This window comes from Pseudomonas sp. NPDC087697 (assembly GCF_044743155.1).
GTDB lineage: Bacteria > Pseudomonadota > Gammaproteobacteria > Pseudomonadales > Pseudomonadaceae > Aquipseudomonas.
Window position 1 is genome coordinate 394368 of the sequence record NZ_JBIUVW010000001.1, and the last position, 98222, is coordinate 492589.

General features: G+C 56.9%; 119 protein-coding genes, 3 pseudogenes and 1 riboswitch (1 of these 123 only partly in view). Of the genes and pseudogenes, 56 read left to right on the forward strand and 66 right to left on the reverse strand.

Annotation, left to right across the window (positions count from 1 at the left end):
- From ACIPIN_RS01685 to ACIPIN_RS01730, 10 genes and pseudogenes are all read left to right on the forward strand, one after another.
- Positions 1-596 carry the end of a GGDEF domain-containing protein gene (locus ACIPIN_RS01685; RefSeq protein WP_401114374.1) on the forward strand. 835 nt of this gene lie to the left of the window's left edge, so the window shows 596 of its 1431 coding nt (coding positions 836-1431); the start codon falls outside the window, past its left edge; the stop codon is at positions 594-596.
- A 119-nt stretch (positions 597-715) separates the two neighbouring features.
- Positions 716-828: pseudogene (locus ACIPIN_RS01690) on the forward strand (DUF159 family protein); the annotation flags it as partial.
- A gap of 774 nt (positions 829-1602) precedes the next feature.
- Positions 1603-1959: a hypothetical protein gene (locus ACIPIN_RS01695; RefSeq protein WP_401114377.1), complete on the forward strand. Its 357-nt coding sequence runs from the start codon at positions 1603-1605 to the stop codon at positions 1957-1959.
- An 80-nt stretch (positions 1960-2039) separates the two neighbouring features.
- A pseudogene (locus ACIPIN_RS01700) lies at positions 2040-2521 on the forward strand (tyrosine-type recombinase/integrase); the annotation flags it as partial.
- A 292-nt stretch (positions 2522-2813) separates the two neighbouring features.
- Positions 2814-3023 carry a hypothetical protein gene (locus ACIPIN_RS01705; RefSeq protein WP_401114380.1) on the forward strand — a complete coding sequence of 70 codons (210 nt, stop codon included), beginning with the start codon at positions 2814-2816 and terminating at the stop codon, positions 3021-3023.
- 395 nt (positions 3024-3418) lie between these two features.
- Positions 3419-3751 carry a DUF2946 domain-containing protein gene (locus ACIPIN_RS01710; protein WP_401114709.1) on the forward strand — a complete coding sequence of 111 codons (333 nt, stop codon included), beginning with the start codon at positions 3419-3421 and terminating at the stop codon, positions 3749-3751.
- Between the two features lie 85 nt (positions 3752-3836).
- Positions 3837-4862 (forward strand): TonB-dependent receptor, encoded by a 1026-nt coding sequence (locus ACIPIN_RS01715; RefSeq protein ID WP_401114382.1) that lies wholly within the window; start codon positions 3837-3839, stop codon positions 4860-4862.
- A gap of 147 nt (positions 4863-5009) precedes the next feature.
- Positions 5010-5384 carry a copper homeostasis periplasmic binding protein CopC gene (gene copC / locus ACIPIN_RS01720; protein ID WP_401114385.1) on the forward strand — a complete coding sequence of 125 codons (375 nt, stop codon included), beginning with the start codon at positions 5010-5012 and terminating at the stop codon, positions 5382-5384.
- A gap of 106 nt (positions 5385-5490) precedes the next feature.
- Entirely contained in the window at positions 5491-5994 is a 504-nt protein-coding gene (locus ACIPIN_RS01725; RefSeq protein WP_401114387.1) for a TlpA disulfide reductase family protein, read from the forward strand.
- Between the two features lie 83 nt (positions 5995-6077).
- A riboswitch (cobalamin riboswitch) is annotated at positions 6078-6220 on the forward strand.
- A 36-nt stretch (positions 6221-6256) separates the two neighbouring features.
- Positions 6257-7312 carry a HoxN/HupN/NixA family nickel/cobalt transporter gene (locus tag ACIPIN_RS01730; protein WP_401114390.1) on the forward strand — a complete coding sequence of 352 codons (1056 nt, stop codon included), beginning with the start codon at positions 6257-6259 and terminating at the stop codon, positions 7310-7312.
- 169 nt (positions 7313-7481) lie between these two features.
- On the opposite strand, the pseudogene ACIPIN_RS01735 reads toward ACIPIN_RS01730, so the two are convergent.
- A pseudogene (locus ACIPIN_RS01735) lies at positions 7482-7583 on the reverse strand (lysis protein); the annotation flags it as partial.
- 117 nt (positions 7584-7700) lie between these two features.
- Here ACIPIN_RS01735 and ACIPIN_RS01740 point away from each other — a divergent pair.
- Positions 7701-8378 carry an SOS response-associated peptidase family protein gene (locus tag ACIPIN_RS01740; RefSeq protein WP_401114392.1) on the forward strand — a complete coding sequence of 226 codons (678 nt, stop codon included), beginning with the start codon at positions 7701-7703 and terminating at the stop codon, positions 8376-8378.
- Between the two features lie 4 nt (positions 8379-8382).
- Here ACIPIN_RS01740 and ACIPIN_RS01745 read toward each other — a convergent pair whose 3' ends face one another.
- The 11 genes from ACIPIN_RS01745 to ACIPIN_RS01795 all read right to left on the reverse strand — a co-directional run bounded on the left by ACIPIN_RS01745 (position 8383) and on the right by ACIPIN_RS01795 (position 17326).
- Positions 8383-8643: a hypothetical protein gene (locus ACIPIN_RS01745; RefSeq protein WP_401114395.1), complete on the reverse strand. Its 261-nt coding sequence runs from the start codon at positions 8641-8643 to the stop codon at positions 8383-8385.
- A gap of 70 nt (positions 8644-8713) precedes the next feature.
- Complete coding sequence (locus tag ACIPIN_RS01750) at positions 8714-9235, reverse strand: lysis protein (RefSeq protein WP_401114397.1); 522 nt, start codon at positions 9233-9235, stop codon at positions 8714-8716.
- Positions 9232-9657 (reverse strand): cell wall hydrolase, encoded by a 426-nt coding sequence (locus tag ACIPIN_RS01755; protein ID WP_401114399.1) that lies wholly within the window; start codon positions 9655-9657, stop codon positions 9232-9234. The genes ACIPIN_RS01750 and ACIPIN_RS01755 overlap by 4 nt, the downstream gene beginning before the upstream one ends.
- 56 nt (positions 9658-9713) lie before the next feature.
- Positions 9714-10064: a tail fiber assembly protein gene (locus ACIPIN_RS01760; protein WP_401114402.1), complete on the reverse strand. Its 351-nt coding sequence runs from the start codon at positions 10062-10064 to the stop codon at positions 9714-9716.
- Positions 10064-11068 (reverse strand): phage tail protein, encoded by a 1005-nt coding sequence (locus ACIPIN_RS01765; RefSeq protein WP_401114405.1) that lies wholly within the window; start codon positions 11066-11068, stop codon positions 10064-10066. The genes ACIPIN_RS01760 and ACIPIN_RS01765 overlap by 1 nt, the downstream gene beginning before the upstream one ends.
- Positions 11069-11095: 27 nt before the next feature.
- Positions 11096-11776 (reverse strand): hypothetical protein, encoded by a 681-nt coding sequence (locus tag ACIPIN_RS01770; RefSeq protein WP_401114408.1) that lies wholly within the window; start codon positions 11774-11776, stop codon positions 11096-11098.
- Entirely contained in the window at positions 11776-12084 is a 309-nt protein-coding gene (locus tag ACIPIN_RS01775) for a hypothetical protein (RefSeq protein ID WP_401114712.1), read from the reverse strand. Before ACIPIN_RS01775 ends, ACIPIN_RS01770 begins: the two co-directional genes overlap by 1 nt.
- Positions 12085-12092: 8 nt before the next feature.
- Positions 12093-15656, reverse strand: a complete 3564-nt coding sequence (locus ACIPIN_RS01780; protein WP_401114411.1) for a host specificity protein J — start codon at positions 15654-15656, stop codon at positions 12093-12095.
- A 59-nt stretch (positions 15657-15715) separates the two neighbouring features.
- Positions 15716-16303, reverse strand: coding sequence for a tail assembly protein (locus ACIPIN_RS01785; RefSeq protein ID WP_401114413.1), 588 nt, complete (start codon positions 16301-16303; stop codon positions 15716-15718).
- 57 nt (positions 16304-16360) lie between these two features.
- Entirely contained in the window at positions 16361-16705 is a 345-nt protein-coding gene (locus ACIPIN_RS01790) for a hypothetical protein (protein WP_401114416.1), read from the reverse strand.
- Positions 16706-16969: 264 nt separating this feature from the next.
- The gene (locus tag ACIPIN_RS01795; protein ID WP_401114419.1) at positions 16970-17326 is read right to left on the reverse strand and encodes a YciI family protein; all 357 of its coding nucleotides are present in this window, start codon (positions 17324-17326) and stop codon (positions 16970-16972) included.
- A 420-nt stretch (positions 17327-17746) separates the two neighbouring features.
- Here ACIPIN_RS01795 and ACIPIN_RS01800 point away from each other — a divergent pair, with 420 nt between their 5' ends.
- A complete protein-coding gene (locus ACIPIN_RS01800; RefSeq protein WP_401114422.1) occupies positions 17747-18073 on the forward strand; it encodes a DUF2388 domain-containing protein in 327 nt (108 codons plus the stop codon).
- Positions 18074-18326: 253 nt separating this feature from the next.
- On the opposite strand, the gene ACIPIN_RS01805 is transcribed toward ACIPIN_RS01800, so the two are convergent.
- The 28 genes from ACIPIN_RS01805 to ACIPIN_RS01940 form a co-directional block, all read right to left on the reverse strand.
- Positions 18327-18782: a carboxypeptidase regulatory-like domain-containing protein gene (locus tag ACIPIN_RS01805; protein WP_401114424.1), complete on the reverse strand. Its 456-nt coding sequence runs from the start codon at positions 18780-18782 to the stop codon at positions 18327-18329.
- A 635-nt stretch (positions 18783-19417) separates the two neighbouring features.
- Positions 19418-20227, reverse strand: a complete 810-nt coding sequence (locus ACIPIN_RS01810) for a hypothetical protein (protein WP_401114426.1) — start codon at positions 20225-20227, stop codon at positions 19418-19420.
- Positions 20228-20319: 92 nt separating this feature from the next.
- Positions 20320-21048: a TorF family putative porin gene (locus ACIPIN_RS01815; protein WP_401114429.1), complete on the reverse strand. Its 729-nt coding sequence runs from the start codon at positions 21046-21048 to the stop codon at positions 20320-20322.
- Between the two features lie 87 nt (positions 21049-21135).
- Positions 21136-22809 (reverse strand): carboxylesterase/lipase family protein, encoded by a 1674-nt coding sequence (locus ACIPIN_RS01820; protein ID WP_401114432.1) that lies wholly within the window; start codon positions 22807-22809, stop codon positions 21136-21138.
- A gap of 344 nt (positions 22810-23153) precedes the next feature.
- On the reverse strand, positions 23154-23495 hold the full coding sequence (locus ACIPIN_RS01825; RefSeq protein ID WP_401114434.1) for a hypothetical protein: 342 nt from the start codon (positions 23493-23495) through the stop codon (positions 23154-23156).
- A 90-nt stretch (positions 23496-23585) separates the two neighbouring features.
- A complete protein-coding gene (locus ACIPIN_RS01830) occupies positions 23586-23936 on the reverse strand; it encodes a hypothetical protein (protein WP_401114436.1) in 351 nt (116 codons plus the stop codon).
- A gap of 13 nt (positions 23937-23949) precedes the next feature.
- Complete coding sequence (locus tag ACIPIN_RS01835) at positions 23950-24756, reverse strand: hypothetical protein (RefSeq protein ID WP_401114438.1); 807 nt, start codon at positions 24754-24756, stop codon at positions 23950-23952.
- A gap of 73 nt (positions 24757-24829) precedes the next feature.
- The gene (locus ACIPIN_RS01840; protein WP_401114441.1) at positions 24830-25588 is read right to left on the reverse strand and encodes a C40 family peptidase; all 759 of its coding nucleotides are present in this window, start codon (positions 25586-25588) and stop codon (positions 24830-24832) included.
- 2 nt (positions 25589-25590) lie between these two features.
- On the reverse strand, positions 25591-26343 hold the full coding sequence (locus ACIPIN_RS01845) for a phage minor tail protein L (RefSeq protein WP_401114443.1): 753 nt from the start codon (positions 26341-26343) through the stop codon (positions 25591-25593).
- A gap of 11 nt (positions 26344-26354) precedes the next feature.
- The gene (locus ACIPIN_RS01850; RefSeq protein WP_401114446.1) at positions 26355-26693 is read right to left on the reverse strand and encodes a phage tail protein; all 339 of its coding nucleotides are present in this window, start codon (positions 26691-26693) and stop codon (positions 26355-26357) included.
- Between the two features lie 23 nt (positions 26694-26716).
- The gene (locus ACIPIN_RS01855; protein WP_401114448.1) at positions 26717-27004 is read right to left on the reverse strand and encodes a hypothetical protein; all 288 of its coding nucleotides are present in this window, start codon (positions 27002-27004) and stop codon (positions 26717-26719) included.
- Complete coding sequence (locus ACIPIN_RS01860; RefSeq protein ID WP_401114450.1) at positions 27005-30241, reverse strand: phage tail tape measure protein; 3237 nt, start codon at positions 30239-30241, stop codon at positions 27005-27007.
- On the reverse strand, positions 30238-30492 hold the full coding sequence (locus tag ACIPIN_RS01865; protein WP_401114453.1) for a DUF1799 domain-containing protein: 255 nt from the start codon (positions 30490-30492) through the stop codon (positions 30238-30240). The genes ACIPIN_RS01860 and ACIPIN_RS01865 overlap by 4 nt, the downstream gene beginning before the upstream one ends.
- Positions 30493-30554: 62 nt before the next feature.
- Entirely contained in the window at positions 30555-30935 is a 381-nt protein-coding gene (locus ACIPIN_RS01870) for a phage tail assembly chaperone (protein ID WP_401114456.1), read from the reverse strand.
- Positions 30936-30938: 3 nt separating this feature from the next.
- On the reverse strand, positions 30939-31595 hold the full coding sequence (locus ACIPIN_RS01875) for a phage tail protein (RefSeq protein WP_401114458.1): 657 nt from the start codon (positions 31593-31595) through the stop codon (positions 30939-30941).
- 70 nt (positions 31596-31665) lie between these two features.
- Positions 31666-32082 carry a phage tail terminator-like protein gene (locus ACIPIN_RS01880; protein ID WP_401114461.1) on the reverse strand — a complete coding sequence of 139 codons (417 nt, stop codon included), beginning with the start codon at positions 32080-32082 and terminating at the stop codon, positions 31666-31668.
- Positions 32079-32714: a hypothetical protein gene (locus ACIPIN_RS01885; protein WP_401114714.1), complete on the reverse strand. Its 636-nt coding sequence runs from the start codon at positions 32712-32714 to the stop codon at positions 32079-32081. Before ACIPIN_RS01885 ends, ACIPIN_RS01880 begins: the two co-directional genes overlap by 4 nt.
- A 17-nt stretch (positions 32715-32731) precedes the next feature.
- On the reverse strand, positions 32732-33100 hold the full coding sequence (locus ACIPIN_RS01890) for a hypothetical protein (RefSeq protein ID WP_401114463.1): 369 nt from the start codon (positions 33098-33100) through the stop codon (positions 32732-32734).
- A 44-nt stretch (positions 33101-33144) separates the two neighbouring features.
- The gene (locus ACIPIN_RS01895) at positions 33145-33333 is read right to left on the reverse strand and encodes a hypothetical protein (RefSeq protein WP_401114466.1); all 189 of its coding nucleotides are present in this window, start codon (positions 33331-33333) and stop codon (positions 33145-33147) included.
- Positions 33334-33373: 40 nt separating this feature from the next.
- Positions 33374-33877, reverse strand: coding sequence for a DnaT-like ssDNA-binding protein (locus ACIPIN_RS01900; protein ID WP_401114469.1), 504 nt, complete (start codon positions 33875-33877; stop codon positions 33374-33376).
- A 3-nt stretch (positions 33878-33880) separates the two neighbouring features.
- On the reverse strand, positions 33881-34198 hold the full coding sequence (locus tag ACIPIN_RS01905) for a hypothetical protein (protein ID WP_401114472.1): 318 nt from the start codon (positions 34196-34198) through the stop codon (positions 33881-33883).
- A 46-nt stretch (positions 34199-34244) separates the two neighbouring features.
- A complete protein-coding gene (locus ACIPIN_RS01910; RefSeq protein ID WP_401114475.1) occupies positions 34245-35210 on the reverse strand; it encodes a major capsid protein in 966 nt (321 codons plus the stop codon).
- Positions 35211-35222: 12 nt separating this feature from the next.
- On the reverse strand, positions 35223-35951 hold the full coding sequence (locus ACIPIN_RS01915; RefSeq protein ID WP_401114478.1) for a hypothetical protein: 729 nt from the start codon (positions 35949-35951) through the stop codon (positions 35223-35225).
- Positions 35952-36041: 90 nt separating this feature from the next.
- Positions 36042-36356, reverse strand: a complete 315-nt coding sequence (locus ACIPIN_RS01920) for a hypothetical protein (protein ID WP_401114481.1) — start codon at positions 36354-36356, stop codon at positions 36042-36044.
- Between the two features lie 28 nt (positions 36357-36384).
- On the reverse strand, positions 36385-37476 hold the full coding sequence (locus ACIPIN_RS01925) for a phage minor head protein (RefSeq protein ID WP_401114484.1): 1092 nt from the start codon (positions 37474-37476) through the stop codon (positions 36385-36387).
- Complete coding sequence (locus ACIPIN_RS01930; RefSeq protein ID WP_401114487.1) at positions 37451-38866, reverse strand: DUF4055 domain-containing protein; 1416 nt, start codon at positions 38864-38866, stop codon at positions 37451-37453. The genes ACIPIN_RS01925 and ACIPIN_RS01930 overlap by 26 nt, the downstream gene beginning before the upstream one ends.
- Positions 38863-40350 (reverse strand): terminase, encoded by a 1488-nt coding sequence (locus tag ACIPIN_RS01935; protein WP_401114490.1) that lies wholly within the window; start codon positions 40348-40350, stop codon positions 38863-38865. The genes ACIPIN_RS01930 and ACIPIN_RS01935 overlap by 4 nt, the downstream gene beginning before the upstream one ends.
- Before the next feature lies 1 nt (position 40351).
- Complete coding sequence (locus ACIPIN_RS01940; protein WP_401114493.1) at positions 40352-40876, reverse strand: hypothetical protein; 525 nt, start codon at positions 40874-40876, stop codon at positions 40352-40354.
- A gap of 282 nt (positions 40877-41158) precedes the next feature.
- On the opposite strand from ACIPIN_RS01940, the gene ACIPIN_RS01945 reads away from it, so the two are divergent.
- Positions 41159-41488 carry a hypothetical protein gene (locus ACIPIN_RS01945; protein ID WP_401114495.1) on the forward strand — a complete coding sequence of 110 codons (330 nt, stop codon included), beginning with the start codon at positions 41159-41161 and terminating at the stop codon, positions 41486-41488.
- Between the two features lie 120 nt (positions 41489-41608).
- Here ACIPIN_RS01945 and ACIPIN_RS01950 read toward each other — a convergent pair whose 3' ends face one another.
- Positions 41609-41869, reverse strand: coding sequence for a hypothetical protein (locus ACIPIN_RS01950; RefSeq protein WP_401114498.1), 261 nt, complete (start codon positions 41867-41869; stop codon positions 41609-41611).
- Positions 41870-41871: 2 nt separating this feature from the next.
- Positions 41872-42183 carry a peptidase M48, Ste24p gene (locus ACIPIN_RS01955; protein ID WP_401114717.1) on the reverse strand — a complete coding sequence of 104 codons (312 nt, stop codon included), beginning with the start codon at positions 42181-42183 and terminating at the stop codon, positions 41872-41874.
- 197 nt (positions 42184-42380) lie between these two features.
- Between ACIPIN_RS01955 and ACIPIN_RS01960 the strand changes: the two genes are divergently transcribed.
- Entirely contained in the window at positions 42381-42563 is a 183-nt protein-coding gene (locus ACIPIN_RS01960) for a carbon storage regulator (RefSeq protein WP_401114501.1), read from the forward strand.
- Between the two features lie 92 nt (positions 42564-42655).
- The gene (locus ACIPIN_RS01965) at positions 42656-42955 is read left to right on the forward strand and encodes a hypothetical protein (RefSeq protein ID WP_401114504.1); all 300 of its coding nucleotides are present in this window, start codon (positions 42656-42658) and stop codon (positions 42953-42955) included.
- Here the strand turns inward: ACIPIN_RS01965 and ACIPIN_RS01970 are convergent.
- The 8 genes from ACIPIN_RS01970 to ACIPIN_RS02005 form a co-directional block, all read right to left on the reverse strand.
- Positions 42932-43144, reverse strand: coding sequence for a hypothetical protein (locus tag ACIPIN_RS01970; protein ID WP_401114507.1), 213 nt, complete (start codon positions 43142-43144; stop codon positions 42932-42934). The genes ACIPIN_RS01965 and ACIPIN_RS01970 overlap by 24 nt on opposite strands.
- Before the next feature lie 741 nt (positions 43145-43885).
- Positions 43886-44581: a hypothetical protein gene (locus ACIPIN_RS01975; protein ID WP_401114510.1), complete on the reverse strand. Its 696-nt coding sequence runs from the start codon at positions 44579-44581 to the stop codon at positions 43886-43888.
- Positions 44578-45162 (reverse strand): recombination protein NinG, encoded by a 585-nt coding sequence (locus tag ACIPIN_RS01980; RefSeq protein ID WP_401114513.1) that lies wholly within the window; start codon positions 45160-45162, stop codon positions 44578-44580. The genes ACIPIN_RS01975 and ACIPIN_RS01980 overlap by 4 nt, the downstream gene beginning before the upstream one ends.
- Complete coding sequence (locus tag ACIPIN_RS01985; RefSeq protein ID WP_401114516.1) at positions 45159-45746, reverse strand: DUF1367 family protein; 588 nt, start codon at positions 45744-45746, stop codon at positions 45159-45161. The genes ACIPIN_RS01980 and ACIPIN_RS01985 overlap by 4 nt, the downstream gene beginning before the upstream one ends.
- Positions 45739-46527: a hypothetical protein gene (locus ACIPIN_RS01990; protein ID WP_401114519.1), complete on the reverse strand. Its 789-nt coding sequence runs from the start codon at positions 46525-46527 to the stop codon at positions 45739-45741. The genes ACIPIN_RS01985 and ACIPIN_RS01990 overlap by 8 nt, the downstream gene beginning before the upstream one ends.
- Positions 46514-47503 carry a phage replication protein gene (locus ACIPIN_RS01995; protein WP_401114521.1) on the reverse strand — a complete coding sequence of 330 codons (990 nt, stop codon included), beginning with the start codon at positions 47501-47503 and terminating at the stop codon, positions 46514-46516. The genes ACIPIN_RS01990 and ACIPIN_RS01995 overlap by 14 nt, the downstream gene beginning before the upstream one ends.
- A 1-nt stretch (position 47504) precedes the next feature.
- On the reverse strand, positions 47505-48317 hold the full coding sequence (locus ACIPIN_RS02000; RefSeq protein WP_401114524.1) for a Rha family transcriptional regulator: 813 nt from the start codon (positions 48315-48317) through the stop codon (positions 47505-47507).
- Positions 48318-48477: 160 nt separating this feature from the next.
- On the reverse strand, positions 48478-48684 hold the full coding sequence (locus tag ACIPIN_RS02005) for a Cro/CI family transcriptional regulator (RefSeq protein ID WP_401114527.1): 207 nt from the start codon (positions 48682-48684) through the stop codon (positions 48478-48480).
- Between the two features lie 108 nt (positions 48685-48792).
- Here ACIPIN_RS02005 and ACIPIN_RS02010 point away from each other — a divergent pair, with 108 nt between their 5' ends.
- The 6 genes from ACIPIN_RS02010 (at position 48793) to ACIPIN_RS02035 (ending at position 52164) form a co-directional block, all read left to right on the forward strand.
- Positions 48793-49563, forward strand: a complete 771-nt coding sequence (locus ACIPIN_RS02010) for a S24 family peptidase (RefSeq protein ID WP_401114529.1) — start codon at positions 48793-48795, stop codon at positions 49561-49563.
- 28 nt (positions 49564-49591) lie between these two features.
- Positions 49592-49849, forward strand: coding sequence for a hypothetical protein (locus ACIPIN_RS02015; protein ID WP_401114532.1), 258 nt, complete (start codon positions 49592-49594; stop codon positions 49847-49849).
- 141 nt (positions 49850-49990) lie between these two features.
- Entirely contained in the window at positions 49991-50179 is a 189-nt protein-coding gene (locus tag ACIPIN_RS02020) for a hypothetical protein (RefSeq protein WP_401114535.1), read from the forward strand.
- A gap of 39 nt (positions 50180-50218) precedes the next feature.
- Complete coding sequence (locus ACIPIN_RS02025; protein WP_401114538.1) at positions 50219-50458, forward strand: hypothetical protein; 240 nt, start codon at positions 50219-50221, stop codon at positions 50456-50458.
- A gap of 129 nt (positions 50459-50587) precedes the next feature.
- Positions 50588-51331: a HipA family kinase gene (locus ACIPIN_RS02030; RefSeq protein WP_401114540.1), complete on the forward strand. Its 744-nt coding sequence runs from the start codon at positions 50588-50590 to the stop codon at positions 51329-51331.
- On the forward strand, positions 51328-52164 hold the full coding sequence (locus tag ACIPIN_RS02035) for a DUF3037 domain-containing protein (RefSeq protein ID WP_401114542.1): 837 nt from the start codon (positions 51328-51330) through the stop codon (positions 52162-52164). The genes ACIPIN_RS02030 and ACIPIN_RS02035 overlap by 4 nt, the downstream gene beginning before the upstream one ends.
- A 280-nt stretch (positions 52165-52444) precedes the next feature.
- Here ACIPIN_RS02035 and ACIPIN_RS02040 read toward each other — a convergent pair whose 3' ends face one another.
- A complete protein-coding gene (locus tag ACIPIN_RS02040) occupies positions 52445-52810 on the reverse strand; it encodes a hypothetical protein (RefSeq protein ID WP_401114544.1) in 366 nt (121 codons plus the stop codon).
- A 317-nt stretch (positions 52811-53127) separates the two neighbouring features.
- Here ACIPIN_RS02040 and ACIPIN_RS02045 point away from each other — a divergent pair, with 317 nt between their 5' ends.
- The 5 genes from ACIPIN_RS02045 (at position 53128) to ACIPIN_RS02065 (ending at position 55487) form a co-directional block, all read left to right on the forward strand.
- Entirely contained in the window at positions 53128-53559 is a 432-nt protein-coding gene (locus ACIPIN_RS02045) for a hypothetical protein (RefSeq protein WP_401114547.1), read from the forward strand.
- 283 nt (positions 53560-53842) lie between these two features.
- Positions 53843-54205, forward strand: a complete 363-nt coding sequence (locus ACIPIN_RS02050) for an NUDIX hydrolase (protein ID WP_401114549.1) — start codon at positions 53843-53845, stop codon at positions 54203-54205.
- Positions 54206-54237: 32 nt separating this feature from the next.
- The gene (locus ACIPIN_RS02055; protein WP_401114552.1) at positions 54238-54372 is read left to right on the forward strand and encodes a hypothetical protein; all 135 of its coding nucleotides are present in this window, start codon (positions 54238-54240) and stop codon (positions 54370-54372) included.
- A gap of 260 nt (positions 54373-54632) precedes the next feature.
- Positions 54633-54839: a hypothetical protein gene (locus tag ACIPIN_RS02060; RefSeq protein ID WP_401114554.1), complete on the forward strand. Its 207-nt coding sequence runs from the start codon at positions 54633-54635 to the stop codon at positions 54837-54839.
- 276 nt (positions 54840-55115) lie between these two features.
- Complete coding sequence (locus ACIPIN_RS02065; RefSeq protein WP_401114557.1) at positions 55116-55487, forward strand: hypothetical protein; 372 nt, start codon at positions 55116-55118, stop codon at positions 55485-55487.
- A gap of 44 nt (positions 55488-55531) precedes the next feature.
- Here ACIPIN_RS02065 and ACIPIN_RS02070 read toward each other — a convergent pair whose 3' ends face one another.
- Positions 55532-55798: a hypothetical protein gene (locus tag ACIPIN_RS02070; protein WP_401114560.1), complete on the reverse strand. Its 267-nt coding sequence runs from the start codon at positions 55796-55798 to the stop codon at positions 55532-55534.
- Between the two features lie 301 nt (positions 55799-56099).
- Here ACIPIN_RS02070 and ACIPIN_RS02075 point away from each other — a divergent pair, with 301 nt between their 5' ends.
- From ACIPIN_RS02075 to ACIPIN_RS02090, 4 genes are all read left to right on the forward strand, one after another.
- Entirely contained in the window at positions 56100-56315 is a 216-nt protein-coding gene (locus ACIPIN_RS02075) for a hypothetical protein (protein ID WP_401114563.1), read from the forward strand.
- 558 nt (positions 56316-56873) lie between these two features.
- Positions 56874-57122, forward strand: coding sequence for a DUF1654 domain-containing protein (locus ACIPIN_RS02080; RefSeq protein WP_401114565.1), 249 nt, complete (start codon positions 56874-56876; stop codon positions 57120-57122).
- A 697-nt stretch (positions 57123-57819) separates the two neighbouring features.
- Positions 57820-58203, forward strand: coding sequence for a response regulator transcription factor (locus ACIPIN_RS02085; RefSeq protein WP_401114568.1), 384 nt, complete (start codon positions 57820-57822; stop codon positions 58201-58203).
- Between the two features lie 69 nt (positions 58204-58272).
- Positions 58273-58692: a hypothetical protein gene (locus tag ACIPIN_RS02090; RefSeq protein WP_401114570.1), complete on the forward strand. Its 420-nt coding sequence runs from the start codon at positions 58273-58275 to the stop codon at positions 58690-58692.
- Between the two features lie 53 nt (positions 58693-58745).
- On the opposite strand, the gene ACIPIN_RS02095 is transcribed toward ACIPIN_RS02090, so the two are convergent.
- A complete protein-coding gene (locus ACIPIN_RS02095) occupies positions 58746-58961 on the reverse strand; it encodes a hypothetical protein (RefSeq protein ID WP_401114573.1) in 216 nt (71 codons plus the stop codon).
- 373 nt (positions 58962-59334) lie between these two features.
- On the opposite strand from ACIPIN_RS02095, the gene ACIPIN_RS02100 reads away from it, so the two are divergent.
- From ACIPIN_RS02100 to ACIPIN_RS02135, 8 genes are all read left to right on the forward strand, one after another.
- Positions 59335-59565, forward strand: a complete 231-nt coding sequence (locus ACIPIN_RS02100) for a hypothetical protein (RefSeq protein ID WP_401114576.1) — start codon at positions 59335-59337, stop codon at positions 59563-59565.
- Positions 59566-59590: 25 nt separating this feature from the next.
- Positions 59591-59995 (forward strand): hypothetical protein, encoded by a 405-nt coding sequence (locus ACIPIN_RS02105; protein WP_401114579.1) that lies wholly within the window; start codon positions 59591-59593, stop codon positions 59993-59995.
- On the forward strand, positions 59992-60180 hold the full coding sequence (locus ACIPIN_RS02110; RefSeq protein ID WP_401114581.1) for a hypothetical protein: 189 nt from the start codon (positions 59992-59994) through the stop codon (positions 60178-60180). The genes ACIPIN_RS02105 and ACIPIN_RS02110 overlap by 4 nt, the downstream gene beginning before the upstream one ends.
- A complete protein-coding gene (locus ACIPIN_RS02115; RefSeq protein ID WP_401114584.1) occupies positions 60180-60380 on the forward strand; it encodes a hypothetical protein in 201 nt (66 codons plus the stop codon). The genes ACIPIN_RS02110 and ACIPIN_RS02115 overlap by 1 nt, the downstream gene beginning before the upstream one ends.
- The gene (locus ACIPIN_RS02120; RefSeq protein ID WP_401114586.1) at positions 60377-60553 is read left to right on the forward strand and encodes a hypothetical protein; all 177 of its coding nucleotides are present in this window, start codon (positions 60377-60379) and stop codon (positions 60551-60553) included. Before ACIPIN_RS02115 ends, ACIPIN_RS02120 begins: the two co-directional genes overlap by 4 nt.
- A gap of 155 nt (positions 60554-60708) precedes the next feature.
- A complete protein-coding gene (locus tag ACIPIN_RS02125; protein ID WP_401114589.1) occupies positions 60709-61566 on the forward strand; it encodes an ERF family protein in 858 nt (285 codons plus the stop codon).
- Positions 61563-63194, forward strand: a complete 1632-nt coding sequence (locus ACIPIN_RS02130; protein ID WP_401114591.1) for a YqaJ viral recombinase family protein — start codon at positions 61563-61565, stop codon at positions 63192-63194. The genes ACIPIN_RS02125 and ACIPIN_RS02130 overlap by 4 nt, the downstream gene beginning before the upstream one ends.
- An 81-nt stretch (positions 63195-63275) precedes the next feature.
- Positions 63276-63767, forward strand: coding sequence for a hypothetical protein (locus ACIPIN_RS02135; protein WP_401114594.1), 492 nt, complete (start codon positions 63276-63278; stop codon positions 63765-63767).
- Positions 63768-63782: 15 nt separating this feature from the next.
- Here ACIPIN_RS02135 and ACIPIN_RS02140 read toward each other — a convergent pair whose 3' ends face one another.
- Complete coding sequence (locus ACIPIN_RS02140; RefSeq protein WP_019690129.1) at positions 63783-63986, reverse strand: hypothetical protein; 204 nt, start codon at positions 63984-63986, stop codon at positions 63783-63785.
- Positions 63987-64107: 121 nt separating this feature from the next.
- Here ACIPIN_RS02140 and ACIPIN_RS02145 point away from each other — a divergent pair, with 121 nt between their 5' ends.
- A complete protein-coding gene (locus ACIPIN_RS02145; RefSeq protein ID WP_401114598.1) occupies positions 64108-65406 on the forward strand; it encodes a DNA-methyltransferase in 1299 nt (432 codons plus the stop codon).
- 117 nt (positions 65407-65523) lie between these two features.
- Complete coding sequence (locus ACIPIN_RS02150) at positions 65524-65790, forward strand: hypothetical protein (protein WP_401114600.1); 267 nt, start codon at positions 65524-65526, stop codon at positions 65788-65790.
- A 44-nt stretch (positions 65791-65834) separates the two neighbouring features.
- Here ACIPIN_RS02150 and ACIPIN_RS02155 read toward each other — a convergent pair whose 3' ends face one another.
- Positions 65835-66074: a hypothetical protein gene (locus tag ACIPIN_RS02155; protein ID WP_401114602.1), complete on the reverse strand. Its 240-nt coding sequence runs from the start codon at positions 66072-66074 to the stop codon at positions 65835-65837.
- 81 nt (positions 66075-66155) lie between these two features.
- Here ACIPIN_RS02155 and ACIPIN_RS02160 point away from each other — a divergent pair, with 81 nt between their 5' ends.
- Positions 66156-67079, forward strand: coding sequence for a DNA cytosine methyltransferase (locus ACIPIN_RS02160; protein ID WP_401114605.1), 924 nt, complete (start codon positions 66156-66158; stop codon positions 67077-67079).
- Positions 67080-67355: 276 nt separating this feature from the next.
- On the opposite strand, the gene ACIPIN_RS02165 is transcribed toward ACIPIN_RS02160, so the two are convergent.
- Positions 67356-67589, reverse strand: coding sequence for a hypothetical protein (locus tag ACIPIN_RS02165; RefSeq protein ID WP_401114608.1), 234 nt, complete (start codon positions 67587-67589; stop codon positions 67356-67358).
- Between the two features lie 443 nt (positions 67590-68032).
- The gene (locus ACIPIN_RS02170) at positions 68033-68608 is read right to left on the reverse strand and encodes a hypothetical protein (protein WP_401114611.1); all 576 of its coding nucleotides are present in this window, start codon (positions 68606-68608) and stop codon (positions 68033-68035) included.
- A gap of 395 nt (positions 68609-69003) precedes the next feature.
- Between ACIPIN_RS02170 and ACIPIN_RS02175 the strand changes: the two genes are divergently transcribed.
- From ACIPIN_RS02175 to ACIPIN_RS02190, 4 genes are all read left to right on the forward strand, one after another.
- The gene (locus ACIPIN_RS02175; RefSeq protein WP_401114612.1) at positions 69004-69315 is read left to right on the forward strand and encodes a hypothetical protein; all 312 of its coding nucleotides are present in this window, start codon (positions 69004-69006) and stop codon (positions 69313-69315) included.
- A 558-nt stretch (positions 69316-69873) separates the two neighbouring features.
- Positions 69874-70146, forward strand: a complete 273-nt coding sequence (locus tag ACIPIN_RS02180) for a hypothetical protein (RefSeq protein ID WP_401114615.1) — start codon at positions 69874-69876, stop codon at positions 70144-70146.
- A 222-nt stretch (positions 70147-70368) separates the two neighbouring features.
- The gene (locus tag ACIPIN_RS02185; protein WP_401114617.1) at positions 70369-71562 is read left to right on the forward strand and encodes a tyrosine-type recombinase/integrase; all 1194 of its coding nucleotides are present in this window, start codon (positions 70369-70371) and stop codon (positions 71560-71562) included.
- A gap of 20 nt (positions 71563-71582) precedes the next feature.
- Positions 71583-73172: an ABC-F family ATPase gene (locus ACIPIN_RS02190; protein ID WP_401114619.1), complete on the forward strand. Its 1590-nt coding sequence runs from the start codon at positions 71583-71585 to the stop codon at positions 73170-73172.
- 74 nt (positions 73173-73246) lie between these two features.
- Here the strand turns inward: ACIPIN_RS02190 and pssA are convergent, their stop codons facing one another.
- On the reverse strand, positions 73247-74590 hold the full coding sequence (gene pssA, locus ACIPIN_RS02195; protein WP_401114622.1) for a CDP-diacylglycerol--serine O-phosphatidyltransferase: 1344 nt from the start codon (positions 74588-74590) through the stop codon (positions 73247-73249).
- A 217-nt stretch (positions 74591-74807) separates the two neighbouring features.
- On the opposite strand from pssA, the gene ACIPIN_RS02200 reads away from it, so the two are divergent.
- From ACIPIN_RS02200 to ACIPIN_RS02210, 3 genes are all read left to right on the forward strand, one after another.
- Positions 74808-75371, forward strand: a complete 564-nt coding sequence (locus ACIPIN_RS02200) for a TetR/AcrR family transcriptional regulator (protein WP_401114625.1) — start codon at positions 74808-74810, stop codon at positions 75369-75371.
- Between the two features lie 56 nt (positions 75372-75427).
- Positions 75428-75907 carry a DUF1348 family protein gene (locus ACIPIN_RS02205; protein WP_401114626.1) on the forward strand — a complete coding sequence of 160 codons (480 nt, stop codon included), beginning with the start codon at positions 75428-75430 and terminating at the stop codon, positions 75905-75907.
- Between the two features lie 211 nt (positions 75908-76118).
- The gene (locus ACIPIN_RS02210; protein ID WP_401114628.1) at positions 76119-76898 is read left to right on the forward strand and encodes a TSUP family transporter; all 780 of its coding nucleotides are present in this window, start codon (positions 76119-76121) and stop codon (positions 76896-76898) included.
- Here ACIPIN_RS02210 and nudC read toward each other — a convergent pair.
- From nudC to ACIPIN_RS02230, 4 genes are all read right to left on the reverse strand, one after another.
- A complete protein-coding gene (gene nudC / locus ACIPIN_RS02215) occupies positions 76866-77696 on the reverse strand; it encodes an NAD(+) diphosphatase (protein WP_123424479.1) in 831 nt (276 codons plus the stop codon). The two genes, ACIPIN_RS02210 and nudC, sit on opposite strands and share 33 nt — an antisense overlap.
- Before the next feature lie 6 nt (positions 77697-77702).
- On the reverse strand, positions 77703-78515 hold the full coding sequence (locus ACIPIN_RS02220) for a crotonase/enoyl-CoA hydratase family protein (RefSeq protein ID WP_401114632.1): 813 nt from the start codon (positions 78513-78515) through the stop codon (positions 77703-77705).
- A gap of 131 nt (positions 78516-78646) precedes the next feature.
- Positions 78647-79531, reverse strand: a complete 885-nt coding sequence (gene sigJ / locus ACIPIN_RS02225) for an RNA polymerase sigma factor SigJ (RefSeq protein WP_401114635.1) — start codon at positions 79529-79531, stop codon at positions 78647-78649.
- A 2-nt stretch (positions 79532-79533) separates the two neighbouring features.
- On the reverse strand, positions 79534-79968 hold the full coding sequence (locus ACIPIN_RS02230) for a carboxymuconolactone decarboxylase family protein (RefSeq protein WP_401114637.1): 435 nt from the start codon (positions 79966-79968) through the stop codon (positions 79534-79536).
- A gap of 252 nt (positions 79969-80220) precedes the next feature.
- On the opposite strand from ACIPIN_RS02230, the gene ACIPIN_RS02235 reads away from it, so the two are divergent.
- Complete coding sequence (locus tag ACIPIN_RS02235; RefSeq protein ID WP_401114640.1) at positions 80221-81081, forward strand: hypothetical protein; 861 nt, start codon at positions 80221-80223, stop codon at positions 81079-81081.
- A gap of 114 nt (positions 81082-81195) precedes the next feature.
- On the opposite strand, the gene ACIPIN_RS02240 is transcribed toward ACIPIN_RS02235, so the two are convergent.
- Positions 81196-87039, reverse strand: coding sequence for a DUF3320 domain-containing protein (locus ACIPIN_RS02240; protein ID WP_401114643.1), 5844 nt, complete (start codon positions 87037-87039; stop codon positions 81196-81198).
- Between the two features lie 230 nt (positions 87040-87269).
- Here ACIPIN_RS02240 and ACIPIN_RS02245 point away from each other — a divergent pair, with 230 nt between their 5' ends.
- Positions 87270-87704 carry a YeeE/YedE family protein gene (locus ACIPIN_RS02245; RefSeq protein WP_401114645.1) on the forward strand — a complete coding sequence of 145 codons (435 nt, stop codon included), beginning with the start codon at positions 87270-87272 and terminating at the stop codon, positions 87702-87704.
- 2 nt (positions 87705-87706) lie between these two features.
- Complete coding sequence (locus ACIPIN_RS02250) at positions 87707-88120, forward strand: DUF6691 family protein (protein ID WP_401114648.1); 414 nt, start codon at positions 87707-87709, stop codon at positions 88118-88120.
- An 82-nt stretch (positions 88121-88202) separates the two neighbouring features.
- Here ACIPIN_RS02250 and ACIPIN_RS02255 read toward each other — a convergent pair whose 3' ends face one another.
- Together ACIPIN_RS02255 and ACIPIN_RS02260 are read right to left on the reverse strand one after the other, a co-directional pair.
- Complete coding sequence (locus ACIPIN_RS02255; protein ID WP_401114650.1) at positions 88203-89486, reverse strand: Zn-dependent hydrolase; 1284 nt, start codon at positions 89484-89486, stop codon at positions 88203-88205.
- A gap of 151 nt (positions 89487-89637) precedes the next feature.
- Positions 89638-91122, reverse strand: coding sequence for an NCS1 family nucleobase:cation symporter-1 (locus ACIPIN_RS02260; protein WP_401114653.1), 1485 nt, complete (start codon positions 91120-91122; stop codon positions 89638-89640).
- A gap of 620 nt (positions 91123-91742) precedes the next feature.
- Here ACIPIN_RS02260 and hydA point away from each other — a divergent pair.
- The 3 genes from hydA to preA all read left to right on the forward strand — a co-directional run bounded on the left by hydA (position 91743) and on the right by preA (position 95995).
- Positions 91743-93182: a dihydropyrimidinase gene (gene hydA, locus ACIPIN_RS02265; RefSeq protein ID WP_401114656.1), complete on the forward strand. Its 1440-nt coding sequence runs from the start codon at positions 91743-91745 to the stop codon at positions 93180-93182.
- 170 nt (positions 93183-93352) lie between these two features.
- Positions 93353-94720: an NAD(P)-dependent oxidoreductase gene (locus ACIPIN_RS02270; protein WP_401114659.1), complete on the forward strand. Its 1368-nt coding sequence runs from the start codon at positions 93353-93355 to the stop codon at positions 94718-94720.
- The gene (gene preA / locus ACIPIN_RS02275) at positions 94721-95995 is read left to right on the forward strand and encodes an NAD-dependent dihydropyrimidine dehydrogenase subunit PreA (protein ID WP_401114661.1); all 1275 of its coding nucleotides are present in this window, start codon (positions 94721-94723) and stop codon (positions 95993-95995) included.
- 142 nt (positions 95996-96137) lie between these two features.
- Here the strand turns inward: preA and ACIPIN_RS02280 are convergent, their stop codons facing one another.
- Positions 96138-96758, reverse strand: coding sequence for a TetR/AcrR family transcriptional regulator (locus tag ACIPIN_RS02280; RefSeq protein WP_401114663.1), 621 nt, complete (start codon positions 96756-96758; stop codon positions 96138-96140).
- 125 nt (positions 96759-96883) lie between these two features.
- On the opposite strand from ACIPIN_RS02280, the gene copC (ACIPIN_RS02285) reads away from it, so the two are divergent.
- Together copC (ACIPIN_RS02285) and copD are read left to right on the forward strand one after the other, a co-directional pair.
- Positions 96884-97249, forward strand: a complete 366-nt coding sequence (gene copC, locus ACIPIN_RS02285; protein WP_401114665.1) for a copper homeostasis periplasmic binding protein CopC — start codon at positions 96884-96886, stop codon at positions 97247-97249.
- Positions 97250-97252: 3 nt separating this feature from the next.
- Positions 97253-98131 (forward strand): copper homeostasis membrane protein CopD, encoded by an 879-nt coding sequence (copD, locus tag ACIPIN_RS02290; protein WP_401114668.1) that lies wholly within the window; start codon positions 97253-97255, stop codon positions 98129-98131.
- The last annotated feature ends 91 nt before the right edge of the window (positions 98132-98222 follow it).

Consider the following 98222-nt stretch of genomic DNA (forward strand, 5'->3'; position numbering starts at 1 on the left):
GTCTTGCCGAGGCTATGGCGTACACCGAGAGCGCCCTGCAGGAGCTACAGCGCACCAATCAGGAACTCGGGCACCTTGCAGCGACCGATCCACTGACAGGCGCTGATAATCGGCGTCGATTCATGGAGCGAGTCGAAGCCGAAATTGGCCGGACCAAGCGCGGTGGTGCGCCGTTCTCCGTGCTGGCACTTGATCTGGACGATTTCAAGTCCATCAATGATCGCTTCGGGCATCAGGTTGGCGATGACATCCTGAAGGGGTTCGTGCAGAAATGCCTTGATTCAATCCGGCCGTATGACGGCGTAGCCCGAGTGGGCGGGGAAGAATTCATGATACTGCTACCTCAGACTTCACTTGAAGGCGCGGGCGTAATCGCTGAGCGTCTGCGAACCACCGTCGCAAATACTTCTTTTAATAGCGGCCTACAGCGGATAACCGCGGTCACAGTGAGCATCGGCATATCGCAATCCAGCCGCGACGGCGACACCATCGAGGCAATTCTGCGCGTAGCCGATCAACGTCTGTATCACGCTAAACACCAAGGCCGTAACCGTGTGGTCACTACCATCAAAACCAGTCTCCAACCTCTGCCCTGACCATCAATTCGAAGTCGCTGAAAGCGTTGAAACCGAAACGCCGTCCAGCGTTACCAAGAGCAATTGGCAATTGGCGGCGAAGGACCGGCTGATCAGCGAGTTCTACGACTTCGTGGCAGCGCCGGGGATGGCGGCCGCACTGGGCCAAAGACCGCACCGCGACATCACTCCCATCGACAACTGGTTTGAATGGGTGGTTGAGGACGGAATAAAGAATCAGCCTTATCTCATCTCAGTAAGCGGGGATGGTCAGGGCTCTGACGCCCAGATAACGTTCGAGCTATTGATAACGGGACACCGGTCAGGGTTGATCTCGCGTTCGCGATGAAGCCAGAGCTTAGTTTGCTCAACATCAAATTTTCGCTCGTTCCTCTCCCTCAATACGATGCCAGATACGCCGAAATGCCCGCACTCAGGACAAATTAGTTCAACGCCATCCATTCCGGATTCAATACATCGCGCATCTTCCGAGCAGTTCAAACACCACATGAGCCACTCCCAAGCACTCTTGTCAGTTTCCACGGCCAAGTAATCTAGCTGCCAACTCAATACCGCACCGCCGAGCATCGCCGAACGTCTTCCAGGTGCCTGACTCCTCGCCAACCCTCATGTAGCGTCCGCATTCATTGAGCCAGACGATAATGACCCGTGGTGTCGAACTATCTGGCTCGCCCCAAATGAAGTCGATCGTTGCTTTCCTACCGTTCGGATGAACGTAATCCACGGGATATGGCCTTTCGATGGCTGAGTCCATGCTAGCCTCCAGCTTGGTGCAGGTTGTCAATTAATAGACCATTTCCAACCGTCACGCTACCTCAACGAGGCATTCCTCATGCCCACAGAAACCCCAACAACTCCAGCCCCGGTCAGATGGTTGTGAATGCCCTCGACCTGGCATCGATGGAGTGACCGTCGGCCTCACCTTTTGTCGTAAGTCGATTGACTGGCACAGGCCTTTGGAGCCCAGTAGTCAGCGAACCAGACCAGATCAGAAGAAGAAAAATACATGTCAAAAATAACGGTGATATCCGGTGACTATCTGGCAGGTGATGCCGAATTTCAATCTGGACTGCTCATTCTAAAGTCCGCATTAAATCCTTCTCTCGAATTAAAGATGCCCGTTGCAAAACTGGAAACCCTGGAAACAGCAACCGAAAAAGTCGTAAACAGGAAAGGAAGCGCTATTCGATGGAGTCTGGCTGGAGCATTGCTTTTAGGGCCGGTTGGGCTGGTTGCAGGGTGGTTGCTATGCGATAAAGAAAGGGAAATAACCTTCTACGCAAAATTCAAGGATGGCAGCTGCCTTCTCGCCACAACTGATAGCGACACTTACTCAAAAATCTCTGCCTCTCCCTTCAAGTAACGCCACTCTCACCCCCTTCAACGTCAACCGCTATTGCAGCAAAGGATTCGTCATGCCTGAAGAAACCATTTTGATCGAACCGAAGGCACGCCCACATTTGCCGCGCGATTGCCTTGGGGGAAGTGGTAGAGCGTACAAAAACCGGCGGTGACAGGTTCGTGCGGCTCAATGAGTGCGCATTGCACGCCCTGGCGTTCGCCAAAAAGTATGCAGAACGTCGGAAAAAGGAGCCGGCAGGATTCTGGAAACCCCTTTCATCTTTCCGCCATCAAAGAACAGTGAGTATGTGAGACAGACCTCTGAGCTGCACAAGCAGTGGAAGCCGACGCTGAAAGCCCTGGGGCTGCGACACAGACCGCCATACAACTGTCGTCATACTTATGCGACAATGTGCTTAATGTCCAACATGAACCCCGCCTTCATCGCTCAGCAACTTGGCCACAGCGTCCAAATGTTGCTGACGACGTATGCGCGTTGGCTCAACTCAAGCTCAGACTGGGCGGAGCTGGAAAAGCTCCAGATTGGTATCAAATCGGTATCAGGCAAAAACGACCAGCTCTAACCCATTGATAGGTAAGGTAATTGATTTCCACAGCTAACATCACGATGCAGCATGAAATGCATTCTGGTGATTGCTTATGATCAGTGTTTACTGGGCGAAGTCAGCATGAGTAATCACCAGTAACGCACAGAAATGCACCCGCTGGTTCCAGAGTTGGTCCCGGCGGGCAATTTTCACACCATGCCGAATCTGCATAACACCCCTCCCCGGCGTCCTGCCGACCAAATGCCTTCCCCCTCTATCGCTTCAAGATTTCCGGCTGGTACGCTGCACTCTTCACGGAGGAATCGCGATGCCAAATTCAGACCTGCTCCCTTCCCTGCTTTTCAAGATCAACGAAAACCAGCTCGCCCTAGAGGCTGCCATCTTGGAGCTTTCCAACTGGGTCGAAGCGCGCGGCTCAGCCGACGTCGCCGACAACGTGCGCGGTGCCTTGGACACCATCGACAAGAACGAGGAGTTCATCAAAATGACGCTTGCGGTGCTGATGACGCCCGAGTGATGCCGGCTACAGCTCGTCGCGTGGTCCTCTATGGCAAAAATAAGCAGTGATTTCGTGAAAGACGGCTATCGGCCAAGAGCGGTCATAGGCACCGACGGCATACCTTGCCAAGCGCATTGGTGAGGCAAGAGCATCAGAGCCTTCGTCATGTGTTGCGGCGGAATGTCGCACGCATTATTGATGCGTTGTGCTTGTTACCATTGTTTGTCACCCTTGGCTCCGACGAAGGACGAACGTCGCAGGATCACTGCAAGCGTTAGCGAGCCGGGCACCTGGATTGAAGTGCTCACAAGGCAGTACCCGTATTTCGATTTTGCCATTTCGGCCTAATAACAATTAGCGACGTCACTTTCGTGTCCATGTCTCGGGCTCCCCACTCATTGCGTCAGCTTGCCATGTGCTTGGCCATGCTTGCAGCGTTGCTGCCGAGCGTGATGCTTTGGCTGCCTGCTGCACATGGGCAGTCGATGGAGATGGGCGAACACTGCGACATGGCCGGCATGACCGGGCACGCCCCCGACAGCCGTAACCCCGCGCCGGATCAGTATCACGAATGCCATTGCCTGTTGTGCGTCGTGCATGCGGTAGACATCGGTTTACCGCCCAGCATCGTTCAGTGGCAGCTATCCGGTCGCACAGACGTAGTCCTTGCGCAAGCGACCTATAAACCGTACCTGAATGCAGTCTGGCTGATCTCAGAGCCGCGCGGCCCACCTACCTTTTCCTGATTTCTTTTGCGATGACCAACCATCCCCAGCCTGCTCGGGATGCTTGCCCCTATCCGTTGCAACTTAATCAAGGAATGCCATCTCCATGGTCATGCCATCACGCCGCCGTACCCGGCGTACCGTATTGCCGTTCGCGGTTTTGTCTGTCACCGCTTTATTTCCACACCTTGCGTTGGCTTGTGCCAGTTGCGGCTGCACCCTCAGCTCCGATTGGGACAACCTCGGCATCAGCAGTTCGTCCGGGCTGAAACTGGATCTGCGCTACGACTACCTGAATCAGAACCAGTTGCGCAGCGGTACCAGCACCATTTCCCCAAGCGCCGCGAGCCAAGTCTCCAACAACGGCAACGCCCAGGAAGTGGAGAAATACACGCGTAACAACTACCTGACACTGGGTCTGGATTACAGCTTCAATCCGAGCTGGGGTGTGGATCTGCAAGTGCCTTATATCTTTCGCAGCCACAGCACGCTGGGCACCGCATCGGACGGCACCACGCCGGGCGATGGCGGCGGCCAGTACGACTCCAAGACCTCCAGCCTGGGCGACGTCAAGATCATCGGCCGTTACCAGGGATTCACACCGCAACATAATCTTGGCGTGATGTTCGGCTTGAAGCTGCCCACCGGCGCCCATGACGACACCGCTGCGTCGAGCGACCCGACCTCTCCTGATCCTGTGGCTATTGATCGTGGTCTGCAACCTGGCACCGGCACCACCGACGGCATCCTGGGTGTCTATTACATGGATACGCTCAACAAGAACTGGGACTACTTCGGCCAGGCCATGGTGCAGAAGGCGCTGAACTCCAGCGATCACTATCGCCCCGGCGATGGCGTCAATCTGAACGTGGGTCTGCGTTACATGGGCAACGCCTACGTCATGCCGCAAATTCAACTGAACGTACGGCACGTCGAGCACGATGACGGTGCCAATGCCGACACCATCAGTACCGGCGGAACGCTGGCCTACCTCAGCCCAGGTGTGACGGTGCCGCTTGGTAAAAAGGTCTCGCTCTACAGTTTCGTGCAGGTGCCGGTGTATCAAAACGTCAACGGCGTGCAGCTTGCTCCGCGCTATACCGCAACCATGGGGGCGCGTTACGCGTTCTAGTTCGCCGACAGTCACCGGGTGACGGGTGAGCACGCCCTCCCCGGTACTACCCTGAGTTTGTGATTCGAGACACGGCGCATACAGCCCTTCCGGGCTCGAAAATGCCGAGTTGATACACCACCTATCCCACTATCGAGGTACTTGAAGATGTCTGCTCATTTCACCAAGAAAGCCTTAACTGCTGTCGCCCTGATCGCCTCTCTCGCATCGATCAGCAATGCCTTTGCGCATGCTCACCTGAAAAACGAAATGCCTGCCGCCGACAGCAGCGTTACAGCCCCCAAAGAGCTGCATTTGAATTTCTCCGAAGGCGTCGAAGCAAAGTTCACGAAAGTAACTGTCACTGACGACGGGCAGCCGGTTGCCATCAAAGGTATCGACACGGCTCCGAACGACAAAAAACTGTTGATCGTTACCCCAGAACAACCCTTGAAGCCAGGATCGTACAAAGTCGAGTGGCATGCCGTTTCAGTCGACACCCACAAGAGCGAAGGCAGCTACACATTCAAGATCACTGAGTGATGATGTGGGGCGTCGGTGACACTCACCGACGCCTCGTCACCGTATTTCGACTATCGGAGACCGACTCAGCCTACTGTGCTGAGCCAATGAAACCGAGGGAAACCTGATGTCCGCAAAAAGACTACTGCCATTGTTCGCACTCTGTTGCAGCCTGGTTGGTCTGCCCGCATGGGCGATTGATGTAGGCGAGCACGCTCCGAACCTGACGGCAAAAACGTTGAATGGCGAAACGTTTGATTTGCAGAAACAGGCTGGCCAGGTGGTGATCGTGAATTTCTGGGCCTCCTGGTGCGAGCCGTGTCGTGAAGAAATGCCGGCCATGGAAACCTATTATCAGCAGCACAAAGGCGAAGGACTAAAGATCATTGCGATCAGCATGGATGAGCCGGAAGACGACGCTATGGTGCACAAAGTCATGGCCCATTACAGCTATCCTGCGGCGTTCCAGCGTGATGCCGACTTCCAGGGGTTTGGCCGAATCTGGCGCATGCCGATGACCTACGTCATCGACCGGCAAGGTGTGGTGCGCAAGGATGGCAGCGTGGGCGACCCAAAAATCGATCTGCCGTTGCTGGATCAGCTTGTGACTCCATTACTGACAGCGCATTAGCCGATGGGTAACTCAAGTTCTAGACCACAGGGTCGTCAGATCGAGCAATTAGGCATTATTTTACAAACATCATCTGCGCCTGCGTAGACTGCCCAGGCAGATGTTTCAATATGTTGCATAACGAGAAGCCGGTGTAATTCCGGCACGGTCGCGCCACTGTATCTGGATCGCAGGCTTTAAGCCGAATGAGTCCAGGAGTCAGACCTCGTTTTGTGCTCTTCTCAATCCAAATGGGGCGCGTGTTCCCTAAAGGTAATGTTCGATGATTCTTCGTCTCGCTCAGATTTTCAGCGACTCCAATAGCCAGGTACGAGCCAAGATTTTTGGCATCTATGGGGTATTGATCGGTATTAACGTTCTTGCTTGGGTCTGGGCGCTGGTGGCCTTTCACGATCACCCCGTTCTCCTTGGCACGGCTCTACTTGCCTACGGCTTTGGGCTCAGGCATGCGGTAGATGCTGACCATATTGCAGCTATCGACAACGTCACTCGCAAGCTGATGCAGGAAAAAAAACGTCCAGTCACCGTGGGGTTTTTCTTCTCCCTCGGTCACTCCGCTGTTGTTGTGCTCGCGTCCATTGGTGTCGCCCTTGCCACCTCAGCGATGAAAGCCAACTTTGAGAGCTATAGGGAGATGGGGGGCGTTATCAGCACCTCAGTTTCCGCCTTGTTCCTATTCCTCATCGCGCTGATGAACCTGATTATTTTGAGGTCGATTTACAAGGCATGGCGCCACGTCAGGCAGGGTGGTACCTATGTCGAGGACGACTTTGACCTGCTGCTGGCGGATCGTGGTTTTCTTGCGAGGATTTTCCGGCCATTGTTTCGCTTGATCACCCGAAGCTGGCACATGTTCCCCTTGGGCTTCCTGTTCGGATTGGGGTTCGATACTTCCACTGAAATCGCGCTGTTAGGAATCTCCGCCAGCCAGGCTTCCCAAGGATTGTCGCCATGGGCAATCATGGTTTTTCCGGTTCTTTTCAGCGCAGGCATGTCGCTGGTCGACACGCTGGACGGTCATCTGATGTTGGGAGCATACGGCTGGGCCTATATGAAGCCGATTCGCAAGATCTACTACAACATGACGATCACCCTGGTATCGGTTGTGGTCGCCGTGTTGATCGGAAGCATTGAGGCGCTAGGTCTGATCGCGAACAAGCTGGCCATGCAGGGCCCAGTATGGGATGTGGTAGGTAAACTCAACGACAACTTTGGCATGCTTGGCTACATGATCATCGGTATTTTTATCGCCAGTTGGGTCATTTCGGTGATGCTCTACCGCATAAAAGGGTTTGATGCGTTGGAAGTAAAGTGCTGAGATCAAGCAGTAAGTAATGCTCGGTCATTGGATAAAGTGGCGACCTAACTGGGTCGCCGGCAATTCCCGCTAATTTTCTCTGCACATGCGCAAACGACAGAGTGTCCGCTCCTGGCTGTTTTCTGCCTGCCACGAATGACTGGTTTGGGTCGATTGCGGTCATTCAGCCTCAGTGTGATACCTCCCTCACATACGCCTGGCACGCCGCCAGCGCAATCAGTCCCCGGTCGCCGTCGTCGGTGATGCCGATAATTCGTTGAGCATGCGCGGGGCAAGTCATGGGCGCGCTCCGCCATGATCCACGCTTCCGCCGCCGGTATCGGTTTTGTACGGAGATGAGCAGCCCCGCACTCAGCTATGCTGAAATCTCCACTGGAGGACTTTGCCAATGTGCGGAAGACTTTCCCAGTACCGTGGTATCCACGACTTCGTGGCGGCGCTGAGCATGCCCAATGCTCTGGTCAACACCGTCGGCGACCAGCCGCTCGAGCAGTACAACGTCGCACCTACAACAAGGGTCGCCCTCTTTCGCCAGGAAAGCGACACGCTGCGCGCCGATCTGGTCAGGTGGTGCTGGCGACCGCATTGGGCAACCGACCAGCCAGCGAAACCGAACGGCAGGGTCGAAAAGGTAGCGCATAGCCCATTCTACCGGGCGATCTGGCCACACCGCGCCATTACGCCAATCGACGGGTGGTATGAGTGGGTCGATGAAGGTGGCCCCAATAAACAGCCCTACCTTATCCGGCGCCGAGATGGTGCCCCTGCCTTCTGCGCCTCAATCGGCCAGTTTACGACCGGCGATCACGAGCCGAGCGAGTATGACGGTTTCGTGATCATCACTGCCGATTCGGCCGGCGGCATGGTGGACATCCACGACCGGCGCCCGGTGGTGCTCGCGCCAGAGTTGGCTCGGGAATGGCTGGACCCGGCAACGCCCAAGGAGCGCGCCGAACATATGATGATTCAACAGGGAGAGCCGTCCGAGTCGTTCGAGTGGTTCAGGGTAAGTCCGAGCGTGGGCAATGTGCACAACCAAGGCCAGAGTCTGATAAAGCCGATCTGAAATGTTATTTGTCCCGCTGAACCCTGCAATTCACGTAGGCATCACTCCCCGGCTTAGCGCCGTACGATTGGCAAACAGCGTCATCTGTAGTGCTCTTCTCCGCCCTGGCGGCCGACAGGTTTTTTAAACTTTGCTGGCGAACCTCATACCCTTTTGTACCAGGAAGGCAGTCATCCCAGGCAATGATGCCAATCGCGCAATCAAGCGGATGATTGGCGCAACCGGCAAGCGCCAGCATTGATACGGCTACACAAAGAGCTTTCATATTGGCGGCCCTCCCCGGCCGCCGTGCAGTCTGCCATCCTTTCAAGGACAAAAATATGCTCTGCAATGCTTCAGCGATTCACTTCTCTGACAAACGCCTGGCATGCAGCCAGAGCTATCAATCCCCGGTCACCATCGTCGGTGATGCCGATAATTCGTTGAGCATGCGCTGGGTCAAGTCTGGCGCGTGTTCCTCCATGAACCACGCTGCCGGCTTCGGTAGCGGCTGGCATTGCGCAACCACCGGCTGAATCCGTTGCGTCGATGAGGACTGACAGCCGTAAATCGGAAGTAGCAAGGCGATCGCGCAGGCGAGCCTGGTCTTTTTGAGCATTGGTCAAAGCCTCGTAGTGGGTTTGGTCGCTGGTCGCCAGGCGCTGCTCGAGCGCGAGGCGTTTGTCTTGTTCGGCGCGCTGCTGAGCGGCGGCGGCCAGGGTCAGCTCGTTCAGCGTCTCGCCCTGAATCTGCGCCTGCTCTGCCAGTTGCTGGCCGTAACGCCAGTCCTGTAGCTGCCAAGCCAGCGCCGCCGCGCCGCCACCTACAACGGCCAGCAACACTGCGACGCCAATCAGGCGCCCCGGCACGGCAGTCACGGCACATCTCTGAAGAAGACGTGGTGCCCGAGCTTCAGCGTCTGCTTCGCCTTCGCCGCCCAAGCCGGAGCCTTCGGCATGGTGGTGGCGTAGTAGTGCGTAGCCCCGCCGGTGGGATCTGGCGCGGTACCGGCGATCACCTGGTCAGCGGCTTTTTGCGCCTGGACGAACTGCCCGGCCGGGATTGGCTTAGCACCGCTCAGGTAGGCGAAGTTCGGGTCGTTCTTGTTCCAACAGCTGAACTGCCAGGCCTTCAGGCACACGCCAGCGTAACCCTCACCCCACCAGGAGTTGGCCTTGCCGTCATTCACGCGGTTACGGATCGTCCAGGCGACGGCAATCTGGCCGGCCAAGCCTTCGCCGCGAGCTTCGCCCCACAGGGTGCGGGCAAGGATGTCGCGGTCTTTATCGGTTACGGGCATCACTTTTCTCCAGACAAAAAAATACCCGCTCATGGCGGGCTGCTTTACGGCTCAGGTCATACCGGCGTGGCTGGCCATTCGATCGTTACGGGGTAGCCCGATTGCTCGGGCAATCTGTTCAGCGCGACTCTGTATTTCTTCCAAGCTTTCAATAGCGCGACCTCAGCCTCCGCTGCATCATCGATGTCCACCGCGTCCTGCAATGGCCTGATCGCATAATCAGCGATCGCACGAAGACTTGCCGTCTGAGCAGCAATATCCGCTTTGACCTGCTCGTCGGTCTTCGGCAGCTCGACAAAATCGGAGTCATCCATGACCGTTCCGCCGTTTGCCGCGGCGTACTCATGAATGTCGATATCGGGGGCCACGACCTGCTTGAAGCCTTCAGCCGTCTTGATGATCAGCATCAGTTTTTACCTCCGACGATTATCACGTTGATCATGGAGAAGTCCCTGGTACTACCACTCGGCACGCCCGTGACAATCCTGACCTTGTTCAAGGTTCGAGTTGAGCCGTTGGACCCGTTCTCATAAACGATCGCCTGAACCGCAGAGTCATCACACGCCATGCCGACTACGGAAAACGCAGTGTTATCCATAGGGGTCGCGAAGTTGATGTCGTATATGCCGGTTGTGACTTTGGTGATGGACGCCACATTGAAGTTGTTGATGATCGTCGGGCCAGAACCCACGAACACTACTGAAGCTGTGATCAGGCCCTGTTTGCTCCCCGTGATCTTTGTCGCCAATGCAGAGACCAAATCCGTCTGATCAGTCAGCGCCCCCTTGAGCTTGCCCCAAGCCAGGCCGTCGGTTCGCCCAGTACCACCTTGAGCGAGGGTCAGCGCGGTGGTGAGCCCTGACAGGGAAGTGATATCGCCGTTCTCCCCCTTCGCGGCTCTAGCGCTTATCTGCGCCTGGAGCTTGCCGGCGGCAACTAAAATCGAATCGGCGGCGACTACAGCCGAGTTTGTTGTGGTGACGAGCCCGGTCAGCGCCGAAGCAACAGCACGGGATGCAGAGAAATAGAGGTTTGCCGCCCCCTCTGAAAGGCCGTCCGTACTGGCCAGACCAAGTGCATCCCGAACCCCAACCTGTGTGGGTATATTTCCCAGCACCGCCAGCACGCCGCCGAATTGATTGATCAGCGCCCGAAGGGCGTCGGCGGAATCTTTGACGTAGCCCTGCATGGGCGCCAGCGCATAGCTACCCGAGGTTTTTGTGACGCCTTGGTACGGCGGGTCAATCGACATCGTCGTATCGCTGGCGATATTGGTAACTTCGTACCAGCCACCATCTGGTAATCGTGCAGCATCTCCGACGCGGCCATTAGCGGCGAAAGCTGTTCCCGCACCTGTAACAGTGCTTGAATTTTGGACGACAGAAACCGTCCCGGCCTTGTACCAGGGCATAAGCGATATCCTTGCAGAGAGTTGAGGCTAGGCGTTCATCTTTGCGAACACAGCCGGGAGAAAGAACGCAATTGGGTTTGAGGCGGCGCTCGTGATTGCGTAAAGCGTGTTGTTGGGAAAGTCCCACCAGCAGTAAAGCCATCGGGGAATACCGCTGCCCGAGGTCATCTTCATGCCGAAGTTATTGAGCAGCAGGTACTCGTTCTGCGGGAAGTTGAAAGGGACCGTGTAATAGATCCGCGTCAGCCCTTGAGCATCCAGGTCATATTTCACGTAATTCCAATTCTGGAACGCACGGGTGAACGTGGCGTTAGGGGTTCCGGAGTCGAACAGTAGATTGCCCACTCCATCCCATAGCCGCATGCCGTACTGCGCAATCGGCTGCGCCCCGAACGCTGCAACGAAGTACCGGCCATTCGGCTGAGCGGTACTCGCGCTGTAGGCTCGCACGTAGAACCCCGTCCAGTTACCCGCTGAGCCGATCAGCCTCATCATGCACAGCCCGGCCACACCATTGACCGTGTCGGGCCGGACGAAGACCAGCGGAGGTTCTTGTGAGGTAACTGGCCTGGCGAAGTAGGTGGTCGACCCCATGCCTGACTCTTCCGTTGGCGCAAACCTCCCGGAAGAAATGACCATCAGCCTGGCGTACTCCGAATCGAGCACCACGGTGTTGCTGTTGTTGGTGAATTGAAGTCCATAGGTCATCAGCTAAACCTCATCACGATCAGGCGCATGGTTCCGGATGCAATCGTGCTGGCGGCGTAGCCACGGGTGTGGTTGTAGACTCGGACCACGTTGTCGACCAGTTCCGTCTCGAACTGCTGCTGCAGGTCTGTGTAGGTGCCCACCGGCACGACAATGGCAACACCATTCCCTGGCCCCACTCCCGGTACCGAGAAGTCCTGATTGGTCTTCGCCGCGTTAGTGAATGAGACCAGGGTCGACAGCACCACGCGGATAGTGAACGAGTTTTCATCGATCTGGAGTGAGCCGTCTCCACCCCAAATCCGCATTCCATGGCTCATGCGTCGAGATCTCCCAGTTGCACGCGCTTCACATTGTTTTGGTCGTAGACCTTGACGGCTCTGTTGGTCATCGTCAGCCGACCACCGCCTGGCGCGGGACCGTTGAACTCCAGGTTCCCAGCTTTATCCAGGCGCCAGCCCAACACTCCGGGAATGTAGTTGTCGGATTGCAGGGCCTGGCCGATCTTCAGCATCGTGATGCTGCCGTCCTGGATGAACGCCGAACGCATGAACACCTGGCCGCCCTGCACCGTGAACGGCGTAGAGAGCATCCCGTTGATGTTGTTCACCACCGAGAAACGGTCGGCATTGACCAGGAACTGACTCTGGAACACCCCATTGACGTTCTCGATCCCCAGCCCGATACCGGCGGCGACATACTGCCCCTGGGCGTTCATCTCCATTTTCACCGACCACATGGTGGACAGGTTGCCGTTCAGGTCGGCAAAGGCTCTGCTGGTCTCCTGGATCTTTGCCGACGCATCGCCGACTTCGGCCGTGAGGTTGGTGATCTTCTCGGCGGTCGCCTCCTTGTCCGTGGCGACGGTGCGCGTCAGCTCGATGACGGCGGCTTTGTTCTCCCCTACCTCAGCTGAAACCGTGGTGAGCCGCTGCGCTGTGGCCAGGTTCTCCGACGCCCGAACCTTCTCTTCGGTGGCAATCGCCGCCGTACTGCCCCACTCCTTCAGCGCGCCATCCAAATCACCCTGCCCGTCGTCGTCACGCCATGAGGCGCGCAGCGCCTGGAACGCCGCAGCATTCGCCGTGACCACGCCGTCGAGCTCGGTGATATCTGCGGTGTTGAAGGCCACCTGTTCGGCCTGGCCATTCGCCGTCTCGATGGACTTGCCGATGTCCAGCCAATGCACGGGGTCGGGCGGCGGCGTATCGAGCGGTACCGGTTGCGCAGCCTGGTACAGGCGCTGGCCAAACCGCACCATGTCCTCGGCGACGTAGGTCTTCTCCGGGTCGTACAGCAGGATGTCGTCCAGCTTGTCGAGCTGCTCCTGCAGGTCGTCGATCTTGCCGATCTTGTCCCGCAAATCCTTGCCGAGCTCGGTCTCGTTGATCTGGCCGCCGATCATGTCCAAGATCGGCCCCGCATCCGAACTCGATTGGCCCATGACGCCAATGCCGATCGGATACCACGGACCGATGTTGCCGATCCGATCCACCAGGCGCGCCCAGAAAAAGAGCGTCACACCGGCGCGCAGGCCCAGCATCGTGTAATCACTTTGCGGGTACGACATATCCGTCAGCTTGGTGGCCATCTCCAGGCTGGTGGTCGGGCTGTACCAGATCTCCGTGCGCTGGGTGTCTTCGGCACCGGCAGGAAAGCCCCACTTCAGGTAGATGCCGAATATCAGCGGGCTCGCGTTCAAGTACGAAACAGCCGGCGGCAGGCCCTCCTTACCTTTCAAATAGGTCAGGTTCGAGCTTTTCCAGATCGACGAGATATCGAAGGCGCTCACGGCGCGGACGCGGGCCAGGTAAGCGCCGACATAGATACCCGCCACGTCGATACCGGTCGCGCCGGTGCGCTGCAGCTTGATCCAGTTTCCGCTGTCCTTGCGCCACTCCACGTCATACGCCACGGCGCCAGGTACAGCCGGCCAGGCGATCGTCATGGTGGAGACCGCAATCCCCTGGGAGACGATGGTATTTGCTGTAATCGCGACACTCGTCGGCGCCGGAACCACGGTGATCGGAATCACGCTGATGGGGCGCTCTTCCAGACGGACACCGGTGTCGATGTGAGCGAACTTGCTTGGGTCGTATTGGACGGCCGAGATTTCGAAGACGCCTGGCTCTGGTCGCGACACGCTGGTCACCCGGTACAGCGGAATGGCCAGGTCGTCAGCATCCAGAGCCCACACCAGCTGCGGTTCAGGCGCCGCCGAATAAGCGACGGTCACGGTAACCTTCCGACCGCTGACCAACTGTACCGTCCGGCCCTCGCACTTGCCGTTCGGCAGGTTGAGAATCAGTCGGTCACCGGCCTTGGCCTGAGTGTCACGGTCCAGAGTGATAACCCGGCCGGACACCGCCGAGATCCGCCCGCCGACAGCGCGGCCAGCCAGCAGCTCATCCGCCACGGGAATGACATAGCCAGGCAGTGGGATACGACCGTCGAGGCCGACCTTGAAGGAAATGCCGCGGTCCTTCGAGTTCGTCAGCAGTGCCCACTTGCCGCGGCGTTGTGCCTCCGATTCTCGGGTGCAGCCGATGGCGCTGATTTCTAGTGGGTTATCACCATAGCGCCGTTGCAACTTGGCATCGGTCACCGCTGTGACGTCGGTGTCGTAGTTGTTCGCCGGGTTGTCGTAGCTGATCAGCGCACGGCTGTATCGGGTGCGTTCCGATGCGCTCGAGTAGGTGAACTTGCCGTCGATGACGTTCGCCCGGGTGTAGGCAAAATCAAAGTCGGTGGCGCGCGGCATGTCGGACAGCGTGAAGACCTGGCCTTGAGCCCAATAGGTCATACCGCGGTAAATGGCGGAGATGTCACGCAGCAGCGACCAGGCATCAGCCTTGCCTTGCAGGTTCAGGTTGCAGATGAAGCGCGGCTCCTGCCCGCCTACACCGTTCGGCACCAACTGGTCGCAATACTGGGCGATCCGGTACAGCTCCCACTTATCGACCTGCCACGGTTTGATGCGCCGACCGAGGCCGAAGCGATCGTTGACGGTGATGCCGTAGGTGACCCAGGCAGGGTTGTCAGTCCAGGCTTGTTTGAACGTGCCGTCCCAGATGCCGATATACGAGCGGCTGTCCGAGTCATAGTTGCTCGGCACCTGCCACTTTCGGGCGCGGCAGTCCACGGTCACCGCTGGAATGTTGCGGAACTGCTCGGCCGAAAACTCGATGTAGAGCAAGGCGGTGTTCGGGTAGCGCAGCTTGGCGTCGATCACCTCGGTGAAGCCGGCAATCTGCATGGTGTCGGCGATTTTATTGTTGTTCTGGTTGGGCGTAATGCGGGTCACGCGGATCAGCCAGCCGCTGGACGCCGCCGGCAGGTCGATTCGACGGGTTCGCTCGTAGGTGCTGGTGGTCTTGCCATCCACACCCTCATAGAGAACCTGCTGATACGCGCCTCCGTCGGTGGCCAGCTCTACTTTGTACTCAATCCGATAACCGTTGACGTTGCCGTTGGTGTCCACCGACTGCAGCATTGGCCAGGCAAAACGCAGACGTACGGCCGAAAGCTCGGTATTGCTGATCGCGCGAACCCAGGGGGTGCCACTGCGCAGTTCGATGCCGAGAGAGGTTTCATTTTCGATCGAGGGGATACCCTGGATATAGCCCTGCTCGACTGAGCCACTGCGGTACTCCCACTTCACGTTTGGGAAGTTCATGTTTCCCTGCGGATCTTGCAGCGGCGTGTTGTCGAGGTAGATATCTTGCGCGGTCGGATTGCCGGCGAACTCACCCTCGCCCACGGCAATCAGGATTTTGGCCATCGCCACCGAGCGCAGGCTGTCCGGCGCTTCAGTCGGGGTCTTTGGCTTATCCGATCCGCCCTTGGCGCCGTAGATGTCGATCTTCTGTGCTGCGCCCATGCGTTTCTCCAGGCAATAAAAAACCACCTCATGGGTGGTTGCGGTGTTTGGTGGTCTTGCTACATCTGGTCTTCGGCGTAGATCGCGGCGCTGATGATCGCCCCGCCCCACCGGCGTTTGCCGATGCAGAGCGGTACCGGGTTACCGGATGCAGTGGTGTTCTTGGCGGAGCCAAATGCATATCCGGGTGTGTTTTCGGGGGCTGCGCTGGTTTTCAGGCCTTTGGGTTGGGGGCTGAGCATTTGGATAACCCCGCCGGCGACCATCGCAATACCCGCCGCCATGAGCCCAGGTCCTGCGGGGCCTGCAAAGAATGAAGCAGCGATCAGCACTACACCTATGATGGTCTGAAGGAGCCCTGCACGCTTACTGCCCGTGATTACTGGAGCGATTCGAATATCACCAGCACCGCCATAGCCCAACTCCTTCTCTCCAAGATTCTTCGAACCTCGAAAAACAGCAAACTCCAGCCCTTTAGACTTAGCATTGGAAATGAAGCGCTCGAAACCAGGAATCTGGACACAGAGAGCCTTGATTGCCTCGGCAGGCGATCGTACTGACAGCCTAAAAGAGCGACCAAACTGCCGAAGCTGTCCATAAAGCAAAATTGTAGTAAGCGGTTGATATTCAGTTGCGAGTGCGGACATTGCTTTTCTCCGGATGTAAAAAAACCGCCTGGATAGGCGGTCTCTTTGAGTTGCTATTTATAAGCAGCGGCGCACAGCGTCTTCTATTGCGCCTCTTCCCACCATCTTTGACCATGGCATGCGCTGATACAGCGCCACCTTGCTGCCCTTGCCAGAGCTGCCGATCTCAAGCACCTCGTCGGTCATCATGTCTGTAGCGACTATCAAACGGTAACCACTTTCTGTCTCAGACATGGTTGAGGTTGAGCGCTCCTCTTGCCATTTAGGAAGTACGCAGAGTGCGTACTGTTTCGGCGCCTTGTTGCTGCTTGCACTGATCGTGGGATCATTCTTCATTAGATCGCCTGGCGTCGAGCACCCCGCCAGCATCGCCACCGCCAAAGCTCCTACGAGCAATTTCATGTCGTTCCCTCGTTGAGATTTGGCGAGACTTTAGCACTGGGTAGTCGGAAACTAAAAAGCCCAGCACTAGACTGGGCTTTTTCACATCTGATCGGGTCAGCGCATCAGCTCCCCACCCTCATGCCATCTGATCAGTCATGCGCACTTGATGAGTATCGACTGCACCCGCTCCTCGGCAGGATACCGTGGAAACCGAAGCCGATTTTTTCAACAGCATCGGCCAGTAGCGGACGGTGGGCCGTGACCTCCGGTGTCAGATTCTTATCAAAAATCAGCCATCTCGTACAGCGGCCGAATTTCGATCTCGCTCGGTCCCGGCATGGGATTGGGGCAACGCTTCACCCAGGCGACCGCCTCGTCCATGTCCTTGACTTCCCAAAGCCAGAAGCCGGCGACCAGCTCGCGGGTCTCGGCGAAAGGTCCGTCGATGACCGTACGGCCGGGACCATCGAACGCAATACGCTTGCCCTGCGAGGAGGGCTTGAGGCCGTCGGCAACGAGCATGATGCCGGCATTGACCAGCTCCTCGTTATATCTGCCCATCGCCTCGAACATCTCGGTCGTGGGGAGAATGCCCTTTTCGCTGTCGTCGGTAGCCTTCACGAACACAATCACACGCATCGTCTGTCTCCTTGTTTGAGCTGGCCTCATCGGCCTGGCATCGGAACGACGAACGGGGTTCCGGAAATCGATATCGTACTGCAATATTTTTTCGACGGTTGAGACACAGGCACGAATGGCCGCTACCAGGTCATCGCGATGGCGCGATGACCGGTTGAATCCACAGTCGAAAGAAAACATTCGCCGAGTTACATGTAAGCACCGAGCAAGAGCGACCCCTCTCCCTGTTGCACCACCCCAGAAACGACAAAGCCCAGCACTAGACTGGGCTTTGTCGTATCTGGTTTATCAGTGAATCAGCCTCTCCCCCTCACGCCATCTGAGCCGGGATGCGCCACCGACAGGGAACTCCTAGCTGGCACTACGTATCAAAAAATATAGGGTAAGTCATTTTGACTTCATGTTTTCGGAGGACACGCCATGCGCCGCATATTCCTCATCCCTTTGCTAATGCTTTGTCTGCCCTTTGGTTCCGCCATTGCCCACAGGCCCGACATTGATGCGCGCGACGTTGCTACTTCGGCAGGGATTTCCGTGTCGTTGTATTCGACATTCAAGGACCACAAAATGGTCGCTTCCGCCCGCGATGACGCCTCCAGCTACGTGGCGAGTGGGGGTGCGATTCGAGGTGTCTATCTGGAGTCAGTGTTGAATCAGATTCGGCACGACCATCCAGACCTCAAGGCCAGCGACGAAGAGTTGGCCAATGCAATCCTCATTCAATATGAGGCACCCGCTGGTCACTAGAGGTATGGGCAAGTCAGTAGCGGGGCTTCGCTGGAAGTAATCCGGAAGGCATATCTGTGCCGATATGCGCACACCTGTCCGGAAGCTTTGGGTCGAAAAAAGCACTCGCCAAGCTGAACGAATCCCAGAACCAAAAATACCCGGCTCTAGACTGCAATGCTGCTCCACTTAAGTGAACAGCATTGCGCCTAGTGTCGGCTTCTTGTGGGTTGTAGCGTTTGAAGAAATACTAATGACTTTCAGGCATCAGCGATTATGTGGCATCGCTCCAGTGGAGATTCAGATCACGAACTGTCCCGCCTTGGAGCTCAATGGTGCCTCGTTGTTCGTGCCCATTGCGAGTTCCGACGATGACATATTTTCCGGGGGGCAACTGAACGTAAACGATAGGCCCAACCTGACTCAGCGTCAGCACTGAATGTCCCTGCATATTCTGAATCGCGACATCGACATCAGGGACGTATTTATTGCCCGGACCGGTGGAAAAGGTCATGTGCAGGCTGTATCCCTTGGCCTGCTGAATGGCTCGTGATTCGTCCAGACCAATACCACCCGACAGATAGGCAATACCGTTCTGCTGTTGTTGCTCAAGTTGCACTGCTGACGTGTCAATCGGCTCGCTGCTGGCAGCGTGCAATACCGCCGCAGGCAATCCCGACAGCGCAACCACAGCAGCTCCAGAAAACGCAAGTAAGCGAAAGGATCTCATGATGACGACTCCTGGGTCCTTACAGAACCCATGCATGGATGCCACCGCTGAGAGCCATATCATAAACCGGTGGCACTTCGATTTAAGTCACCCCCTTGTATTGTTGATCTCCCAGGCTCTAAAAAGTTTATATTTTGCTCATTGACTGTTTTGACACCGTTCGGTGTGAGGTCCTCACGAAACAACAAAGCCCAGCACTAGACTGGGCTTTTTCACGTCTGAGCGGGTCAGTGGATCAGCTCCTCCCCCTCACTCCATCTGATCAGGCATACGCACTTGATGAGTATCGACTACATCCGGTCCTTGGCAGGATGTCGATTCTAACTGTCTATATTCGGCCTATTGTGTTGAAAAAGTCGACCCGGCCTGGCTAGCCATGCATTGAGCGGCGAAAACGCTTTTTTGCGCGCTGCTACGTCAAATCTGAGCCCTGAACCTTCTGCGCAAAACACAGATTTCAATCTCAGATGCGCACTTTTCTGCCGTGGAAACCGAAGCCGACTTTTTCAACAGAATCGGTCGATTTCGGTCAGTCGCGACCGGCAAAAATCGGCCAAAAGCGGTCAGTCGTTGCGACAGTCTCGGCTAATGCAGAAATGCTGGTCCGCTTGACCGCCTCAACTGCAACCTCAGAATCAACCGCTGTCCCACTGGCCGCTCCTCGCCAAGCAATTCACTGTGTGTAACGAAATGCTCGACAGCGATTTGCGCGACCCAAAATAATGGCTCAACGCTCTGTACCCATGAGCGTCATCGTAGAAACCTGCGAAGTGAATGGCCTCCCCGGTGCCTTGGGATAACCAGTCTTCCGTGGCTTCGCATACATAGCACACCATGCCGTGCAGCTGCCTCCAGGCCTTGTACTTGGACAGTGTCATCCCTGCCTGCTGCTTGAACAGCTGCCGCAGGTGATCGGGAGAAAGATTGGCAATTCGGCTCAATGGCTTCAGGCTTAGACGCCCTTCAGTATCGCTGGCGATGGTGCTGGCAACCCGTAGCAAGCGTTCATCGACACGGAAAGGCGACTGCATCCCTCTGATCTCCGTTTGACAATTTTCCATCCAAGCGACCACCGCAGATCGTGGGATATTCCCAGAACACAGGTTGTCAAAGAGCAGATCATTCCAAGGTAGTTTTCCGGGAATTGACCACTGCGCCATTACCTGCTCCCCCAGTGATCGTTGGATGCCCATCCCTTCTGCGCTGAGGGGATCGAAGTAGATGATCACCAGACCATCTCCGGCTGCGGAACTCCACCGGCCACTCGCATGCAGTAGTCCGGCCGAATCGATCAGCCGGCCATCATCCATCTCGCAGCGCAGGAAGGTGCCCGGGCGACTGAGGATCAGGCTGGGTGCCACCATTTCCGAGCGATCGAAGCCGCCCGGTCCGGCATACATCATCCAGCCCTCGCTCACATAGACGCACTGTGTCTCGCCGTGCATGGAAATCGCTCGATATCATCTTGGCGAAGCCAAGCATTTTGTTGGGGCCCAGCGACAGACCGGTGACGACAGAACCATCGCTGGGGATTGACTCAGAAGGACTTGCTGACACCTATCAGTACATTCGCACTGCAAAGGTCATCGTACCCCGTTAATGATTGACACTCGGTTCGAGAGAGATCCGTACCCACCAGGCCTGCGCTCCAGGTAAGGCCAGCGTAGTCGCGGTAAAGCCGCACCTCCCATTCGTCGTAGCGCGATCTGCCCTTGCCACTGCTGGACTGGATGATGTCATCTTTGTAATCCATCAGCCCGTAGCGCAGGTTCAGGTGGGTCTTTTCGTTCAGAGGCAGTTCGTAAGCGACATAGCTGTAGAGATTGCTCTGATTCCCGAGCAGGTCGTCCGAGTACGCGGCGGTCAGCTCCAGACCATGGAATTTGAGTCTGCCGTAGGTGGCAGTCTGGTTGAACAGACTGTCCTTGGGATAGACGTACTTGATGTAGCCCAGATCGAAGGACAGATCGTCGCTCAAAGGTACGTACCAGCCCGCATAGAAGTCCTGCTCAAACCGGGTTTGGGTGCCCTCACCGAAGTCGACGGACGAGCCCCATACGCCGGCATAGAGCCCGAACGGGGTGGACAAGGTGGCTCCAGCCTGGGCAGCCGGATCCCCCAAGGTTTGCGAGATACCCTTCGAGCGGTAGTCGTTGATGGCGGTCAACTCCAGGCTCAGGTCATAGCCATTTCCCAGGGGAAGCGCCGAAGCGCGCAGAGCGACCAGGCTCAAGAGAACAACAATCACCGCATTGGCTGCCTTCATCAGCAATCCTCTATTCTTATTTTTGTGAGGCGAACTCCCCCGCCGACTGAGCGATCCGCAGGGTTGTGGTTTGAATGGAAAGATCCGTCAGAGCCCGTCAGGAAAAAGTCCGAACGGCCAATTCGCCCAAGCTTGGCGACGGGATGCATCGGGGTCGACTTTGATCCCGGACGTGGTGCTCCAGAGCATGGTCTGGCGAGAGCTGGAGTCGTATCGGGGCCAGTGCGGCACCGTTTTACCGTTTGGATTGCCCGTGCGGGCAAAGTTAGTCCAGGCGTCCATCATCTGGCTGGCGAGCAATTGCTCCTCCTGACGCCGGGCGTGGCCGAGCTTTCCACCACCAGGCACCCAATCTAGATCTAGGGTGCCGAAGACGAAAGGCAACTCCAGCGCATGGGTTGCCCCCAAGTCCGGCTGGCCGGACTCCAGGAAACCCAGCGGAACCTTCCACTGGAACCGGTACAGGTAGGTATTGGGGTTGTGAGCAGCCTGCATCTCTGCCAGCCGGGTCATCGGCTGGATCATCACAAAATCGTCGTTTTGTGCCTGGCGAATCAACGACTGATCCCGCGTCTTCAGACTTTCGGCATAGAGCGCATCCAGGCTTGCGGGCGCAAGCGCCTGATCGAGGTGGCTACGTAGCTCGTCCGGGATTATAGGGGCAGCAGGCCCCAGGTCGGTCTGCTCCGTGAAGGGGTTGCGCTGCTTGCTGTCATACAGGCTCCAGTAGTTCATCTCGTTCTGGTTGGCACCGACCATGAGGTCGATACCTTTCGCATGCCCGGCCGGGATGAGCTGGTTGGGGTTGCCGACGACCAGTTGCCCGTCCCGGTACGGCGCGAACAGGCTGTCGCCGTGCTCGGTATTGAGCGTTGCCGCTGTCTGCTGGTTCAGTAACTCCAGCGCAGATGCCTTGAGCAACTGCGCCAGCGTTTTAAGTTTCCCCGAGTTGCCAATCAGTGCCGCAGCGGAAAAGGCAAAGTCACGGGTATGAATCAGGTTCACCCCACCACTCTGCGCGATGGCCCGGTGGAACAGGCTTTCAGGATTGGCCGTCGCTAGCAGCGCGGTGATGGAGATGCTGCCCGCCGATTCACCGAACACCGTGATGTTATCGGGGTCGCCACCGAAAGCCTGGGCGTTGCGCTTCACCCACTCGAGCGCGGCAATCTGGTCACGCAGACCGTTGTTACCACTGCCCATATAGCTCGGATCGAGCTTGCCCAGCTCCATAAAGCCAAACAGGCCGACACGATAGTTCAATGCCACAACCACCACATCACGCCTGGACAAGTGCTGCCCTGTATAGAAGTCGGACGATCCATTCCCTACTATGAAGGCGCCACCGGGGATGAACACCATAATAGGTCGTTTCTTGCCATCTACGGCCGGCGTCCAGACGTTCAGGTGCAGGCAGTCCTCATTCTCGTAGACCTCCAACGTTTCGCCGGAGACCGCGTCGGTGTGAGCACTGGGCTCATAAGGGTAGCGCTCCAGCGGATCCTTGACCTGCGGGCAGGTGGAACGAAAGCGCGTCGCCTCCAGAGTGCCCTGCCACTTCTCGACAGGTTGTGGCGGGCGGAAACGCAAGGTACCAATCGGCGGTGCGGCATAGGGGATTCCCTTGAATGCTAGCCCCGCCCCCTCGCGAATCCCCTGGACGATTCCCCCATCGGTCACCGTGCAGAGAGCGCAAGGCTCGGCGGCCAATAGACTGCCGCTACCCAGCAGACTTGCCGCGACCACGGCAAGTGCTGCCATTGATCTTTTTATTGTCATACCGCCTCCGGTTCAAATTGATGAACCGAAGGATGTGATGAGCGTGAATGCGCGTCTTGTACGAAACGGGGATTGAACCTCGGTAGGTTGCAGCAAGCCATATGGTGGGGTGGAGCTTGCATTTACCTCTAAGTAAGTCGACTGGCCGCAAAGGGTCGAAAAAGGTCATTCACCAGGATGCACGAAAGCATCGTGCAGTGATGACACCTCAGCCTGTACGAATCCCAGAAACTACAAAGCCCAGCGCTAGACTGGGCTTTTTCATGTCAAAGAGTCGGAAGCCTTAGGCTGCCGCGGCTTTCAGCCGATCCTGCTACAGAAGCGGTCTACCGCTGATCAATCTCGATCTTCTGGGTTGGATCGGCACTGTATTTTTGGCGCTTCAGCTGCGGATCATTCGAGGCTAGACAAAAGAAGAAAATCTCCGCTTCACCACAGCCGCCTTGCAAAGCACATTCACTCGCCTGCATATGGTCGAGGAGGATCTCCCTTCCCTGGGACAAACAAAACGCGTTTGCCTCCTTCAGAGCCTGCCCTTTCGCGGAGGCCGGGCCGCCGAAGGGAACGCGCGTTGAAATCGTGTAGGTGTCCGGCCCTACCTTTATCGGGCCGCTATCAGTACAGCCAGAAAGCAGCGCCACCGCCAAAGCCCCTACAAACAATTTCATGTCGTTCCCTCATTGAGATATGGCGAGCAATGTAGCATTGAGCGTCAAAAACGAAGAAATCACTATCAGGACAAATCTTCGTCGAGAGACTCAGGCGTGAATGCTTGCCGTAATCCTTCTCAAGTCATTAACTAGTCTCTTGCTGGTAGCAAGGTGGAATCGGGCCTCGGACGCATTCAAGTCAGAATCGATCTCGTAATCAGCCATCGCTCGTAATTGCTTTTGCTTTCGAATGCTCTTTCCGATAGAGACAAGCCCTTTAGTCGCACAAGTAAAACGACGTATAAGCTTCTCGTGCGCCGTTTTTACTTCCTCGTCACCTGGAAGAGACAGGGCCGACGCAGCCAATAAGGCCTCATGATAAAGAGCATAATAACTTCTACTGATGCATGCGCGGTTACTCGCTTCATCACTGCTTTCAATAAGAGCATCTGCAAGCATCAGCAACTCATCGCTACACACCGACATAATAACCATCCGCAGCCAAAATATTTGCGCCTAACTCATAGGGCGCTAAACCAATCGACAATACCTCATCAATCTCCTCATCAAACTCATTGAGCAAAGCTTCGTCGATAGCCATATCAATTTCGACCAGCCTTTCAGTACTGCCCTTTACAACGAATCGATACAGTATTCCTTCATCATGCATTGCAAACAAATCGTAGGCAATGAACGGGTGAGTTGACATGGATTTTATGACCCTTGCAGCAGTGGCAATTCTACGCACTACCTGGTCGTCATTGGCACCAATCTGGTCCATGATTTCTGCAGCGCGAATGACCTGAGTACTCACCTCGCCTTTTTGCTTTCCTGAGCGAATATAAAGATCTCTTGCCTTCTGAAGTAAGCCCGTATGAACACAGCTATCGGCCAACCCTGACAGTCCTGCGTTTTCCGCATCAGAAATGTCTGAGCGCAAGATCTCATCCTTTGACATTTCAATTTCTCCACAAATGTAAAGTGCGTGAGCGGTAGAAATAGATACCGCAAGCTTATCAAGCCCGGCTCGCTGAGCATCTTTGAATAGGTGTAATGAATTATCCGTTTTCATCTGGTAAGCAAAAAGATAGGCCTGTTCGTGCAATGCAATTGAGGCAACAGTAAATTCAACGCCAGGATCGATGAGCAAGTTATCAATCCGATTAAATAAGCGCCGTATCTCAAGCTCATCAACAAAGTGCGTCTCTGCAATCTTGTGCCAAAGACGTAGCCGGTCTTCCGACAGCTTATTTATCGCCAACCCTGGCTCAGGCAACATGGTTTAGCCTCGCGCAAATGTGATCAGGGTATTGGGCTTCACTTGCTGAGTCGATACTGTTTAGACATACACATCAAGCTTGTCTCGATTTATGACGAAGTATCAGACGCGTTCGGTCCAGCCATGGGCCGCCGAAAACGATGATCTCGCTCGGCCTGCCGTACAGGTGGTGCAATAGGAACGGACCAGGTCCGAAAGTGACGGCATCCTCGCCAGATAGCGCCGGATCAGCGCCGAGGAAAATCCCGGCGTGGTTCGGGTGAACCGTCCGCCCTACTTCCATCACGACCATGTCGCCGCGCTGCGGCTGATCGACCCGGCAAAACCCGGCCGCCTCATAGTTAGCCTCGTACAGACTGGCGCTGTCATTGCTTTCCCACCAGCCATCGGCGCGCTTGAAGGCTTCGAACTCAAGCCCCCATTCGCGCTTGTACCAGTCCGCGCAGACCTGCCAGCAGTCCCAGGCGCCATGCACGAAAGGTCGATTGAGCAGCGGCGTGCTGCCGGTCGGTGTGAGGCTGCGCAAATCTGCCTCGGGCCAACTCAGAATGTGCCAGGGCAAACCGGTCGCCTCACACATGGCCAGGTCATGCGGTGACGGTCGGCTGGTGGCATCTGGGTGCGAGTGAACAATGCCAATCACCTCTCCCAGGTCTTCCGCCGCGGCGTAGTCCTCCGGATCAAGCCGGAACTCTTCGTTCGGCTCGGTCGCGATATTGCGGCACGGGAAATACTGCTGCTTCCGCCCGATCGCCAGCAGAAGGCCGCAGCACTCTTTCGGGTACTCGGCAGCCGCGTGCGCCTGTATCGTGCTCAGGATGTGCTTACGCATGGTCAGCTCCGAGCGATCAGGGAAACAGCGGGGAAACCGCCGTGACTCAGTGGTTGGTTTTCACCGAAACGCAACTTGCAGGACTTCAGTCCACCCTTGCATTGATCCTTGCTCGGGTCATCCGTGGGGTTGTCCTCGTCGTCGAACATGGCGCTGCTGGTGTGGCCGCAGTCCGGACCGCGATAACCGCCAGTCATTGCCCAGTGGCAAAAGGTCGTCATCTGCCGGCCGGGTAGCCCGTGGTTATCGATCTCGCCTGGCGAGGACAGCTCCCATTGCACGACTTCGCCGTCTTCACCGGTCTTCTGGTCGATGTACCAGATTTCCAGTGCTTCCTGCGTCGGGTCGGCGGTCGGGTTGCCCTCAGGAAAGTTCGCCGCATCCAGGTACTGGGCCAGCGTCTCGCGAACCGTCAGCTGGAACTTCAGCAGATCCTCGAACGCTAAGCACAGCGCGGTGATCCGACCGTTAATGTTGCCTGCGCTGAAAGTTGGGCGAGTGGCGGTGCCATTGCTGTCCGCACCAATGCCTTCGATCTGCACCGGCCAGGCCGCGTACTCGTTGCCTTGCCACCAAATCGATTTCGCCGGCAGCTCATCCGGCGAACCGGCATAGGCCAGGAGTTCTTCCGGTGAGTGCGGGATTGCGTGAGCATGGAAGCGCAGTACGTCGGCGCCGTACTCGGTGCCGTCGATTTCAAACAGCCGCACTTCCCCGCCGGGCTCCAGTTTCTGGATGTCCGTGATTAATGCCATCAGGGTTTCCCTTAAGGGTGAAAGGTTTGCTCGAAGGTGGCGGTCAGCGCGTACACCGAACCGCCCTTATGGGTTGGCTTGTAGCCGTTGCATTTGTAGAGCCCAAGCTCGCCGAGCGGCGGCGTCCAGAGAAACGCTTTTGCGCCCTGGTGGCGATCGAGGAAGGTTATGATCTCCTTGATCCGCGCTTTCCCACCGGTATGACTGATCGGCCAGGACTGCATCTTGTTGTTGATGCCGTCCGAAACCGTTTGGCCATAGCCATCGCCAAACTGTTTGGTCCGGGTCCGCTGGCTGATCTCGCCAGCAGCACCCTTCTCGATCGGCCAGGTGAAGGTTTCAAGAGCCATGAGCCGCCCCAGCTGCCAGTCCTTTACTTACTCCAAAATCGCCCACCTGGTCGCAACTCTTCAACTGTAAAATCTGAAACGCTCTCAATAAACTCAATCTCCATTCTTTCCATTGCATCTCGCAAATCCTCGACGCTCTCAAAATCAGGATGGGTGGTCGCCGCAAAGCGACCTACGGCAGATGCATAGGCCTTTGCTCTTGCTCTTATCTCAGCAGCGCTGCAATCGGCCGGTAAATTCCCGAGAAAAAATTTAACGATCGCTTGATTTACAGCATTAAAAAGGTCTTGGTTCTCGTATTTAAACTTCAATTAAGCTCTTCCGTTGATGGCGTTCCATATGCTTCCGCCAGGCCGCAAGCCTTTCCGGATGGCAGACTCGGCTTCACCTTTAACGGCCTCCTGAATTCCCTTGCCTAAGGCGGCAGGGTCCGTAGCGCCTGGCCCGGTTGCAGTGCTGTTACCGGACGCATCGACCGTAACACTGATAGGGAAATTGTAAACGCCTCCACCTCCCGAGCCACCCATTGCAGCAATGCCCGGTCCACCACCGGACGTTAGCGGTGTAACGCTACCGCCCTCGGCACCGGTCATCAGGTAGGACCTGCCGCCCTGACTGAACAGCTCCGGCCCTTTCTCGTTCACTTCGTACAGGGTGTTGGGATCGACGCCGCCCCCTGAGGCACGGCCACCACCGAAGTTCACCGAGGCGGAGCTCGCATCAAACTGACTGCCGAAGCTCTGTGCGCCAGCCTCTGCACCGCCGGCCGTTGCAGCACCTGTTGCGCCGGTACCGCTACCAGTGAAGTAACTGATGCCAGCGCCGACCAGGCTACTCAGCAACGCCGAGCTCGCCTGTCGTGTCGCAATCCGCGCCATGTCCGCCAGAATCGACTTGGTGAAATCGGCGAACGACAACTTCCCGGTCATGGCGAAATTGACGACCGCGTCTTCCATCGAGCTGAAGGCGTTGCCGAACAGGCTCTTGGTCTGGCCAGCGACGTTCTGCGCCGAATCCAAGTAGTTGGCCCAGGCCGATGTCGCGCCCTTCGTCCAGTCACCCTGCGCCGCTTCGACATCCGCATAGTTCTGCCGGATCTGATCGGTAGCCGCCTTGTTCGCGTCTGCGAGGGCTTGAGATTTGCGGGTGAGCTCTTCGTCGGACATGTCGCGCGACGGGTCGGATTTCTGATTTGCAAGTTCCAGCGACTGCTGAGCGAACCGGTCTTGCTGGCTATTCAGCTCACCACTGAGCGCGTTCTGCCGATCACCCTGGCCAACTCCGATAACAGCCCGCCGCCCGGCCAGCTCCAACGCTTTCTGTTGCTGATTTAGCGCTTGAGCGTACGAAGTGATCGCGCGCTCTTGCTTGGCCAGTCGGCCGGTTTCGCTTGTGGCGAGCACTTCAAGCTGGCTATCAGCATCCTTCTGCGCCTTGACCATCGCTGTTCGTGCGTCGGCAATCTTCTGGTCCAACTGGATGCGTTGAGCAGCTGAGGTGCTGGCCTTGCCTTTGACGGCCTCCAGCGCCGCAATCTCGGCTTCGTAGGCTGCCGTGACCTCATCCCGTTCGTTGCCGATCAGGCCGTCACGCTTTTGCACGTACTCAGCCTGGGAGATGAGACCAGCTTTCTGCGCGGCCTCCAGCTGCTTTTGGGCGTTGCTGTATTCGGCCACAATCGAGGCGAGCTGATTTTTGGCGTCGTTGAAGCCGGTGAGATCGACACTGCCCGCTGCGGCTTTTGAGTCCTTGAACTTGTCGTTGATGTTCGCGATGTTTTTATCGACGACGGTCTGATCAAGGCGCTTATCTTTCGGGTCAGTCTTGCGGATATCATCAAGCTGTCGACGATATTCCTTCAGTGCATCTGTGCGCTTCTGCTCATTCGTCCAAGAGGATTTGGTGAGTGAGTCGATCTTGATCATTGCATTCTGAGATGCGAGCTGAGCCTTCGCCTGCTCCCCATCAAATTTGGCGATGTCGGCAGCAGCGGCTTTCTGGTCCTCGAGCATGTTGAGTTGGCTGCTGTAGAACTCAACCATCTCTTTTTGATTTTGAAATGCACCGATATTGCCTGATTGAGCCCCGACCAGGTTTTTACGCGCCCGATCGATATCGGCATCGATATCCTGCCGTCCAAGGTTCTTCAGATTGTCAGCTGCTCGGGCAACAGCGTTGTAGCCCTTCTCCCAAAAGCTCAAATTCTCAAGGATCTTGGGCGTGCGCTCATTGATCGCATCTGCATACTGCTCAGTCGCCAGCTTCACCGCGCCCGCGTGGTCGCCCTGCTCTTCCAGTGCAGCAATCTGTGAGTAAACCGAGGCTGTCAGATAGTGGTACTGCTCGTTCAGTGCTGCGGATGCCTTGACGGGGTCATCCGCCAACTTCGTGAATTCGCCAATCGTTTCACTGATCGCTTTACCGGTTGCTTCCTGCATAGACACGGCGGCCTGCGTGATGCCGGCGAAGCTTTCGCCTGCGATCTTGCCATTCCCTGCCAGTGCCGCGAGCGCTTCGGCGGCCTGGCCAGTGGTACCCACGCTTGCGCTAATTTGACGCGCCATATCAGCAAGCTGCCCAGCGCTTAAACCTGCCGAATTACCGGTGACGATCATGCCCTTGCTGTAAGCATCCTGCTCTTCGCTGCCCATGTGATAGGCGTAAGCCAGCCCGCCCACCGCAGCGGTGGCCAGCGCCAAAGGAGCGAGAATGGCTAGCAAGCCAGCCGCGGACGCGCCAGCACCCGCGCCCAATTGAGCCACTGCGCGCGCGCCACTGCCCCAGTCGCCAGAAGACAACGCATTGCCAAGCTGAACGACGTTCTCTTGCGCCTGGCGGGTGCCAAGCTTCAGTTTGTCGAATGCTCCGGTCGCGCCGGTGACACCAGCCCGGTCCTTGCCGACCTTAGCCAGGGCCGCGTTATAGCTTTCGACATCGATAGCACCGCGGCGAAAAGCCTCATGCGCGGCTTTTTCCTGCGCCTCCAGCTTAGCCAGCTTTGCGGTGACCGGATCAATGCTGTTGACCGTGCGCTTTAGCGCCTCGTTCTGCTTGTTCTCAGCGTCGATCAGCCGTTGTTTCTGTGCTGCCTCCTTGGCTGCTGCCTTTTCTAGGCGCTCATGCGAAGCGAAGATTTTGTTTTCATACTCAAGCTCGGCCTCAGCAGTAACCAGCCCCTTTGCACGAGCCTTATTCAACAGATCGCCGGCAGCGACCAGCGAGGAGTAACTGTCGCCGCTGCGCTCCATCGCAGCATTCAGGTTGCGGATGACGCCCATTTCAGAGAAGGCACTGTCGACTACCTTGCGACTGGCACCGGCCTGCCGCTCCCGGGCACTGGTGGACTTTTCGATGCCTTGCGCGATCTCAGTCTCGGCCTGAACGATCTTCTTGCCAGTATCAGCCAGCCCGACGCCAGTCTTGCCGAGGTCGTCGATCGCCTTCTCTGCGCCCTCTGCCGCATCGACCAGCTTGTCCAGGTCGTCAGCAGCTTTGACGGCGTCCGACGACTCTACTGCGATGCCGATCGATGCGAAGGTGGTGCTCATTTACTGTCCCTCTGTTCCGCCATCACCTGCAGGGCTTCAGCTTCCATGTGACGGATATCGCTGAAGATGCGTTGCCGCTCACCGAGAGGCACGCCACACATTCGAATCACGTTGGGCAGAACGCCGTAGTCCAACCCCGTTGCGCCGCACGCGCCTGTACGCCACTGAGTGCTCATGGCCTCGAAGACCTGGAATGACGACCAGACATCCGGCCAGACTTCACAGTCCTGCCCAGTCAGGTCGCCGACCATGAAGCCGAAGGTCTTCAGCTCTTCAGCCGAAGGCCCTTGCTCGTAGAGGGCGCGCGCGACGCTTAGGAGTTTCCCAAGCGGGACTGGTTGAAGGCCTCGGAGTACGCAGCCAACACCGCGCTGGGCGTCGAGACGATCGAGCTGACCAGGATGCGAATGTTCTCGTCGGTGAACTTCTCGTCGAAGTCCCAGCTGACGACCACCGCCTTGATCTGCTCGACCTGAATGTCGATCTGCGCTGCCGTGAACTCTTCGAGACCCATCTCCTCGACTTTCAGGCCCAACGTCTTGTTACGCTCACCCCATTCGGTATACAGCGTCGCGAGTTCAGTCCGGTCTCGATACTTGAACTCGAACGGCACCTTCATCGGATCGCCGCCGACTCGTGGGATCATCACGTCAGCCTTGAACGTAGGGTTTTGAATCAGCTTGAACTTGGCCATGGGTTACGCCACCGCAGTCAGGTAACGGGTTGGCTCCGCCTGCAGTGCCAGGTTGACGGTGCGGGTCAGCAGGTTGTTGCGCGATACTGCCGGCTGCTTGGAGAACGAGGTGTAGGTGCCATAGAACAGCGTGTCGTTGCCTGGCAGATTGAGGCGTGCAGCCTGCACTTGCTTGCCCGCGTCGGCAGCCAGCAACACGGCGTTGAAGGCCTGGGCCGGGTCATCGGCGATGGTCAGCACCATGCTAGCGGCAGATTTGTCGGTCGGGATCTGTTTGCCTTGGTCGTCTTCCAGGAACACCACGTCAAGATAGTTTTGCTCGCCGCCCGAGAACGCGACGTCGTTAACTTGCGGGATCTGTACCCAAGTCAAAATCTTTTTCATGGTCCCAGTGCCGCCACCGGCCGGATAAACCTGAGTATCAGTGGTATCGATGGACTCGAAAGTGACCGCGATCGCAGTAGCTGCCTTGACCCGGGCTACCTTGTTGTTCAGGCGGCTCCAGCCGGAAGTAAGTAGCACAATGTCACCAGCAGCAAGAGTGCCGCCAGCTACCGTAGCTACTGCTTCGGAGGCATTGGAAAGCGCAGTGAATGCGAGCGCGGTGGCATAGGTGGCAGCGTGCTGAACGGTGCCGCCATTGGGTAATTTGAACGCCATTTGAGTTGTCCTCTTTTCAGAAATAACAAAACCCGCACAAGGCGGGTTCTGGGTTTGCCCAACGGGCGAATTAGTTGGTATCAGCGCGGTACTGAAACGACGCGGCAACGGTGTAAGTGGTGTTGTCTGGAATACCGGGGCTTGGCTCCACCGGCGTCAGCACGATGACTTCGAAGTCACCGCGGTTGAGGCGAAGGTAGAGCGGGTATAGCTCGGCGATCTCGTCCACCAAGTCTTCAGCCATACCCGGACCAGAACCCGATGGCGTCACGATGCTCACCTGAAACACACCGGTATAAACACGGTGGTCACCGCCAAGCGTGTTGCTGCCTGTACTGGCCGGAATGGCGAAAGCCTTGACGTAGGTTTCATCATCTTCCGGCTCGAAGACGACACCTTCAGAGTCGATCCGCAGCGGTGGTTTGCGAGCTGTAGCCCAGTCGCTCAGGCGCCTCTCAAATAGCTGTCGAATTATTGTGTGGCTCATACCTGGTTGTTCCTGATGGCGTCATCGACGATCTTTTGGAAGCGGGTCAAGGTCACTCGAACCATGCCGCCGGGCGCCTGCTTGGAGTGTCCATACTCGAGCGGTATTCCGTAAGCCAGGTTGTTCACGATGTACGCCGTCTGCCCAATGGTCAGTGCCTGCACCTGGGCGCGCAGTACCGCGATCGTCACGTTGCCTGATGGGTCGATCTGATCCAGCACGCCCTCGGCCGGGGTATCGATTGAGAACTGCCAGTTGCCGCGAAAGCGCCCGCCGACGTACCCCTTGCCGGCGACCAGCCCATTCACATTGAAGTTCTGATCGCGCTCGGTCTTGGTCAGAGGCTTCGCGTACTTCACACCACGCTTGAGTTTTCCGGCCTTGGTGAAGTTGCTGTCGGTCAGGTTGATGACCGTGTTGCGCACGGCCACCTTGAAGTCGTAGTCGTCGGCCGCTCGAGTGTTCGCTTGGCGATGCGCAACGTTGGCCGCCCAGATTTCAGGGTTGCCTACCGGTGACATGCGAATAACGCTGCTGCCGATTTCAATGACGATCTCGCGGAATGTCGCGTCGATGCCCGCCTTCGCCTGCTCGGCAAACTGCCGGATGTTCTCGGCGAAGCTGCCATTCATGCCGGCATATCGATTGCTCACGACCGCACCTGCAGCTCGTACAGGATCGGCGTGCCGGCCGGGTTGATCTCTTTCAGTGGTGGGACAATGGTCCAGGTTCGACCTTGGGCAACGACCTTGCTCAGCAATGTCGGCGTCGAGGTCAGCCCGCTTGCCGCAATCTTCAGTTTCTTGTCGCCGACCTTGATCAAGGAGTTGGTCTGAAACTCTTGCCCGGTGAAGTCGAGCATGATGCCTTGGGCTGTACGCTCAACGACGGAGTCAGGCCGCGTTTTGCTGGTACTCGGGTCGTATGCACCTTTGATGATGTCCCGGATAGTCACCGGCTGGCCGAACTCTGTAATCATCTCCAGAGCCATCACGGCCAATTCGTCGTAGAAGGCCATGGGGGCTCCAGATGTGAAAAACCCAGCTCGATGGCCGGGCTTATTTATGTGCGGACACGACGCTCTTCAATCATCTTGTCCGCAAAATGGGCCGCTTCCTTGAAAACGTTATCCCACTGTTTTTCCGAGCTATTTTCTGTCAGATCTGTTTGCGCTTTCGCAAGAGGAAGTGCTGCAGCGAAATACTGATCCCATGCTGCAGCCTCAGCAGCGTTAAAGAATACGATGCTCATAGTTTCCACGCTCCAACAGAAGAAGGAGCCTCACGCTAACTCACGCCCGAACGGCAAACAACCCGCGCTGCTGCAAGTAGTCAGCAAACTGAGTAGCGCTCGGCCGATCTGGTGCAGCTGGCAGCAGTCGGTTGCTGGTATTGGGTATTGCCGCGTACTGCCGTGTCACCGCCCCTTCGACGCGATCCAGCAGCACCGCGCCCTTGCGCTTCTCCACCGGGTCAATATCATCGGTATGGATCTCGGCAGCCAGCGCCATATGGCCATATTGGATGCGCGCCGGCAGGTAGTTGTGTGGCTTGTTCTCGCCATCCAAATGCACCTCCCTGCGCGGCCAGGCCAGAGCCTGGTCACTGCTGGACTTTCGCCCCTTCCAGGTCATGCCATCCATCGCCAAGGCCGCCCGGCGCAGCAGCGCCTCTTGCGCAATCTCTTCCGTCGGAATGACCACGCCAAACTTACTCGCGTACATGACCAAGTCCGCGGCGCTTGCATAGCTTTCGGCGTCTGGCTTGCTGGTGCCATCCTCGACGATCAGAGTCATGAGTTAGCTCGCTGGAATGAGTTTGATGATTTCGGACTTGGGAGCCTTGAGATCATAGTCGATGCCTTGCGCCGTCAACCACTCACGCAGGGCGGCGACGCCCATCTTCGACGGATCGGTTTCCACCTCTCCTTGAGCAGCAGGCAACTCGGAGACGATGACTTCGACACCCAGCGCCTCATAAGCGTCAACAATGGCTGGGTGATCACCAACGACAACAACCTTTGTCACTCCGCTTTCAACGGAGCGAAACAGATCGGCATTACGGTAGCGCTTGTTCGGGTCGAAGCCGTCCAGCTGATTGGTGTAGATGAGTTCCATAACGCTCTCCAGAGCGGCCATTTCTGACCGCTGCTTGATGTGTGGGTTAGCCGCCAGTAACTGGTGGTGTAGCAGTCAGCTTGATCATCACGCCGGCGGTGACCTTGTCGCTGCCGGCATGTTTGACCCAGTTGGCTGGGGAGCCCACAGCAGACAGCGTCGGGTTGGAGCCACCGGTGTCAGCCTTCCAGCTGTAACCCAGCACATCGATGTTCACGGTCCCTTCAGCGCGGTAGCCAAGGCTGAGGTTTTCTTCATCGTTCACGTCGTAGGAGCGGAAGCCCGGCGCCTGAGACTCAGTGATTGCCACGGCATTCGGCAGCAGACCAAAGATCACATCCGCCGGCGCGGTGTCAGTCACCAACACTGGTTTGCCGAGAGTGCCCGGCAGACCGCCGTAAATCACCACTCCCGCCTCTTCGTAGATCTTGTTGGTGATGGCCTCATCGACAATGTCGAAGTAAGCACTCGAGTGCATGACCCAGAGAGAGATGCGACCGAACTTGTCGCCGAATTTACGCATGCCGCGCGTCAGCGTCTTTTTGCCATCGGTTTCGATGTTGGCCGAAACCACCATGCCTGGGTTCGAGCCGATCGCGGCGCGCAGTGCAGCGGTGGCGTACTGGATGAAGCCTTCCAGAGTTGCGTCAGCCACATCGGCACCGACAATCTGGGAGAACTCTTCTACCGGACGGCCGCGGCGCTTGAAGGCCTCTTCGGTGGTTTGGTACGGGCCGTACTTCCAGGGAGCTTTTACGCCAACGGCTTCGCCGGCGGTGATCTTCTTCGCAACGACCTTGCCTTCAGAGTTGACGTCGCGATGCTCCAGGGAGCCGTTCAGCTTGTAGAGCGCACGCTTGCGGAAGTCACCCTCGATCAGCTCGTTGTCGAGCACCATCGCGCCGTTGGACGATGCGTTGAAGATGTCCAGGTTGTCCTGAACGCGCTCCAGATATGCGGTTTGCGCCTCATCGTTGTAGATGATCAGGTCGCTGTTTACGGTTGTAGCCATGGGTCAATCCCCTTACTTGGGCAATTGCAGATATGCGGTTTGGCCGTGCTTGCGCTGATAGTCGCGCTTCTGCTCGGAGGTCATTTCGGAGCGTTTGAATGCAGCCTGGCCGCCACCCCCGCCCGGGGCATTTGTTCCTGAAGCCCTTGGCCACAGGTGAGGTGCGCTTTCGCGCAGAGATTCCGCCCATTCGAGCGGGGTCAGAGGGGTTTTGCCGTCTTTGCCGAGGATGGCCTGGCCTTCCTTGTCGACTGCGACAGCATCGCCCTCTTCGTTCAGCGTGAACTGCCCTCTGGCACGAAGGATCAGATCGTCTGTCGCTTCAGGCAGCGCACCGGCCTTGATTGCAGCGGCGCGAATCGAGTCGCCGAGTACCTTGTCTCGGAACTTGTTGGCGAACGCTTCGGACTTTTCTGCCCGAGTTCTCTCACCGGCCAACTGCTTTTCGAACTCACCACGCAGGCGTTCAGTGCGCTTGCCAAATACTTCGTCGATCTTGCCCTCGGTCAGCAGCTTGGTTTCTTCGTCCTGGCCGGCTTTGGCCAGCAGCCCTTTGACGGCATCAATGTCGATACCTTCGAACTGGGTCTCGAACTGACTCAGCTTGCCGGTCGTATCTTTGAGCTTGCCTAGCAGCTCGGTGTTCTTGGTTTTCAGCCCAGAAACAGAGGTTTCAACGGCAGTCGCGATAGCGGCCTTGATTGCCGGGTTTTCCAGGTCGATTTCGTTTTCTTCTGCCACTTGATGCACCCCTTGGGTATGGTTCGCCCGCTTTGCAGGCATAAAAAAACCCCGCCGAAGCGAGGTTTTGTTTTCGAAAATAGTTTTTAGTTAATGCCGAATCTTAATCTGGAGTTCCCTCAAGCGATCACTCGTGTAAGGGCGATATTTGTAGGTCTCATTGACGACCGATGTAACCGGTCCGGCTCTGGCCGCATCCTCAAGCCAGTTGTACGCAAGAACAAGATCAATAATACAACTCAAATCGGCGTCTAAAAGCCTGCCGGCTTGATGTGCTCTTTCTGTCAGCTGATGAATCGCAATGCGACTCTCGTAAATGGATTGAGAATCTCGCTTGATATCGAGCGCAGATCTGAAATTGCGCACTATGAGTTTGATTTCGTCTGCCGTTAAATTGGAAAGCATATCAGCCACTCCTTGGCGATTAATGCTCTCAACTTAGCAGGTCCGCCCGCTCGAACGCCAGCGGCTCCAGCGCTTTCATCTGCACCAGGGTCAGTGGCGAGAAGTTTCGATCAAGCTGTAGCTCAGCGAACCGTTCCAGGCTCAAACCGCCCTCCCGAAACAGCTTCGCCCGTTTCGGGCCAATGGCTGCATCCTGAAAGGAGGCCGGCTGCTGCTGTAGCCAGTGGTAATAGTCGAGACTGGCACTGACCTGCTGCGGCCCATCGTCACCGACAGAAGCCCGCGTAGCGCCTTTGGCGAATATCTCGCTCAGCTTGGTCAGGAAGATGAAAGTGGTGCGGCAGTTCGGATGAAACGGAGGCCTCGGCCCAGAGTGGACCGGGAACCGCCGCTTATCCATCGATCGGCAGGTCTGGCTGGTCTTGCTGTCCAGGGTGGCGACCATTTCGATCTCGGTCACCACATCGGTGTTGGCCTTGGCCACCTCCATCCGTGCCTGTGACGACACATGCTGAATCGCGGTGTGCACCACCGCACTAGCGTTGCGGTTGGTCGTGGCCAGAATGCCATCTTTGTAGCCGGCAGCCTTGGTGCCACGAATGTTGCGTATGATCTGGAAGTTCGTCTGCCCTTCGAAAAAACCCTGCCGGATGGTACCGGTGACGCGCTCGCGCTCTGCCGTGGTCCAACCCTTGATGAAGGCCTTCAGCAGCTTGCCGCCACCGGTGCCGCGCACGCTGAGCGGATTCGTCAGCACCGCCGTCCGTATCGCGGAGACCGTCGGCATCGCCACATCGAACGACACACCGACCGGTACCGACCTTGTGAGACTCGTTGCTTCGAATTCGGCCTCGTAGTTGGCGATATCGATCAGATCGAGATTCAACTGCGCGCTGTAGCGGTCGAAGATGCCCAACAATAGGCTGTCGACTTCCTTCAGCAGCGACTCAAGCCGCTTGACGTTGTACTCGGTCAGATCGGACTGGGTAAGCCGGTCCCGGATCGAGCGGTCAATCTCCTTGAGGAACGGTGCGAACTTTCCGACCTCGCCCGCCTTCAGCTGCTCGAGGAATACCGCATGCCGGATCGTGGCATCAAGGATTGCCTGGTTGGCCGCCACTGTTCACCCCCACGTCGTCCAGGCCGAGGCCGTCAGTCTGTTCCAGTAGCTCGCCGTCGATCTGCAGGTCTGTGCGCTCCGGAGCAATCAGCCCCAGTTTGCGCAGGTAAGCGCGCAGATCCGCTTTCGCAAAGCCGCCGTTCTGCCAGAGACCGACCAGTGCCGTGATCATCTGCGGATCAGCCGTCAGCTCAACGAACTCCTGATTGACCTGGTACGCGACCTTGCCGGTGACGCCCATGTATTCGCAGCACCACACGATCGCTCGGGTGTAGGCCTCGCTGACGTTCGCTACGCAGCCGGCCAGCACCGATGTCGACGCTGATTGATCACCGCGGGACTCGGTAGCCGTCTTGGTTGCCAGAGACGCGACGACCATCCGGGCGCCCAGCTCGATCATCATCTGGTTCTTGTCGGCCATCGCCTCTTTAACCAAGGTGTTCGGCAGTGGCTGCGCGTAGCCGAAAACTCCGTTGACCGGAAGCAGCATTGGCGCCCGGGAACCGACATAGACACCTTTTTCCTCCAACAACTTCACCCATGATTCAGTCAAGCCGGAAATCCAGGGCTGAGCCTGGCCACACCAGAAGACGCTGTCTTCATAGTCCGCGCTGTTGCGGTAGTGTCCTAGGTTGATCATGGCGATGTCGTAGAGCGGCGACTCGTCGATTGTTGGGTCGTTGTTCTGCGCGCCGACAAATGTGAATGGAATCTCTTTTAGTCGGCCTTTCGCGCCGGTCGGGAAATGCTCCTCCACAACAGCAAGCGGGCCGCCATTCTCCGGTCCGGATCGGCGCCAAACTCGGCAGACGAAACCTTCAGTTTCCAATGTCAGTTCGCGGTACTGCTCGATCGTCTTGAAACCGAATCCGTCTTCGACTTCTGGAGTCTCACGGAGCACGACCAGAGTCAGAACGTTGTGACCATTCACCATGCCCGTGCGCCAGTTGATGATGTCCTCGGCACAGTACGACAGGATCACCGAATGGCCGCCAGCACCTTCGTCTTGGTGGTAGTCGACGTACAGGCCATGCCGACCAGCCTCAAGCACCTTTTCAAGCGTGCCTTGCGAGTGTTGATAAATGCTCACGCCGGAGCCGTTGGCATTGTCCTGCAAGTACTCCAGCTTCTTCGGCACGGTGAGCGTTGGGTCTTTGTGGAATGCCAGGCCGAGCAATCCATTTCGAGTGTGGCCGGTGGCGTTCTTGAACACCGCACGCTCGCGGTATGCTTTGTTTCGGTCGGCATTCTCCGGCGACTTGTCGTGTGCGTTGATGTACGGAAGCCGCGACACGACCCGGTGCTGACCGGCGCAGACATCACGCACAGTCGCCCAGCGGTCCAGCACTTCCGTGTAGTCCGCCCGCTTGAAGGAGACGTCGTTGCTCATCGGGCGTATCCCATTTTGATAGATGTGGCCGGCTTCCTGGCGCTCTTCGCTACAGCGAAGTACCGGAATCCGTCGGAGCCGTGAGAGGTCCAGTCGTGAAGCGGTCTGTCTTTCCAGCAGCCGCGTTTGTCGTCCCATTCCTTGCGGTAGTTCTCCAGGCAACCGATACCCTGTTCGCACTTCGACTCATCGAACACACAGAGCGGAAGAATCTCCCGCACAGCCTCGATGCCGTCATTGATGCCGATCTTTGGAACCACCTGGAAGGTCATGCAGTATTTCTGTCCGTCAATTTCGTAGCCCTCTTGGGCCAGTTCGCGACGGGTCTTGGCATCGCTGCCGAACTCGCGGTTATCAATGTCGTGCGGCCCCCAGTGCTCGGAGTAGGTGTAACCCTTGTCCTTGAGCACCTTCATGTAGTGCCGCAGGCCTTCGCCCGAGTTTTCGTAGTAGTCGATGACGTGGTACTCGGTGCCGATCTGGCGCACGAACCAGATGGCCGTGGAGTCGCCGACGCCGATGTCCCAGAACGTCATCACCGGCTGGTGGCTGTTGTCCGGGATCGCGCCAATGCGCTGTTGGGTATAAAGCTTGGTGAGCTGCTGGGCGTAATAGGCGCCCTCTACCGATTGCTGGAAGGCCTCGACCGGTATCGACGGGTATTCCCGCTTCATGTCGTCGCCGAGTGTCTTCTCCTTCGCTGCGTACCAAGCGCGCTGACCGTCGTTCGTGACGATCCCGTGCTTGGCCTCCAACTCGTTGAAGTAGTCGGTCAGGCGTTGCGGTATGACCACATTGGTCGGGTCGAGCCAGTAGGCTTTGTTCTTCCACCAACTGAAGAAAAAGAACTTCCAGTCCAGTAGGCCCAGGGGCACGCCGGCGAGCTGCTGGCGCTCAGCACCCTGGCTGTAATCGAAGAAGTACCCGGCTCGCCCCTCTGCCGTCGACTCGATGGTGACGAAGCAGTCGGTGGCCACCGCCTCAAAGGCACCAGTGACAATCTCGCGGGCCTTGTGCGGGAACTTCGCGCAGATCTTCCCGAACTCGGACACGTGCAGGTAGCGCAGCGTGCCGCCTCGGAATGAGGTGCTGACGTAGAGCGAACCGCCCTTCTTGAACACCAGCTCGCCGGCGGCGTCGTTCTTGGCCGGGTTTGCCATTCGAACTTCAGACGGCAGGTTGTCGTAGGCGTATTTCACCTTTTCCCGGAACAAGCGCTTTGCATCGGTCAGGGTGTGGGCGATCAGTGCGCACTTCGCCGACTCAAACAGCGCAGCGTCGAGCTGGATGATGCAGCACTCGGTGGTGAAGCCGAGCTGGCGAGCCTTGAGGATGATGTTGCGAGTATGCATCCCCTCGAAGTACTCGATCTGCTCGTCCGTCATCCGGAAGCGGACCTTCTTGCCCTGCTTATCGGTGATGAAATAGAGATTGTTGAGTCGGAAGCGCTTATCCCTGAGCAGCTTCATGTGCTCGGGCTTCATGTCAGGCTTCCTTAGATAATTCGTCCATCAGTGCGGCCAGGTCGTCGACTGTCTTGTCGCCTGTCTCTGTGTCGAGGTTGTAGGCCTGACGCTCGCCCCTGATGACTTTGAGCTGAGCGTCGACGCCGGCGTTCAAGGACCGGGCGAAGTCGCCAATGTTTTCCTTGTTCACGTCCATGTCGGAGAGCGCATCGCAAAGCTTGTTCGCAATTCCGCGCCACTGAGCGAGATCCGTGCGGTGAGCCAACACTACTGAGGCAGCCTCGTCGGAGGCCTCATCGATAATTTGTTCGTCTTCACGCACTTCGCGATGCGTGACGTCAGTGCGTGAAACTGTGCGTGAAAGCTTGCCGTTGGTGGCTGCTCGCACCTGATCAGTCAGGTCGCGCTGCCATCCGTGCTTCTTGGCCCTGCTGCGAATTGTGCCTTCGCTTGAGCCGTATTTGTCGGCGATGCCACGCAGAGAAAGCAATCCAGCCCGGTAGGCGCGTTCGATTGCCTCCCAGTCGGGTTGCTTGGTTGTCATATGCCTTCTCTCGTGAATTTGGCTTCGACCAATATTCGCGCCAATGATTAGATTCCTTGCCTATACTCAATTCTCTGAAAAGTATTCAGGAAGGAGGCATATATGGGCTGGGAGAATCTAGATGGAGACGGTGCTTTACAGGAACATATAATGGATTATCTTGGGACGCGCGACCGGTTGACTATGCGACGCACAGATTCTAGCTCTCGGCATGATTCACAAGGGTCTATAAGTGCCAGAATGAGACCCATTGTGGCGAGGCTAGGTACGAGGGCACTGCAGATGAATGCCGAAGTTACCGCCTATGATCTTGTCACCGGCCCAGTGATAGCTGTGCAAAATCATCCCAGCAGACTTACTTATCTCACAGTTGCTGATGCTCTCGATACAAGCCTAGCTAACCTTGAAAATGAGAGACTGCAAGCATCGCTTCTACTCCAAACCTTACTTGGCCCGGCTGTATTAACGCCATCACTTCAGGGCTTGAGAATTCAGTTGCAAGGAATCTCTAATGGAGTGGGATTACAAAGAACTGCGGTACAAGCCAGGAGAGCCGCTGTTGCAGCTGCAGTTGCAGCTCCCGCTGAGAATGATCCAATGTTGCTTCTCTAGCTCATTTACAAAAACGTACTTGGAAGCTGGTTAGGTTCCTGAGCGCTCCCGCTTCGACTCGTGTCTTTTGTTATCTACATGTCGCGACACAATTTGATAATTCTCGAAACGTATCGCGACCTACCCCGCCACCTCAAACACATGCCCACGCCGAGCCCAGGCATAAGCCACCACTCCGGTATGGATCATCACGGTGAACGGGCTCACGTAGTGCCCCTGGATCGCTGCGGCGAAATCTCCAAACGCGCCGATGGCCACCAAGTAGAACGAGATGCTGAGCATCGGCTGCTCAATCGGCCTGACACGACGCAAGTAATCGACCGCAGCGATCACCACCAGCACGCACAGGAATGCGTCAACGCCTCCCAGAATAGGATTCATGATCAGACACTCCCGGTTGCGCCGAACCGTCCCGCCAGTGCCTTGAGGCCCGGAATGATGTTCATCGCCAGCAGGCCAATCAGGAAGGCGACACCGTTCTGAGTGTCACTATCTGGCGGAAGGCCAAACTGGTGAACAGCCAGAGGCGTAGTGAAGATCGCGGACAGGAAGCCGGTGGCCACCGCCCAGAATGCCTGCTTACGTGTCAGTCCCTGCAATAGGGTTAGCGATACGCAGGCGCCCGCGAAACCAGCCACAGCTACGCCGTACTTCGCAACAAGCGCAGCCGCAGCTGTAGATGCTGGTTCAGCCATTTGATACTCCAGAAATAAAAAAGCCTCGCACGAAGGCGAGGCAAGGGAACAAAACAGATTGATCAGCAGAAAATTCAGATAACTCTTAGATCTTTGGCGCTGAACGTGTGCGGACAATTAGCTCAACTCCCAGAGCGACCAGGCTCCTGAGTTGGCTCTCCCACCGAAATCGCCCCCCAAGCCAAGGAGAAGACCCTATGCTGAAGTTCAACCAGAAAATTGGTGATTCCATACGCATCGACGACGAAATTCAAATCAAGGTGTTTGAAATTGATCGCAACAAGGTGACTCTAGGATTCGAGGCCCCGAGACACGTCAGGATCTATCGAACGGAGCTCTATCTGCAAACTACGAACAAAAAGAGTAATACCCCCGAGTGAGCGAGGTAGCTCCCCATACCCTCGACTCCGCGGCGGGCATATAGCTCCGTGCTATCGTCAAGATCCCTTCAACCGCGACACTGGATGGACCCATGGCAAATTTTATCGTTACGTTCAGGCTTCAGGCGGGACCCGGTTACCAGGGGAGGTATGACTCGATCATGGAAAAAATGTCCGAGCTAGTCCCCGAAGGCACTTGGGAGGAAACCTCTTCATTTGTAGCGTTCAGCAGCAACAAGACGCTAGATGATGTCCACTGCGCCCTCTACCTGGAGAGCGACTTTGACCCGACCAAGGACACGATGGTTGTAATCGACTTGCTCAACCGCAAGAAGAAAACGGCGGGAATTATTGAATCCCCCCACGCCCTAGATAAGTGCCTTGGATTCTGACCCAAAGATCAGTGCCTCCAAATCGGCCAGCTTCCCTTCTAATTCCTTCAAGCTGGCCTCATTAAACGATACATAGCCATCCGCCTTCGCCAACTGAGCCTTGGCGTCGACCTGCATACCTTTCGCCTCTGCAAGTTTCTGCTTTTTTCCGATGATCGATTCGATCAGCTCGCGATACTGAGCTTTCATCTTGAACTCCAGATACGAAAAAGCCCCGCACATTGGCGAGGCTCAAATAAAGAGTGGTCGATCATTCAGATCGGAGGTCAGAGCAATTTGCTCGTACTCAAACTAGGATCAATGGGTGATAGCCAAGAGCCTCGAGGTCCGCCGTGAAGCTCGCATATTTCATTGTCAGCTACTGCCTCAACGGGAATCGAGTCGTGTTCGATTACCCCGCGAAGACCATGACAGAAGCAGACGCTTGCTATCTTTCCTTCCTGCACTCTCGGTGCGAGTTGGCTGCAAGCCCACCATGCGGCGGAACAGTCCAGGCAATGCGAGACTTTGTAAGGTTGTACGGCATCAGCGAGGTGGAGTGGCATCGGTCTTTGTAGGTTCCGCCTCATACGAAAAAGCCCCAGCGAATGCTGAGGCTCGAAATATGTTTGCGGTCTTTCCCGCCGTCCGCCAAAGACCTTCACGACGCTGGCCCCCTTCTGCACCAGTCTCGCCGATTCGGTCTCGCGCCACCCTGGAAGCACAAGTCAGGTAAGGGCGCGCGGGCTGCCGGTGTTTTCTCGTAGCACTGCACTACCGGCTAGCAGCGTCCAGGCCTTCCCGAAGGCTGCCCTGGATGCAGTGGAATCTTTTCTTTGGGCAATAAAAAACCCGGCTTGGCGGCCGGGTTCTTCTTGGTCACTCCTACACACGCAGAAATGACAGGATGTGATTAATTTCGCTCATCCGCTCACTAATGTCAACAGGCAATCACGCAGCCTGTTCGATAATCAGCCCTTCCACCTCCAAGATCTCCTCTGCATGGGCTAACGCTTCATTTACCAGATCATCTGCCGTCTTCTGAATCGACTGCCTCCAACGGCGCCGAGTCGACTCCGGCGTGCCGTCGTTGTCCCAGGTGTTCATGTCGTAGAAACTGTCCTTCAGCACGATCATGTCGGCAGAGCGCGACTCGTCCTTCTTGGCTTTGGCCTGACCCGCAGCTACCGCAGCATTAACCATCGACTCTCGACGCCAGGGCTTAGCATCGAGCGGAATCTCGACGGACACCGAACTCACAACCTTTGGCCGCGCGCCCTTCAGCTGCGGGATGGCCCAAGCAGTGATCGCCTTGTACAAGAACAGTTTCGGCGCCGGGGTGCTGATGAGGGTCTGCAGCGCTGCAATAGCTTGGACTTTGCGAGCCTTATGCGTGGAGTACTTCGCGACCAAGGCATGCCAGTGCTTTGGCTCCAGTCCATGGTGAAGGCGTGCCGATACCCAGCAGTCCACCTGGGTACGGTCAATGGTTTCAGCACCGCGGGAGCGAACCAGTGTCGCCAGATCGCCACCCTCCTCCTCATCCTCCGAGTTGTACAGCTTCTGCCAGGCTTGCGTGCTGGTGTTGTCGATGGCTTCGGCTGCAAGGGCCGAAACAACTGCGTTCGATACGCTCGGATAAATCATGCTGCTGCCCTCTTCAATTCTCTGATCTTTGCCCTGTAATCGGCCTTCATGGCCTTCAGTTCTTCAATGGTGTAACGCTTCGGTTCGTGCGGTCCCTCCAGCCACTCAACACGTTCAAGGCCGATACGCCGGACCAGGGTGATGCGGTAGTTCACGATGTCGCCGGACTTGTGGTTGTTACACGGTGCGCACTGCTTCCAGACATTCAGCGGTTCGAACCGCAGCTCTGGGTTCGCTCCCACAGTGCGGTAGTGGCCGGCGTGGTACTGGCCTTCATGGTGACGGCCGCAGCTCACACACGGCAGATCCTTGTCGCGCAGACGGATGAACTCGTTGAACGCCTGCTGCGCCTCACGCACGTACTGGGCTCGCGGCTTGATTCGCTCCTTGGCTGCGCGAATTTCCTTGCGGCCAACCTCAACAATTGCCTTACGGGCCTTCTCGCGATTCTCCGGAGCGATAGCCAGACCGCACGCCCAGCTACACACCTTTTGCGCCGTGGAGAATGAAGGCTTGAAACTCATGCGGCACGCGGGGTTCTTGCACTTCTTCGCCTTTACTTCCTTGAGGGCAATCCTCATGCGTAACTCCCCAGTTGATCAGCAGCAGAAAGCGCGTCAGCCTCATTCTCAAAAACCGTGGACAGCACCAACCGCCAGCAGGCGTTGAAGACGTCGCGGTAAAGCGGTTCAAAAGCGGTGTCGTCCATGTTTGCCCAGCTGATCGACTTGGCCTCTTTGCGGATACCCTCAGGCGTGTGCACCAGGTGAAAGTGACCGGCCTCGATCGTTACCCACTCACGAAACGCCTCACGGCTCTTATCGACTGCCGGGAAGCGCTCGGCGCGAGCCTGCTCCAGCCCGGTGATGTACGCGGCAACCGCATTCGAAAGCTGCCCCGGTTTGCCGCTCTGTGCCTCGAAGAACTTGGCCAGCCCTCGGATGCCGCGCATCTCTTGGCGCGGGATCAGGCCGCCGACCGGCTCCCAGTATTCCCAGGCCAGATCGAGCATGGAGAAGAACTTGCCGTGGAACTTGCCGTTCCGCATCCGGGTGAACTTGCCGTGGATGACTTGGCCAGCCTTCCACTTCTGGACAGTTTCGCGGTCAGCTTCGGTGGCGGGTACCAGACCTTGGGCGGTGCGGATCAGTGCTAGCTCAGCCATGGGAAGATTCCTTGCGTTGCGCCGCAGCGATGACAGTCCGTACCCGGCGCTTACGCAGATACGTGTCGACCCGATCTGCCTGGGCCTTTTTGAGTCGTTGGCGGTCCTGCCGAGCCTTCGCTGCTTCGACGATCTGGCGAACCTCGGCGAGCTTTTCGCGAACCTTTGGCGATGCTTCGTGGACCTCGCCGGTCAATAGCCCGGCGATAGCCTGGCCATCGGTGGTGATCGGCGCGATGCGCAGGTCCGCCAGGTACTGCGTGCCGGCCTGCTGGGTGATCAGCTGCATGCGCACTGCCGATTCGATGGCGGCAACCCGGCGCGTCGGATCGAATCCTAGGGAAACGCTCCAGGTAGTCGGCACGGCGTCGGCCCGAGCAGCGGACACCAAACGTTCATAGGCGCTCATGAACGCCATGCGCGCGCCGACTTTGTCGCCCAGCCTCAGGATTGGCACCGCAGCGGTCATCGCCTGCTGGATTTCAGCGGTCACCACCACGGTCTCGATCTCATCGCCGGCGGTGAGCGCGATCGCCCATGCCTCGTCTTTACCTGGGCGGCCATCGGCGGCCTGAACGCGCTGGAGAATGGCAGCAAGGGTCAGCTTTCCAGTCAGCTCCCGGCGGCAGGCCTGAAGCGCCTTGCGGATATCGGCCGGGGGAAACATAGCCAAATCCTCAGCCATCAGCTCAGCAGCCGCGGCGCTGATTGTTTGGCCCAACGTTTCAGCTGTTGCGCAGATGGCGCCGGCCAGTTGTGCGCGGTCTTCAGAGGAAAGCATTGCGCGGCCCTCCCTCACGGATATTCCGAGCAGCTTCCTGTGCGGCGTTGATGTTGGCTTGGGTGTCTTCCTGCTGGCGGGCGGTGCGGCCGTTCATCTGGGTCTGAGTGACCCACTGGGTGTGGTAACCCTCGGCGTTGGCGAGCAACTCGCTCAGGCTGTGGCACTTGCGGATCAGTTGGGCGTCGTTGATGCCGAGGTAGTACGCGGCGACGCTGTGGGACACCTCGATACCGAGGCGGCCAATCAGCAGACCAACCTGCCCTCCCACCTTGGCGTTCCAGACCGGCCAGGCCTTGTAACGCTTGCGGTAAGCCATGGCGTAGTTCGCCCAGGTCTTGAACGTTTTGCAGGTCTGGTCTTTGGGGCCCGGCATGTCGGCCGGGATCTCAACCCGTGGAGCGTCGGAGCCACCAACGACCAGCACCAACCCACCGGACCGGGTCGGCTTGTCCGAGCCGCAGTCCTGCAAATCCTGATTACTGGTTTCCTGATTGGTACCCTGATTATTGGTACCCTGATTATTGGTACCCTGATTTGTCGGAGATTTTTCCGACCCTGGCTCGGATTTTTTTCCGACCTTGCTCGGAGATTTATCCGAGGTAGATCGGATTTTTTTCCGACCATCGAGTGCGTCAGAGGTCGGATATTTTTCCGACCCATCCAATTTGCGGTTCCACTCTTTGGCTTTCTCGGTCAGGCGAATAAGCGTGATGCTGGAAGTACTAGAGAGCTCGATCAGACCCGAGTCTTTCAGTGCTTTCAGAAGGCGATAGGCGGTGTCCGGTTTATCGGTGAGCAGTGGCAGCTCATCAACGATCTTGCTCTTGCTCAGGGCGAAGTAAATCCCGGTATCCGTCTTGATTGGATTGGCCCAGCTCGGGCACTCATAGACGAAGGCGAACAGTAAAGCTTGCTGTGCGTTCAAGCCCCACTCCAATGCCTTCGCCTGATTGATCGTGACGGTGTATTGCATGTCAGGCCTTTCCGACCAGTTTGGCCAGTTCGAGGAAGCGATCGACGTACCAGTGAGGCTGCGTCTCGCGGGGCGATTGGGGGTTGGTGAGGTTTTTGCCGTAGGCCAAGCCCTTCTCGGTTACCGACCAGAAGCCGACGTATTCCTGCTTGGAGTTTCGGCGCTGCATCTCCCTGAGGAACCCGTGAGCCTCCAGCAGTTTGTTAAAGGCTGGCGCCGACGTGCGCAGGTCGAAGTCTTTGATCAGTGCGGTTACTGCCTTGGTCGGCATGGAGCTGCCGCCGGTGGCGTCTGGTGCTGCGTCGATGGCGTAGCCAGGGAGAAACTGTGCGTCGAGACCATTGCTCGCAGCGATCTTGGCCAGCATCAGCATTTGACTGGACGGCGCCGGCTTCAGGAGACGCGTGAAGCACTCAAGAATTGCCAGCTCTCCGACGACCTTGTTGCTGCTCGCGATCACGATCTGAGGTTCTGGCTTGCGGTTCTCCAATTCCTGCCACCGGTCGACGACCTTGGCGGTGAATTCCGGTGAAAGCTGAGCAACAACCACATAGCTGTCCCGCTCGCACACTTTGTAGATGCGGGTTGCGCGCGGACGACCCAATTTGTCGGAGGACCATTCATCCTCAGATTGAGGATGGACGTGACCTAACTTTGCCAGGTCTTCAATCAGCCGTTTGACGTTGTCGTGACGCTTTCCAGTTAGCTTTGCGATCTCGCTGGAAGACATGGCGGTACGCGACACGTTTTGCGAAATCTGAAAACGTGTCGCGACATTGGTCGGGGTATTGCTTGAAATGGGTTGGCTCTGCATAATCGGCCCTCTCTAGTTTTGCGAATCAGCCGACCTCTCCGTCGGCTTTTTTGTGTCTGGAATTTGGGTACTGGATGAATCAACAGCGACTTCAGGTTTCTATCTGTGCAGACCGGCAAGGCCGATACTGGCTACATGGGTCGGTGGGCAGATTCGCCAGTTACGCAGCCTGCTTTTTTGTCTGGCTCTGCGATGGAAACGGCCTAACTTCTTCGGCTTCGCATCGCCCGTCCGGATAAGGCGTGACGTAAATATCGCGCCCCACTCTTATCGCCTTGCTAAGCGCGCCCTGCGTCATATTCAGCAGGTCAGCCGCCTCGCACTGCCCAAGACAGCGGGCAAAATCAGTAATGTGAATTCGGTTCATGGGAGAGCTCTCCGCGGTTCTTCATACCGAGATATTACCTATGGCATTTTTGAAAGTAAATGCCATTGGCATTTGTGACTATATTACCGATGGGAATACGATTCAGGGATGAGCAAGAAGCCCTTACCGCAAGACAAGAAAGATGAGTGCCTTCGACTGAAGGCCATCTTCAATTCGAAAAAAAATGAGCTCGGGTTGACCCAAGAGAAGCTGGCGCACGCTCTGGAAATGAACCAGAGCTCAGTGAGTCACTACCTCAATGGCGTCAATCCTCTCAATTCATCTGTGGCCGCCTCATTCGCGAGCATATTAAAAGTGGATGTCCGCGAGTTCAGCGAGCGGCTAGCTGATGAAATGGCAAAAATTGCCCAAGCCATAGGATCGAGCAGTGCCAAGGAAAGCAATGTGATTGCAATTGATTCACGCAGGAAAACCCCAGACTCAAGCTTCATCACTATCCCCCACCTAGATATCGTTGGCTCCATGGGGAACGGTCGTACACCCCCGGAACACCATATTGAGGTGATCCGAGACATGACCGTTCACCTAGATTGGCTGAAGACCCAAGGGCTTTCGTACTCTAGGCCAGAGAATCTCGCGATCATTGATGGCGACGGCGACAGCATGGAGGGGACATTCCGAAACGGGGACTCACTGCTGGTTGATCGAGGCATCACAGAGATACGCACCGACGCCGTTTACGTCTTCACCCTGGACGGCGACTTGTTCATTAAACGACTCCAGCGCATGACCGGCGGATCGCTTCGCATGATTTCGGATAACCCTGTTTACCCAGCAATCATGATCGAGGGTGCTCAGCTTGATCGCGTCCACATTCAGGCTCGTGTTCTGCTCGTTTGGAATGCGCGAAAGCTGTAATCAGCCGCCTTCTGGCGTGGGCTCAGGCATGAACTATGCGATCAGGGAAATCACTGAAGCTCTAGATCAGCAAATGGAACTGAGTTTTTTCATGGCCAGTAAGCTTATTGAACTATCGCCACCCAGCGAACATAAGCGCCTGAAGAAAGAGCTTCATACTCGACTCAGCGTTCTGAGGGAGCGAACCCTGAAAGCCACGTATGCACTTGATATCTTGACGAGCGATCGCAAGCCTGTCCGCACCACCCTTTTTTCAGCACTCAAGAAATGGTTTTCCGGTGGTTGAATCTGGCGCGGTGGGGATTTGTGACGCGCGCTGCCGGGCATAAGGGTTAACCCAGTTAACTATTATCAGGATAACCATTAGAGGTACGGCGACCCCTGACATCCGGGAGTCCCAGCCGAATCTGGAACGAGGGTTGATGGCATGGCGCACTCACTTCAATACCAGATTACCGAATCCGTTCGCGTTGTTGAGATTGAGGTGGGGAAGCTGCTCGATTTGGCAGCAATGCTGAAAGACGCGGGAAATGATGTCTTGGCGACGGCTGTCTCGACCCAGGCAAATAATCTTCTTGAGGCTGCGATAGCACTGAGAATTGCTATGGCAGGCTGATTGCCAGATTAGTGTGACGGGGATTTGTAAGGGGTGATGATGGAACTCAACAAGCCAGAGCAAGACCTGAAGCGCGACCTCCAGGGTGTTGCATCTGATCTAAAGTGGTCGGCGGTAGAGCTGTTGCGTGTCGCCGAACGGCTGAGCCTGGCCGGGAATGAGCCGGACGCCCAAGCAGTGCTGAGAATGTGCCAGATTTTCCAAGCGGATGAGGATCGGCTGACTGCGTATGCTGATGAGGTGAAGATGGGAAGGATTGTAAGAGCCAAGCCTGAATAGATCGCGATCCTGGGGCATGTGTTTTGGTGGGGGATGTTTTCGCGCTAGCCGACCCGGCAAAGCAAGAGATCTAGGATCTTGATCTACTTATTTTGGTCTTAGACCGCATAGCACAAGGAAGTCAGGTACATGCCTGAAATCATCAATGCCATTGAGATAGTGCGACAAAGTCATCAGGGTTACTCAATAAAGCCCTTTATCGTTCGCGCCGATGATGGCCATTCTTATTTTGTAAAAGGCCTAGCAAAGTCAGGCGGCCCCGCCCTCATTTCAGAGGCTCTCGGCGCCGAGCTTGGCAGGAGCCTTGAGCTCCCAATTCCAGCATGGCGCCTTATGCACGTGCCTCCTGAACTCATTGGTTTCAGTGCTATACCCAATGTTGGAGACCTAGGTGGAGGACTTGCGTTTGCATCCAGAGCAGTAGAAAACGCCTCCGACTTCACTCTGAGTAACATAAACACTACCTCGGCCGAACTGAAGCGAAGAGTTCTACTCTTCGATTGGTGGGTTCGGAACGAGGATCGCTGTCTGGGGCCCATGGGCGGGAACGTGAATCTAATCCTGGATGCTCAGGGCTCCCTGAACGTCATAGATCACAACCTAGCGTTTGACAGAACCTTCAATTGCGATGACTTTATAGAAAACCATGTATTCCGAGATAGTCGTGCGGGTTTCAGGGATTACGTCACCCGTCAGGAATACTCGCAAATGCTTAACGAGGGGATCTTGAACTGGGGTACGATCACTGCCCTTTTGCCAGATGACTGGATCTACCGAGACGGCGACCACATTGACGAGACCGAGCCTACATTGGCTGACCGTCTAGAAATTCTAGAAGTGTTCAGGGAAGAGCGGTTCTGGGGACCCCTATGAAATACATCTGCAACTACTCAATTCTCAGGTTTTTGCCTTACCCTGAAACAGGTGAATTCGTAAATATTGGTATCGTGCTGATCGCCAATAATGGCGACTTTCGCTTCAAAATCGAGCAGAAAAGGCAGCGCGTTACGAATTTCTTCCCAAGCCTCGACTCTAAGATTTTTCAAAGGGCTCGCCGCGAGATGAACGCAGAGCTTGCAAGGCTCAGCGGATTTTTCACACAAAATCGTGGTGACCTTGGAGCTCTGTTAAGCACCTTCAAGCATCTCATCCATCCACGAGAAACGATGATGCGATTCAGCGACCCAGGAACGATGGCGACTGATAATGCTGACGTTGCGCTAAAGGCTTTGTTTGACCACTACGTCAATCACAGCTTCGCTACCAAGGAGTATCAGGAAACAGCTCTTGAGAAGCAGCTTGGCAAGCTTTTGACAGACTCCCATCTGCGGCAGCGATACAGTGAAAGGAAATTAGGCACCTCCGATTACCCGGTAAAATTTCCATTTGTACTCTGCGAGGGTCAGATGCCAGTCCAGGCTATCAAGCCAATACATCTTGGCCATGATGAGCCTTCAAAAATCCTGGAACATGGAGATGCATGGATTTCCAAAGTTAGACGGCTGAGTGGAGCGCATCAACTCGCAGAGGACACCTTGTTCGTTGCGGGGCCGCCAGAATCCGGAAAACCAAAATTGCTGAAGGCTTACAGGGAGATATCTGAAGAGCTTCAGTCCTTTGAGGGAGTCCGCGTAATCAGCTATGCCGAGGATAGAGGCGAGCTTTTGAAGCAGATAAGGCAAGGCATACCCGCAACGCTGCAATAAAATAGCCCGGCCCAGCGCCGGGCTTTTTCATTCCGCCCTGTCACGCCTTCGTCATACCCACCAAGCACAATGCGGTCAGCCAAAAGGATTTGGCTCCATCTATTGAGAGCCCGCCAAATGCGGGCTTTTTGTTGTCCGCCCTCCCCAACTGCTACGCTTTCGATTCCCCGAATGGAATGTAACCGTCCGGCCAACACACCTTCCTGATCCCAACGCTTAGGGTGATGGTATCCACAGATGGACACTGGAATAATCAACTTTAACAAGCGATTCTCAATCGCTAATCCTCAAGCTCGACGTAGCTAGACTCCCCACCTCCAGTCGCACCTGATAACCAACCCCAGACGAACGTCAGAATAGTACGTCCAGCGTAATCAACACCTACGGTGCCACGTGACCAGCCGGCAAGAATCTCACCATCCGCAGTCAAACAATGATAAAGAAGCTCAATGGTATCGGGGCCTATCGCTCGCCCGATGAGATTGCCCATGCGGATTTGGCCACCTTGGTAAGTGCCCGAAATGGAATCTCGCTCGACCTTGTAATGAAACACTGTACTTGCATCGGATAGACCGTAGGCGTTTCCGGTTACGATAAATCGACGATTGTTCAAGCGCTCTCTGATGCGAGGAAAGAGGATATCCATAAATGTCGCGTCCGTAGTCGAGTTGTGCCATTTCAGGCCGAGAAAAAACTTAACGTCGTGTCCGGGATCAGTTGACCACTACAAAAAGGCAAGTGGGCTCAAAGCACGCTTACCCTTTACCGCCACCATCCTAACCTACACTGAGATCAGCTGACGGATCAGCGCCTCTTCGACAGAAAGCCCGCCACCTGCGGGCTTTTTGTTAGTAGTCGTCTGCGTGACCCTCTCGTGGCGCCTTCTGTCGGAAGCCTGAGAACTATAGACGCATGCTATGCGTCCTAACTCATGCAAACCCTCCCCCATCGGTGGAAGCAATCATGCTTTTAAAAAAGACGAATCTCGTAGCTGTGATGACATGCGTAATGATGCTGGCTGCAGCGCCTTTACTCCCTATGTCCTCTGCCTATGCAAAAAGTGGTGGCGGCGGTAACAGCGCAGGTCACGGCAGCAGTAGCAGCGGCGGAGAGGGAGTAGGTCATTCTGCCGACGCTGACAGCAATGGCCGTAGCGAAGGCCAAGAAGTCGATCATGACGGTCGAGCCGTCAGGGATCACGGCATCAGTGGCCATCACACTGGCCGCACTCGTAATGACAGCAAAGGCCATGGAGTGGCTACTTCCGGGATTGCCCACTCCAAAACCACCCACGGACTTACAAAGGCCACTGCGATCTCAACGACCACACCAGGAGATCACAATTCAAAGGGCCTGAGTAACGCTGCTACTTCAACCACCAAACAAGATCAGTAAACCCGCTCTTACCGTCACGCGAGCTTTTCCATACTCTCGTGCGATGCAGAAAGCCCGCCACCTGCGGGCTTTTTGTTGTCCGCCTTGCGCCCTCCTTTTTCCTTTGCGCCCCACCTACTTCACTCCTCATCCGCCCGCCAACACATAAATTTTGCGCAAAAAATGCGTGGATTTTCTTTGTGAAGACTTTATGACAAGTGTCCAATTTCGCACACCTAACGTCCCTATACTCAGGCGAATTCAGTTCGGCGCAGCCTTATCAAGGCCTGACGGGGTAAAACGCATGAAAACGAGAGCAACAGTCATTTGCGCAGACAACGGGCAGATACTCTTTGTCCGCAAGGAAAAATCCAAATGGACCTTACCTGGAGGAAAGGTTGAGCCAGGTGAGACTCCTGCTGCTGCCGCGGCTCGTGAATTGCGCGAAGAAACGGGACTCGATATTGACGAGCTTCTCTACCTTCTGAAATTCGAAGCCAACAGAATACTGCATTACGTTTTCGAGGCCTCGGTTCTGAACGCAGATGGCGCTCGTCCTCTCAACGAGATTTCAGACTGTGAATGGCACTCTTATGGAGCAATCCAGAACCTTGACCTCAGCGACGCCACGAAATCCATTGTGAAGGCCTTCATCCGTCGCCTGTAGATTTAGAGGCTGCACTCGTTGAGGATCAAGGCATGACCTTGGCGGCGGAATTTACCCATTGGAAAGTAGCGCCCACCACCACCACCACCACCACCACCACCACCACCACCACCACCACCACCACCACCACCACCACCACCACCACCACCTACATTCAGACCAGTTGACGGATTAGCGCCCCTTCGACAGAGAGCCCGCCAACTGCGGGCTTTTTGTTGTCTGCCTTGCGCCCTTCTGCATACGATCTACACTCGTTTCAGCTGAAGGACCAGCGACTGAAGTTGCCCGCAGATGCGGGCTTTTAGTTCCTGCCTTCCTTCACGACTTCTTCAGCATTTCGCGCACGAATTACCCCCCATTGAGCCCGTCAGTACTTGGGCTTTTTTTTCGCCTTTCAGCCGCAAACCCAAGGATCGGAGTCGACCTCATGCCTGATCAATACGCCCACCCCGACATCCTCGAAAAAATGTACGAAAACCAGCTCACCCTCGAGGCGGCCCTCATGGAGATCACTCTCTGGGTTGAGCAGCGCGGATCGGCAGACGTCGGCGATAACGTTCGCGGGGCGCTGCATGCCATTGGCGAGAATGCCGGGCATATCAAGCAAGGGCTGGCCAGGCTGAAGTCGACTTAATTGCGACCGGCCTACGCTTCGTCACCATCCCCTTGACCGCCACCATCCTGATCTACACTGAGATCAGCTGACGGATCAGCGCCCCTTCGACTGAGAGCCCGCCAACTGCGGGCTTTTTGTTGTCTGGCTGGGATCTCTCTATGCCAATTACGCCATAAAAAGCGCATGCATCACTGGTCGACGACACTCCCCCGCTCATCGTCAGATTGTTGACGTGGCCACCCCGAGCGCGCGCAATGACTACCCAAGAAAATGATCTCCCAGGGACAATTCCACATGGCAAAGATCATAGTGCTCGCAGGTGACTTCCCCCAGTGCGATGGGGAGTATTGCCTTGGCACCATAACGCTTAAAACGGCACTTAAACCACGAATGGGAAAAAGCTTCCTCGTCTCCGAATTTAAAGATCTGACAGTCGAGAACACGGGCTCCACTAAAAATATAAAGAGCGCCATTGGCTTTGGAATAGCTGGCGCCATGCTGCTTGGTCCGGTGGGAGCCATCGCCGGCTATCTACTAGCAGGCCACAGCACCGAGGTGACATTTATGGCCACGCTGAAGGGTGGTAGGACGCTCCTTGCTGCAACCGATAGCGATACGTTCCGAGATATCTCGGCACGCGTCGGCAAAAAAGCCCTCCCCGACTGAGGCAACCCACTCGAGCCACAGAACTCACTACCTCTCGACCTGCCTCAATGAGCAATATCACGATGAGACAGTTTTTCAGGAGCGCCTCCGGCTACTTGAACCAGAGCTTCTAGCAATTCCTCGGTGTGGTTTATTGACTCGTGAATTTCATCAAATGCCTCGTCGAGAGCCTGCTCAATAGCGAGCACTGGCGCACCACGCAGCGTCTCTTGAATCTCAAACTCGTCCCGCTTGAACTGCGATAGGCTGGCGCGCAAACCCTCTAATCGAAGAGATATCTGTGAGATATGGTATCGGCGGCGCTGAACCATGATGCTTCTCCTGCTGAGCTCCCATACCTATTTAGAACTCTGCCTTCAAAGAGATGTTCAGCATTTCCTGACCAAAGGATTCGGTCTCGGCAAAAGTCCTTTAGAAATTTACAACAGGTTCGCCCCCCCCTCATTTCTTTCCTTTCTTGCCAAAATTTCGCATCGATCGGCTTGAGAACGGTGCCGTCAAAATTGGGCGATGGAGATACTGCGAAGCGTAAAGAGAGCCCGCCATCTACGGGCTTTTTGTTGCCTCCTCCCCAGCTGCGACGCTTTCGATTCCTCGAACGGAGTCGAAGCGATGCCCACCGAATACTCTCTCCACGATGTCCTTGACCGTATGTATGACAACCAGCTGGCCCTGGAGGCTGCCCTCATGGAGCTTACCCTGTGGGTTGAGCGGCGCGGATCGGCTGACGTCGCCGAAAACGTTCGCGGGGCGCTGCAAGCGTTCGATGAGAATGCCGGACATATCAAGCAAGGGCTGGCCAGGTTGAAGGTCGCCCAGAAGCAATAAGCCCCTCGCCGGCCGAGAGCCCGCCACGTGCGGTTTTTTTGTTTTCCGGGAAAAGATGAGGCTAACGCACCGTCAGCCTGCGCATCCGATCTGCCCAGCCTGAAACCGTAGACATCCAATTAGCAGGTTTTTTTCCTCTATAGCAGAGCTTTCGAGCCATCTCTCAGATTGGTCCTAAAGACAGGACTGCTGCTGCCGGCCTACTTTAGGGGTCTTGCTTGGTTTACCGTTTTCGGATCGGACTGATAAGCCTTGGGGCCGAGCGAGCTCCTTCTGGTTTTTTATGTGATGAGCGAGTTTTTCTATGGGTGATTTTTTGGGGATGCTGATTGTTATCTTCTGTTTGGTCACAGTCGCCTGCTGCTGTATTGAGTCTCGGAATCGTCGCTAGCCAAAAGCCATTGTTTATGGCCTCACCACCAGACCCGCATCCTAGGCTAACCCTCCCGGATAGCCCGCCCCCTGCGGGCTTTTTGTTACCCGCTCATCCCCCCTTGCTTGCCAATCGCCAGGCCATCCATGTACTGGATATTCAACCAGTATATGCGAGCACGCCCCATGGCCAAGAAAGCCGCCGCACCAAAACTACCCTCCTCCTACGAGCTGCTCGGCACTCGCATTCAGAAAATCATCAACTCGACTGGCGCGCAGACCTCGAAGCGAGCCTTCATCTACAAAGCTCCAGACGAATCGCCAGATGATTGGGCGCAGCTGCTCGAGGATATTGCCGCAGCGGACAACGTGACCGTGGCGCACCAGGATGGTGGTGGAGTACAGATTTCTTGGGTTGTGCCCAAGGAAGATTGACCGAAGTTGAGATAGATGAAGCCCGCCGAGTGCGGGGTTTTTTTGTTGTCTCTTGAAAATATTAATACCATTGGCATTGACGACTAATATTGCCATTGGTATTGTTTGTTCCAAGCCAACGCATCACCGGCCCAGCAGCGAAAGCCGCGCCCGCTCTTTAACAGTCAGCGCAACACAAGCAATACCAACAGACCGCATTGCCTCTACCGGCGACCGGCGATCAGACGGGTCAGATAGCCCGCCCACGACAGGAAAACCCTGTACGGCTGATCGATGGTGAAACGCCTTAGCCGAGAGAACGACCCGGGCATGCAATGCGCCCCGCGAATCCCAGCGGATGAAGGGAGATTCAACTGAACAGAATTAGCGCTCCGAGCTTCGGCTATGAGGAGCGCCGGACCTCATGTGGCGTGCCGTAAAAATCACCCAGGCACAGGGCTGTACGCCGCATGTTGTAGATACCCAATGACCGCGCCAGCAACGCTGATCGAGCTGGCGCGAACAGGGAAGCCCACCGCCGCACCTACGTACCGAAACCTGCCATCAGCAAGCGGGAAATAGGCCACCAGCTGTACATACATCGCTGATGCAATAAACCCGGCCTGTCGCCAGTAGCGAGGCCGGGAGCTTCACACACAGTTTCACCACTGCACCTGGCCTGCCGGGTGCAGCGGGAAACCAACCGGGAGTCACGACGATGGAAGCAACAATCATCAACGGCGCATGGAAGGGCCACCTCGGTCGCGGCCTTGCACCGCGAGAGCTTCAGTTCCTTCTCTGGATAGCCCAGGGATTCACCTCGAAAGAGATCGCCAGAGAAGCTGGCATCGAAGCCGGCACCGTCAAAAAGCGCCTTACCAATGCGATGTTCAAGCTCGGTGTCACACGGCGCACCGCCCTAGTGGCCGAGGCTATGAAGAGGCAGATCATCACGCCGATGTGCTTTGTCCTGGCGGCGCTGGTCGCCATCCACTCATTGCTTGATGACGACTTGATGCGCCGCGACCGACGTATTCCTGATCGTCGTACAGCTCAGGTCCGGATGGTGCGCCGGGCCGAATGCCCTGCCCTGGCTGTATGACCGAAACACCGATTTCACTGGCTGGCCTTGGCAACAGGGCCAGACGGGAAATCAACCGAGGGTAGATCGATGACACCTGAGCAGAAAGTGAAATTCCTGATCCTGGCGCTCGATGCGCGCTGGCAAAAAAAGGAAGCCCTGAACTACACCACGATGACCGGCGTCGATGCAGATACAGGTTATGCCGCACTGGTAGAAGCCGGTGAACACTGGGACAGCCGTAATGAGACCCGCTGCGGCGACGTTGAAACAGATATCCCGTGCGATGGCGGCCGCCACTATGAAGCCAAGTCGGTAGCTGCACAGCTACCAGATGGGTCATGGGTTGGTTGGACCTATTACTACGGCGGTGGCAAGCACGCCGAACCGGAGGCCATCGACTGGATGAGTGAGGCCTACGAACTGGATTGCGTCGAGGAAGAGAAGGTTGTGACGGTTCGAACCTTCACCAAGCAGGCGCCAGTGATGACAAGCACCGCCTCAGCCTGACGACGAAAAGCACCTCCACCAGAAAACTGGAAGCGCTCAGGAGCAGCAGGCCCTTATTTAAAGCCTATCTTGGACAGTTTCTTTTTAAGTTCTGCCTTGAGCTTTTCCGCTTCCTTTTCTGCGGTCTGCCTCAGTTTTTTCTGTATGGCGGCCTTATCCCCTACTTCCGCCTTGCATTTTGAACAGCGGACCATTTGATCCTTTGCGCCTGCTTCCGGGATTACAAGCTGATCGCTTCCGCATGCGCCGCACGTTGCAGTGATGTTCATGCTGTTTCCTTGCTGAGTGGTGGAGCTCTCAGCTTATACGGGAATGTGCCACCCGCATTGATCGACCCACACAGCACGGAGGATTGGCAATGAAATAGCCCATGACAAAGCCCTTCCAGCGAAGGCACCAGCGCTCACATAGGGAGGTCTTTGTGACGCACAACAAAAGCCCGGGACTCCTCGGGCTTTTCATTTGTGCACCCTCCGACACCACCCGCATGCACTTACCTCCGCGCATAACGGCAACCAGCGGAATGGATGAGTGCAGCCGAATGGTTTTGGACCATCACGCGGAGGTACAGCAATGGCTACTAGGCGATACGCCCAGCCAAAAACCACAACCATCTCAGTCGGCCTCCGCATGGAGCCTAGATTGAAGCACCTCGTCGACATCATGAGTCGTGCTCAGAGACGCTCCTTGACTGCAATTTTCGAAGCCGCCGTCGAAGCTTTCGCCACGGATAACGAGAAGTGGATTTCAAATGAAACGTGGTCAACGGACCAAAACGAATTGCTGCTCAGCCTGTATCAAAAGGCTCCTCATCTCTGCTCATTCGATGAAGAGGTGGCTGCCAAAGCACTTTTGGCTTCCCGTAGTACGTAATCCACCCGCCACTTTGGAGCCGACCATGTCAGCACTGCGCAAGCCAATCCCCGAAGACGACTTTCTCGAAACTCAGGCTGGTCAGGATTGGCTGGCTGAGTCTGTGGATGACCTGTTGAGTCAGCGCAATGTGGAGGCGCCAACCCCGGTTGGCCGCAACGTTGTTCTGGTAAATGCCGACCACTTGCCTGAGGTCCTGGCAGATCACATGGCCGCGCAATCTGATCCAGACCGTTGCATCGAGAAGATCTTGATCGAGCTGGTCGGGCGAGAGGACGACAGCTTGTTGCATCGCTGGGCGGTCCGCGCAGTTGGCGGCGACCCGCTCACTGTCCGTTCCATGGCAGTCGGCCTGATCGCGGTGCATGCCAACGAATACCGTGACGCAAAACGTGAGAGCGATCGACTCGAGCAGGAATGCGGATTTTGAGCCCGCACATTCTGATCGACCAGGCCCTCGACGGTGTTGCCGAACCAGTAGGCCAGGAGGACATCAGCCTCCTGGTGCAATCACTCATCACTCGCCTTTTCACCGACGGGGCGATCACCACCGAAGAGTTCAACCACTACTGCAAGCGGCTGCGCGACATCTGCCAGCGGCGCCAGGAGGCATGATGACCACATCACCAGTCAAAACGCTGATCGACGAACAGCTCGAAGACATCACAGCGCACAACTTGCGAGAGGCCTATGGCCTGGCCGAACGGCGCGGCTTCTTCGGTGCGCCAGTCGAGCAATACGCCGAGCCGGGCTATGGCGGTCGCGTCCTACAGGTGCTGCGTTACCGGGTCGCTCAGTTGGAACGTGAGCAATGAGCGGCCACGGCGCACATCTGCGCGGCCAACACCTGGCCAAGCGCTGCGCGAAGCTTCGACGTGAAGGTCTGCCGCTTTCTGAGGTCGCACGGATCGCCGGTGTAACGAAGGAACAGGTCTCTGCCAAGATACTGCTGGGCGAGCGCCTTCTATCTTTGGTTGAGTCTGCATGACGACCCGCCAGCGTTTCCACCGCATCTTCTTCTGGCGGAGCTCGTTCACTGCTCTCGCCCTCTGTACTGCCGCGATGCTGCTTACCACCTTCGCAAATCGCGCCACCCAATAACCACACATTTCAAGGCTGCGCGTGGCGCGGCGAGGACTCCCCGTGCCCCAAGTACGCAAACTCGACCAGGCCATGGAGCCTATCGAGGCGACCGTGGTCACCACCATAGACCAACACCGGCCGCCCACCAACGCAACTGCGGTTGCTGCTCAAGCTAATGACGCTGCCAGCATCATGTCCGTGATCATGCAGGTTGCTGCCACTCCGAATGTCGACGTCGGCAACATGGAGCGGCTGATGCAGATGCATGAGCGTCACGTCGACCGCCAGGCTTCGGCGGCATTCAGTGTCGCAATGGTCAACGCGCAAAAGCGAATCAAGCCGGTGACACGCAATGCGCTCAACAAGCACACGGCCAGCACCTACGCCAGACTCGAAGACATCGACCGGGCGATCAGTCCGATCTTCACCGAGGAAGGTTTCTCGCTGTCCTTCGGCACCGCCGATTCCCGGCTGCCTGGCCATCTCCGCGTCACCTGCGACTGCATGCACGCCGGTGGCCATACAAAGCTTTACCAGCTCGACCTGCCGATCGATGCCGCAGGTTCTGGCGGGAAGACAAACAAAACCGGTGTGCAGGCGAACGGCTCGACGATCAGCTACGGCCGTCGATACCTGACCCAGATGATTTTCAACGTCACCACGACCGATGACGACGATGACGGGAATTCGGGGGCGCCTCCCGCTGAGACCTTGCCGCCGGAGCCTAAAGCACTTCCCCCTTATCCCCCCGAAAAGTTCTCCGAGAACTTCCCCAAGTGGGTCGCCATGATTCTGAGCGGACAAAAGACAGCTGACCACATCGTCGTGATGCTCGGGCTTAAGGCCTCTCTAACCGAGCACCAGAAAAAAACCATCCTCGCAATCATCGCGCCATCACAAGAAGGAGACGCATCTTGAAAATTCATTCCGTAATCCAAGGCTCCGAAGCCTGGCATGCGCTCCGCGCCAACTACTTCACCGCCTCCGAGGCACCGGCGATGATGGGCGCGTCGAAGCAGATGAAGCGCACCGAGTTGCTCCACGCTAAGAAGACTGGCCTCGACCGCGATGTGTCGTGGTGGGTGCAGAAGTACCTGTTCGACAAGGGGCATGAAGCCGAAGCCATGGCTCGACCAATCTTGGAAGCGCGCATCGGCGAAGACCTGTTCCCTGTTGTCGGTACCGAAGGTGATCTGCTCGCCTCGCTTGACGGCTGCACCATGCTCGGCGAAACACTGTTCGAGCACAAAATGTGGAATGAGCAGCTCGCCGATGACGTACTCGCCGGCACGCTAGACCCGCACTACTACTGGCAGCTTGAGCAGCAGTTGCTGGTGAGCGGCGCGGAGAAAGTGATCTTCGTTTGTTCCGACGGCACTGAGAACAATTTCGTGTCGATGGAATACACGCCGGCACCGGGTCGCGCCGCAACGCTCGTTGCCGGGTGGAAGCAGTTCCAAGCCGACTTGCTCGACTTCACACCTGCCGAGGTACTGCCTGAGGCCGTCGGTAAGACGCCTGAAAGCCTGCCTGCACTACGCATCGAAGTTACCGGCATGGTCACCGCCAGCAACCTGGAGCAGTTCAAGGCTCACTCACTGGCCGTCTTCGATGCGATCAACACCAACCTTGAGACAGACCAACACTTCGCCGACGCCGAGAAGACGGTCAAATGGTGTGGCGATGTCGAAGAGCGTCTGGCAGCGGCCAAGCAGCATGCACTGAGCCAAACCGAAAGTATCGACGCCCTCTTCCGCACTATCGACGAGATCAGCGCCGAGGCTCGCGCTAAGCGCCTGATGCTCGACAAACTGGTGAAGGCTCGCAAGGTCAGCATCCGCGAAGACATCGTCATGGATGCGGCCAAATTGCTGCAAACCCACATTGACCAGATCAACGCATCACTGGGCGGCAAGGCTCGCATGCCAGCGGTACCGGCGGACTTCGCCGGCGCCATCAAGGGCAAGAAGTCCATCAGCAGCCTGCGCGATGCCGCCGACTCCGAGCTAGCCCGGGCGAAGATCGCAGCAAGCCAGATCGGCGACAGCATCCGCGCCAACTTGGCCAGCTTGGTCGAGCTCGCCGCCGATTACATGTTCCTGTTCAACGACGTCCAGCAGCTAGTCCTCAAGGCCAATGACGACCTGGTCGCGCTGATCAAGGTGCGAATCTCGGAGCATCAGAAAGCCGAGGCCGACAAAGAAGATGCACAGCGCGAGCGGATCCGTATGGAAGAGTTGCAGCGGATTGCGGATGAAGCGAAACCGGTCATCGAGCCAGCACCCGCACAACCAGCACCGACGCCCACCCCGGTGAGATCCGCTCCAGCTGTTGCAGCGATTGCAAAGCCCGTTGCGACGACAGCAAAGCCGGTGACCTACCGCGCGGAAGTTACGGACCTGGAAGCGCTGGTGCACGCCGTTGCCGGTGGCCTCGCCCCGCTCAGCGTACTGACTGTGAACTGGGACAAGCTCGACGCCCTGGTTGCTCAACAAGGTTCGCTTTTCAGCATGGCCGGCGTAACCCTGGTGAACGCCGCGGCATGAGCAAAATGAGACGAGCAGTAAATCAACGACGCCGGCAGCCTTGGCTGGACCTGCCGGCCAGCGGAATCGAAGAGGTAGGCCATGGCGATGGATGGAAGGACGCGCTCTGCCAAGGCGGCGCTGAAGCGGCTGGCAAAGCAGGAAGTGGAGCTGCGCCACAAAGTTCGCGATGGCATCACGCAGATGCTGGCCGATCTGATGCGTTGGAACAAAATCGAGGAAGCCGGCGAGGCGTTGCAACTGCTGATCTTAAATGCTGACCCGGTTGCGGCACTATCGCAGGCCGCAGTTGAACTTCCGTCGTCATCGCCTGGACTGATTCGGCATCACGTCAGGCCTGGCGTTCTTGATCTGCTGAATGAGCTCGCCGAAAGCCTGCATGGGGCCAGCCAGAAGCATGTGATTGAACTGCTGGTTCTGTGCGCGCATGCGGCCGGCCCGACTGGCTCTGCAAAGTACCTGCGCATTCCGCGACACGAAATCGTGTTTAGCGAAAACGTGTCGCGCACTTTCTTGAATGAGAGTTTGCGCGAACTGCGCAAAGACCCGGGCGACGAGCACTTCGCACCCTGAACGCCATACCTGCAATCAGTTGCCTCGGCTGAGCTGCAAATTCTGAGTCGTGCATTCAGTGGTGCTCACAGTACCCATGAAGGCATTCATCTTCACAGCGCACCTCTCGATATTCAGACCGTTACGCCCGTCACTTGAGATGTTGGTGACATATGGGCCAGCAGTTGTGCAGCCCGCCAAAACAGCGAGCAGGCCCAAGGCAATGATATTGAATTTCATATGAGTCCTTTCGAGCAGTGGCCATTGAGATTTAGCCCAAAGCGTAGACCAACCAGGAATACACCACCCACCCCACTGTCGCATCCGGTCACGGAGGGCGGCGCCTGACTGGAAATCACTTATGACCCCTTCCCACCAAATACTGGTCGGCGACTGCCTGGAGCTGATGCAGCAGATGCCAGACAACTCAGTCGACAGCGTCGTGACCGATCCGCCCTACGGGATTCGGTTCATGGGCAAGAGCTGGGATGGCCGGGACATCGAAGACCGCGCCGCTTACCGTGCCAGCATGCCGTCGCACGCTTCGGCGTGCGGGCCAAATGGCGGACACCGATCGGTTGCGGCCGAGGCCGGTAAGTACGACCTGACACCCGGCGGTATGCGGGCCTTCCAGTCCTTCACCTTAGAGTGGGCAACAGAAGCGCTTCGGGTACTCAAGCCTGGCGGACACCTACTGTCCTTCGCCGCAGCGCGCACCTACCACCACATGGCGGTCGGCATTGAGATGGCGGGCTTCGAGATCCGCGACCAGATCATGTGGGTATTCGGCTCGGGCTTCCCCAAGTCGCACAATCTGAAGGGCGAGCACGAAGGCTGGGGTACCGCACTCAAGCCCGCTCACGAACCAATCTGCATGGCCCGCAAGCCGCTGATCGGCACTGTGGCGGCGAATGCGCTTAAACACGGCACAGGGCCAATCAACGTAGATGCCTGCCGAATTCACGGACCGGATGCCGCCGGCGGCCAATACACCCAAAAGCGCATGGCACCAGGTCATCGCATCAATGAAAACGGCAGATGGAAGCAGGACGCAGAGTTCACTGGTGAGAGAAAGGCCGGGCGCTGGCCAGCGAACTTGATTCATGACGGAAGTGACTGCGTGGTGGCGATGTTTCCAGCTGAAGCCGGCGCCAGCGCACCGGTGCGCGGTAGCGAGGCCAGCGCGGCAAGTGCCGGCAAGATCACTGGCAAGCGCGATCGAGTGGCCGGAGCATTTCACGGCGACACCGGCAGCGCCGCTCGCTTCTTCTACTGCGCAAAGACGAGTCGTGCCGATCGGCACGAAGGCCTGATCAATCCAGGACCTCAGTTCAAGCGGGGCAACACCCTGCGCAAGGTCGAGAACACTGCCACCACGGGCAACACACACCCGACGGTGAAGCCGACTGACTTGATGGCCTACCTGTTACGCCTGGTCACACCGCCGGGCGGCACCCTGCTCGATCCATTCATGGGTTCGGGCAGCACCGGCAAGGCGGCGATGCGCGAGGGCTTCAAGTTCATTGGCTGCGAAATCGACGAGCAGTACGCGGCGATCGCTCGAGCACGCATTCAACACGAGCTCGACAAGCAGAACGTGCCCTCTCGATGGATCGATAACCAACTATCCCTGTTCACTTCAAAGGAAGGTGCGTTATGAGCACATTTGCAGTGTTTGGCATGACCCGCGCTGTCGCCCTGGCTGAAGCCAAGAAGCGCACAAAAGGCACCCGCTAGAATCTTCAGGCGCCAGGCGGCGTCGAGCAAATCCCGCTCGTTGAGTGGCTGGCCATGGTCGAAAGGAAGACCGAGCAGATTATGGGGGGATACGGTTCGCCAGCTCTCACCGCTGTTCGACGCACCGCAGTACGCCGAGCAGTTCATCGAGCTTGCCCGCAAGACGCTTCAATGCCGCGACTTGCGGATCAGGTTCAAGGCAGTCCTGACCGACGCCAAGGGCAAGCCGATCATCAACCCGAAGACGAAGGCGCCGAAGGTTGGATTTGCGGAGTGGCCGCTGGCGAAGGTTGAGCAGGCGGCCTGACCCATCCTCACCTATTGCATTAAGGGTCGAGGTCGCCGCGCAGGTCAGTCTTTCCAATTATCGACCCAATCAGTAGCAAGCTTAATGCCTCTACTACGTGCCTCCTTTAGGTTGCTGTACTTGGTTTCGTTATTGAATCCCTTAATAGCGCTATCAATGAACGACACATCAATTCGGATCTGATTCGGATCACGCAATGTCGTACGTCTGAACGTTATAGTCGCCTTGGTGCCATTTGGATGAACGTAATCAATCGGTTCCAGCCCTTCTAATTGTTCGCTCACATCGATCTCCTTCCGGCCTCATGCCGGGACATCAACCAATAGCCCACAAACTCGAATCACGCCAACCGGCGGGGATCCCCTATGTTCACAGCAATTGATTTATTTTCCGGTTTTGGCGGATGGACACGCGGCGGCGTAGAAGCCGGATTGAAAGTACTTTGGGCAGCAAACCACTGGCCGGAAGCGGTGAAGTGGCACACCGCGAACAACCCGGATACGAAGCACGTTTGCCAGGATCTGCACCAAGCCAATTGGTGCGAGGTGCCTAAGACTGATGTCGGCCTCGCGTCTCCCTGCTGCCATGGACACACGCCAGCGCGCGGCAAGGAGAATGGTAACCCGCAGCACGACTCATCGAGATCAACGGCATGGGCAGTCGTATCCGCCGCAGAAGCCCTGCGTCAGGACGCCTGGGTGGTGGAGAACGTCCCGGGCTTCATGAACTGGACGCTCTATCCAGCCTGGACCGATGCCATGCGCCGTCTCGGCTATCAGTTGGCTCCGCACATCGTCGACTGTGCCGATCTCGGCGTGCCACAACATCGAGTTCGCCTGTTCATGGTCTGCACCCGCAGCAAGGCACCACTTCACCTACAGCTCCAGCAGCAACAACATGTGCCGGCCAGGTCGATAATCGATTTCGAGGCGGGCAAGTGGTCCCTGATCGAGAAAGCGGGACGGGCAGAAGCCACCTTGAGCCGGGTCAAAAATGGCCGAAAGGCCTTTGGCGAACGATTCGTGATGCCCTACTACGGGCGTGGCTCTGGTATGACGGGCCGCAGCCTGGACCGCCCGATCGGCACCATCACCACCCTGGACCGCTGGGCCATTGTCGATGGCGACCGGATGCGCATGATCACCGCCAACGAGGCAATGGCCGCTCAGTCCTTCCCCGGTGACACCCTGCGCCCGGACAACCACCGGCTGACCATGCATATGACCGGCAACGCGGTACCGCCGCTGGCCGGACAACGAATCATCGAAGCATTGAAGGCGGCCGCTTAACCCTAAATCAGAACGCTAACCAACTCCGAGTCAATGGTTGGGATCGATTCAGAGCCCTGCTGGGATACGATCCATGCCCGAGTCTGTTCTACGTTGAAGTGCCAGTCGTGGGTTACCATCAAGGCAAGCGCGGTGCGGGTGACCCGGTAGTGGCCACATTCCGGACAATCTATCTCCACGAAATCGCCACCGGTATCGACGTCCGATACAGACTCATTGCAAATCAAGCATTCCATGAGTTTCTCCTCTTGGCTGATCGATCAACTGTAGTCGATCTCAGCGAGGTAGCGCCGTCACCAGCTTCGCCCCAAGCTCCCGACCAGCAACCTGCGCCAGCCCACGGTCAGGGTAAGTCTGGTGACCCGCCACAACCGGAATCACCACCTCATCAACGCGTTTCACCTCGACGTTGATTCGCCAGACTTCCTGGCCACTCTCCAGTGTTTCGCACTCCATGTAATTCCAGAGCCGAAAGCCTTCGTGCTCGTCATAAATATCGTGCTTGGTCATGTGGTGATCCTGTTGAGGTGACCGCATCGTAGCACCTCATGAGGATTGGCCATGGCCACTGAAAACCAAGGACGCAGCGGACGCCTACATCCGTCGCAAGAAGCACGATTACCCGAAGGGTATGCGTGTCTACGTCGACTCCCAGTACAACGCCTGGGAGTTCAACACCATCAAGGAAGCGATCCTCGACGGCACGCTGACCTACACGCCAAAGGTGGAAGCATGAAGCCCACCTACCTCAGCGGCCCCATGACTGGCCTGCCCGGCCAAGATCAACCCCGCCGGCGACAACTGGCACGACTGCACCCGCCGCGAGTCGACTGCCTTGGAGTTTAAAGCGGGGCTCGACGACGCAGCGGGGCGCTGCGGCCAAGTTTACCTTGGGGGGCTCCGCTACATGACCGGAGCGAATCCGAAATAAGCGTCTCCGTTCAGACATGTAATTACTTAGCTTTAGTAAGGGTATACACATAACGCGGATAATAAATACATTCATTTTTTGCTTCGATTGCTGCGTCATAACGAGCCTTGCTAGTATTAGTCTCGTTCAAGGCGATATCCATTTTAGATTTAACTTTAGTGCTAATATCATTTATTATTTTAGCGTCTTCGGCCCCACTAAAACCAGCATCACCTATCGTCTGATTAGCTACGTTAGCAGCACCACCCGCGCTGCTGAAAGCTGCAATCCAGGACGCGTTTGCGGCCGCATTTGCGCTTAACAATACCGGTGCAATAATAGACCCAGATACCAGTCCCCCGAGCGATATCCATAGCGACCTCGAAGATCTTTTCCCCGATAAAATCTCTTTATCTCCTATTACCTTACTACAAACCGCATTGGCCTCTTCTATCGCCTTTAAAACACCGCTATTCGCAACTTCTCTCTGCACACCCACAGGAGTCGTAGCGTTTATTGCAGTTATTTCTTCTTCTGACAAATGTGTCTTAGTATTATCCAACGGAGCACAAGCAGCTAACACGAGAATCGAAAAAATCAAAATAATGTTCTGGTGCATAGACCCACCATACAAAGAGATTAAGCTGCCGATAATTCATCAATCGGGGGTATAGAGGCGTAATGCTATCAAATCTCGCATCCAGCATAAGAGATAGCCCACAAGTGCTATTTCCGCCAGGTCGATGAGACGCCGCTCCGACCAACCCCCAAGCACGTCCCCCCCACCTCTCAACCGAATACCGTGACCTGTGCGGGAAATACCGCACCCACGACAACCTGAAACGCTACAGCAAGCTGCGTTAGGCGATGCATGCATGGCCACAGGAGAGTCATTTTGGGGGGCAGTTCTTGGAACTCCTGCCCCAACGATGTCATCCGACTCATCGCCAAGTAACCCCCCTTCAAAGTCAGCCGCTATAGCGGCAAAGGAACAGTCATGCCGTAGAAAGCGTTTTGATCGAACCGAAAGAAGTGACACGCGATAACTGCGGGAATTGGACTCACCCCGACCTGCCGGTGTGGGGAGAAGGTGAGTCTGGCGAAACCATCAATGCATGGTTCGCAGCTCAAGGCATGGAGAGAAAGCCGATCATGTTGGAGGGCGACCTTTCAGCAGACGACTATGACAAGTGGGCCGCGAAAGGCGACTACGACGCCGAGGGCTGGGAGCCGACCAAGCCAGATGGTGAAGGCTGGTTCATCTTGTCGATCCATGACACCGACGACGGTCCAGTTTGCTGGTGGGCAAGGAAGGTGACCACATGATCCTCCCAGCCCTAGCCTACACGGCCTAGCTCATCTACACGGGGCCACGGTGATGAAGTCTACCGACACACGTTCGCGGCGGTCTGCGCCTCCAGAACTTCCCGGTCTTCGCGACCATGACCGCTAGGCTGCGCGCCGCCGGCCACGCAGTCATAAACCCCACCGCGAATGCGCCAGAGGACAACCAAATCATGCCGGATATTCGATTACTACCGTTGCTCTGGCTTTTGACAGCAATACCAAGCGAAGACAGCCACGCAGATCAGCATCTGCAACCAATCGGTGAAATCGTTCACGCGAACACACTCTCATCTTCTATAGGACTGCCTGGGTTCTGATCATTCCGCCAGATAAGAGCTCGCTCAGCATGTATGGCCACGCCATCCATGAACCAGCAAAGATCCATCGGCTCCGAACAAACGACCACACCTTAGCCAGCTACCGACTCAGCGCCTATAGGACCTTTCTGAGTTCACCACAAGACTCATCTCTATAAGACGCTTCTGAATTCACCACAAACAGAACGGCCTGCCGGTGAACGGCGGGAGAGGAACACTCATGCCTCACGTACTCGACGGCCGACCGCTACTGGTCCGGCTCCAGAAACGCATTGAAAAATACGACCGGGCGCATCGGAGCAGCCCGCTTGCCACAGATATGACGCTGCACCAGCAGTCAGCAGACGAAATCAACAGGCTGACGACCGAGAATCAGCGGCTCCGAAAGCATATCGAGGGATATCGCCAAGTTAGGGACGTGCCATTTCTCAAAAACTACGCCCCCCATCGCAACCTCGATGGTTCTGCCCAGGCAGTACCCACCACCGAATAACCACCTTCTGCCGCCACGCGCGGCATGGAGCATCACCATGGCAGCAGCCGAACAACTCGACGACAGCATCATGGGCGACAAGGTGCCCGAGGCAAAGATGGCCGAAATTCTCGGCACCACCATCGCAGCCTTGCGCTCGAAGCGTGCACGAAACCAAATCCCCCTCGGAGTTTGGAACAAGCACGGAAGCAGGATCCTCTACAGCATCAGGAGATATCACGAATGGCTCGAAAGTCAGTGGGTTTGCCCGCAGGAATGGACATCCACCACGGCTCAATCCGCATCCGCTTTATGTGGAACGGCACCAGGCGCAGTGAAACGCTCCCCTATCCCCCGACACAGAAAGGCATCAAATCAGCCGCACAGATTAGTGATCAGGTAAACAGCCTGATCAAGCTTGGGTTGCTCGACGACGACAAGTACGCCGAGCTCTTCCCTGGGTCTATCAACGTCGCCGGCGGGAAAATCAATTTTGGTGAGTATGCCCAGCTCTGGTTGGACAGCCGCGAAATTGTTGGTGGGACAAAGCTCGGGTACAAGGGAGCCCTGAACCTGTACTGGATGCCGTCCCTCGCGCTGGTCCGGATTGATCTGATCACCACCACCCTCTTGCGCCGCACGATGGCCGGCATCAAATGGTCGTCGCCAGCGGTAAAGCGCAATGCCCTGGTCAAGCTTTCGACCATCCTCAAATCAGCGGTGTCCGAAGAGCTCTTGGCGAAGAACCCAGCAGCCCCGCTTGAGCTTCCAAAGCGAAGCAGAAAAGAGATTGATCCCTTCAGCCTGGACGAAGCCAACGTCATCATCGCGAAGATGTACCAGCACGAACACTGGCCTAGCACCATCTACGCGGCATTTTTCGAGTTTGTTTTTTTCACGGGCCTACGTCTATCTGAGGCCCTGGCCTTGCGGTGGGATGCAGTGAGCATGGAGAAAAGGACTGCCCACGTCTGTCGCGGGATTGCCCTGGGGGAAGTGGTGGAGCGCACAAAAACTGGTGGCGATCGCTTTGTTCTGCTCAACGAGCGAGCATTGCACGCCTTGGAGTTCGCCAAAAAGTATGCAGAACGTCGGAAAAAAGGGGCAGGAAAGATCCTGGAAACCCCCTTCATCTTTCCGCCATCAAAGAACAGCGAGTATGTGAGACAGACGTCTGACCTACACAAGCAGTGGAAACCGACCCTGAAAGCCTTGGGATTGCGACACAGGCCGCCATACAACTGTCGTCACACCTATGCGACAATATGCATTATGTCTGGCATGAACCCCGCATTCATTTCCCAGCAACTCGGCCATAGCGTGCAGATGTTGCTGTCTACTTATGCGCGTTGGATCAACTCAAGCTCAGATTGGAGTGAACTGGAAAAACTCCAAATTGGTCCCAAATTGGTCCCAGCCCCAAAAAGCGCAACCTAAGCTATTGAAAGGTAAGGTAATTGATCTCTACAGCAAATATCACGATGCAGTTCGGCGCCAAGCCGTTGTTCGAAAACGTTTCGGTCAAATTTGGTGCGGGTAACCGCTATGGCCTGATCGGCGCCAACGGTTGCGGCAAGTCGACCTTCATGAAAATCCTCGGCAGCGACCTCGATCCGTCCGGCGGCCAGGTCATGCTCGAGCCGAACGTGCGTCTGGGTAAACTGCGCCAGGACCAGTTCGCCTACGAAGAATTCAGCGTGCTCGACACCGTGATCATGGGTCACGAAGAGCTGTGGAAGGTCAAGGCCGAGCGCGACCGCATCTACTCGCTGCCGGAAATGACTGAAGAAGACGGCATGGCCGTCGCCGAGCTGGAAACCGAATTCGCCGAGATGGACGGCTACACCGCCGAATCCCGCGCCGGTGAATTGCTGCTGGGCCTGGGTATCGGCATTGAGCAACACAATGGCCCGATGAGCGAAGTCTCGCCCGGCTGGAAACTCCGCGTTCTGCTGGCTCAGGCACTGTTCTCCGATCCGGAAGTCCTGCTGCTCGACGAACCGACGAACCACCTGGACATCAACACCATCCGCTGGCTGGAAAACATTCTGACCCAGCGCAGCAGCCTGATGATCATCATCTCCCACGATAGACACTTCCTGAACAGCGTCTGCACCCACATGGCTGACCTGGACTACGGCGAGCTGCGCCTGTTCCCGGGCAACTATGACGAGTACATGACCGTGGCGACCCAGTCCCGCGAGCAACTGCTCTCGGACAACGCCAAGAAGAAAGCGCAAATCTCGGAACTGCAATCGTTCGTCAGCCGCTTCTCGGCCAACGCCTCGAAAGCCAAGCAGGCAACCTCCCGCGCCAAGCAGATCGACAAGATCCAGTTGGCCGAAGTCAAGCCGTCGAGCCGCGTCAGCCCGTTCATCCGCTTCGACCAGACCAAAAAGCTCCATCGCCAGGCAGTGATTGTCGAGCGTATGGCCAAGGGCTTTGACGGTAAGACCCTGTTCAAGGACTTCAGCTTCACCGTTGAAGCCGGCGAGCGCGTGGCGATCATCGGTCCGAACGGGATCGGCAAGACCACCCTGTTGCGCACCCTGGTCAACGAACTGACTCCGGACGCAGGTACCGTCAAGTGGACCGAAGCGGCCGAACTGGGCTACTACGCCCAGGATCATGCGTCGGACTTCGAAGACGAATCCAACCTGTTCGACTGGATGGGCCGCTGGACCAAGGAAGGCGAGCAAGTGGTTCGCGGCACCCTGGGCCGCATGCTGTTCTCCAACGACGAGATCCTCAAGTCGGTGAAGGTGATCTCCGGTGGTGAGCAAGGTCGCATGCTGTTCGGCAAGCTGATCCTGCAAAAGCCGAACGTGCTGATCATGGACGAACCGACTAACCACCTGGACATGGAATCCATCGAAGCGCTGAACCTGGCGCTGGAAAACTACCCGGGCACGCTGATCTTCGTCAGCCACGACCGTGAGTTCGTATCGTCCCTGGCCACTCGAATCATCGAGCTGAGCCCAAGCGGTGTGATCGACTTCAGCGGCACTTACGATGACTACCTGCGTAGCCAAGGCGTAGTGTTCTAAAAGCCGCTTCAAGTTTTAAGCTGCACGCTTCAAATAAAAGCCCCGTCCATGTGACGGGGCTTTTGCGTTTTCGGTTATAGGATGCGATAGAGCAAACGTTCGATCCGCACCCGACTGACCCGACGCAGAAACTTACTCACCGCTGCCGGGTACTCCAGCAAGGTTTCCAGTTGCTGATAGCGCTCGATGCGGCTGGTATTGCGGAAAATCTCCGCCAGCTCACTGCGACGGGGTTCCTGCAATTCACTTTTGGGATCATCGATCAGCAAAGCGTTTTCCAGGTCCAGACGGAACGCTCGCGGATTCAGGTTATTGCCGGTCAACAAGGTGTAGCGCTCGTCGATCCACATGCCTTTGAGGTGATAGGTGTTGTCGCCGTCGCGCCACAGATGCAGGTTCAACTGACCGCTGTCGATCACCCGCTGATGGCGCTTGGCGAAGCGTCGCAGGCTGATTTCGTAGAGATACGGTAACGCTGCGATCACCTTGAACGGCTCGTTCGGCGGAATGTAGAAGTCGTTGGCGGTCTTGTCGCCGACAATGATATCGATCTTTACCCCGCGTGCCAGTGCCCGGTTGATTTCACGGGTCACCGGTAACGGCAGGTTGAAATACGGCGTGCAGATGGTCAGCTGATGCTGGGCGCTGGCAATCAGCTCACAGATCACCCGGCTCAATGCATTGTTTTTACCGACCCCGAGCAATGGGCTCACTGACAGACCATCCTTGGCCAGCGTACCGGCCGTGGTGTCGTAGGCGGCGTGCTTGAAGCGGCTGCGCAGGTCGCCGATGTCGTTGCGCAGACTGCGGGTGGTCGGCAGGTTCGGCAGATCGAGACGGTGCACGGCCTTGGAAGCGATCAGCCCATGCTGAACCAGATGCTGCATGGAATCGGCCAGCGCGCGGTTGCGCAACAGGTGATAACGGTCGAAACGGTATTTGTCGAACTTGTGCAGATAGACGTTGTTCAGGCTGGCGCCACTGTAGATCACGCAGTCATCGATCACGAAGCCTTTGAGGTGCAACACGCCGAACAGCTCGCGGGTCTGCACCGGCACGCCATACACCGGCACTTCGCTGGCGTGCTCGCGGGTTTGCTGCTGATACCACGCCGAGTTGCCCGGCTGCTTGCCGGCACCGATCAATCCGCGCTGCGCCCGCAGCCAGTCAACCACCACCACCACGTCCAGTTCCGGACGCGCAGCTTTGGCGGCGTGCAAGGCATCGAGGATTTCCTGGCCAGCTTCGTCGTGTTGCAGGTAAAGCGCGACGATGTAAATGCGCTGGGTCGCCTGGGCAATTTTCTCCAGCAGGCAACGACGAAACTCGGCAGCGCCAGAAAGGACGGAGACCGCATCGACGGTCAGCGGAAAACTGCGCAGCTTGGGCAGTAGAGAGCGTTTGAAAAGCGACGGCATAGGGCTCGCAAAAGGGTCGAATCCGAAGAACCCAAGAGCTTACACCATGGATCCGTTCGGGTCTTGTTACTGTCTGTAATGACCTCTTCGCGAGCAAGCTCGCTCCCACAGGGGAGTGCATTTCAAATGTGCGAGCGAGCTTGCTCGCGAAGGCAATTCAACATGCACATAAAATACCCGCTTGACCAAGGAGAACGCTCGTTCTACTCTTTGCCACATGAACGAAATCACTAGCAACGACACACGCGACATTATTCTGGATGTCACCGAAAAGCTGATCTACAAAAGTGGCATTGCTGCCACGGGCATGGATCTCCTGGTGAAAACCGCCGGCGTCTCCAGAAAAAGTATTTACCGCTACTTCGCCAGCAAGGAGGAGCTGACCGTCGCGGCCCTGCAACGCCGCGACGTACGCTGGATGAACTGGTTCAAAACCGAAGTGAACAAGGCCCCGACCCCGGCCGAGCGGTTGCTCAACCTGTTCACCGTGCTCAAGGACTGGTTCGCCAGCGAAGGCTTTCGCGGCTGCGCCTTTATCAACACCAGCGGTGAAACCGGCGACCCGCAAGACCCGGTGCGCCTGGTGGCGAAGGAACATAAACAGAAGCTGCTCGACTACGTGTGCGAGCTCTGTACCGAACATGGCGTACACAACCCGGAGGCGCTGGCCAAACAGCTGCTGATCCTGATCGATGGCGCCATTACCGTTGCTCTTGTCATGGGCGATCACAGTGCCGCCGATAATGCGCAATGCATGGCGCGAAAGTTATTGGACCTGTAACTGTTTAAACAAGACCAACTTGCTGTTTGAACACACACTTTCCCTGGAGATTTTAAATGTCATCTGATGCCGAAGTTCGTCCGCCACTTCCGCCGTTCACCCGTGAGTCGGCCATTGAAAAGATTCGTCTGGCCGAAGACGGCTGGAACTCCCGCGATCCGCAACGAGTATCCCTGGCCTACACCCTGGACACAAAATGGCGTAACCGCGCCGAATTCGCCAACAACCGCGAAGAAGCCAAGGGCTTTCTGACCCGCAAATGGGCCAAGGAGCTGGATTACCGGCTGATCAAGGAACTCTGGGCCTTCACCGATAACCGTATTGCCGTACGTTACGCCTATGAATGGCATGACGATTCGGGCAACTGGTATCGCTCGTACGGCAATGAAAACTGGGAGTTCGATGAGTACGGGTTGATGTCCAACCGTCATGCCTGCATCAATGACATGCCGATCAAGGAAAGCGAGCGCAAGTTCCACTGGCCGCTGGGCCGCCGCCCGGATGACCATCCGGGGCTGTCGGATCTGGGCCTGTAACGACCCCGCGCACGTAGGAGCTGCCGCAGGCTGCGATCTTTTCAAGATCAGAAGATCGCAGCCTGCGGCAGCTCCTACGCGGTTAATTGATTGCTCCCTGCTCCGCGCGGGAACGATCATGTCAGGTATTAGAGCGGTCGCAGGGGGCGGAGGTTATGGGTAAGATGGCGCCCTGCCTTGCCCCCTCTGCCCCGCCGAATAAGTCCACCTCATGCCTTTCGAACTCAGCGTAGACCTCACCACTCTGGCCATTTTGGCCATCGTCGCGTTCATTGCCGGTTTCATCGATGCCATTGCTGGCGGTGGCGGTCTGCTGACCACCCCGGCGCTGCTCACCGCCGGCCTGCCGCCGCATCTGGTGCTGGGCACCAACAAACTCAGCTCGACCTTCGGCTCGGCAACTGCCAGTTTCACTTTCTACCGACGCAAGCTGTTCCACCCACGGCAGTGGATGCACGCGATTATCGGAACCCTGGTGGGCGCACTGACCGGCGCAATCGTTGCGCACTACCTGCCGGCTGAATGGCTGAACAAAATGCTCCCGGTGATCGTCTTTGCCTGTGGCGTGTATCTGCTGTTTGGCGGCACGCCGAAAGCACCGCTGGACAGCGACGCACCGATCAAGAAGAAGTGGCAGTCGAGCCAGGGTTTCAGTCTCGGTTTCTACGACGGTGTGGCCGGTCCCGGCACTGGCGCGTTCTGGACCGTCAGCAGCCTGCTGCTCTACCCCATCGATCTGGTCAAGGCCAGTGGCGTGGCGCGCAGCATGAACTTCGTCAGCAACATCGCGGCACTATCGGTGTTCGTCTTTTCCGGGCAAGTGGACTGGATTATCGGCCTGAGCATGGGCCTGTCGGTGATGGTCGGTGCATTCTTTGGCGCGCGCACCGCCATCAGTGGTGGGGCGAAGTTCATTCGCCCGGTATTCATCACCGTAGTGCTGGGTTTGACCGTGCGCCTAGCCTGGCAGCACTGGTTCAGCGTGGCCTAAGCGCCGCGCTACATAAATGTCGATCAGGTAGCGGGCAATCGAGCGCCCCGCCGGCAACGGCGGTAGCGCGTGAATGTTGAACCACTGGGCGTCTTCGATCTCATCGGCTTGCGGCACAATCTCGCCACCGGCGTACTCGGCATGAAAACCGAGCATCATCGAATGCGGGAATGGCCAGCACTGGCTGCCCAGGTACTGGATGTTCCTGACCTCGATCTGCACCTCTTCGCGCACTTCACGAATCAGGCAATCTTCAGCCGATTCGCCGGGCTCGGCAAAACCCGCCAAGGTACTGTAGACCCCCGGAACAAAGCGCGGCGAGCGCGCCAGCAGAATTTCGTCGCCTCGGGTGATCAGCACAATCATGCTCGGTGAAATCCGTGGATAGCTGCGTAAATCACAGGGCTCGCAATACATCGCCCGCTCACGCGGCAGTTGCGTCATGCGCTGACCGCAATTGCCGCAGAACCGATGCTCACGCGCCCAGGTGCCGATTTGCGCGGCATACCCCAACACTTTGTAGACCGTGTGATCGCCATCGAGCATGAACGCTCGCAGGCCTTTCCAGTTGCATCCCGGCACCTCGCTATGAGCCTTGAGCTCCAGCAAATACACCGGCTCACCGTCGAGATGACCGATGCCATGCTCGGCGAGAATCGACAGGTCCTGACGCTTGAGCCATTCCCGCGGAAACAGCGCGCCGTTGTCGTCGAACAAAAAACCTTCGGGGCTGCGGGCCACGGCCCAGCCGCCGGGTAAGTCGGTGTCGAGTACTGCAGTGGTCCAGCGTGAAGTCATGTGTGCTCAGTCCAGAAATTCGGGTTTCTGCTTGCTCATCGACGCCGCCATGGCGACCCGCAGGTCTGTGGATTGCAGCATCGCGGCGTTCCAGGTAGCGATGTATTCCAGGCCATCGTTGATGCTGTGATCGCGCATGTAGCTGATCATCTCTTTGGTCCCGGCAATCGCAATCGGCGATTTGGCAGCAATTTCACGGGCAATGCCCATCACCCCATCCAGCAGGCTGGCCGTGTCCGGGTAGACCCGGTTGACCAGGCCAATGCTGCGCGCCTCTTCGGCGCCAACGGTGCGACCAGTGTATGCCAGTTCTCGCAGCATGCCGTCACCGATGATCCGCGGCAAGCGTTGCAAAGTGCCAACGTCGGCAGCCATGCCCATGTCGATTTCCTTGATCGAGAATTGCGCGTCTTCTGCCGCATAGCGCATGTCGCAAGCAGAAATCAGATCGATGGCACCGCCCAGGCAATATCCCTGAATGGCCGCCAATACCGGTTTACGGCAGTTGTCGACGGCGTTGAACGAAGCTTGCAACGCCAGGATCTTACGCCGCAACAGGCGCGCATTGCGACCCACGTCCTTGCCCATTTCATTGGCCACCGAAGCCAGCATCATCAGGTCGATGCCCGAAGAGAAATGCTTGCCGGCACCGCTGATCACCACCACACGGACTTCATCGGTGTCGTCGATCCACTGGAAGATCTCGATGATTTCAGTCCAGAACACCGCATTCATCGCGTTGATCTTTTCCGGGCGGTTGATCTGCACATGGGCGATGTTGTCGTTCAGTTCGACGCGAAAGGCTTGGTATTCGGACATGGCAGTGATCCTTGCTGGCGCTGAAAATGAGGCCAGAACTATAACAAGCCATCGTGTGTGGCTGTAAGGCAGTGCATCGGCCAAAAGCGGGACTGAAAGACAGGCACCTACAAGGGCATACCAGCATTCTTTTAATGTGACGCGTGCAACCCCGCCAGTTTGTCCGGATTACGCATGATGTAGACGTGGCTGGCGCGGCCGTCTTCGTCGTAGCCGAAAGTCATTGATGCCGCGATGTGGCCGTCGGCGACCAGAATCACCCCACGGCCGCCGTTGATTTCGGTCTCTTGCCACTGGTAGTGGCTCCAGTAGACCTGCAGCGATTGCGCGATGAAGTCCAGTACGCTGGTTTTGCCATAAAGCGTTTCACGGATCGACGAGACTTTGCCGCCGCTGTCGGCGCAGAGCTCGACGTCTTCGCTGAGCAGCGCGGCCAAGGTCTGTGTCGAGCCGCTGCTGATGGCGCTGTGGAAGGCACTGAGCAGTTGTTCTTGCCGCGCCGGTTCCGGTTGATAGCGGATGTGTGTATTGCCCAGGCTGGTCTTGGCCCGCGACACCAGTTTGCGGCATGCGGCGTCTTGCACGCCGAGGGTTGCGGCGACTTGCGGGTAGTCCATGTCGAAGATTTCGTAAAGCAGATAGGCCGCGCGCTCCTTGGGGCTCAGCCGTTCAAGCAGCAGCATGAACGCAGTCGACAACGACGACGCCAGTTCATGCGCCTGCTCGGGTGAGTCATGGCAGGTCGTGTGGATCGGTTCCGGCAGCCAGGTGCCGACGTAGTCCACCCGCGACGTGTGCGCTGAACGCAGCACGTCGATGCAATGACGGGTGCAGAGCGTGGTCAGCCAGGCAGCCGGTGTGTCGATGGAGGCCTTGTCGGCCTCCAGCCACTTGATGAACAGGTCCTGCACCACGTCCTCGGCTTCGGCCCGCGAGCCAAGGATGCGGTAGGCCAGGCCCATTAAAAACGAGCGGCTGTGCTCGAACACGGCCGTCGAATCTTGAGCAGGAATCATGCTCAGTGCCTCGAAATCTGCAAACGGTTCCAGAGATTGATCATGCCGATCTCAGCCGTCAAGGCGCCGATCTGCGCGTCGTTGAAATGCTCACGCAAATCACCGCGCAATGCCGCGTAGTCGGTTTTATCGTCGAGCGTGGTCAGGGCTTCGGTCCAGGCCAGCGCCGCCCGTTCGGCCGCGCTGAAGTCATTAACGTGGCGCCAGACGATCAAGCGGTCCAGCCGCTCATTGCTTTCCAGTGCTTCACGGGCTTCGCGGCTGTGCATTTTCACGCAGAAACCGCATTGGTTGATCTGCGACGCACGCAGGTGCAGCAAGTGTTTGAGTTTAGGGGCCAGATCATGGCTGTCGAGGGTGACATGCACCTGGGTCAGGCTTTCGAACACCTGAGGGATGGCTTGCAGCAGGTTAATCGCTTGGGTGTTGGACGACATGGAGTTGCTCCGTTATCGGGGTGGGTATAACGGAATGACGAATCAAGGTTCTGGTTTGTGACGTCGGATGACTTTTTTCCTCAGCGTTCGGTCCACAGCGCTTTACCAATGCTCGGCGGGTGGTGCTCTACAGTAGAAGGAAGCGCGCAAATCCGTGCATTTCTCAATGGCACTCGCTGCAGCAACGGCCCGACTTCCAGCAGTGTCGGGCCTTTCGTCAGTCAACGTTGCGAATCAAAAAAGGTTGTCGTCATGACACTGCCCTATGATCCAGGCCGCAGAGCGCTATACAAACCCGAAGAGCGAGCAAGCATTTTCACTTCGCCGGCCGTAGATGACCTGCAACTCTGCACTGAAGCCTCCCGATTGGCGTATGTGCGTTTCGAGCAATCGACAGCAGAGAGCGCCCGGCTGTCCGACTCACTGGCGCTGGCGGGGTTCAGTCATGGACTTGAGCACTTTGTCGATGTCCCCACCGACGGGGCCGGCTTCGGCGTCATGAACGACCCCAACGGCACCGCATTGCTGGTGTTTCGGGGCACCCAGCCAGATCACTTGCTGGATCTGGTCACCAATATTCAGTTCCTCCTTGAACGCTGGGATCTGTGCAGCGGTCGTGGTCACGTCCACCATGGATTCAAGATGACCGCATTACGCCTCTGGGAGCCTGTATCGACGTGGCTTGCCGGGCCGGCCAGCTCCCGTAGCCGCCTGATCATTTGCGGCCACAGCCTGGGCGCGGCAATCGCCACTCTGCTGGCCAAACCGGCAAATGCAGATCTGCTGGTGACCCTCGGCTCCCCAAAGGTCGGTGACACGACCTTCGTTGCCAGTCTCGCCGAACTGCAAAGCATCCGGATCGTTGACTGCTGCGACCTGGTAACCACCGTGCCACCTGATTTTCTCGGCTATCAGCACACTGGACAGCTGCACTACATTGACTTCAATGGTCTTGTTCACCCAACGCCCGGTCAGCCGTTCATGGATCAGGACCAGCAGTTGGGCGAGCAGTATTACAACGCCCATTACAAAACGCCGCCAGGAAACGGCAATGTCATGAACCGACGCCTGGCTGACCATGCGCCGTTCAATTATGTCCGGGCGTTCTGGTAAGGCGACTCAAGCCGCCAACTGACCGTTGGCAATCGCCGCCGAGGCAACAAAAAAAAGAGAGTCTGGCTAACAAGCCATCCTCTCCTGATACTGAACAGTTCTACACCTGATGGTTTAGAAGTCTGGCATCGACTTCATGACCTGTTCAATTCGCTCACGCGCAGAACTGGTAAGTCGTTTCACACCCAATGTTTTGGCAATTTCCAATGGCCTGTCACCCGCAGAAATCAAGGATGCCACCGTGAGTAGCTCTTCGGCAGCTATCTCCTCCACGGACCGGGCGTCATCAGCAGTTACAGGAATCCGATAGCTATTCCAGGCGGTAATATCATTTTCCGAGTGCCAAACAAACTGCCCATCAACAGGGTCGCGTCTCAGATGATGGTTTTGCTCAGTCAGGTCCAAGACTCGTTCTCGAATCAGTCGGCCGGTGCGCTGGAAACCATGAGCTCGGGCAACGCGCTGCACCAGCAACGAATCGAGGATTGGAGCTTCCTGCATCAAGACATGCGCAATCAGATCGGCGAGAACCTGATCGTACTCTTGCGAGTAAAAGGCCTCTGCACTGATCCGTTCTCTCACACTGGCAAAGTCAGTGACACGGTACTCTGCCTTGACTGCAGGACTGGCTGAAACTGCAAACGACCCTGCAATTTTGAGCTCCGTCAGCTCTGCAATAACCGGGTCAACGACAAACGCTTGCGGTTGATCGACGACTGCTTCGGCTGATGAGGATTGCACCAGCAACAAATGGGGTATTGGAAGCTCCTTCGCGGGTATCTGACTCACTTCGGGAATCAAACGAGACTCTTGCAATAGCGCTTCCAGCGATGCATGCAGACGCTCCAATGCGCCAGACTTGTCGATCCACCAATCGGTCGACCATAGACGAACCAGCTTCCAGCCCAACCCCTTGAGAATAGCGCTGCGCACTTTGTCCCGGTCCCTGGCCGTTGCCGCACTGTGATACGTAGCACCGTCACACTCGACACCGACAAGGTAATCCCCAGGTCTGTCCGGATGGACGATCCCCAAATCAATGCGGAAACGCGACACGCCGATCTGTGGCACTACCTGCCAACCCTTGCGCCTCAGACCTTGGGCCACCGCTTCTTCGAATGGCGAGTCATAGCCTCCCACCGATCCCTGTACTGCCTCTGCAAGCGCTCGGGGTCCACGTTGCGCGAACTCAATGAAATGCTTCAAGTCACGCACCGCCCGTGCATTGGTACGATTCAGATCGATCATGGACGAGTCAAAGGACGAGAACACCAGCATTTCCCGGCGAGCACGTGTTATCGCAACGTTCAATCGCCGCCATCCGCCTTCTTTATTGAGAGGACCAAAGTTCATCGACATGACTTGGGCTCCCGGCTCGGTCGGGCCATAGCCCACACCCAGCATGATCAAATCGCGCTCGTCGCCCTGCACCGTTTCCAGGTTTTTGACCACTACGGGTTCTGGAAGATCGTCCTGGAAAAACGCCTCGATCTGCGGATACTGCTGCCGAGCTCTATCAAGAAGATCGCTGATAAGTCGTTGTTGATCACTGTTGAGCGTAATGATCCCGATCGAATACCCAGCAGAAATAAAGGCTGGGTCCATTAAACGCTTTACTGTTTCGGTGACAATTGCTTCCGCTTCGGCCTGATTGTGTCGGCCTTTTCCTTTGGCATAGACACCGTCGACGCGACGCCACTCGACAGCGCTCGGCCGCGTTTCAGCTGCAGGGAATGTGATCAAGTTGCTGTCGTAGTAACGATGATTGGAGAACGCAATCAAGCTCTCATGGCGGCTTCGGTAGTGCCAACTGAGACTATGACTGGGAATACCCGCCCCGAGACACTCGTCCAGAATGCTTTCCATATCCTCCGCCGTATCGTCCTCTGACGCTGAGGTACCACGGTTGAAGAAGTTAGTGGGCGGCATCTGCCGAGGGTCACCCGCGATCACCACCTGCTTGCCCCTGGCGATGGAGCCGATTGCATCCCACGGAGCGATCTGTGAGGCCTCATCGAAGATAACCAGATCAAAAAGTGCCAAGTCGGGTGGAAGATACTGCGCAATCGAAAGCGGGCTCATAAGCATGCAAGGTGCCAGTTTGGACATTGCATCGCCCATTTCGACGGCGAGTTGTCGAACAGGTTTATGGCGCCGGGACTTCTGCAGCTCATGTTTCAGTACACCAAAGCCGCCCTGCTTGCCGATCTCGTTTTTTGACGGAATCAGGCCGCACAGTTTCGCACGGATATATCGCACGGTAAGTTTGGACAGCTCATCATCGAGTCGAACGAAAGCCTCGATATCACTCGTATGTTCTACTGGCACAAAGTTGCGTAGCAACGGCTCCGCATCGATCACCCCCGTTGCAAACCAACGAGCATAAGCCGTTTCGAAGGCATCGACAGTCCCGCCCTCCGGCAGGGCATTTGCGGCCAGTGCATCTGCCAATGGCTGAAGCCCGGAAGCGATAGCCTCCTCTTTCACCCTGCACCAGTCGCACCAGGATTTCAGTTTCGACTCCTGACGGACAATCGTGCTGGACGCGTCCTGCAATGCCTCAATCGTCAACCTGGATTCGTGGGGTCGGTTACTCAGTTCATAGAATCGTGCAGCCGCCTGATTGAAATGCGCCAGCGAGTCCTTTAGCTGATGCAACGCTGATGCGATGTGGCCGCCGCCGCCCAGCAATTCATTGGCTTTGACAACGAGCTTCTCAGTTGCCTCACGCAACGAGATCAGATCTTCCGGGGATTCGGCCCGCAAGCTGATCATTGTCCGCAGGCGCTCGCCCAACTCATAGGCAGTGGCTATTGCGGCAGTATCGCTGGACAAGCCGTTCCAGCCTGGAATCGAGCTCAAATCCGCAGACAAACCGTCAAGAGATGTCAGCAAGTTGCGCATCTTGAATAGTTTGACCAGATCGGGCTCAACGTCCGGTAGTCCTGATATTCCCCCCACCTTGGCGAGGTTTTTGGCCACTTTCTTTTTGCCAAACGTGGCCAGAACCCAAAACTTGCCCTTGGCTTGTTCCCAGTCGTTTTTTATTTGCTCGATATTGATTGCACGGCACGCCTCCTGCGTATAAGGCAGAGAAAGCGACTGCTCTATTTCTCGATACTCACCCAGCAGAACAACGGCTTTTTTTGCCGCAGTGATCTTTGCACTCACATTCAGTGTAAAGACGAATGAAAGATCCATCCCATGTGCGTCAACCAACAGAGAGACGAACTGGGCAAGCTGCTCAATATCATCACAATCTGCAACGGGAAGAGGCAGATTCGTCGCCTTTAGCAAACCTGCACTTGCCGCTGTAAGGCGCTCGATAGCCTTTGGTAACTCCCCCGCTGCGGCAACAATTGCCTCCTGCCAACCGTTCGACCAGTCGGTAGGCGCCAGCACTGCAAAACTGCTGGACAGGTTTCGCGCAGCCTGACTATTGAGATCGAGACGTCGTGCCACATCTCGCAGTTGCTCGTAGGTTTGAACATCGTGGGTTGTCCCTTCAGGCCAGCCCAATCGCGGGATCGAGGGATTTCCATCCCGAACGACGCGGCCGATGGCCTGATGCACAGACAATCCGTTTGGCGATCGCCGGTGCAACAGCTCGACGACTTCGTTGAGTCGATTCCTCAGCCTGTGCAACTTTGTAGTTTCAGCTATCCACTGTTCACTGGTGAGGGTGTCACGAACATCCCACGCGCGCTCCAGTTGCTTGAGCACGTCCACTTTCGATGTCTTGCTGGAGTGCAGCTCCAGGCAAAACTCCCCCAGACCTTTTTCTTCAAGTCGACGATAGACCACATCCAACGCTGCCATTTTTTCGGCAACGAACAAAACCCGACGTCCCAACGCAAGATTGTGAGCGATCATGTTGGCAATGGTTTGTGATTTACCGGTTCCTGGAGGACCGTCGAGAACAAAGTCACAGCCACTGGCCGATGCAACCACAGCGGCCAGTTGGGAAGAGTCTGCGGGCAAGGGAGTAAACAGATTGGCTGGATCGACCTTTTTGTCCAGCTCGTCGGGCCTCGGGAAGTCGCCAGAGCTGCTGTAACCTTCACCACCGACACTTCGTTCCAACAGATGCTTGACCATAGGACTTTGCAGAAGCTGGGTTGAACGGGCCGCCAAGTCTTGCCACATCAAATACTTGGCAAAAGAAAAGGTCCCCAGTACAAGTTCAGTGGTTACTTCAAACCCTGGCACATCCCTGATAGCGCGTCTGACGATATTCCAGATACCGGCCACATCGATACCACTGTCATCAGTCGGAAGTTCGCCATCAAGACCTGGAATCACTAACTCAAAATCGTGCCGCAGTAGCTCGAGCAATGTCAGGTTGAAGCGAGGTTCGTCTTCAAGCAGTGTCATGGTTACGCCTGACAGTGCACTTTTCCTGTCAAGCTTCACCGGCAGCAAAATCAAGGGTGCCGAGTAAGTCTTCGGGTCGTCCGCCGTTTTTTTCCACTTCAAAAAGCCGAGGGCAAGAAACAGCGTATTGGCTCCACCCTCATCAAGATCGCTGCGGGCTTTGCGGTACAACTCGATCAGCGCGACTTCAAGTTTGCTTTTTTCGAGAGTGGCAAGCACTTCACCACGAGACAAGGCGGTTCTGGCGTACTCATCGCGCAGGTTTTCACGGTTCTGTTGCTCATAGAGCACGGCATCTCGACCGCCCGCCTCCAAATCCGGCACAGAGACAATACGAATGCGCTTACCACTGGAAAGCTGATCCTCCAGCTCTGTGGGATCGGGGCAAATCAGTCGAACACCCTTGGCACTGTCCGGCAGGTGCAGGAGTCGGTTGCGCGTCGTCAGATCCAGAAGTTTGCGTTGCCAGAGGGTAAGTTTCCCGGCTGGGGAATCTGATTCCGGAAGAATCTCAACGTCAAAGCCCGGGAGCGACGGTGCATCTTCCAACGCCTCGAACACCTCTTCAGCCTCAGCGGTGCCGTCGGTTTTCGGCAGAGTAATCGAGCTGGCCAGCGGCCGGATGCGCTGCATACGCGCGCGATGTATATCGACAGCCATGATGAAATCGTCATCATTGATTTGCCGTTCTGCATTCGCGACGGCCTGACTGAAACTGGGGACCGGTAACTGTGTTGCCAGAGTAGTTTCGAATACCAGAGCCTCTTTCAAATCGATTCGTTTACGAACCGCTGAAGCGTCATCGGTAATAAGTTGGGAAAACTCTTGCGGCTGCAGCCAAACGCCAACGAACGCATGTCCCTTAGTCAGCACCAACAACGCATTCAACCCAGCTTGCTCAAACGCTGCGGCAAAGAGCAATGCCGTATCCAGGCATGTCGCGACGCCCCCGTCCAGAATCAAACCAGGAGTTCGTACCTTTTGCCCGTGAGTTTCGAAACTGGCAGGTGGCAATGCATAACTCAGTCGCAGACCGCAAACTGCCGACCATAGGGCAGAGGCCAGCTCCCATGTCCTCGTTCTCGACTGGCTTTTATACCCATCGATGCCATCTGCCTTTCCCGCGCGCCGCAATACATCGGAAGCGGACTTCAGAATCCGATCTACGGCCGGGTCATTGGGCATTGAAAACGCTGCCAGTAACTCAGGCATCGAATTCACGCCGCCCCATTCGTTTTTCGCAAGGAGTTCAATCGGAAAAGACTGACTACAAAGCACTTCCTCTTTACAGGTCAGACGCAAAACCAACGTCGCAGCGAGGCTTTCTGCAAGGTCCGAAAGATAACCCGCATTAAGCGATAAGTTGCGCTCTGCAATGTGCAACGTTGAATCTTTACTTAATCGGTCCAGACGCCATTTCTTGCTTTCAAGAAATGGCGGATCCGCCACAAGCTCCAGTACAAGATCGTTGTAATCCGTATCACTATCATTGTGTACCGTCAGCTCTCGCATCACGGGTACAGCATTCTGGTGGGATGCAAAGCCGACTTTACTGGCGATCACTCCTTCGATCTTGATGGCCATAAACCGATTCTCCGTGGTGAGCTCAACTACATGACTCCGTAACAAAGCGACAAATATCGGGCATAGTCACCGACATACACACTTTTTGAAACTGCTTTCTCAAAGTAAGCGTTGCCATTGATCGATTACCTGCTCCGGTTGGTTACCTCCCCCTGCTATGCATAAGCGGCCCTATGCTCAAGGTTAAAAGAGTGGTTTAGTGCCGCCCATTGCCCACTTGGAGCGTTGTCATGCTGCTCGATTCACTTCACTTCACCCCTTGGTTCGCACTTGCCGGTGGTGCGCTGATCGGTCTCGCCGCCGGTTTATGGGTGGTCGCCAACGGTCGTATCGCAGGCATTAGCGGGTTGTTGGGCAGTTTGCTGGCACCTGGGGACTCGGGGCGGGAAGAAAAGGCCCTGTTCATCCTGGGATTGCTGGCGGCACCTGCACTCTGGATGCTGTTTCTGGGACAGCCGAGCGTTGAGTTCAAGACGGGCACTCTGGGCCTGATCGTGGCCGGGCTTCTGGTGGGAATCGGTACCCGTTATGGCGCAGGTTGCACCAGTGGCCATGGGGTGTGCGGCATTTCACGCCTTTCGCCGCGTTCTATCGTCGCCACGCTGTGCTTCATGTTCACCGGTTTTGCGACGGTATTCGTCTTGCGTCATCTGCTGGGGAATTGAACATGAGCAAACTGACTGCGTTTGTTGCCGGTTTGCTCTTCGGCATTGGCCTGCTGTTGGCCGGTATGGCGAACCCGGCCAAAGTGCTGGGTTTTCTGGACATTGCCGGGCTTTGGGACCCTTCCCTGGCCTTAGTCATGATCGGCGCTATTGCGGTGGCGTGGATACCGTTTCACTGGGCTATGAAACAGAAAAAATCCCTGCTGGGCGACCCCATGCAACTGCCGGGGAACCGTGAACTGGATCGACAGCTGATTGGTGGCAGTCTGCTGTTCGGCGTCGGCTGGGGCATTGCCGGTATTTGCCCGGGCCCGGCCCTGGTGCTGCTACCCACGGGGCATTGGCAGGCCTGGGTGTTCGTGATTGCCATGCTGGCGGGCATGCTCATTTTCAACGTCCTGCAGACCCGTCGTTGAACGCACTGAGTACTATGAGGTCAGGTCCTCCAGACTTGGCGTTGTGACGTGCACTGGTGCTGCTCAGTGCACGCCAGTTTTTTCAGGCCGCCAACTCACCGCTGGCAATCGCCGCCGAGGCCGCCAGCATCGCCCGCAACAACACCGCACAACCGGCCGCCAGATCATCCGGCGCGGCGTTTTCGATTTCGTTGTGGCTGATGCCGCCCTCGCAGGGGACGAAGATCATCCCGGCTGGCCCCAGTTCGGCGAGGAAGATCGCGTCATGCCCTGCCCCGCTGACGATGTCCATGTGCGACAGCCCAAGGCCCTGCGCCGCGCCACGCACTGCCTCGATGCAGCCCTTGTCGAAATATAGGGGCGGGAAGTCGGCGGTCGGAGTCAGTTCAAAGCTCAGACCGTGTTCATCGCACGTGCTGTCGATCACCTGCCGGACCTCGGCGATCATCGAGTCCAGCCGCGCCGGCTCCAGATGACGGAAGTCCAGGGTCATGCGCACTTCGCCGGGGATCACGTTGCGCGAGCCTGGATAGGCTTGCAGGCATCCGACGGTGCCACAGGCGTGAGGTTGATGACCGAGGGCGGTACGGTTCACGGCGGCGACAACGGCGGCGGCACCCACCAGCGCGTCCTTGCGCAAATGCATCGGTGTTGGTCCCGCGTGAGCCTCGACGCCGCGCAGTTTCAGGTCGAACCACTTCTGCCCCAACGCGCCCATCACCACGCCAATGGTTTTGCGCTCGTCTTCTAAAATCGGGCCTTGCTCGATGTGCGCTTCAAAGTAGGCGCCGACCGCGTGACCACTGACCTTGCGTGGGCCGGCATAGCCGATGGCGTTCAGCGCCTCGCCCACGGTCACGCCGTCAGCATCGGTCTTGGCCAGGGTTTCTTCGAGGGTGAATTTTTCGGCAAACACCCCGGAGCCCATCATGCACGGGGCGAAGCGCGAGCCTTCTTCGTTGGTCCAGACCACCACTTCCAGCGGCGCCTCGGTTTCCACGCCGAGATCGTTGAGGGTGCGTAGCACTTCGACGCCGGCCAGAACACCGAAGCAGCCGTCGAACTTGCCGCCGGTGGGTTGAGTGTCGATGTGGCTGCCGGTCATCACCGGTGGCAGTTGCGGGTTGCGCCCGGCGCGGCGGGCGAAGATGTTGCCGACCGCATCGATCGTCACGCTGCATCCGGCCTCCTTGCACCACTGCACGAACAGGTCGCGGGCCTGGCGGTCGAGGTCGGTCAGGGCCAGACGACAGACGCCGCCCTTGACCGTGGCGCCGAGTTTGGCCAGCTCCATGAGCGACTGCCAGAGGCGGTCGCGGTTGATGTGCTGATGGCTGGACTGCAGAACGTCTACGGCAGCGTTCATGATAATCTCCTCAGGCAATTGTTATAGGTTTTTTCAGGCAAATCGTCGGTGTATTTGAGGCCGTCATCGCGAGCAGGCTCGCTCCCACATGGGTTTTGTGAACACTGGAGGTCCAGTGTGGGAGCGGGCTTGCTCGCGAATAGGCCATCCCTTACACCGCAGATTTCGCAACAGACGGACTTGTTCGCATCGAACACAAACCGTAGTACATCAGGCCGCCAAGAGCCGAGCCGGTGAACCAGCCGTAACTGTAGAACCAGCTGAAGGCATCGCTACCCAGCGACAACAAGGTCAACACCACCGGCACGCCGAAGGCGATGAAGCCGTTCCAGTTCCACGCCGGGTACACGTCATCGCGGTACAGACCAGCCAGATCCAGTTGCTGCTTCTTGATCAGGAAGTAGTCCACCACCATGATCCCGGCAATCGGCCCGAGCAGGCTCGAATAGCCGAGTAACCAGTTGGAATAGACCGTCTCCAGGCTGACATCGGAGACTATCAGCCCAAGCTTCTTCAGCAGTTCGTGGCCCATCAGCGCCAGGCCTACCAGACCGGTCAACATCACCGCTTTGGTGCGGTTGATGACTTTGGGCGCGAGGTTCTGAAAGTCGTTGGTCGGCGAAACGATGTTGGCCGCCGTGTTGGTCGACAGCGTCGCAATAATGATCAGCGCCATCGCGACCGCCACCCAGACCGGACTCTGGATATGCCCGATCAGGCTGACAGGATCAGAGACTGTCACGCCTACCAGTTTCGCCGATGCCGCAGTCATCACCACCCCGAGAGAGGCGAACAGGAACATGGTCAGCGGCAAGCCGAAAATCTGCCCGAGGATCTGGTCCTTCTGGCTTTTCGCGTAGCGGCTGAAATCCGGAATGTTCAGCGACAAGGTCGCCCAGAAACCGACCATCGCGGTCAGCCCGGCAAGGAAGTAACTGGTCACGCTGGCGCCTTCAGGACGTTTCGGTGGCTGGGCCAGCAACTCGGTCAGCGACACATTCGGCATGGCCCAGACCAGCAGGCCCAACCCCACCAGCACCAACAGCGGAGCCGAGAGCGTTTCCAGCCATTTGATCGACTCGGCACCGCGCAGTACCACCCACAGGTTCAGCGCCCAGAACATCATGAAGCCGATCACTTCACCGGCGCCCCCAAGGGATTTCCAACCTTCGAAAATCGAACCGAGAAACAGGTGAATCGCCAGTCCGCCAAACATCGTCTGGATGCCGAACCAGCCGCAGGCCACCAGCGCACGGATCAGGCACGGTATGTTGGAGCCGATCACCCCAAAGGATGAACGCAGCAATACCGGAAACGGAATGCCGTACTTGGTGCCCGCGAAGGCGTTGAGGGTCAGCGGAATCAGCACAATGACGTTGGCCAGCAGAATCGCCAGCAGCGCCTCGCCAACGGTCAGGCCGAAGTACGCGGTAAGCACCCCGCCGAGGGTGTAGGTCGGCACGCAAACCGACATGCCGATCCACAGCGCGGTGATGTGCCATTTGTTCCAGGTTCGTTCGTGCACCTTGGTCGGCGCAATGTCGTGGTTGTAACGGGGACTGTCGAGGACGTCGCTGCCGGCGTCCAGTTCGTACAACCCTTCGCGCTCGGTGACGTGCGATCTGTTCTGTTGCATGGCCGCTCCACTGTTCTTTTGATTATTTTGCTCATCGGGCTGGCCAGCGATTGGACCGCGAGCCGGACGATGGCCGGAGAACTGACGACTTTTATCGACCGGCCAAGGTGTCAGCGGCGGCAATCAATAAGCATGCCGGACACTTTGCTGACAACCTTGGTGCGTCGCTAAAATCCATGTAAACAACTGATGTTCATCAGTTTTATTTAAACAACAATCGAGCCCGCGAATGCTTGCCTGGGCACTCAGGTCAAATGCCAGGCAGTTGTTCGAACCGTCAGGGCACAATCTGGTGCGTTACATTTATTTTGTATTTTTTCTGTCAGCCACAGGCGCACCTCAAATAGCTGATTTCACATAGGAAATCTTGACCATATTTCGATCCTGTCAAGTGCGTCAAAATGGTGAGAGGCCTCACCATTTTGGTGATTTGTGGATTTATTCGTTTTATATCAATAAGTTAATCTAGTTATAAGCTTATAAAAAATATTCTTGCCCAATCCGATATCTCCAGCTAGCGTTTATTCCTGACAGCGCTGACAGGAATAAACCTCCTTAGCCTGCTACATATAAAACATTTAGAACCGGCACAAGCCGGTCAAGCCTGCGAGGAACTCGGAATGTCTCTGTTGATCCGTGGCGCCACCGTTATTACCCATGATGAAAGTTATCGCGCCGATGTCTTGTGCGCCGACGGCATGATCAAAGCCATCGGTAATAACCTTGATACTCCCGCAAGCTGCGAAGTGCTCGATGGCAGCGGCCAATACCTGATGCCCGGCGGCATCGACCCGCACACGCACATGCAACTGCCCTTCATGGGCACCGTGGCCAGCGAAGATTTTTTCAGCGGCACGGCGGCAGGTCTCGCCGGTGGCACCACCTCGATCATCGACTTCGTGATCCCAAATCCACAGCAGTCGCTGCTGGAAGCCTTCCATCAATGGCGCGGCTGGGCTGAAAAATCAGCGTCCGACTACGGCTTTCACGTCGCCATCACCTGGTGGAGCGAACAGGTTCGCGAGGAAATGGCCGAGCTGGTACGCCTGCACGGAATCAACAGCTTCAAGCATTTCATGGCGTACAAAAACGCGATCATGGCGGCCGACGACACTCTGGTCGCAAGTTTCGAGCGCTGCCTGGAGCTCGGCGCAGTGCCGACCGTGCACGCGGAAAACGGCGAGCTGGTCTATCACCTGCAACGCAAGCTGATGGCCCAAGGCATCACCGGCCCTGAAGCGCACCCGCTGTCGCGCCCCTCCCAGGTTGAAGGTGAAGCCGCGAGCCGGGCGATCCGTATCGCTGAAACCCTCGGCACGCCGCTGTACCTGGTCCACGTCTCGACCAAGGAGGCGCTGGATGAAATCACCTACGCCCGCAGCAAGGGCCAACCGGTCTACGGCGAAGTGCTGGCCGGGCATTTGCTGCTGGATGACAGCGTCTACCAGCATCCGGACTGGCAAACAGCTGCCGGTTACGTGATGAGCCCGCCCTTCCGTCCGCGTGGCCACCAGGAAGCGCTTTGGCATGGCCTGCAATCGGGCAACCTGCACACCACCGCCACCGACCACTGCTGTTTCTGTGCCGAACAAAAAGCTGCGGGGCGTGACGACTTCAGCAAGATCCCCAACGGCACGGCCGGCATCGAAGATCGCATGGCGGTGCTCTGGGATGAAGGGGTCAACACCGGGCGCCTGTCGATGCAGGATTTCGTCGCGCTGACCTCCACCAATACCGCAAAAATATTCAACCTCTACCCGCGCAAAGGCTCGATCCGCGTCGGCGCCGATGCCGACCTGGTGCTCTGGGACCCACAAGGTACGCGCACCATTTCTGCCAAGACCCATCACCAAAACGTCGACTTCAACATCTTTGAAGGCAAGACCGTGCGCGGCGTGCCCAGCCACACCATCAGCCAGGGAAAAGTGGTCTGGGCCGACGGCGACCTGCGCGCCGAACGAGGTGCCGGGCGCTACATCAAACGCCCAGCCTATCCGGCGGTGTTCGATTTGCTGAGCAAGCGGGCCGAGTTGCACAAGCCGGTTGCGGTGAAACGCTGAGATCGAGGCCTTCGGCCTTCGCGAGCAAGCCCGCTCCCACATTTGAAATGCGTTCCCCTGTGGGAGCGGCGGTGCGACGATTCGACTTGCTCGCGAAGGGGCCGGCACAGGCAATACAAAAAACAATGCCCATCAGAGGCAATACCTCAAATAACCGTGAGGCCAACACCGTGATCAAGACTCTGAACCACTTGCCCCGTCCCGCTGAGGATGCGGCCACCCTCGCAGGCCATTTCACCGATCTGGCGCCGCCGCTCAACGACCGTCAGGCGCATCTGGAAGCCTCACGCTGTCTGTATTGCTACGACGCACCGTGCGTCAACGCGTGCCCGAGCGAGATCGACATTCCGTCGTTCATTCGCAACATCCATCAAGAGAACGTTCAGGGCGCCGCACAAAAAATCCTCTCGGCGAACATCCTGGGTGGCAGTTGCGCCCGGGTCTGTCCGACAGAAATCCTGTGCCAGCACGCCTGCGTACGCAACAACGCCGAGGAATGCGCGCCCGTGTTGATCGGTCTGTTGCAACGCTACGCCATCGACAATGCGCACTTCACGGAGCACCCGTTCAAACGCGCAGCGGCCACTGGTAAACGGATTGCCGTGGTCGGCGCCGGGCCTGCCGGTTTGTCCTGTGCGCACCGCAGCGCCATGCAGGGTCACGAGGTGGTGATTTTCGAAGCGCGGGACAAGGCAGGCGGCCTCAACGAGTACGGGATCGCCAAGTACAAACTGGTGGATGACTTTGCCCAGCATGAGCTGGATTTTCTGCTGGAAATCGGCGGCATCGAAATCCGCCATGGGCAAAAACTCGGCGAGAACCTGAGCCTCAGCGAACTGCACCAGCAGTTCGATGCCGTGTTCCTCGGCCTCGGTCTGGCCGCCAGCAAACAGCTCGGGCTGGCCGACGAAGACGCCCCTGGGCTGCTCGCCGCCACCGATTACATTCGCGAACTGCGTCAGGCCGACGACTTGACGCAACTGCCGCTCGCTGATCATTGCATCGTCCTCGGCGCCGGCAACACGGCGATCGACATGGCCGTGCAAATGGCCCGCCTTGGTGCGCACGATGTGAATCTGGTGTATCGCCGGGGTCTTGAGGACATGGGCGCGACCGGTCATGAGCAGGATATCGCCAAGGCCAATCAGGTACGGCTGATGACCTGGGCACAACCGCAGGAAGTCTTGCTCGATGACCAAGGCCAGGTTCGCGGCATGCGTTTCGCCCGTACGCGCATGGAAAACGGCCAATTGATCAGCACCGGGGAAACCTTCGAACTGGTCGCCGATGCAATCTTCAAAGCCATCGGCCAACGCTTCGACGACAGCGCGCTGAGTGACCCGCTGGCCCGCGAGCTGAAACGCCAGGGCGAGCGAATTCAGGTAGACGAGCAGATGCGTACCAGCATCCCCGGCGTGTATGCCGGTGGCGATTGCACCAGCCTCGATCAGGACCTCACCGTGCAAGCCGTGCAGCACGGCAAGCTCGCGGCGCAAGCGATCCATGCCCAACTCATGCTCAACGTGGAGGCTGCGTAAATGGCCGATCTCTCGATTGTCTTTGCCGGTATCAAAGCCCCCAACCCGTTCTGGCTGGCCTCCGCGCCACCTACCGACAAGGCCTACAACGTGGTCCGCGCCTTCGAGGCCGGTTGGGGTGGTGTGGTCTGGAAAACCCTCGGCGAGGACCCGGCGGCGGTCAACGTGTCGTCGCGTTACTCCGCGCATTTTGGCGCTAACCGTGAGGTCATGGGCATCAACAACATTGAGTTGATCACCGACCGCTCGCTGGAAATCAATCTGCGGGAAATCACCCAGGTCAAAAAGGACTGGCCGGATCGCGCAATGATCGTCTCGCTGATGGTGCCCTGCGTCGAAGAGTCCTGGAAAAACATCCTGCCGCTGGTAGAAGCCACCGGCGCCGATGGCATCGAACTGAACTTCGGCTGCCCCCACGGCATGCCGGAACGCGGCATGGGCGCAGCCGTGGGCCAGGTGCCGGAATACGTCGAGCAGGTCACCCGCTGGTGCAAGACCTATTGCTCGCTGCCGGTAATCGTCAAACTCACGCCGAACATCACCGACATCCGCGTCGCTGCCCGAGCGGCCCACCGTGGCGGCGCCGATGCGGTATCGCTGATCAACACCATCAACTCGATTACCAGCGTCGACCTCAACCGCATGGTCGCCGTGCCCATGGTCGGCAACCAAAGCACCCACGGCGGTTACTGCGGTTCAGCGGTCAAACCGATTGCACTAAACATGGTTGCCGAAATCGCCCGCGACCCGCAGACCCAAGGCCTGCCAATCTGTGGCATCGGCGGCATTGGCAGTTGGCGAGACGCGGCGGAATTCATGGCCCTGGGCAGTGGCGCGGTGCAGGTATGCACGGCGGCGATGTTGCATGGCTTTCGGATTGTTGATGAGATGAAAGACGGACTGTCGCGCTGGATGGACAGCCAAGGCTATTCAAGCGTGCAGGACTTTTCCGGGCGCGCGGTGGGCAATACCACGGACTGGAAATACCTGGACATCAACTATCAGGTGATCGCCAAGATCGACCAGCAGGCCTGTATTGGCTGCGGCCGTTGTCACATCGCCTGTGAAGACACTTCGCACCAGGCCATCGCCAGCCTGAAACAGCCGGACGGCACCCATAAATATGAAGTAATCGACGACGAGTGCGTGGGCTGCAACCTGTGCCAGATCACCTGCCCGGTGCAGGACTGCATCGAGATGGTGCCTGTCGATAACGGGAAAGCGTTTCTGGACTGGAACCATGATCCGAGGAATCCGTATCACGTGGCCGGTTGAGATCTGCGTCGTCTGAACTGACGCCTTCGCGAGCAAGCCCGCTCCCACATTAAATCAGCGGTGTACATGGTATGTGTGTACAACGCGGTTCAATGTGGGAGCGGGCTTGCTCGCGAAGAGGCCATCAGCCGCGCCGCCAATTTCACGGCTCCAACCCGATCCCCCGCAAAATCACGCTGGTCACGGTCTGCACTGCGCGCTCGAACTGCATGTCCGACAGCGCCTGGTGATCGTTGAGGATATTGATCTGATGATCAAAGTCGGCGTAATGCTGGGTCGAGGCCCAGATCATGTACAGCAGGCTTGAAGGCTCAACCGGCAGGATGCGTTTGTCTTCCACCCATTGGCGAATTTTCGCTTCCTTCATCTTGGCCCAGTCGTACAGGCTGGCGTCCAGCGCTTCACCCAGGGTCGGTGCTCCGTGGATGATTTCATTGGCCCAGACCTTCGAGCCGTACGGCCGGCTGCGGGAATGGTTCATCTTGGCGCGGATGTAACTGCTGAGCACCACCCGTGGGTCATCGAACATTTCGAAGCACAGCGCGTCCTGCTTCCAGACTTCCAGCAAATCGAACAGCACCGCGCTGTACAGTTCGGTTTTGGTGCTGAAGTAGTAATGCAGATTGGAGCGTGGCAGTTGCACTTCTTTAGCTATGTCAGCCATCGCCGTGCTGCCAAAACCTTTCTCGGCGAAGACCTTCTCGGCGGCCAGCAGGATTTTCTCGACGTTACTGCGACGGATCTCGATTTTGTGATTGCCCATAAGGGCTCCCTGACAGCTACATGGGCCAAGACTAGCATTCGCCACCTGCGAAACGAAACGTCGTACAGCGTGCGAGGCAAAGGTAAACTGGCGCCTCTTCCAATCTGCCTGATAGGGACTTAACGATGCAATTGAAGAAAACCCTGACCGCCGTCGCCCTGCTCGGCTCGCTGTTCGCCGCCTCCTCGGTGTTTGCCCATGCCCACCTGAAAAGCTCGACACCGGCCGCCGACAGCAGCGTTGCCGCACCCGCCGAATTGCGCCTGGTGTTCTCCGAAGGGGTTGAAGCGAGTTTCACTAAAGTCGATATCAGCAAGAATGGCGTGGCCGTTGCCGTGAAAAGCATCGCCACCGAAAGCGCCGATAAAAAGACCCTGGTCGTCACCCCCGCAGCACCTCTGACCGCCGGTGAATACAAGGTCGAATGGCATGCAGTGTCAGTCGACACCCATAAAAGCGCTGGCAACTACAGCTTCAAAGTGAGTCAGTAATAGATGTCGAGCGCGCTGGTCCTGTGCCGCTTCCTGCATTTCGCCGTCGTGCTGATGCTGTTTGGGGCCTGTATTTTCAGGCCCCTGTTGTTGCGCCATGAGCCGCTGACCCAAGCGCTCATGACACTCGATCAACGCCTCGCCGGGCTGAGTCGGTTGCTCGCCGGATTCGCCTTGTTCAGTGGGGTTTTCTGGCTGCTGCTGATCACCGCCAGCATGGCCGACTCGCTATCGGCGGCGTTCGATTGGCCAACCGTACAACTGGTGTTGAGCAACACCTTCTTCGGACAGGTCTGGAGTTGGCATCTGCTGTTCAACGGGCTGCTTGTGGTCTGCCTGCTGAGCCCGCTGAAAAACTCGTTTACCCTGCGCCTGGTCCTGATCAGCCTGCTGCTGATCACACTGGCTCCGGTCGGCCACGGCGCCATGCTCGATGGCATGAGTGGTCAATTGCTGATCCTCAATCAAGTGATTCACCTGGCCTGCGTCGGTGCCTGGCTGGGCGGGTTGATGTTGCTGGTGATGATCCTGCTGCGCCCGGCCACTTATGCTGTCGGGCCGATACTCCAACGCTTCAGCGGGATCGGTTTTGGGCTGGTGGCGGGTTTGCTGACGACAGGCCTGATCAACGTGCGGGTATTGACCGGGGCGTTGTGGCCGACGCCACTGCTGTCCGGGTTCGCACTGATTTTGCTGATCAAGGTACTGTTGGTCAGCGCCATGCTGGGTCTGGCGCTGTTCAACCGTTTGAGAATCAAGGACTGCGAACAACGCCTGTCGACGCTGCGCACCAGCGTGATACTGGAGTGGTTACTGGGGATAGCGGCCGTGGCGGCGGTTTCCCTGCTCGGCACCTTACCGCCAATGGTGACCGCCTCGTAGATACCGTCTTGAGCCTCACCGGGCAAGCGCAAGTTTCGGGTCAAAGGGTTGACCCGACTTGAGCACGCCGTAAACGAAGTGCAACAGCTTA

What these genes read in the sequence shown, in the direction of transcription:
- ACIPIN_RS01695 (WP_401114377.1), top strand. Translation starts at nt 1,603, where the DNA reads ATGTCAAAAATAACGGTGATATCCGGTGACTATCTGGCAGGTGATGCC.
- ACIPIN_RS01705 (WP_401114380.1), top strand. Translation starts at nt 2,814, where the DNA reads ATGCCAAATTCAGACCTGCTCCCTTCCCTGCTTTTCAAGATCAACGAA.
- ACIPIN_RS01710 (WP_401114709.1), top strand. Translation starts at nt 3,419, where the DNA reads ATGTGCTTGGCCATGCTTGCAGCGTTGCTGCCGAGCGTGATGCTTTGG.
- ACIPIN_RS01715 (WP_401114382.1), top strand. Translation starts at nt 3,837, where the DNA reads ATGGTCATGCCATCACGCCGCCGTACCCGGCGTACCGTATTGCCGTTC.
- copC (WP_401114385.1), top strand. Translation starts at nt 5,010, where the DNA reads ATGTCTGCTCATTTCACCAAGAAAGCCTTAACTGCTGTCGCCCTGATC.
- ACIPIN_RS01725 (WP_401114387.1), top strand. Translation starts at nt 5,491, where the DNA reads ATGTCCGCAAAAAGACTACTGCCATTGTTCGCACTCTGTTGCAGCCTG.
- ACIPIN_RS01730 (WP_401114390.1), top strand. Translation starts at nt 6,257, where the DNA reads ATGATTCTTCGTCTCGCTCAGATTTTCAGCGACTCCAATAGCCAGGTA.
- ACIPIN_RS01740 (WP_401114392.1), top strand. Translation starts at nt 7,701, where the DNA reads ATGTGCGGAAGACTTTCCCAGTACCGTGGTATCCACGACTTCGTGGCG.
- ACIPIN_RS01745 (WP_401114395.1), bottom strand. Translation starts at nt 8,643, where the DNA reads ATGAAAGCTCTTTGTGTAGCCGTATCAATGCTGGCGCTTGCCGGTTGC.
- ACIPIN_RS01755 (WP_401114399.1), bottom strand. Translation starts at nt 9,657, where the DNA reads ATGCCCGTAACCGATAAAGACCGCGACATCCTTGCCCGCACCCTGTGG.
- ACIPIN_RS01760 (WP_401114402.1), bottom strand. Translation starts at nt 10,064, where the DNA reads ATGCTGATCATCAAGACGGCTGAAGGCTTCAAGCAGGTCGTGGCCCCC.
- ACIPIN_RS01765 (WP_401114405.1), bottom strand. Translation starts at nt 11,068, where the DNA reads ATGCCCTGGTACAAGGCCGGGACGGTTTCTGTCGTCCAAAATTCAAGC.
- ACIPIN_RS01770 (WP_401114408.1), bottom strand. Translation starts at nt 11,776, where the DNA reads ATGACCTATGGACTTCAATTCACCAACAACAGCAACACCGTGGTGCTC.
- ACIPIN_RS01775 (WP_401114712.1), bottom strand. Translation starts at nt 12,084, where the DNA reads ATGCGGATTTGGGGTGGAGACGGCTCACTCCAGATCGATGAAAACTCG.
- ACIPIN_RS01780 (WP_401114411.1), bottom strand. Translation starts at nt 15,656, where the DNA reads ATGGGCGCAGCACAGAAGATCGACATCTACGGCGCCAAGGGCGGATCG.
- ACIPIN_RS01785 (WP_401114413.1), bottom strand. Translation starts at nt 16,303, where the DNA reads ATGTCCGCACTCGCAACTGAATATCAACCGCTTACTACAATTTTGCTT.
- ACIPIN_RS01790 (WP_401114416.1), bottom strand. Translation starts at nt 16,705, where the DNA reads ATGAAATTGCTCGTAGGAGCTTTGGCGGTGGCGATGCTGGCGGGGTGC.
- ACIPIN_RS01795 (WP_401114419.1), bottom strand. Translation starts at nt 17,326, where the DNA reads ATGCGTGTGATTGTGTTCGTGAAGGCTACCGACGACAGCGAAAAGGGC.
- ACIPIN_RS01800 (WP_401114422.1), top strand. Translation starts at nt 17,747, where the DNA reads ATGCGCCGCATATTCCTCATCCCTTTGCTAATGCTTTGTCTGCCCTTT.
- ACIPIN_RS01805 (WP_401114424.1), bottom strand. Translation starts at nt 18,782, where the DNA reads ATGAGATCCTTTCGCTTACTTGCGTTTTCTGGAGCTGCTGTGGTTGCG.
- ACIPIN_RS01810 (WP_401114426.1), bottom strand. Translation starts at nt 20,227, where the DNA reads ATGCACGGCGAGACACAGTGCGTCTATGTGAGCGAGGGCTGGATGATG.
- ACIPIN_RS01815 (WP_401114429.1), bottom strand. Translation starts at nt 21,048, where the DNA reads ATGAAGGCAGCCAATGCGGTGATTGTTGTTCTCTTGAGCCTGGTCGCT.
- ACIPIN_RS01820 (WP_401114432.1), bottom strand. Translation starts at nt 22,809, where the DNA reads ATGGCAGCACTTGCCGTGGTCGCGGCAAGTCTGCTGGGTAGCGGCAGT.
- ACIPIN_RS01825 (WP_401114434.1), bottom strand. Translation starts at nt 23,495, where the DNA reads ATGAAATTGTTTGTAGGGGCTTTGGCGGTGGCGCTGCTTTCTGGCTGT.
- ACIPIN_RS01830 (WP_401114436.1), bottom strand. Translation starts at nt 23,936, where the DNA reads ATGCTTGCAGATGCTCTTATTGAAAGCAGTGATGAAGCGAGTAACCGC.
- ACIPIN_RS01835 (WP_401114438.1), bottom strand. Translation starts at nt 24,756, where the DNA reads ATGTTGCCTGAGCCAGGGTTGGCGATAAATAAGCTGTCGGAAGACCGG.
- ACIPIN_RS01840 (WP_401114441.1), bottom strand. Translation starts at nt 25,588, where the DNA reads ATGCGTAAGCACATCCTGAGCACGATACAGGCGCACGCGGCTGCCGAG.
- ACIPIN_RS01845 (WP_401114443.1), bottom strand. Translation starts at nt 26,343, where the DNA reads ATGGCATTAATCACGGACATCCAGAAACTGGAGCCCGGCGGGGAAGTG.
- ACIPIN_RS01850 (WP_401114446.1), bottom strand. Translation starts at nt 26,693, where the DNA reads ATGGCTCTTGAAACCTTCACCTGGCCGATCGAGAAGGGTGCTGCTGGC.
- ACIPIN_RS01860 (WP_401114450.1), bottom strand. Translation starts at nt 30,241, where the DNA reads ATGAGCACCACCTTCGCATCGATCGGCATCGCAGTAGAGTCGTCGGAC.
- ACIPIN_RS01865 (WP_401114453.1), bottom strand. Translation starts at nt 30,492, where the DNA reads ATGGTCGGCGACCTGACTGGGCAGGACTGTGAAGTCTGGCCGGATGTC.
- ACIPIN_RS01870 (WP_401114456.1), bottom strand. Translation starts at nt 30,935, where the DNA reads ATGGCCAAGTTCAAGCTGATTCAAAACCCTACGTTCAAGGCTGACGTG.
- ACIPIN_RS01875 (WP_401114458.1), bottom strand. Translation starts at nt 31,595, where the DNA reads ATGGCGTTCAAATTACCCAATGGCGGCACCGTTCAGCACGCTGCCACC.
- ACIPIN_RS01880 (WP_401114461.1), bottom strand. Translation starts at nt 32,082, where the DNA reads ATGAGCCACACAATAATTCGACAGCTATTTGAGAGGCGCCTGAGCGAC.
- ACIPIN_RS01885 (WP_401114714.1), bottom strand. Translation starts at nt 32,714, where the DNA reads ATGAATGGCAGCTTCGCCGAGAACATCCGGCAGTTTGCCGAGCAGGCG.
- ACIPIN_RS01890 (WP_401114463.1), bottom strand. Translation starts at nt 33,100, where the DNA reads ATGGCCTTCTACGACGAATTGGCCGTGATGGCTCTGGAGATGATTACA.
- ACIPIN_RS01895 (WP_401114466.1), bottom strand. Translation starts at nt 33,333, where the DNA reads ATGAGCATCGTATTCTTTAACGCTGCTGAGGCTGCAGCATGGGATCAG.
- ACIPIN_RS01900 (WP_401114469.1), bottom strand. Translation starts at nt 33,877, where the DNA reads ATGACTCTGATCGTCGAGGATGGCACCAGCAAGCCAGACGCCGAAAGC.
- ACIPIN_RS01905 (WP_401114472.1), bottom strand. Translation starts at nt 34,198, where the DNA reads ATGGAACTCATCTACACCAATCAGCTGGACGGCTTCGACCCGAACAAG.
- ACIPIN_RS01910 (WP_401114475.1), bottom strand. Translation starts at nt 35,210, where the DNA reads ATGGCTACAACCGTAAACAGCGACCTGATCATCTACAACGATGAGGCG.
- ACIPIN_RS01920 (WP_401114481.1), bottom strand. Translation starts at nt 36,356, where the DNA reads ATGCTTTCCAATTTAACGGCAGACGAAATCAAACTCATAGTGCGCAAT.
- ACIPIN_RS01930 (WP_401114487.1), bottom strand. Translation starts at nt 38,866, where the DNA reads ATGAGCAACGACGTCTCCTTCAAGCGGGCGGACTACACGGAAGTGCTG.
- ACIPIN_RS01935 (WP_401114490.1), bottom strand. Translation starts at nt 40,350, where the DNA reads ATGAAGCCCGAGCACATGAAGCTGCTCAGGGATAAGCGCTTCCGACTC.
- ACIPIN_RS01940 (WP_401114493.1), bottom strand. Translation starts at nt 40,876, where the DNA reads ATGACAACCAAGCAACCCGACTGGGAGGCAATCGAACGCGCCTACCGG.
- ACIPIN_RS01945 (WP_401114495.1), top strand. Translation starts at nt 41,159, where the DNA reads ATGAATGCCGAAGTTACCGCCTATGATCTTGTCACCGGCCCAGTGATA.
- ACIPIN_RS01950 (WP_401114498.1), bottom strand. Translation starts at nt 41,869, where the DNA reads ATGAATCCTATTCTGGGAGGCGTTGACGCATTCCTGTGCGTGCTGGTG.
- ACIPIN_RS01955 (WP_401114717.1), bottom strand. Translation starts at nt 42,183, where the DNA reads ATGGCTGAACCAGCATCTACAGCTGCGGCTGCGCTTGTTGCGAAGTAC.
- ACIPIN_RS01960 (WP_401114501.1), top strand. Translation starts at nt 42,381, where the DNA reads ATGCTGAAGTTCAACCAGAAAATTGGTGATTCCATACGCATCGACGAC.
- ACIPIN_RS01965 (WP_401114504.1), top strand. Translation starts at nt 42,656, where the DNA reads ATGGCAAATTTTATCGTTACGTTCAGGCTTCAGGCGGGACCCGGTTAC.
- ACIPIN_RS01970 (WP_401114507.1), bottom strand. Translation starts at nt 43,144, where the DNA reads ATGAAAGCTCAGTATCGCGAGCTGATCGAATCGATCATCGGAAAAAAG.
- ACIPIN_RS01975 (WP_401114510.1), bottom strand. Translation starts at nt 44,581, where the DNA reads ATGATTTATCCGAGCGTATCGAACGCAGTTGTTTCGGCCCTTGCAGCC.
- ACIPIN_RS01980 (WP_401114513.1), bottom strand. Translation starts at nt 45,162, where the DNA reads ATGAGGATTGCCCTCAAGGAAGTAAAGGCGAAGAAGTGCAAGAACCCC.
- ACIPIN_RS01985 (WP_401114516.1), bottom strand. Translation starts at nt 45,746, where the DNA reads ATGGCTGAGCTAGCACTGATCCGCACCGCCCAAGGTCTGGTACCCGCC.
- ACIPIN_RS01990 (WP_401114519.1), bottom strand. Translation starts at nt 46,527, where the DNA reads ATGCTTTCCTCTGAAGACCGCGCACAACTGGCCGGCGCCATCTGCGCA.
- ACIPIN_RS01995 (WP_401114521.1), bottom strand. Translation starts at nt 47,503, where the DNA reads ATGCAATACACCGTCACGATCAATCAGGCGAAGGCATTGGAGTGGGGC.
- ACIPIN_RS02000 (WP_401114524.1), bottom strand. Translation starts at nt 48,317, where the DNA reads ATGCAGAGCCAACCCATTTCAAGCAATACCCCGACCAATGTCGCGACA.
- ACIPIN_RS02005 (WP_401114527.1), bottom strand. Translation starts at nt 48,684, where the DNA reads ATGAACCGAATTCACATTACTGATTTTGCCCGCTGTCTTGGGCAGTGC.
- ACIPIN_RS02010 (WP_401114529.1), top strand. Translation starts at nt 48,793, where the DNA reads ATGAGCAAGAAGCCCTTACCGCAAGACAAGAAAGATGAGTGCCTTCGA.
- ACIPIN_RS02015 (WP_401114532.1), top strand. Translation starts at nt 49,592, where the DNA reads ATGAACTATGCGATCAGGGAAATCACTGAAGCTCTAGATCAGCAAATG.
- ACIPIN_RS02020 (WP_401114535.1), top strand. Translation starts at nt 49,991, where the DNA reads ATGGCGCACTCACTTCAATACCAGATTACCGAATCCGTTCGCGTTGTT.
- ACIPIN_RS02025 (WP_401114538.1), top strand. Translation starts at nt 50,219, where the DNA reads ATGGAACTCAACAAGCCAGAGCAAGACCTGAAGCGCGACCTCCAGGGT.
- ACIPIN_RS02030 (WP_401114540.1), top strand. Translation starts at nt 50,588, where the DNA reads ATGCCTGAAATCATCAATGCCATTGAGATAGTGCGACAAAGTCATCAG.
- ACIPIN_RS02035 (WP_401114542.1), top strand. Translation starts at nt 51,328, where the DNA reads ATGAAATACATCTGCAACTACTCAATTCTCAGGTTTTTGCCTTACCCT.
- ACIPIN_RS02040 (WP_401114544.1), bottom strand. Translation starts at nt 52,810, where the DNA reads ATGGATATCCTCTTTCCTCGCATCAGAGAGCGCTTGAACAATCGTCGA.
- ACIPIN_RS02045 (WP_401114547.1), top strand. Translation starts at nt 53,128, where the DNA reads ATGCTTTTAAAAAAGACGAATCTCGTAGCTGTGATGACATGCGTAATG.
- ACIPIN_RS02050 (WP_401114549.1), top strand. Translation starts at nt 53,843, where the DNA reads ATGAAAACGAGAGCAACAGTCATTTGCGCAGACAACGGGCAGATACTC.
- ACIPIN_RS02055 (WP_401114552.1), top strand. Translation starts at nt 54,238, where the DNA reads ATGACCTTGGCGGCGGAATTTACCCATTGGAAAGTAGCGCCCACCACC.
- ACIPIN_RS02060 (WP_401114554.1), top strand. Translation starts at nt 54,633, where the DNA reads ATGCCTGATCAATACGCCCACCCCGACATCCTCGAAAAAATGTACGAA.
- ACIPIN_RS02065 (WP_401114557.1), top strand. Translation starts at nt 55,116, where the DNA reads ATGGCAAAGATCATAGTGCTCGCAGGTGACTTCCCCCAGTGCGATGGG.
- ACIPIN_RS02070 (WP_401114560.1), bottom strand. Translation starts at nt 55,798, where the DNA reads ATGGTTCAGCGCCGCCGATACCATATCTCACAGATATCTCTTCGATTA.
- ACIPIN_RS02075 (WP_401114563.1), top strand. Translation starts at nt 56,100, where the DNA reads ATGCCCACCGAATACTCTCTCCACGATGTCCTTGACCGTATGTATGAC.
- ACIPIN_RS02080 (WP_401114565.1), top strand. Translation starts at nt 56,874, where the DNA reads ATGGCCAAGAAAGCCGCCGCACCAAAACTACCCTCCTCCTACGAGCTG.
- ACIPIN_RS02085 (WP_401114568.1), top strand. Translation starts at nt 57,820, where the DNA reads ATGGAAGCAACAATCATCAACGGCGCATGGAAGGGCCACCTCGGTCGC.
- ACIPIN_RS02090 (WP_401114570.1), top strand. Translation starts at nt 58,273, where the DNA reads ATGACACCTGAGCAGAAAGTGAAATTCCTGATCCTGGCGCTCGATGCG.
- ACIPIN_RS02095 (WP_401114573.1), bottom strand. Translation starts at nt 58,961, where the DNA reads ATGAACATCACTGCAACGTGCGGCGCATGCGGAAGCGATCAGCTTGTA.
- ACIPIN_RS02105 (WP_401114579.1), top strand. Translation starts at nt 59,591, where the DNA reads ATGTCAGCACTGCGCAAGCCAATCCCCGAAGACGACTTTCTCGAAACT.
- ACIPIN_RS02115 (WP_401114584.1), top strand. Translation starts at nt 60,180, where the DNA reads ATGACCACATCACCAGTCAAAACGCTGATCGACGAACAGCTCGAAGAC.
- ACIPIN_RS02120 (WP_401114586.1), top strand. Translation starts at nt 60,377, where the DNA reads ATGAGCGGCCACGGCGCACATCTGCGCGGCCAACACCTGGCCAAGCGC.
- ACIPIN_RS02135 (WP_401114594.1), top strand. Translation starts at nt 63,276, where the DNA reads ATGGCGATGGATGGAAGGACGCGCTCTGCCAAGGCGGCGCTGAAGCGG.
- ACIPIN_RS02140 (WP_019690129.1), bottom strand. Translation starts at nt 63,986, where the DNA reads ATGAAATTCAATATCATTGCCTTGGGCCTGCTCGCTGTTTTGGCGGGC.
- ACIPIN_RS02145 (WP_401114598.1), top strand. Translation starts at nt 64,108, where the DNA reads ATGACCCCTTCCCACCAAATACTGGTCGGCGACTGCCTGGAGCTGATG.
- ACIPIN_RS02160 (WP_401114605.1), top strand. Translation starts at nt 66,156, where the DNA reads ATGTTCACAGCAATTGATTTATTTTCCGGTTTTGGCGGATGGACACGC.
- ACIPIN_RS02165 (WP_401114608.1), bottom strand. Translation starts at nt 67,589, where the DNA reads ATGACCAAGCACGATATTTATGACGAGCACGAAGGCTTTCGGCTCTGG.
- ACIPIN_RS02170 (WP_401114611.1), bottom strand. Translation starts at nt 68,608, where the DNA reads ATGCACCAGAACATTATTTTGATTTTTTCGATTCTCGTGTTAGCTGCT.
- ACIPIN_RS02180 (WP_401114615.1), top strand. Translation starts at nt 69,874, where the DNA reads ATGCCTCACGTACTCGACGGCCGACCGCTACTGGTCCGGCTCCAGAAA.
- ACIPIN_RS02185 (WP_401114617.1), top strand. Translation starts at nt 70,369, where the DNA reads ATGGCTCGAAAGTCAGTGGGTTTGCCCGCAGGAATGGACATCCACCAC.
- pssA (WP_401114622.1), bottom strand. Translation starts at nt 74,590, where the DNA reads ATGCCGTCGCTTTTCAAACGCTCTCTACTGCCCAAGCTGCGCAGTTTT.
- ACIPIN_RS02200 (WP_401114625.1), top strand. Translation starts at nt 74,808, where the DNA reads ATGAACGAAATCACTAGCAACGACACACGCGACATTATTCTGGATGTC.
- ACIPIN_RS02205 (WP_401114626.1), top strand. Translation starts at nt 75,428, where the DNA reads ATGTCATCTGATGCCGAAGTTCGTCCGCCACTTCCGCCGTTCACCCGT.
- ACIPIN_RS02210 (WP_401114628.1), top strand. Translation starts at nt 76,119, where the DNA reads ATGCCTTTCGAACTCAGCGTAGACCTCACCACTCTGGCCATTTTGGCC.
- nudC (WP_123424479.1), bottom strand. Translation starts at nt 77,696, where the DNA reads ATGACTTCACGCTGGACCACTGCAGTACTCGACACCGACTTACCCGGC.
- ACIPIN_RS02220 (WP_401114632.1), bottom strand. Translation starts at nt 78,515, where the DNA reads ATGTCCGAATACCAAGCCTTTCGCGTCGAACTGAACGACAACATCGCC.
- sigJ (WP_401114635.1), bottom strand. Translation starts at nt 79,531, where the DNA reads ATGATTCCTGCTCAAGATTCGACGGCCGTGTTCGAGCACAGCCGCTCG.
- ACIPIN_RS02230 (WP_401114637.1), bottom strand. Translation starts at nt 79,968, where the DNA reads ATGTCGTCCAACACCCAAGCGATTAACCTGCTGCAAGCCATCCCTCAG.
- ACIPIN_RS02235 (WP_401114640.1), top strand. Translation starts at nt 80,221, where the DNA reads ATGACACTGCCCTATGATCCAGGCCGCAGAGCGCTATACAAACCCGAA.
- ACIPIN_RS02240 (WP_401114643.1), bottom strand. Translation starts at nt 87,039, where the DNA reads ATGGCCATCAAGATCGAAGGAGTGATCGCCAGTAAAGTCGGCTTTGCA.
- ACIPIN_RS02245 (WP_401114645.1), top strand. Translation starts at nt 87,270, where the DNA reads ATGCTGCTCGATTCACTTCACTTCACCCCTTGGTTCGCACTTGCCGGT.
- ACIPIN_RS02250 (WP_401114648.1), top strand. Translation starts at nt 87,707, where the DNA reads ATGAGCAAACTGACTGCGTTTGTTGCCGGTTTGCTCTTCGGCATTGGC.
- ACIPIN_RS02255 (WP_401114650.1), bottom strand. Translation starts at nt 89,486, where the DNA reads ATGAACGCTGCCGTAGACGTTCTGCAGTCCAGCCATCAGCACATCAAC.
- ACIPIN_RS02260 (WP_401114653.1), bottom strand. Translation starts at nt 91,122, where the DNA reads ATGCAACAGAACAGATCGCACGTCACCGAGCGCGAAGGGTTGTACGAA.
- hydA (WP_401114656.1), top strand. Translation starts at nt 91,743, where the DNA reads ATGTCTCTGTTGATCCGTGGCGCCACCGTTATTACCCATGATGAAAGT.
- preA (WP_401114661.1), top strand. Translation starts at nt 94,721, where the DNA reads ATGGCCGATCTCTCGATTGTCTTTGCCGGTATCAAAGCCCCCAACCCG.
- ACIPIN_RS02280 (WP_401114663.1), bottom strand. Translation starts at nt 96,758, where the DNA reads ATGGGCAATCACAAAATCGAGATCCGTCGCAGTAACGTCGAGAAAATC.
- copC (WP_401114665.1), top strand. Translation starts at nt 96,884, where the DNA reads ATGCAATTGAAGAAAACCCTGACCGCCGTCGCCCTGCTCGGCTCGCTG.
- copD (WP_401114668.1), top strand. Translation starts at nt 97,253, where the DNA reads ATGTCGAGCGCGCTGGTCCTGTGCCGCTTCCTGCATTTCGCCGTCGTG.